This window comes from Vibrio limimangrovi (genome assembly GCF_054064025.1).
Window position 1 is genome coordinate 1 of the sequence record NZ_JBSUGF010000012.1, and the last position, 115,343, is coordinate 115,343.

The following is a 115,343-nucleotide window of genomic DNA, read 5'->3' on the forward strand; positions in this document are numbered from 1 at the left end:
TGGTTGAAAGCACCGGTCTTGAAAACCGGCGTACGTTAATAGCGTACCTAGGGTTCAAATCCCTATCTCTCCGCCACTATTAAGAAAGCCCGCTAGAAATAGCGGGCTTTTTGCTATCTGTACCTTTCTAAAGTCATCGTTAAAAGATTAATAAAACTTAATCTGCACACAACCACCGCTTAATCATCCAGCTCGTATCCTCTCTTAACAATTAAACGCAAGAGGATAAAACGTGAATATTTTAGGATACTTACAAAAAATCGGGAAAGCACTGATGGTGCCTATCGCCGTGTTGCCTGCCGGTGGTTTGATGCTTGGTCTTGGCTACGCTTTAGACCCATCTGGATGGGGGGCGAATAACCCATTATCTGCTGTGCTGGTTTACGGTGGTAAAGGGATTATGGATAACCAAGCTTGGTTGTTTGCGGTTGGTGTCGCTTATGGATTAGCGAAAGATAATAACGGTGCCGCCGCGCTATCTGGCTTACTTGGTCTGTTAATTGTCGAGATGATTGTCGGAAATCCCGCTGTGATTTCGCAAATCACCGGAGTCCCTGTCGCTGAGATGAGTTCTTCGAAACTGATTGCGTCCGCAGCTGCTGTTAGTGCATTTACCGGTATCATGATGGGGATAGTGGCTGCCACTCTTTATAACCGTTTCCACACTATCAAACTGCCTGCTGCATTAGGTTTCTTTGGTGGTAAACGTTTCGTGCCCATAGTGACTTCATTGGCTTCTATTCTGATCAGCGTTGTGATGGTTTACGTATGGCCAGCAGTTTATGGCTCCTTAGTTAACTTTGGCGTTTCGATTTCTGAAATGGGCGCTGCTGGCGCTGGGATATACGGTTTCTTCAACCGTCTTCTCATTCCTGTTGGTTTGCATCATGCACTGAATCAGGTGTTCATCTTTGACCTTGTCGGTATTAACGACATTTCTAAGTTCTGGTCTGGAACTGGCGAATTAGGCGTCACAGGTATGTACCAAGAGGGCTTCTTCCCATTTATGGGATATGGTTTACCTGCTGCATGTTTGGCTATGTATCACTGTGCTAAGCCAGAAAACAAGAAAAGAGTTGGCGGTATTCTTGGAGCGTCAGCACTGACCGCAATATTAACTGGTGTTACTGAACCTATTGAGTTTGCATTTATGTTTGTGGCGCCAGCTTTATATGTTGTTCATGCTTTACTTGCCGCGCTCTCACTTTATATCGCCGCGAGTATGCAGTGGTTTGCGGGCTTCACTTTCAGTGGCGGTTTAATCGACTTCATTTTGTCATTCAATTTGCCTCTCGCAATCAAACCGTACATGTTGATCCTACAAGGGTTTGCCTTCGCGGTTATCTACTACAGTGTGTTCCGATTCGCTATTGTTAAGTTTGATTTGAAAACACCGGGACGTGAAGATGCAGAGGTTGCTGAAGAGAACGTAACGTCAACCAATGAGAAAGCTGCTCAGTATCTAAAAGCGTTGGGAGGTCATAGTAATCTTACTTCTATCGATTCATGTATTACGCGCCTTCGCTTAACATTGAAAGACATTTCCTTGGTTGATGAGCGTACGCTTAAAGCTATCGGAGCGATGGGCGTAGTGAAGATAGGTGCGAATAACCTGCAGGTCATTATTGGAACAGAAGCCGAAGAAGTGGCTCACTCAATGAAGCTTATTCCAGAGACACGAGATCTATCGGATGTTGTAGCTCCTAACTTCTCTGCTTAACTAGATATCTAATTAAGACAAAGGCTAAGTGGTAACTTAGCCTTTTTTATGTCGACTAATTATCAAAGTAGAGCCGTGCACGTAGACCTGGATTGTTGTCACGCAAGAACAGGTATGCGTTATGCAGATTAACGACAGCATCAACTAGTGATAACCCTAGACCATTGCCTGCTTCAGAACGGCTTTGGTCAGCCCGATACATAGGGCGGCAAACATACATTTTGTCGTAGTCAGAAATACCAATTCCAGTATCGGCGATGACAACACCATAGCAGTCAGCAACGATATCAATAGATCCACCATTTGGGGTGTATTTTACTGCATTTTCCAGCAGGTTAAATACGGCTCTAAACAGCAGCGAGCGATCTCCGGTAACCTCGCAAAGGGTGTCTTGCCTGAAGGTTAAGCGTTGTTGTTTTACTTCAGCTACTGGGGTAATGAACTCCATGGCATCTTGAGTTACTTTGCTTAAATCGATGGACTCTTTACTGATATTGATTTGGCCGCTGTTCAGTTTGGCAATCTCAAGCATGCTATTGAACAGTGACAGGATGAGTTCCAACTCATCATAGCAAGCGGAAATACTCGCTCTTTGAGAGGACGACAGATTGTCTTGGTCTAGAATGTCTTCGAGACGCAGTTTAAGCCTCGCCATCGGCGTTCTCATATCATGAGCTAAACCTGTGGTCAGAGATTTAAGGCTAGACTCGTTCTTGGCCATTTGTTCAATCATGAAGTTGAGATGAATGGCTAAAATATCAAACTCATCATCCTGCTGAGAAACCGCTATTTTGACGTTATGCTCTCCGCACAGGACGCGATTCATAGCGTAATTCACTTTTTCCAACCTCTTAAGAATAAGTACGGTGAAAAAAAGTGCAGATATGATCATGACCGCAACAGGAAGAATGATCCCAGAGAATACAATCGGAATGAGGGATTTTCGATATTCTTCGACTGCGGTTTTACTCACACCGATCTCTAGCTTGAGATTATTACCGACCAGAATGTTATGCCTATTTCTTTGCAAATCGATTGGGTAATAAGAGTGTGGGAAGTCGGTTTCAATCAGGTTGTAGTAGAAAGGAGTTGTGGCGGAGCGCTTGGTTTCTAACAGTTTTCTTACATCTTCCGTGCTCTGTTGGGCAGCAAAGTTGAACTCCAAAATTTCTTCATTAAGTTGTCTGGCGAGTTGTTGGCGGTGGAAATTATCTGAATCTCTGTAGACTTGGTGTATCACTATGATGTTGATGAGAGTCACGAGTAAAAACAGACTTACCAATGTTTTAAACACAGATGAACGGGTTAATGCATAGTCATCGACGAAGGACATACCCGACTCCTCTCACCGTATGTAAAAGCCCTGAACATCCGGCATCTTCCAGCTTGCGTCGCAGGTTTGCAACATGCACATCGATGACGTTGGTCCTGGGATCAAAATGATAGCTCCAGATATTTTCGAACAGGCGCATGCGCGATACCACTTGCTCACTGTGTTCAACAAAGTACTGTATAAGTTGAAACTCTTTTGGCTGAAGAATGATTTCTTTCTGGTTGCAGGTCACTTTATGTGCTTTGAGATCGACTTGTAAACAGTGGTAATTAAGAACGTGTTGAGTCGTTTGGGGTCTGTGTATGCGGTTGATAATGATGTCGACTCTTGCAATAAGCTCTGCCAACGCGAATGGCTTAATCAAGTAGTCATCGCTTCCAGCCTGCAAACCATCAACTCTATCGTTTACGCTATCCATCGCGCTTAAAATCAGAACCGGGAGTTGTTGTTCCGTGGCTTTGATTGCTGCGAGTACTTTCATTCCGTCGAGATATGGCAACATCCTATCTAAGATAATTAACTGGTATTCCGAGCTGAGAGCCATCATTAACCCTTTCTTACCATCTTCGGCTTGGTCGACGATATAACCGTGCTCGGTCAGTCCTTTACTGACGAATTCTCTGGTCGTTGCGTCATCTTCTATGATGAGTATTTTCACGGAATTTCCTCTGTTTTGAAATGTACTTTACTGGTGAAGTCAGGAGAGGGAAATATGAAAAAGTAGGCTCGCGTGACTAATGCGAGCCAACACGATTCAGGGGGGAAAATCGTTAATATGTTGCCGTTTTTTATCTATAAATTGTCATGGAGAGTCTACAAAACCTTCTGTTGAGTAGACCTTTTGGAAAGATTAAAGATCGTTAATGTGTTTACTGAGCAATAAAACTGCCCTCGGCTAACTCCCATAATGCTTTGACTAGTGAGTTATCCAGTTGAGACCTTTTACAGCACACACCGAGTTGGAATGGTTTGATTGGAGCAAATGAGAGCCGCTGAATACTGTCTCGAACGGGGCTATTATTAATGACCACATCAGGTGCAATACCCACCCCACAACCTAAAGCCACCATACTGACGATTGCCTCATGGCCAGAGATTTGCGCGTAGATATTTGGCTTAATTTTCATTGTCTTAAACCAGATGTTTGCTCTGTCACGTGCGGTTCCTGATTCCGGAACAATAAAAGGAATTTTGCTCCAGTCGGGCTTTTCTTTATGCAGCTCTTCAACCCAGGAACTGATACCAACAGGTGCAATAACAGACAGTGGGATCTCACTGATGGTCGTGAACTCAACTTTAGATGAAAGGTTTTCTGGCATTGCTGAAATAGCAATGTCAGCCTCATCATTCATTATCTTATCTATTGCTTGAGCGGGGTCGCCCGTTAGTAGCTTGAATTCAATATAAGGGTGTTTTAAGCGAAAAGAGTTGAGAAGCTGAGGCAAATGGCTGTAGCTGGCGGTAACGGAGCAAAATAGGCGTATTTCACCTTTCAAAACGTCATCTTGTACATTTATCTGCGACTGAAATTGTGTCCAGTCATGCACCATTTTCATTGCGACAGGTAAAAACTTTTCACCCGCCGGCGCTAATTCTACGCTACGGTTATCTCTGACGAATAGAGGATGCCCGATCTCATCTTCTAATTTCTGAATCTGCCGACTTAATGCAGAGGGACTAATGTGCATCGCTGAGGCTGATTTACTAAAATTTTTGCTGTCACAGATATCAAGGAATAGTCGAATGGTTTTTATATTCATGAAATTACCATGTTGCATTTTTTGCATTTACTAGTTGTGAATATATCACTTTAAGCAATCTAATGTCTGTTTTAGTATGAACTCATTCGGTGCAAAGCCACCGACCCTACGGAAAGACAATTACAGGAGCACCCTAATGGCTAACTATTTCAATACCCTAAACTTGCGTGAGCAATTGGACCAACTTGGTCGCTGTCGTTTTATGGATCGCAGTGAGTTTGCTTCAGAAGCAGACTACCTAAAAGGTAAGAAGGTCGTCATCGTAGGTTGTGGTGCTCAAGGCCTGAACCAAGGTCTGAACATGCGTGATTCTGGTTTGGATGTGTCATACGCACTTCGCCAGGCAGCAATCGATGAACAACGTCAGTCATACAAAAACGCGAAAGACAACGGCTTTAATGTAGGCAGCTACGAAGATCTGATCCCTCAGGCAGACCTTGTTGTTAACCTAACTCCAGACAAACAACACACAAACGTTGTTGAAACAGTGATGCCTCTAATGAAAGAAGGCGCGGCACTAGGTTACTCACATGGCTTCAACATTGTTGAAGAAGGCATGCAGATTCGTAAAGACTTAACGGTTGTAATGGTTGCTCCTAAGTGTCCTGGTACTGAAGTTCGTGAAGAATACAAACGTGGCTTTGGTGTACCTACACTTATCGCGGTTCACCCAGAAAACGATCCAAAAGGTGAAGGTTGGGATATCGCGAAAGCTTGGGCAGCAGCAACAGGTGGTCACCGCGCTGGTTGTCTAGAATCATCTTTCGTAGCGGAAGTTAAATCTGACCTTATGGGTGAGCAAACTATCCTGTGTGGCATGCTACAAGCTGGTTCTATCGTATGTTACGAGAAGATGGTTGCAGAAGGCATCGACCCGGGCTACGCAGGTAAGCTACTACAGTACGGTTGGGAAACAGTAACAGAAGCACTGAAATTCGGTGGTATCACCCACATGATGGATCGTCTGTCTAACCCAGCTAAAATCAAAGCATTCGAGCTTTCTGAAGAGCTAAAAGACCTAATGCGTCCACTGTACAACAAACACATGGATGACATTATTGCTGGCGAATTCTCAAGCACTATGATGGCTGACTGGGCGAATGATGACAAGAACCTACTAGGCTGGCGTGAAGAAACGGGTGAAACTGCGTTTGAAAACTACCCAGCAACTGACGTTGAAATCTCAGAACAAGAGTACTTCGACAACGGCATTCTAATGATTGCTATGGTTCGTGCAGGGGTTGAGCTAGCGTTCGAAGCAATGACTGCATCAGGAATCATCGATGAGTCTGCGTACTACGAGTCACTACACGAGTTACCGCTAATCGCAAACACAGTTGCTCGTAAGCGTCTGTACGAAATGAACGTAGTAATCTCAGACACTGCAGAATACGGTAACTACCTATTTGCTAATGTTGCAACTCCACTGCTACGAGAGAAGTTTATGCCTTCAGTTGGTACTGACGTTATCGGTAAAGGCCTAGGTGAAACTTCAAACCAAGTTGATAACGCAACACTTATCGCGGTTAATGAGAAGATCCGTAACCACCCAGTTGAGTACATCGGTGAAGAGCTTCGCGGGTATATGACTGATATGAAGCGTATCGCAGTAGGCGGCTAAATTACTGGCCTTAAGATTCCATTTCGGTGTCGAAGGTGCTCATTTACTATCGTAAACTCCGCGCCTTCTCCTAGAAATGAAACCTTAATACTGCGTAATTTACATATTAAAAAGTAACGCAGTAAATGCACTCCAGGCAGACTGGAGTCAATAAATACAAAAGTAAAACACAACATCTAGTAAAAAGGCTTGGTCGCCGTTGACCAAGCCTTTTTTATTTATGGCGAATTGTTGATTGTACAAAGCACAACACACATAAAAAACGCTTCCATCAGGGAAGCGTTTTAGGATTATTTATCAGCCAGCTTCTCTTCGAGCTCTGCTAATTTCTTTTCCATCTCAGTTAGCTTCTGACGAGTACGCAGCAGAACTTGAGTTTGAACATCAAACTCTTCACGGCTAACAACATCAAGCTTGTTCAGCTGACCTTGAATCACTTGGCGAACTTTCTGATCAACGTCTGCGCCGAGCTCTTTCACTGGTGCTGGCATAGAGTCATGAATCTGCTTGGCGATTTGCTCTAGTTTCTTTGGATCAAACATAGTGGTTAAAACTCCTTTTGATTTGTCCTCATTTTAAGTAATTGATACGGGAAAGTCGCTAGTTGGATGGCAAAAAATCGAGTTAGGTACTGCAAACGCACGGCAATAAAAAAGGCCACCGAAGTGACCTTTTTGTATTTCCATGGAATTAGCGGTTATCCGCTAGCTCTCGCTGTGCAGCTTTCGCTTCATCTACACGGGCAAGTTTTTCCAGATCTTTGTCTTCCACAAATACTGGAAGTGGTTTGTGTTTTTCAGCTAAGTAGCTATAGATCACTGGCAGTACGAATAGGGTAAACAGAGTACCGATCGCCAGACCAGCAACGATTACGATACCGATACTGAAACGCTGAGCCGCGCCTGCACCTGTCGCGTACATCAATGGGATAAGACCCGCGATCATCGCTGCAGTTGTCATCAGAATAGGGCGAAGACGAACTTTCGCCGCTTCCATTACCGCTTCTGTCTTACCGAGTTTGTTGTGCAGTTGCTCTTCTTTCGCGACTTCACAGATCAAGATACCGTGCTTGGTAATCAGACCTACCAGTGTGATCAGACCAACCTGTGAGTAGATGTTCATCGACGCAGCACCCCACGCCAGAGCAATCAAGGCACCACATACTGCCAGAGGAACCGACACCATGATCACGATTGGGTCTTTCAGTGATTCAAATTGAATCGCCAGAACCAGGAAGATGATCGCTAACGCAAGACCAAACGTCGCGTATAGTGCGCTACCTTCCGTCACAAACTGACGCGCTTCACCCATGTAATCGTGGTTGTAGCCGCTTGGCAGTTTCGTTTCAGCGATGTTCTCGAACCAGTTAATCGCATCACCCATTGCAGTGCCCGGTGCTGGTACCGCACCTACCGTCGCTGAGTTCAGCTGGTTGAAGTGAGGCAGTGAACGTGGCTCGGCAATGACATCGATGCTTACTAGGTTGCTCAGTGGAACCGCGTTGCCGTCCGCTGCGCGTACGTAGTAGTTATTCATCGACTCTGGGTTCAGACGCCACTTACGCTCTACCTGAGGGATAACTTCGTAAGAGCGACCATTAAGGTCGATACGGTTAACGTAGCCATCCGCCATCATCGTACTTAGCGTGACACCAATGTCTTGCATGGTAACGCCGTATGCACCGGCTTTGTCTTTATCTATGTTGATTTTCATCGTCGCCGAGTCGTAGTTCAGGTCTAGATCTGAATAGACGAACATCGGGCTAGATTTCACCTCTGTCAACACGTCAGTTGCGATAGCAAATAGGCTCTCAAAGGCGTTTGGTGTGGTCAGAACAAACTGAATTGGCAGACCACTACCTGCGCCTGGTAGTTCAGGCATCTGGAACGCGGTTACCGCCATTCCCGGAACGTCTGCAACCAATCCACCTACACGGCCAGTTACGTCTGCTTGGCTGGCTTCACGCTCACTCCAGGGTACCATAGAGGCGATACCAAACGCTTGGTTTGAGTTTGGAACACCTGAGAACACCTGAGCAAATTGTACTTCTGGCTGATCAGACAGAATATTGTTTACTTGGTTCATGGTGTTCTGGATAAAGTCCAGGTTTGCGTTAGAGGGCGCTGTACCCATCAATACAACTACGCCTTTATCCTCAGACGGCGCTAGTTCGCTCGGGATGAATTTGAACAGCATTGGCAGGCTGGCAAATACAATCACAGCGAAGCCGATGACAACCGGGCGGTGCTGCATAACCGCACCCAGCATTTTCGCGTAACGGCCCGTCATGCGATCCAGTACGCCATGTACTTTTTGCTCAAACTTGCTTGGCTTTTGGTGAGCTTTAAGCATTTTTGAACACATCATCGGTGATAGTGTCAGTGCAACAATACCTGATACGAATACCGCACCAGCCAGGGTCAACGCGAACTCTTTAAACAGTGAGCCTGTGATGCCACCCATCAGCGCGATCGGAGCGTATACCGCACCCAATGTTAGTGTCATCGCGATAACCGGTACCGCAATTTCACGTGTACCTATGATAGCCGCGCGGAACGGTGACTCTCCGAGTTTAATGTGTCGGTCAACGTTCTCCAGTACTACGATTGCATCGTCTACTACCAAGCCGATGGCCAGTACCATCGCCAGCAGCGTCATCAGGTTCCAGGAGAAGCCCATTGACTGCATGACCATCGCTACACCAATCAAAGAGAGTGGAATGGTAACGATAGGGATCACAACTGCACGGAATGAACCCAGGAACAGAGTAATCACAACCAGTACTATTATCGCCGCTTCAACGATAGTTTTGACTACTTCGTTGATCGACTCGTTGATCGCGATAGTTGAGTCATACAGCACATTCATTTTGATCGTGCTTGGTAAGTTCTGCTCAAGTTGTGGCAACAGGTCGAGTACGTCAGCGGCGATATTGATTGGGTTCGCACTTGGCGCAGCATTGATCGCTGCGACCACGGCTTCCTGACCATTCGCACTTGCCCGGTATGAATCGTGGCTTTTCTCTAATGTCACTTTAGCAATGTCGCTCAATCGAGTTACATTACCGTCATCATTACTAACCACCAGGTTCTTAAGCTCATCGACATTCGATACCTGCGTATCAGCGCTGCCGTTGTAAAGTACAAACTCACCGATTGCCTGACCCGTTGCAGATTGGTAGTTGTTGGCACTCAGCACACCCATAACGTCCGTCGCGGTAAGGTTAAACGCCGCCATTTTTGCCGGGTCTAGCCAAACACGAAGTGCGTATTTCATACCACCGTAAAGGTCTACTTTCGATACGCCGTTAACGGTAAACAACTGTGGGTTGATTACACGTTCAAGGTAGTCGGTGATCTGACTTGAAGACAGCTCATCGCTGGTGAAACCGATGTACAGTACCGCAGTTGTCGAACCCGTCGACATAGTTACTGTCGGATCTTCCGCTTCTTTAGGTAGCTGAGAGCGGACCGAGTTGGTTTTTGCCAGTACGTCTGACAGCGCCGCATTCGGGTCGGTATTCAACTTCATTTTCACGGTGATAGTGGATTTACCCAGCACCGATTGAGAAGTCATATAATCGATATTATCTGCCTGAGCGACGGCTTGCTCCAAAGGCTGAGTAATAAAGCCCTGGATTAGATCCGCACTGGCACCGTAGTAACTGGTCGAAACCGTTACTTCCGTATTCGTCATTTCAGGGTATTCACGAACCTGCATTTTGAAGATTGCTTGTAGACCAAGCAAGGCGATCAAAAAGCTGATTGATACCGCTAAAACCGGACGTTTAATAAAAACATCAGTAAAGCGCATGAAGCCTCCGGTTACAGCATTGGTGTTTCAGTTGGTGGAGTCGTTGCATCGCTTTCTACGACACGAACTTTGGCATGGTTACTCAAACGAACCTGGCCCGATGTTACAACCACATCACCCGGTTTCACGCCTTCAAGAATGTGTGCGATGTCCTTAGTGCGTTCACCCACTTTAACCACTTGCTGCGTGACACGCATTTCACCATCTTCTTCTGACACGATGTAAATGTTGTCACCGTACAGAGTGAAGGTAATGGCGGTTTGTGGCAAAGTCACCTGGTTTGCCAGCTTAGGTAGAATGATGTTGGCGCGTGCAAACATACCACTACGTAGTTTACCGTCGCTGTTTGGGATATCCGCTTGAACTTGGATCAGGCCACTCTGTACGTTAACCGCAGGTTCAATCGCTGTGATTGAGCCTTTGAAGGCGATCTGTGGATATGCATCAACAAAAATGTCGACTTTTTGCTCCATGTGGATACGAGAAATATCAGTTTGCGGCACAGTGAAACGCAAGCGCATAACGCTGGTATCCTCAAGACGCACAATATCGGTACCCGCTTGCAGGTATTGACCCAGATAAACGTTACGAATACCAACAACGCCAGAGAAAGGTGCTTTTATTTCACGACGGTCGATCGCCGCTTTTAAACTCTCGATATCGGCGCGAAGAGAGAAGTAATTCGCTTCTGCCTCATCGTAAGACTCTTTAGAAATAGACCCTTTTTTGTATAGGCCTTGGTAACGCTTGTATTTCGCTTCAGCTGCAGGCAGTTTTGCTTGAGTACTCTTCAGGTTGGCTTTCTCAACCGCTGAATCCAGAAGCACTAATTCTTGACCTTCTTTTACTTGAGTTCCTGATTCGAATGCGATTGTGTCAATCACGCCGCTGGTCTCGTTCGCAACCGTTACACCTTGGTTTGGCTCGATAAAACCAATCGCTTCAATAACTGGTACCCAATCCACAGCTTTAACTTCAGTGACTGTTACTGGGAACTCGGCTTCCGGACGATTCGCCATATATTCGGCAATTTTCTGTTGCTTGAATAAGTTGAAACCTATCACACTGCCGAACAGCAATATGGCGATAAGTAACATAAAGAAAGTCCACTTTTTCATTCTGATCAGAACTCCAATTAGTGTTGAATGATTGCATCCCAACTGGCTTCAATCGCGGCCTCTATGGCGGCATTGTCCAGTTGATAAAATCCCAGAGCATGGTGTCGGGCGAGTGCAACGGTCGCCTCAAAACTAAGCCCGGAAAGGATCATGTTGTCGAGTGGCTTAAACACTCCTTGCGCTTTACCCTGGTCAAACAGTCGTTCTACCTGATCAAACATTTTGCGCTCAAGTTCCAGAGTAACTCTGTTGTTGGCGTATGGCAGGGACTGGTATTGAACTCGGTTATTCAAGGTGTCTACGTTTGAGCCAGATAACCGCCAAATGTTAAGCCACATTCTTGTAAAACGTTCTTTCAAAGACATATCGTCGCTCACGCCTGCTTGAACTTCTATTGCAATACGCCTTGCTACGTTTAATCTTACTTCGTCTAAAAGGTGGTTCTTATCTGAAAAGTAACGATAGATAGTACCTGCTGCGACACCCGCCTCTCTAGCCAACTTTTGCATCGAAAACCCTTGAAATCCCAACTCGGCAATCAATTTTTCCGCCGCACAAAGAATCTGATCTTTTTTATCTAAAGTTGTATTTCCAGACATAGTTCCACTCCTAGTGAATGAACGTTCATTCATTATAAGCTCAAAGCTGTACAGTTGTGCAATAAAATTTGTTTCTTTTTGTTTTGCTGTAAATGGAATCCGTCAACACTCAGCACTGGAGAGTGATAAACGTGGTAATCGCTCAGGCTCGCCATTATCATAGTCGCCATATTTATCACCCGCTGAGAAATTCTATGAAGCTGAACCCTAGTCAAGATGAAGCCGTAAAGTACGTATCTGGTCCATGCCTGGTTCTGGCGGGTGCTGGCTCAGGTAAAACTCGTGTTATTACCAATAAAATTGCCTATTTGGTTCAGCAGTGTGGTTACAAAGCTCGGAATATCGCAGCGGTAACCTTCACTAATAAAGCTGCGCGTGAAATGAAGGAGCGTGTAGGCCAGACACTTGGTAAAGCCGAATCCAAAGGCTTAATGGTGTCGACTTTCCATACTCTGGGGCTGAACATCATCAAGCGAGAGTACAAGCAACTTGGTTTAAAAGCGGGCTTCTCGCTGTTTGACGATCAAGACCAGTTAGCGCTACTCAAAGAGTTAACAGAAAAGCAGCTCGACGGTGATAAAGACCTGTTACGTCAGCTTCTCAGTTCTATCTCGAACTGGAAGAATGACATGCTGACGCCTGAACAGGTTAAAGCACAGGCAAAAGGTGAACAGCAGCAGTTGTTTGCATTCTGTTTCGATATGTACCAGAAGCAGATGAAAGCGTACAACGCGCTCGATTTTGATGACCTGATTCTGATGCCAGTATTGCTCCTGCGTAATAACGAAGAAGCGCGTCTGCGTTGGCAGAGCCGAATTCGTTACCTATTGGTAGACGAATACCAAGATACCAATACCAGCCAGTACGAGTTGGTAAAACTGATCGTGGGTGAGCGCGGGCGTTTAACCGTGGTAGGGGATGATGACCAGTCTATTTACTCATGGCGTGGTGCGAAGCCACAAAACCTGGTACTGCTTGGTGAAGATTACCCTAACTTGCGTCTGGTAAAGCTTGAACAAAACTATCGTTCAACCAGCCGTATTCTGCGTGCAGCTAACATACTTATTGCAAACAACCCACACGTATATGAGAAGTCACTCTTCTCTGAGATCCCTGATGGTGAAAAGCTCAAAGTGCTTCTGGCAAAAAATGAAGATCATGAAGCGGAGCGTGTGACGGGTGAGCTTATCGCGCACAAATTCCTCAATCGCACTGAATATCGACATTATGCAATTCTGTACCGTGGTAACCATCAGTCGCGTCTGATTGAAAAGTCGCTGATGCAAAACCGCGTGCCATACAAAATTTCCGGTGGTACCTCTTTCTTTGCTCGTGCTGAAATCAAAGACATCATGGCGTATCTTCGAGTATTGGTTAACCCGGATGATGACAACGCATTTCTGCGCATTGTAAATACGCCTCGACGCGAAATTGGGCCAGTAACGTTGGAAAAACTGGGCAGTTACGCCAATATGCGTGGCAAAAGCTTATTTGAGGCCAGTTTTGAGTTAGGACTAGAGCAACACTTAACGGGGCGTGGTCTGGAAAATTTACGTCGATTCACTCAATGGCTGGTCGCTATTGCCGATCAGGCAGAAAGAGGGGACACCGTTACGGCTGTGCGTTCACTGGTCCGTGATATTCACTACGAAGACTGGTTATATGAGACCTCTGCAAGCCCGAAAGCCGCAGAAATGCGCATGAAGAACGTGTCTGATCTATATTCGTGGATTGTGGCCGATTTAGAAGGCGATAATTACGATCAAGAAGAGAAGACATTAAAAGAGGTGGTTCAGCGTTTAACTTTGCGTGACATGATGGAACGAGGGGAAGAGGACGAAGACAGTGATGCGGTTCAGCTGATGACATTGCATGCATCAAAAGGCCTTGAATTTCCTTATGTTTACCTGATTGGCTCAGAAGAAGGCATTTTGCCGCATCAAACCAGCATTGATGAAGACAACGTTGAAGAAGAGCGACGTCTGATGTACGTGGGCATCACCCGCGCACAGCGAGAGCTCACTTTTACTATGTGTAAAGAGCGCCGTCAGTTTGGTGAGTTAATCAAGCCGACACAGAGTCGTTTTCTTGATGAGTTGCCTTTCGATGATGTCGAATGGGAAGTGAATAAAAAGCCCGTATCTCAAGAAGAGAGAATGGCAAAAGGTCAGGCTCATATTGCTAACTTGCGCTCAATGTTTAAGAAGTAATACCGTATCAATTCGCTTAAACAACAAATAAAAAGGCTTGCCAGTTTCAGTTGGCAAGCCTTTCTCTTTCAAACACGTTAAGCAAAGCCGAATTACAGACCTTCAGTCAAGTGGTCAATCGCTGCGATGATCTCGTCGTCAGAACAGTCCATACATGTACCTTTCGCTGGCATCGCGTTGAAGCCTTCAAGCGCGTGCTTGAGTAGTACATCTTTACCTTGAGCGATACGAGGAGCCCATTCGTCAGCGTTACCGATTTTTGGAGCACCGTTAACACCAGATGCGTGACAAGCAATACAAAAAGTACCGTAAACTGTTGCGCCATCACGAGGACCGGTTGGTTCTGCTTTTACAGGCTCAGAGCCTGCCAGATAAACATCACCGACAGGTTTGATGCGTTCTGCGATCGCATCGTATTCACTTTGGCTGATGTCAGAAGCTAAAGCTGCCGTAGAAAACGTTAAGGCAGCGAACAAAACGCTAATCATTTGTCGAGACATATCCATTAAACCCACTTCACATTTCCGAGGTAAGTGACTTACCTATTTATATTGTTAGAGTATTGATACCGATTGAAGAAGACCAATTAAAGTCCTTCAATGGCATAGAATGATTAGACAACTTGGTTGCAGCTGTTAAATCAATGTAAATAATGAGTGATTATATCCCGATAGCTTGTTGCATTAAACAACAAGTTATCGATGACAGGGCTTGAATCACATCAAAAATTCACTTTAAAGGCATGTAACTGTTGAAAAAGAGACCAAACGATAAAAAAAGTAAAAAAAGTACTAGACGGCATAGTGTGATATCCGTATTATTCCACTCCGCCGATAGGGCATGCGCCCGTAGCTCAGTTGGATAGAGCGTTGGCCTCCGGAGCCAAAGGTCGAAGGTTCGAATCCTTTCGGGCGTACCATTCCCCGGAGGATAAATCGGTAAAATTCAGTGGTGGCTATAGCTCAGTTGGTAGAGCCCCGGATTGTGATTCCGGTTGTCGCGAGTTCAAGTCTCGTTAGCCACCCCATTCTTTCTTTTTTAGAAAGAACAAGGTAGCATTGCTTCCTGTCTTGATTTAGAGTCGAGATAAAACATAAGTCGGTGAATAGCGCAGTTTGGTAGCGCATCTGGTTTGGGACCAGAGGGTCGGGGGTTCGAATCCCTCTTCACCGACCACTATTTAGTTTATGGCTTGCTTAAAGTAAGCGGTAAACATAACAATTTGATGGTGGCTATAGCTCAGTTGGTAGAGCCCCGGATTGTGATTCCGGTTGTCGCGAGTTCAAGTCTCGTTAGCCACCCCATTCTTTCTTTAAAGAATACATGCTCGGTGAATAGCGCAGTTTGGTAGCGCATCTGGTTTGGGACCAGAGGGTCGGGGGTTCGAATCCCTCTTCACCGACCACTATTAAAAAGCCCCGATAGAAATATCGGGGCTTTTTTGCGTATTAAAGGTCCTTATAACCTAGGGCTAGGTTATAGAAGTGTCTGCGGTAAGTTCGGTTAGAATTGTAAACTCAGGTGCTTGTTATCTTGGAATACGGAGCGCTTCGCTTACTGATTACGGAAGGGGTGAATATCATCTGTATTCAGTAATCAGTATTCTAATAAAGCAAATAAAGGAATTTACGTTTATCACTTTATTCCCAACGGGCTCCTTCTAGGACCTAGGATTCTAGAACCTAGGCCCTTTTCTATTGCGCGAGCGTTTTAAGTATCTCTGTTAGCTCTACTGTGTCTCTTACTTCGTAGTCTGGTTCGATATCCGTTGGATTCGCTGCGCCAGTTGGGTTTACCCAGACAGTTAAAATTTCCATATTGTTCGCACCTGCAATGTCTGCCGCTAGTGAATCACCAATATGAAGTGCTTCTTCTGCTTTGACACCAGCTAAGCTCAGAGCCTTCTCAAAGATGCTTGCCGCTGGCTTCTCTTCTGGCTCTTCGCCCCCCACAATAATGTGATCGACCCACTCATGCATTTGTGTTGCCGCCAGTTTTGGATGCTGAGAGAAGATTGGACCGTTAGTGATCACGACCAGTGTGTAGTTCTGACTAAGTTCAACCAGCATCTCTTTTACGCCTGGCAGGAATGAAAAGGCGTTCATGCGGGCAGAATCAAAAAAGTGTTGTGCTTGTTGTGCTTGCTCTGAACTTATCTCGATTCCTTGCTCCGCGAGTATGGTTTTGATCAGGCCACAACGGAAGGCATTTTCATCCGGCAACAAGGCGACTAGCTGGGGGAATTCTGCATTAAGCTTTTTATACACGCCTTGTAAGTAACGTCTTAAAAATGCATTAGGATCAATTATCTGTGGATAGGTTTCTTTTATCCAAGCTGAGAACTCTTGTCCTGCGACTTTATCGGCTTGAGAAGTGCCACATAAAGTCTCGTCCATATCAAAAAAAATCGCTTTAAGCACTGGTGCTCCTCTCATTTACCACTGGCTACTGACGTTGAGGGTTATCATCTCACTCAATCTATTATCCCACGCTAACTTGCATCGTAAAGTATTAAAACCAATCCTCTATAGCGTCAGCTATCCCAAATCGATTTAGATTTTAGTGGACTATTTTCGATACCAGCATCTCTTAGTTCGGCGAACAAGTCGAATAAGTGGCGAATAGTTGTCCTAAAATAGAATATTAAGATTTTTTGCAAACTTGATCACATTTTCTCGGTTGTCTGGCGTTCTTGAGTTCTGGCTTTTTATATTTCCTTACTATTTTTAGATGAAATTTTATGCCTAAGAAATCGATTTCATCCGAGATATTGTTTGTTAAATGTTAATTAATGCCTGTGAATAATATGGCTTTAACTAATTCTACGTTTTTGCATTATTTTAGAGCATTTTCTTACTTTTATTGGTGCATGACGCACAAAAGTTGGATGATATGAAAATGGTTAAATACTTGTGAATGCATTTTTATTCGTCATATGTGCGTTAAATTCACAGTTTTGTGGAGTAAAATACTTTGATTGTTGCTTTTTTGTGTAATTTTTGCCACATTGTGTCCGCATTAAAGCTTCAGAGTATTATTCTGAACTTGAACGGATTCATTCAGGTGATGAACTGCGCCTTAGTTGAGCGCTATTCAACGCCATACAGACAAGGTAGTAGAGGTCTGAAATGTCACTATTAGAAGTGAAAAACCTTCGTATTGAGTATCCATCCCGACACGGTGTTCACGCAGCCGTGAAATCTCTTTCGTTTCAAATTGAACGTGGTGAGATTGTGGGTGTTGTTGGCGAATCAGGTGCGGGTAAATCCACCGTGGGTAACGCTGTTATTGATTTGCTTAGTCCTCCGGGTCGTGTTGCTAGCGGCGAAGTATTCCTGGATGGAGAAAAAATTTCTGGTTTATCACCGGAAGCAATGCGTAAGGTTCGTGGTTCGAAGATCGGCTTCATTTTCCAGGATCCAATGACCTCTCTTAACCCTCTGTTTACGGTTGAGCAGCAGCTTAAAGAAACCATTCATGCCAACATGAAAGTGTCAGATGAAGAGGCTTATAAACGTGCCCTTTCGCTGATGCAACAAGTGGGAATCCCTCAACCGGAAAACCGTCTCAAACAATATCCTCACCAATTCTCAGGTGGTATGCGTCAGCGTGTGGTTATCGCGATTGCCTTGGCGGGTGAACCCGATCTGATCATTGCTGATGAACCAACGACGGCGCTGGATGTGTCAATCCAGGACCAAATCCTTAACCTTATTCGTGAGTTGTGTATCAAGAACAACGTGGGTTGTATGTTGGTTACGCATGATATGGGTGTGGTTTCAAATGTGACTGATCGTGTGGCGGTTATGTATCGTGGCGATCTGGTTGAATTTGGCCCGACAGCAAAAGTGCTGGGTAACCCAGATCACCCATACACTCGCAGTTTGATTTCTGCGGTTCCTCGTTCAGACAGAAAGCTCGATCGCTTCCCGCTGGTGAGCTACATCGAAGAAGCGGCAGAGATGGAGCCGCTAGACATTAAAAATCACTGGTTGGGACAAAGTCAGGACCAGCGAGCTTACACTGGCCCACTGCTGGATGTGAAAAACGTAAACCTACGTTTCATCACTAAAGACTCTCTGTTTGAAAGTCGCCGCGAGTACGTCCAGGCCTCTAACAATGTGAGCTTTGAAGTTCATGAAGGTGAGACGTTTGGTCTGGTAGGAGAATCAGGCTCAGGTAAATCGACGATCGCGCGAGTGATTGCGGGTCTGTATCAACCTAACTCTGGACAGGTGAAGTTTGAAGGCATCGATCTGACTGCAATGAAGTCAGAAAAAGAGCGTCGCCCAGTGCGCCGTCAAATGCAGATGGTGTTCCAGAACCCTTATACGTCGATGAACCCGCGTATGAAGGTCGCGGATATCATCGCTGAGCCAATTCGTTTCCACAAACTCACCAAAAACGAAGCGGAAACACGTCAAATTGTTAACGACCTGCTGGAACACGTAGGTCTGGGTAGCATGGCTGGCGTGAAATATCCTCATGAGTTTTCAGGTGGTCAGCGCCAACGTATTTCTATTGCGCGTGCTCTGGCAACCCGTCCTCGTCTTTTGATCTGTGACGAACCGACTTCTGCGTTGGATGTATCGGTACAGGCACAGATCCTCAACTTGCTGAAAGATCTGCAAAGTGAGCTGAACTTGACTATGTTGTTTATCAGCCACGATTTACCGGTCATTCGTCAGATGTGCGACCGAGTGGGTGTGATGCAGATGGGTACGCTACTGGAAGTCGCACCAACAGAACAACTGTTTACTGCTCCTCAGCATGAGTACAGCAAGAAACTGATTTCTCTGATGCCAGAGTTTACTGGACTGAGAGAAGACATCAAATCGGCTTAAACCAAGTTTTCTCTTGGCTGATCTTGAATAAAAACAGACGCAAACACAACAACAAGGGACTTTGATCCCAGCATGAAGGAGTTATGCAAATGAAAACCATGAAAAGCAAATTAGCAGTGGCGCTAATCGCTGCGGGCCTGAGTTTTAACGCGTTAGCGGCAGACATTAAAGTTGGCTACGCTGCTGACCCGGTATCACTTGACCCGCATGAGCAGCTATCTGGCGGTACGCTGCAAATGTCACACATGGTGTTTGATCCACTGGTTCGTTTCACTCAGTCAATGGACTTTGAACCTCGCCTGGCAGAAAGCTGGGAGCGTATTAACGATACAACTGTACGTTTCAAACTACGTGAAGGTGTGAAATTCCATTCTGGTAACACATTGACTGCAGATGACGTTGTATGGACATTTGAGCGTCTGCAAAACTCTCCAGACTTTAAATCTATCTTCGAACCGTACGAAAAAATCGTTAAAGTTGACGACAATACCTTTGATCTTGTGACTAAAGGTCCATACCCACTGGTTCTGCAAACAGCGACCTATATCTTCCCGATGGACAGCAAGTTCTACTCAGGCAAGACCGAAGACGGCAAAGACAAGTCTGAGTTAGTGAAGCACGGTAACTCATTTGCATCGACTCACGTTTCAGGTACTGGTCCATTCATCGTGACATCACGTGAGCAGGGCGTAAAAGTAGAATTTGAACGTTTCAAAGATTACTGGGACAAAGAATCAAAAGGTAACGTGGACAAGCTAACGCTAGTGCCAATCAAAGAAGATGCAACTCGTGTAGCAGCACTTCTTTCTGGCGGTGTAGACATGATTCACCCAGTAGCGCCAAACGATCACCAACGTGTGATTGATGCAGAAGGCATCGATCTGGTAACCCTACCTGGTACTCGTGTCATCACGCTACAACTGAACCAAAACAGCAATGAAGCTCTGAAAGATGTTCGTGTGCGTCAGGCGATTGTCTATGCAATCAACAACGAAGGCATCGTACAGAAAATCATGAAAGGTTTTGCAACGGCGGCTGGTCAACAAAGCCCAGAAGGTTACGTTGGTCATAACGACAAACTTGTTCCTCGTTTCGATCTTAAAAAAGCAAAAGAGCTGATGAAAGAAGCGGGTTACGAAAATGGTCTAACGCTGACGATGATTGCGCCAAACAACCGTTACGTGAACGATGCGAAAGTAGCTCAGGCTGCAGCGGCAATGCTGTCTAAGATCGGCATCAAGGTTGATCTGAAGACTATGCCTAAAGCGCAATACTGGCCTGAGTTCGATAAATGTTCGGCAGATATGCTGATGATCGGTTGGCACTCAGATACAGAAGATTCTGCGAACTTCAGTGAGTTCCTAACCATGACTCGTAACGAAGAAACAGGTCGTGGTCAGTACAACTGTGGTCACTACTCAAACCCAGAAATGGACAAAGTAGTAGAAGCGGCTAACGTTGAAACGGACCCTGCGAAACGTGCAGAAATGCTACAAGGTGTAGAAGCAACGCTATACAACGACGCAGCATTCGTACCGCTACATTGGCAAAGTGAAGCGTGGGGCGCGAAGTCTAACGTGAAAGCAGCAGACATCGTGAACCCAATGGTTATGCCTTACTTCGGCGACTTAGTGGTTGAATAATCACATTTTGTAGTGTTTAGGAGGGAATTTGTTCCCTCCTTGATGAGTCCCATAACACGTGAATGTGTATGGGGCTCAATACTCGGCTCAGTTTTATTTCAGTCGGATTGAGTCGGTTTAAAGACTGAATTTTCTCTCTGAATACAGAGATCTATGGATAGTTAAGGGGCAAGGAATGTTTTCGTTTCTGGTCAAGCGCCTGTTTCAGGCACTGATAGTGATGTTTGTGATCAGTTTGGTGGCGTTTGCCATTCAGGATAACCTGGGTGACCCGCTGCGCGAGCTTGTAGGTCAGTCGGTTTCGGAGTCGGAGCGTCAAGCGCTGCGTGATGAACTGGGCCTGAACGATCCCTTTATCACAAAGTACACTCGCTTTGTCGGTAATGCACTGCAAGGTGATCTGGGTACTTCATACTTTTTCAAGCGTCCAGCGGTTGAGGTTATTCTTGATAAGCTGGTGGCGACACTGGAGCTCGTGTTTGGCGCGACGCTCATCATCATTGTTTTCTCAATACCACTTGGGGTGTATTCCGCGATTCACCCAAAAAGTTTCTTCACCAAGTTTGTCATGGCAATGAGTAGCGTCGGTATTTCGATTCCGGTCTTCCTGACGGCAATCATGCTGATGTACGTCTTCTCTATTGAACTGGGCTGGCTGCCTTCCTATGGGCGTGGCGAGACACTTAATCTTCTCGGTTGGGAGTCGGGCTTCTTCACCATCGATGGTATTAAGCACCTGATCCTGCCATGTATTGCGCTGGCTTCTATCATGTTGCCGCTGTTCATTCGTCTGGTTCGTTCAGAAATGCTGGAAGTACTGAGCTCTGAGTACATCAAGTTCGCAAAAGCGAAAGGCTTGAACTTGCAAAAAATTTATTACCAACATGCATTGAAAAACACCATGCTGCCTGTACTGACAGTTGGTGGTGTGCAAATTGGTACCATGGTGGCCTACACCATTTTGACCGAAACCGTATTCCAATGGCCGGGTACTGGCTTCCTTTTCCTAGAGGCAATTAACCGTGTTGATACACCGCTAATCACTGCCTACGTTATTTTTGTTGGTCTGATCTTCGTGGTAACAAATACCATCGTTGACTTGCTGTACGGCATCATCAACCCAACTGTGAACCTTACTGGAAAAGGAGCTTAATCATGAGCCAATCAAAAGTAGCTGCTGCTCCTTCTGTATGGGAGCGCTTTAAAAACTCGGATTTCTTGTACTACTTCAAGCGCGACAAAGTTGCGATGGCGAGTTTTACAGTATTTTTGATGTTCTTGGTGTTAGCACTGGCTGCGCCAATTCTGGCACCAACCGATCCTTATGACCTGACGTCAATCGACATTATGGACTCCGAGCTACCACCATCGTGGATGGAAGGTGGTGACGAGCGTTTTGCTCTGGGTACGGATGAACAAGGCCGCGACATTTTATCGACGATTCTTTATGGCTCTCGCTTATCACTGACTATCGGTTTTCTGGCAGTGGGTCTACAACTGGTTCTGGGTATCATCATTGGTCTGTCTGCAGGTTACTTTGGTGGCCGTATCGACAGTTTCTTGATGCGTTTTGCTGATGTTCAGCTTTCGTTCTCAACCATGATGGTCGCCATCATCGTGTCGGCGATTTTCAAAGCGAGTTTTGGTAGTGACTTCTATAGCCAGTACGCGGTAGTGATGCTGGTGGTGATCATCGGTGTGGCAGAATGGCCGCAGTATGCTCGAACTATCCGTGCATCTGTATTGGCAGAGAAGAAAAAGGAATACGTAGAAGCGGCACGCGTGATGGGCTTTAAAGCACCGCGAATCATGTTCCGTCATATTCTGCCGAACTGTCTGTCTCCAATCTTGGTTATATCAACGGTTCAGGTAGCAAACGCCATCATGTCAGAAGCGGCACTGTCTTTCCTTGGTTTGGGTTTGCCGGTAGACCAGCCTTCTCTGGGTGCACTGATCAGTATTGGCTTTAACTACATCTTCTCAGGTGCTTGGTGGATCACTGCATTCCCTGGCATCGTGCTAGTCACATTGGTACTGGTTATCAACCTGTTGGGGGACTGGCTACGTGATGTATTTAACCCGAAACTGTACAAAGGTTAAGAATTTAATCATTAAGTGTTGTTCATTCGCTTAATTCCTTCCTAAACTAAGAGCCGGACGTATTTCCGGCTCTTTTTTTGCTAGTTATCCCTTGTTCACCGTTTTTTGGCGCTTTGCCGCCATAATGACCTTACCCGCTAGTTTAGAGTGAAGCGTATGGAATTGAAGAAGGCACAACACCCATCTCGACTTATCCAATCAAGCATCAGCCTGGGTGTACTCTTGGTCTGCGCACAATTTTCTCCTTCTGTTTCGGCAGACGAGTTTTTTTGTCAGGCGAGTCAGACGACAGACAAAGCATTGCCAACACTGGAGCAAACCTGTCCCATTGGTAAAGGGGTATGGGGAAAGAAAGTGCCGCAAGGTGGCAGCGATTTCTATTGGATTCAGTGTGGTTTGCTGCCCAAGCCAATGTCGCTAGCCCAATCTAAGCCCATTTATAACAAAATAACCACGGACGTTTGGATGAAGCCGGAAGCGAACGGCTATCGTTGCCTTATCGGTCCGTATACTGACCCAGCGAAAGCTGCGACTGATTTACGCGGAGTGAAAACCCTGTCGGGTTATAAAGAAGCTTTTATTCGTGTGGTAGAGCAAGGTAGCGTTAAGTCAGCTAAGCAGTCCGTAGTTGCGACAAAACCGGTAGTGGCAGCAACACCAATGTCATCCGTTTCTGCTGAGCGTCCTATTACTGACGCGTTCAAATCTCCAACGGAGAGATCCCAACCAAAACCCGTGATGGCCAAGCCAAAGCAAATAGCAAAGAGTCATGATGGCATCGTGGTTCGCTTAACTACTTCACTACAGGGAAAGACGTATGTGGTGCCTTATCTGATTGAGAATCATAACCAGTTTTACATGGAGTATGGCAAACCATGGAACCGCCTTAACTATGCCAATTCCAGTCAGATATGCCAGCAGCTAGACATGTCATTGGTATCGCCTCAAGAATTTAAGGCACTTAGAGCCTCAGGTGTGATGGAAAAGAATCAGTGGCCAATTCAGTTACCGTATTGGGGGGCGGATAAAAATGGTTTGTTTGCTGATCGGGAGCCAAACCAGTTAACGGGGACCTCACTGCTGAACGTAATGTGCGTTAGGTAAGGATGCTGAACCACGCACACAGAAAAGCTCTATCGAGGCTTAAACGGTCATTTTGTAAATAGATCTTTTAACTGACGGAGTTTACTTGTCGGTGTGAAATGTATTCGTCATAATGTTACTTGTAACATTATTAACAAATCACATATTTATGACCCAACAGAATAAAAAGACACGCACGACATTACAGGATGTCGCTGACCAGGTTGGTGTAACTAAGATGACGGTTTCGCGTTATATGCGCAATCCTGAGTCGGTTGCTGAAAAGACACGGGTGAAAATTGCTGCCGCCATTGAGGAGATGGGTTATATCGAAAACCGAGCTCCGGCGATGCTGTCTAAATCTTCCAGTAAAGCGATCGGCATTTTACTCCCATCATTGTCCAACCAAATTTTTGCTTCTTTTGTTCAGGGCATAGAAATGGTCACTAAAGCCAATGGCTACGAGACCTTGTTGGCGCACTTTAGCTACGACGAACATGAAGAAGAGCGCAAGATTGCCTCACTGCTCTCCTACCAAGTGGATGGTCTGATCTTAACTGAAAGTCAGCACACCAAGCGCACCCTGCAGATGATCAAAAATGCTGGTGTTCCGGTGGTGGAAACGATGCAGTTGCCAAAACATCCCATTGATATGGCGGTAGGTTTGGATCATGAAGATGCCTCTTACAATGCCGTAAAGCGGATGTTGAATACTGGGAAGCGCACCATCGTTTACTTTGGCGCGCGCTTGGATACCCGTACTAAGCTGCGTCTTCGAGGTTATGATCGCGCAATGGCAGAAGCGGGTCTTGAATCAAGGCATGTTCTGACAGGTGAGCATTCCAGCTTCTCACTGGCTCACGAACTGTTGGCGCAAGCACTTGAGACCTATCCGGACATGGATGGTGTATTTTGTACTAACGATGACATTGCTATCGGGACGATACTGAGTGCCCAGCAACGAGGGATTCAAATACCAAAGCAACTGGCGGTGGTTGGTTATAACGCGTTAGACATCGGTCAGACTATCAGTCCGAAACTGACCAGTGTGGACACGCCTCGTTTCGAGATCGGCAAGAAGAGTGCTGAACTGCTGATTGCGCGACTCAAAGGGGAAGAGCAGCAAGAGCGGGTGGTTGATATGGGCTATGACATCACTGCGGGCGAGAGCGTTTAATTCCAAATCGCATGAAAAAAGCGGAGTGGTGTGCACTCCGCTTTGCTGTTTTTTCTGGCCTAGACAATAAAGCTCGCGCCTTGATCTGCACTGGAAACATTGTGGCGGATCACTTGGAAGAATCCACGCCCCCATGTTTGCTGGATTGATTCAGTATCAAGCTCAATCATTTTCCGTCCACTGGTGTCGGCTAAGTTGTTCAACTCACCAGTCTGGCAATCAACGCGAATAACATCGCCATCACGCACTAAACCAATCGCACCGCCTCGAATCGCTTCAGGTGAGACGTGAATAGCGGACGGAATCTTACCCGATGCGCCCGATAAACGACCATCGGTCACCAGCGCTACTTTAAAACCCGCTTTCTGAACGTTACCTAAAATAGGCATCAGCTTATGCAGCTCTGGCATGCCATTCGCAGCTGGGCCATTGTGCGTTACGACTACAATGCAGTCTTTGTTCAGTTCACCGCGTTTATAGGCGGCTTCCACTTCGTGCTGGCATTGGAATACCACAGCAGGTGCCTCGATAATGCGTTGTTCTTCTTTCACAGCAGAGACTTTGACGACGGCTTTACCTAGGTTGCCAGTCAGAACGCGCGTGCCACCAGTATTTTGAAATACTGCGCCTGATGCTGCGATCACTTCACTGTCTTGGCTACCCTGGCAGCTAGTCCATATCAGCGAGCCATTTTTTATCGTTGGTATCGTCATCTGATCGGCGAACTCTCCGAATACTGGCTTAACGTCTCTGTGCAAAAGATCGGCTTCGTTCAGGCGGTGCAGCAGAGCTGGTACGCCGCCAGCTTCCTGAAACGCGTTCATATCCGCCGGGCCGTTCGGGTACACGCGCGCCAATAGAGGCACTACTTCCGATAAATCGCTGATGTCTTGCCAGGTCAGCAAGATACCTGCAGCGCGAGCAACGGCGACCATATGAATGGTGTGGTTGCTACTGCCACCAGATGCGAGCAGTGCGATGATACCGTTGATCAGACTCTTTTCTGTGACGACTTCAACCAGAGGACGGAAATGGCTGGTGCCAGCGGTCATAGAAGCGATTTTCAATGCAGCGTGATTGGTCAGTGCCTGACGTAGCTCGGTATGAGGGTGGATAAACGCCGAGCCCGGCAACATTAACCCCATCGCCTCAAACACTAGCTGGTTGGTGTTCGCTGTGCCGTAGAAGGTACAGGTACCTGCGGAGTGGTACGAGCGGCATTCCATATCCAATAGAGCATCTTTGCCCACTTCACCAGCGGCGTATTTCTGGCGGACATCGACTTTTTCTTCATTGCTGATGCCTGTTGCCATTAAGCCAGCCGGAACAAACGCGGTTGGTAGGTGAGCGTAAGAGAGTGCTCCCATCAGCTGCCCCGGTGCGATTTTATCGCAGATGCCAAGCAGCAGTGTGGCATCGAACACATTGTGACTCAGAGATAACGCCGTGGATTGAGCAATTAAGTCTCGGGAAAATAGAGACATATCCATTCCCGCCTGACCTTGGGTGACGCCATCGCACATCGCCGGAACGCAACCTGCCACTTGAGCGGTGTGTCCATATTTCGCCAGGGTTTGCTTAATCTGCGCCGGATAGGCTTGATATGGCTGATGGGCACTCAACATGTCATTGTATGCGCTGATGATTGCCACGTTGGAATGGGTAAAATCGAGAAGAGTTTCTTTTTCCGAAGCGCATGATGCTGCGACGGCATGCGCTAAGTTGCCACAAGATAAACCCGCGCGACCTTTTCCTGATTCAGTTTGTTTAAGCGTATTCGCTAGAAAAGTTGCACGAGCTTGTTGACTGCGATCTATCAGCCGTCGGGTGACATCAAGGACAACGGAATGGGTCATGACACCACCTCAACTGTTTGCTGGCTCATTAACAACTCGGCACAACGTTCCACGACGTCGTTGATGTCACCTTCGATGCTCACGATTAAGGTTTTAGGCTCGTGATCAGGACGTTCCAGCGTTTCGAACTGGCTTTTCACCATGTTCTCTTTCATGAAGTGGCCTTGACGCATACGCATGCGATCGAGGATCAGCGCCATGTCACCATCGAGAAACAGGAAAGTCACGTTATCGTTGCCTTCCCGGATTTGGTCGCGGTAAATCTTTTTCAGTGCCGAACAGACAATAACCCCATGTTCGTTTTTGCTTTCCAGACTGTAAGCAGCATCACGAATTCGCTCTAGCCATGGCTTGCGATCGTCATCGTTCAGAGGCTGGCCTGACGCCATTTTCTGAATATTTGCTCGTGGGTGAAGATCATCACCATCAATGAATTTTCGTCCCAGCTTTTTCGCCAGTTGCTCACCAATTGTGCTCTTACCACTAGCACAAACGCCCATAACGATGACACTACTACCAGCCATAACCTATCCTCATAACCAAGTTTGCGCGTGATCTCAATTTTTGAATTCACTTTAAAATATGGGTTTATATTATTCATGTTATCGGTAACATGTTACCGGTAACTTAAATAAATGTGAACCAATACACAAACTATAATTCTTAAAGGTGAACCAATGGAGCAACTAACCCTAGCCCCTGATCCTACGTACTTATTAACGATTGCAGGCCTTGCTATTGCAGCGTTACTGGTTTTAATCATTAAGCTAAAAGTCCATGCTTTTGCCTCCCTGACGATGGTGAGTCTGGGTACCGCAATCGCAACGGGCGTCTCATTGGACAAGGTCGTACCAACGATGATGAGCGGCTTTGGTAGCACACTGGCTTCCGTTGCTCTGCTGGTTGGCCTTGGGGCAATGATCGGTAAAATTTTAGAAGTGACTGGCGGTGCAAAAGTACTGGCAGATACTTTGATTGGCCGCTTTGGTAAAGAGCGAGCACCATTCGCACTTGGCGTGGCGTCGTTAATGTTTGGCTTCCCAATCTTCTTCGATGCAGGTTTGGTGGTAATGATGCCAATTATCCTTAGCGTCGCGGCTCGTTTTGGTGGCTCTGCACTGAAATATGCGTTACCAGCTGCTGGCGCGTTTGCCGTAATGCACGCGTTTGTTCCGCCACATCCAGGCCCTGTTGCTGCTTCTGAGTTCCTTGGTGCCAACATTGGTCTGCTGCTGATCGTTGGTATTCTGGTCGCAATTCCGACCTGGTATCTTGGCGCTTACTTATTTGGTCTTTATGCAGGTAAGAAGTTTGAGATCCCACTTTCCAAAGCATTCTTTGATGGTGACGCGTTCGCCGATGAAAGCAAAGCACCAAAGTTTGCTACAGTGATGACGCTGCTTATCCTGCCTGTATTGCTCATCTGTTTAGACACAGTGCTAAACACACTAGCAGTGGCTGGTATTATTGACGGTGATTCATCATTGGTTTCATTCCTGCGTATGCTTGGTAAAACGCCAGTGGCCTTGTTGATCACCCTAATCGTCTGCCTTGTTGTGTTTGCAAAAGACTACGGCATGACGAAACTGGAAAAACTTTGTGGCGAGTCTCTGGCACCGATTTGTGGTGTGATTCTGGTTACAGGTGCGGGCGGCATGTTCGGCGGTGTATTGCGTGCAAGTGGTATTGGTGATGCACTGGCAGGTGTACTGACCAACACAGGAATGCCAGTCATCGTTGCTGCGTTTGTTATCTCTACCTGTCTGCGTGTCGCTCAGGGCTCGGCCACCGTGGCTCTTACTACCACTGCGGCGCTTATCTCGCCTGTTGTTGCTGTAACAACCGGTCTAAGCGAGCTTGACCTATGCTTTATCGTGATTGCTATTGCTGGTGGTGCAACGGTCCTTTCACACTTCAATGACTCTGGTTTCTGGTTGGTTTCTCGATTACTGGAAATGGATGAGAAAACCACATTAAAAACTTGGACGGTAATGGAAACTTTACTTGGTGGTATCGCGTTTATTATCGTAGCAACATTAAGCTTTCTTCTTTAGAGGTTACCCATGACACTTGAACAACGATTAAAAGAAATCAAAATCGTCCCGGTTATTGCTATCAACGATGTCGCACACGCTTTGCCACTGGCTAAAGTGTTGGTAGAAAACGGCCTGCCATGTGCCGAAGTGACATTCCGCACTGATGCAGCGGCTGAGTCCATTCGTATCATGCGTGACGCGTATCCGGATTTGCTTATTGGCGCGGGTACAGTGCTGACAACTGAGCAGGTTGATCTCGCGATTGATGCGGGTGCGGATTTCATCGTTAGCCCAGGCTTTAACCCAACTACCGTGAAATACTGTCAGCAGCGTAATATCGCGATTGTACCGGGTGTGAACAATCCAAGCTTGGTTGAGCAAGCGATGGAAATGGGGCTGCGTACCCTGAAGTTCTTCCCGGCAGAGCCATCAGGCGGTGTGAACATGCTAAAAGCTCTGACGGCAGTTTACCCGGTAAACTTTATGCCAACAGGCGGCGTAAGCCCTTCTAACGTGGAAGATTATCTGGCGATTAAATCCGTTATCGCATGTGGTGGTACCTGGATGGTTCCAACGGCATTGATGGACAATGGCGATTGGGAAGGTCTTGCTGAATTGGTTCGTGCGGTTAAGTAATTCGCACTAACACGCTGAAATTGCTCCATAACTCCTACTAATATGTGATACGAAAAAGGGTCGTCAATGTACTTGATGACCCTTTTTTCGACCTTAAGACGCGTTAGAAATGATGCTTCATAAAGCTCTTAATAAAGTGGATGAAATCGGCTTCAGCCAGTTTAGCGCATTTCAGTGTTTGCTCGTGAGAAAGCTCCACATCGCCCAGACCTTCAGCCATGTTGGTGATCGCGCACACCGCTAATACCGGTAAGCCGCAATGCGCTGCAGAAATTACTTCTGGTACCACGGACATGCCTACCACATCGCCGCCAATCACCTGCATCATGCGAATTTCTGCTGCTGTCTCAAAGTTTGGGCCTGTGTAAGAGACAAACACACCTTCGTTAAGATGAATGTTGTTCGCTTTACCGACTTCAAATGCTTCGGCGCGCAGATCTTTGTCGTACGCATTGGCTAAGCTGAAGAAACGCGGACCGTATTCATCGTCATTAGGTCCAACCATCGGTGATTCCGGCATGGTATTGATGTGATCGCTAAATACGACCAATGAGCCTACATCAATACGTTCAGGACGAAGTGAACCCGCCGCATTGGTCACCAGTAAAAACTCACACCCCAGCTTTTTGAATGTGCGCACCGGAGTGGTCATCACTTTCATTGAACCGTGCTCATAGTAGTGACCGCGACCTTTCATGCACACCACGTCGACGCCGTTCATTGTGCCAAGTACAAGTTCTCCGGAGTGCCCTTGTACGGTACTGACCGGAAAGCCTTCCAGCTCTTCGTATGGAATCACCACTTTGTCTTGCAGTTCGTCTGCCAATACACCCAAGCCGGAGCCCAGAATAAATGCCGCTTTCGGTTGAAAGTTTGGTTTGCGTTCGTGAATGGTTTTTAATGCACCGATTACAGGATCGAGATTCATGTTTGTCACCTTGTGGTTATTTTTGCTTCATTGTGTGACTTTCTTTGCTTGAGGAAAGCAAAGAATGAAAAAGGGTCATCTGAAGATGACCCTTTGTGCTTGATTTGTTTGCGATTAACGCATGGTCAATTGTTACCTGCACAGGTGGTATCAGCAATAAATCTGGAAAGGTTTGTGTGAAAAGGCTTATTAGCCTTTTCCAGAAAAATAGTAATTTTTAGCTATTTTTCCTAAAACTTGAGTTTTGATGTTATCAGTTTCCAGAAAATTAGTCACTTCTTTAAGGTGTGCTTTCAATGGAAGGAGGGGCTGATGTCTTTCACACTGATGTCTTTCAGCATCAAACTCGTTTTTGCCCCATTGCGTGCTTCAGGACAGACCTTACGTTATAGCTAGTAACTCATTATGCTATAAATTATCTAATGTCATTTGAATGGAAAAGCTAGCTATGAGCAAAAAACGGTTGTCAGAAAAAGAACTGGTTGAGGGGATGACACCCCATACTGCAAATGCTGATGAGCTGGCTGCGGTAACATTGGATGAATTGTGCCTTAAACCCTCTGAAAGTGATTACAAAGCTGCATTGGTTGAGGAGTATGAGGAAAAACATTTCCCCATTTAAGTACTGCAACGCACTTTTGTTCCGTAGCGAGTTACAGATCTATCACGCAGACTGCGTGACGCAACTTGCGTGATGAACACAATAGTGCCCCGAAATTAAGTCAACAACCAGTTGACTTAATTGTGCAGCAGGTTGTTGCACAATTTTCACAAACTCTGGGGAAACATGCTGTTTCCTAATTGTGTGATTACACCATTAGGTGAATACGACAAGAGCCACTAGAAGTGGCTCTATCACGCGCTACCTGCGGTCAATACTCGATGAGCGGAAGAGAACAGGGCTATTTGGATTAATCTGTCTACGAGTGGAGCCGAAGCCGCGTTTCTCATAGCAAGCATCAGTGTATGCTTGTAACCTGTCGAGTTCAAATCTACCTGAACATCCAGACATTGCTGGCAATGCTTATGCCCCAAAAATGTTTCAGAACGAACATTACATTATGGTTAATAACTTATTATGCTAGTTAGGGCGTTTTCAGAAATGTGTTGGAGTTTTAGAATTTTTATTATCAGTGAAGTTACTTTCATTGAGCAATAGGATGTCAGGAGTTAATATGTTTTATGTAGGTGTTAGCCATTATTACGCGACGGGTGAAGGCGTTACAATTTATGTCGCCAGCGGTACTGAAGAATCAATTCGTAAAGCTATTCCTGAATACTACCACCAAGGGTTGACCCTTTTAACTCCTTCTGATTGGCTAAAAGCAGCTGATGGGGACTGTGTGGATGAATACTATCAATCGGCTGTTGAAGTTCTAAAGACCTATTTACCCGTGTTGTGGAAGCAGATCGAAGAAAGAGCGTTAGAAAGAGGATGCTATCTGGAATTTTTTATGAAGCATCATTTTAACTATGCCTAATATGAACTCGGTCGAGATTTAATGATTAGCTAAACGCGATTCTGATACTTACATGAGTGCGAATTACCTGGTAGTCTGAAGGGTTTAATTGTCCTTATATATATGAATGTAAGGTGTTTTTGTACCTAAAATGAAGTGCGAAAATCTACGAATTTTCACTGATAGGTGATCATCTAAAAGGAACGTACTTCAGAGGTTGCAGACAGTAGGGTTACCTTGATAGAAAAGCTAAACAAACTTGGTATTAGCAACCTAGCATAGTTCCGCTGGCTTCTATGACTTATAGTCTACACAAATCATGAGAGGACTAGGATGTTGTTTCTACATATAATATTCGCATTGAGTTTAGCAATTGGTGTTTTTTCGCTCTATGCACAAGAAGTTCACATTTGGCTCTCGAGACATATGGATGAATATGAGAAAGAGCTAGAGAAAAACAATCCAGAAGTACTAAAAAAACTGAAGAAAAAATACAAACGTTAACAACGAGTCACCTGATTCAACCGTAAATTTTGTTAAATTTTCGGTTAATCTTACTGCTATTCCCCTCAATTTTTGAGTAAATTCAGGTTCAACCGTAAATGAGGTTTAATTTTCGGTTAATTAATACTCCTATCTACTAACTCAAACTTTTGCGAAATCCATAGACAGGCAAGACCAGCGGTTTTGATGCCACTGTTAACCATGTATAAACGCTCCGTTTTTTCAATTACCGATAGATTTAGAAGACAGAGATCGTGGTTTAGCTTTTGACCTATGGAATCTAATACGGGTGACAAAATACGGGTGACGTTACCAAACTCATTTCTGTCCATAGACGTGGCAGCACGATCTTCGCTAGCACTCTTTGCCCCATTCTAATTTATCTCAGCTTCCTACATCACTTTGTATGTATCGCTATGGCCTAAAATTTAGCTATTGGTTTTGGCACTCTACACACCAAAAGTTCACATGTGGCTGAATATGAGGAGGAGCTAGAGAAAAACACCCCAGAAGACCTAAAAAGCTGAAGAAAAATACAAGCGTTAAAAACAAAATAACCTGATTCAACCGTAAATTTTGTTAAATTTTTAGTTAATCTTACAGCCATTCAACCCAATTTTTTGGGAAATTCAGTTTCAACCGTAAATGTGGTTAAATTTTCGGTTAATATTCCTACCTACTAACCCAAACTTTGGGAAATAAAAATGATACTATTGTCGAGGTCGAGTCATGAACGTTTTGGATGTGGGGTATAACGCTTAAAGGGATTGATGGCATATAACATCTCTATAAATCACACATCAGCCCGTTTCTTTGCAATCTATCAATATGTTTGTATACCTTTTGTAAATCACCAAGTATCCCTGATTCAATAACTTGAATTGGCGACCTCCCAGAAAAATCATCATTATGATTTATCATCGACATAAAGCCTTTAACATTGTCGGAATTATTAAATATAACTCGTAAGACATTGTGAATGTTGAGTATGTAGCTAACTCGCACCAATTGGTCGTTACTTAACGTTATTTGTTTCTGATTCGTCTTAAATTCATCGTAAGATAACTTGGAAATATTAAGAATTTTTTGAATCTGTCTATTTGTGCAGTCCCAGGATGACAGAATATTGTCTGCTGCTTTAAAACCAGCCATATGAGCATGATAGGGAGTCATTCCTTCCACCAATTCTTTTTCAGAGAACCTTTTTTTACTCATCATCTTCATCCAAGCTATGTAGGCACATTAGATTTTTCTAATCCAATGTGCCTCAGAAGTTACAATATCTCTAAATACCTTTTGTCCATGTCATTCGCCGCCGCGACAGGCGTGGAATTTCTTTGAGCGAACGTCCAACGTTCAATTTCTCCAGGCTTGTTAATTCAGTCCGTAAAGCTTAACTATTCGCTGGAATCTCAGCCTGTATTGTTTCTGGTTGGCCGGCGGTAACCACTCATCCAGTCCTTTGTCACCTTTTGAACGATTGAGCGATGCACCTACCGCAACCAAATTACGAGGGTCATTAGCAAACAGCTTACGGGTATCTTTTGTCCACTGGTCTGCGCCGTGCTTCCACGCCCAGCTCAGAGGTACAATGTGGTCAATATCTAGGTCAGATGCGTTGTAGTATATTTTACCGCTATACATCGAAATCCATCGGCCACTGACAACACGACCGTGCTCATTATAGTTCAGGTTACCGGTATTCTGAGCGATAAGTATCTCTTGTCTCGTATCCTGTCCATCGTGATCGACATCCGCCCACCCATGCCCAAACTGGTCGCGTGAGTAGTCGGAGCTAAGTGAATCAGAGCTACTGTAACCGGCTGGCAGTTTTCCGCCTGCGTTCAAACATAATTCTAGCGTGTCATACGGGGTAAAGTTCTTAGTACGACTGTAGTAGCTGCTGTTCTCGTCATGGCAAAGGCCACTGCTGGACATTTTGACAAGCGCCTGTGCCGGCACGGAGTTGACGAACAAAGCGACAATCAAAAACTGGAATGCACGATTCATTAGATACCTACGCTATTCTGGCTAAAATTCTACTCTGCCAGAAAAGCGTTTGCTTTCATATCATTGGGCAGGCGGATTATGCGTGAATATGAGCAAGTATGATGCTCTCCATACTTGATTACACATTGTCACTGAAAGTCATACTTAGCATTTGGTAACACTGAAATGCCCCTAACCTTGCTAGCTACATGCTGTCCCCAATTGTCGGTAAACTGACTTTTGCTATACTGAACTAATCCAAATGTCGTATTGTTGTGTATGCTTCGAGCAAGAAAATCTTGACGGAAATCGGTCACAACAGACGAAGTTGATAGGTTTTAAGATGAACTACTTTGCAAAGGATCCCTTCTAGGTAATGTAAACCTGGAGGGTAAATGAAAAAACTAAAGCAACAGTACCGAAGCCGAGACAAGGCGTATGGGCATTATCTGTGGGATGTGTATCCTCGTGTACGTAGTGGGACTCATAAACACTTTTCAACCAAGCAGGAAAAGAGTTACTTTTTCCTCCATGAAATCGAGTGTCGAGGGTATCCAATAAAACTGAGAGCAGCTAGAGGAAAAGCACTAGCCGACCCTTGGGATGATTATCCAGCATGCGTATATGACGTTGCGAAGTGCTGGAAGCATAATTCAAAAAGGCGTCACCAGTACTACAAATAAACATCATCGAGCCTCGCTAATGCGGGGCTTTTTTCTGTCCGTCGGCGTGTTCATTAGAGTCTTCACAGTGGGCACAGATCTTACAGGTTATCCTGAATCGGTTCTGCCCCATTACTTACTTCAGGGCAGTCCTTACGTTATAGCTAGTAACTCATTATGCTATAAATTATCCAATGTCATTTTGAATAGAAAAGCGAGCTATGAGCAAAAAACGGTTGTCAGAAAAAGAAATGGTTGAGGGGATGACACCCCATACTGCACATGCTGATGAGCTGGCTGCAGCAACATTGGATGAATTGGGCTTTGAACCCTCTGAAAGTGATTACAAAGCCGCATTGAAGCGAATTGAATCTCTGTTTGATGCAGCCGAACCAGGAACACCAGAAGGTGACGAACTTGAAAGGCTAGCTGCATTAGTTGAGGAGTATGAGGAAAAACATTTCCCCATTTAAGAACTGCACCGCACTTCTGTTCCGTAGCGAGTTACAGATCTATCACGCAGACTGCGTGACGCAACTTGCGTGATGAATACCATAGTGCCCCGAAATTAAGTCAACAAGCTGTTACCTAATTATGTGATCAGCAATTAGGTGAATACGGCAAACACACCTTTGCCCCATTGTGTGCCAGCGTCAATTGAGCCTGTTCCCTGATGCTCTGTCATATGACTTAGTTTTTGCTAATACGTTTAACGTGGCTACATAAGCGGCTACTTCGTTGAGTCACGATGATTATTCAGTGACTTTGGTAATTGTTGTTCAGTTGCCTTTAGGACAGCTATAATTTTCAGCTACTACTTGGTCGTTATTTGGTACTGGCTAACATCCAAGTAATGATTAATCTTATCAGCGACAGGAGTTCACAATGAAAGTTTATGGACAAAAAACGATAGAGGTCGTTGTTGATCGACATTGTGATATTTGTGGTGTTAGCGTGATGGTCGATTCAAATGGCGTTCAGTTAGAAGAGGTTGGTGAACTGACTGCCAACTGGGGTTTTGGGTCAAAAATGGACGGCATTACTCACCACCTTGATATGTGTGAAAGTTGTTTTCAAGTTGCGTTATCTGCTCTAAAGGAGCATCGTCGAAGCATTGTAATGTTCGATGATGAGCAAGACCTTCCAGATGAAAACTTTGGTGTAGATCGCTCTCATAGCACTAACTAGCAATACGGATTTCTCGGCAGTTGGACTGTTGCAATAACTTCCATCTGGCCAAATTGTGCAACAGCCTATTGCACAAATTACTTCTGCACAAATTAGCCTGAATCAAAAATGCCCCTTTCCAAGCTTGAGCAACAGAACGCTGATAATCCCCACTAAAAAATAGCCCGACTTTTACTAATAGCAGGCCTCACAGTTTCAATGCACGGAAACTCACATAAACGTTAAGAAACGGAGTTCCTAACGAGTAATTATTGTCTGCATTGTTATACAAATTAGCAAAAAAACACAGACTGTAACTGGGCGTCATTGCCTTAGTTTGTTGGCTCTACTATTCATATTTACGGTTTTGTGATAATTGGTCTTTATGTAGCTAAAAATCACTAAATGCTTCTATCTTTCCTTTACCATTTAAAGCTGACTCTAACCCCATAGATAGGTCTTTATAAGAGCTTAAAATCTGATTGTATCCGTAACGGCTAGGAAGGGGCCACCCATTGCAACGCGAATAAGTAGGTACGCCATTAATCAACTCTAGTTGTAATCTTGCCTTGTTGTCTTTCGCCATGAATCTGATGTTATACTCGGAGCTACAGGTTAGGTTTAATGCTCCACCATAAATATTCCAATTGACAGCTCCTTTGCCAATTATCAATCCTTCATCTTCATCTTCAAGTCTAATGACAGAACGACTATCACCATAGACGGTGGCAAAGTGTCCTCTTGCTCGCATCCATAGTGTACTCTTTTCTGTGTTATTGATCGTGTAATCGTAGGTAACAGCGCTTACTTCTTCATGCTTCATGGGCTCGGCTTCAGGTGTAGAAACACAACCTTGTAGAGCAGGTAAAAGTACAGCAATTGTGACTAGAGTCTTGTTCATGATTAAAGCCTTATGTTGTTCAATTTTATTGGGTGAAATGCCACTAATTACGCAGTATTTGCAACTTGGTGTGTATTTGCAAAAACAAACGCCGACAATACAATAAATATTGCTAATACTGACTGACCTGTTGTTATAGAGGAGCAAAACGTACTTTTGCATTCGAGTGTTTTATGTGCAAAATGAGTTGTGCATTTAACAAAATAAGAGGTGTTCGCAATGCACAGCATAACCCAGCAGTTAGTTAACCTTACCAACATATATCATACGCTAAGTCGGCTAACTCAGTCTGAAGAAGCACTCAACAGCCACAGTCCTGCTCTATTTGGAGTTTTTCAACAGGTTCTCTATTCCCAAACGATAATGCAGCTAGCAGAACTAAGAGCCTACATTACTTTAAAACAGAATAAAGGCATCGGTAGCCCTCTAAAAAACACAGCCCATAAAAGACGAGACCATGAATCTGTATGGTTATCCAAATATATTATAGAGTTAGCACCAACAACTCTTAAAGCGGTGGAAGAAGAAACCATTGTGCGGGTTTATCTAAACTTCATTATTGAAGAGTTTATCATGCATAAGACGGAATCAATGAGAGCAAGAGTCAAAAGGTTAGATCTGCAAAAATTACATGCAAGCATCGAAGACATCTGTGATAGATACGACTTCCCAGTAGATGTGCAACCTATGAGAAAGGATTCCATATCCTTTCTTCTAAGCACTCTTGATCAAGGGAGCATGATCCACTCAAGTTAGTGCATCGAATACATTGAGGCGAATCCTGAATAAACTGAATCTGACACCACGGTTCAGGGATGGAAGGTTATATCCATTTTATTGCAAATTGACCACCGCCGACAACGGTGATCTTTGACGTTTTGGGATACGAGAAGTTATCCGAAGGTTGGGAACCGCCTTGCTTTGCTAAATTGAAAATGCCCCTTTTCTTCTTAGAACTGTTGCTCGCAACATCTTGAGTTATCCCTGTTTGACCCAATTTAGCTAATGTTTCATTATGTGTTTAGTTGATTACCATTCAAACTTTTCGATGAGCTACAAATAGGGTTCAGGCCCACTTCGTACTAGAGGACTGTATGGATACACACACATTAGTTAAAAGAGCAAGCGCATTTGCAAGGGACAAGGATTTTAACAAAGCTATTGAGGTATTGAATGAGGTATACACACAATGCGAGCCTGATGAAGCGGCGCTGATAAAGGTTATCCCCTACTTTCAGAAAGCTGGACGATACGATGAGCTTAATGAGTATTGTACAGAAATGCTGATCCCTAAAATCTCCATCTATAACAAGACTTGTTTTGCTCATACATGCCAAGAAATCCAACAAGCATTTGAAAACTTGGGATTACACAGGCTTTACTCCAAGCTTGAGCTATGTGCTAAACGGGAGAAAAATGAGAAAGATAAACTTTCCTTCCATTCATTAAGCACCTTTCATTATGCCGAATATGAAAGGCTTCTTGCCATTGGAGAAAAAAACGAGAAAAGTAAAGAGTATGGTGAAATGGTATCTATCTTTGGTAAAGACACAAGTAAATGGCCAGAGAACATAAGGAAAATGTACACAGGCAGTTAGAAACTGAACGTAGTTCCTTTGTTTAAGGCGGTATGCAGCGGCTTCGGTATTGGGTTGTTCACCCCTTAACTGTCCATGTGTAAAGGAGTAATCCAGAAATGTCTTTAGAGTTTTATGATGAGTTACTCAAAAGTGAGCGTTTCTGTGAAAGCTTGGGGCGATTGTTATTGATGTCTGGAAAGTTGGAATCGGCATTAAAGTCAATTGTTCTCGCGAGTAGTATTAAAGTGCGATACAACCTTAGCCGAGCTATGTTAGGTCAACTTGTTGGGAGCTGTAAAGAACATGAATTAGTCACTGAGGAGCTTAGTGAAGTTTTGGCGTTTATACTGGTTCGTCGGAACTACCTTACTCATAATCTTTACCCTTTGTTCAACGATGAAATTGAATACACATTATTGCCTAAAGACAACTTACACCCTGATGATGCTGAGTATTATTTCCCTCAATGCGTTGAAGAGTTAATAGCATATATAGAATTTGCAATCGACTATATCAACGAATGGAATTAACACATAACAAGGCGCTCAAGTCGGACTGCAAACCTGTGGCAGTTTTGGTTCAAGTTGGCTAATGTGATTACGGTGGTTATTTGAGGGATGGTGGTGTTTGCAGCCACTTAGCTTAACGTTAGGCACCAGCAGAGCAGTACGTAGAAAAATAGTTATATGAAGACACTCGAATTTGTAGCATCAATAATCGATTCCCTTGCATGGCCAATAACAGTGCTCCTATGCATACTGATCTTGAAAGAGCCTATGGGGAAGTTACTTGGGCGCGTATCTAAGTTTAAGTACGGTGAAATAGAAGCAGAATTCCAAGAACGATTAGAAAAATTAGTCTCGTTTGAACAAAGTGAGGAAGTTAAGGTGGGGGTTGATACTGCAGGGACATCTGTGGCTCTTGAAGACTTAGCTGAAACATCACCTAGGGCTGCAGTTTTGGAAGCATGGCTGAAAGTGCAAAAGGCAACTAGTGCCTTTTGTATTGCCAACGGATTTCCTCAGGATATTTCTCATCAAGGTCTGTTCAAACTCGCAAGAGAACGAAATTTAGATATCGACGCATTCCAAACCGCTCATCAAGAGCTACGTTTATTGCGTAATAAGGCGGTACATGCGACTGACTCAGATATAACCACTGCAACAGCACGTCAGTATATAAAGAATGCCAATTTCTTAGCTGACGAATTCAACATGAGGGCAAATGGTGCCTAACAAATTGTTCAATGTTGAAGTGCAATGCGGTGGCTTGGTCATTGCGTGCTTCACCCTTTAACTGGGCCTTATATTGTTTTTGGAGTTCAGCGTTTGGAAATTGATGAAATAATAGCTTTGACTCGGGAGATTATCTCTGACCATTCTTGTAATGTTGACCATGATGAAGAGCTATATCCCATAGTATCTGTGGCTACGAGTGACGCTTACAACTCAATCATTGACAGTTTTTACCTATTAGAAGACACCCAATTAGCAAAACATTCGTTCTTCGAGCGAAATCAGTCGCTATCTTTTGGTGAGTTGTATTTGTACTTCTATGGTGTCCTTAATGCTGTTTATATGCAGCAGCAAGCCATGTTAGTTCTTCTTAGAAAAATGGGGATAGAGTTTGAATTAAGCGAAATTCAAGGCTGTACAATCTTTGATATTCGAAACAGTTTTGCTGCTCATGGCGCAAATCGCGGTGGTAGACAAGTCAAAGAACATAGCTTTATTTTAGACCGTCATGCTCTTCGACAGGGCAAATTGAAAGGTTACTCCGCCAATCATGAAAGCGGTTTTCTATATCATGATGCAGATGCTTCAACTTTAATTTCAGAGTGGGACAAAATCTTTTCTAGGTATCTAAAGCGCATACTAGAAATGGTTAAAAAGAACTACGAAGCCACAATATAACACGTCGCTTAAGTCGGACTGCAAACGCGTGGCGGTTTTAGTTCAGATTGGCTTTATGTATCTACGGTGGTAATTTTACGTTTAGTGGGGCGTTTGTAGTCACTTAGCTTAGCGTTATGCACCAACGGCTCAATTTATAGAGGTATTGGCTTGAAATCTATTAATATTGTAACTCTCCCAGTCTATCGAATCGAAAAACGAAAGTATTACACTCAACGAGAGTTATTTATAGAAAAGTCGATATTTGGTGGACCAGATGAGCAGTTTAAAAGAGAGTACGCTATCAAAGACCCTCATTGGTTTAATCGTTTTAGAGCACACCTATGTGATACATACGGTGGGGCATGGGACTTTAATGAGGTTATTGGGTACATAGAGATACATATCATGGGCAATCAAATACGTGGTTCATATTGGCAGGATGATAAGAAACGTTTTGTAAAATCACGTAGAAAGCAATTTAAGTATGTGACTCATAAGTTAGTGCCTGAGATAAGTTTTCCCCGTTCGGCGGATAGTGATCAGGTTTATCAAGCAGTTTTAGAATATGTTTCTCTTTGTCAACGATACCTCAAGTCACGTTATATTGACCAAAGTAATCTAACCAACATCGGTAAGTATGTGGACTGGAAAGCGCTGATAAAAGGTGTATAACATTTAAGGTTTCAGGTACTTTTTCTTATCTGAACAGCTAGCTCTAAGCCTTATGAGCTAAGAAGGTTTTGTCCAATAACTAGCTAGAAGCATGCCCACTTGAGGTGCGCATCAAGTGGGCATAAGGGGCTGCACTATTTAATCGGCACGACCTTGCTCCTTTTCAGTTTGGCAAGTTCCTCCTTAAGCTCCGCATTCTCATACTCAAGGTCATCGATACGAGCTAACGCCTGAACAAGCTTGTCGTTTAGATGGTGTTGTGCAGCCGAGAAAAGGGCTAGCTTCTCCCGTTCGATCTCATACTTGGCCTTGAAGTTATCCTTGATGCGCTTTTCCTCGTTCAGCTTTGCACGTACCGTCTGGACCTCTGGCCGGATGATTTCACCTTTGCCTGCCGCAATTTCAGCTTTGGTCTTTTTAACCTTTTCAACAAAATCAGGGTAGTAATAACCACTGCCATTACCCAAGTTTGCTTCTTCTTCAACGGCTCTCACACTGAGCTTACGATGAGTAGGTATCCGTCTGGGTTTCCCTTTAGCAATTCGGTCTAAAGCAGCTTCTAGCGCAACGAGTGTATTTTCACTTTTCCCCATGCCTAAATCTCCATCACGGCTAGTTCTGCTTCAAAGGCCGTAAATTCCATACCAAAATCTTGCATCACGTTTTCTGCCGCCCTAATTTGAGTAATATAGTGACTTCTGTCTGTTACCGATATATCGTCACCATAAGCCATATAAGTTGTTAAGCTTCGGTGCTTTTTCTGCCACCACTTAGCTTGCTGCTCATCAATGATGCTACTGCCAGAACTACAATCAACACAGAATTGAGGCATTACCACTCCATCCATATCGCAATTGTATCCATTTTTACAGTAGCTATGACTTGTGCCGTGAAGGGTCAGCTTTCCTTCTTTGACTGCTCTGTAGATAACGTCCCATGAACTGTAGATCGTCGGAACATCACCTCGCATCTTCATTATGGCTTTACCGTGAGAACCTGAGAGTTTTTCATCAGAGTGCCATTGTTTAAAGATTTTATTCGCGGTGGTTTCAGCATTAATCTCTTCGAGTGCTTGCTGTATTTTCGTATCCACCTTTAAATCTTGCAGACTCGCCAGTTTACCACCGTTGGTATACCACTCTGTCATCGATAGATATAGGTGCTTAAATTGCTGCTTTAGTGCTACCAGCGTTCCTAACCTGTTCTTCACGCAGTAAAACGCTAGGGTGCGTCTAAATTGGTGAGTACTCAGAGGCCAAGGTTGACCAACCACAACCTGCTTTTCAATTTTAACCTGTGAGCGAGGGTTCGACTCCACACACTCTTGGTAATCTTCATCAGTCACAACAAAATCAAACTGTTTACAGAACCGTTTTAGCCGTTCATTCCAATTTGAAATTAATTTCGGCGCATGAGAGCGGAGAGTTTGATTCACCCAAAGAGAATTTGCGTATTCCTCATCGGGGTATTGCGCTTTTTCTCGCCATCTTTTTGTGAGGATGGACATCAAATCAATCGCGGTTTTTGATACGGCCGCCGTGACCCACGTTTCTCGTTTTTCACCCAATTTAAACGTATGAGATTGAAGAAGGTGAAGATCTCGGCCGCTCAGTGAGTCTTGGTAATAGCTATTCGAAGTGAGTTTATCCAGTTCGCTATCACGCATACCACTAAAACCGCCACACACAATGTAACTTGCCGTGATTAGTTGCCCTAAGTAGCGCTTAAAATCATCACCATTCTTCAAGGGGATATTGGGAAGCTTTCTTGCCAGTGGCTTAATCAGCTCATTTGGTTGCTTGGGTTGATTATATGCAATATTCGTAGCAAACTTTTGGGTTTCAATGCTCCCATCTGGATTCATGAATGTGAAGATACCGCCAGATTTCACCTTATCTTCTAAGATTTGCTTCCCTTGCATGTAGTTATCTTGGAGGTCACGCTCAGTATTGGCAATGAGCGTGGCATGAGGGAACGCTTCTTCAATAAGAGCCATTGCTTCGCCATAGATGGCGTGACAAAGGCGTTCAGGAATAACCAATGTTTGTTGCTGTCCTATGCCATTTAATCGCCTAGCTTCTTTTTTTGATTCGATACGAGCAAGGCTTAAAGCTATCTTATGCCAAGGGGAGTACTCTATAGCTGTGTTGATGGCTGTAAATACCTGCCCAAGTGAGCCAGAGCTAAACCCACTCTCGACAAAGTGCTCATCGAATTTCTGACGTAGACTGGAAGATGAAAGTGCAGAGAGAGAGTGCGCACTTTCTTGTGCGAGAAATCGGTAGGTTGCCAAAGCTTTGCAAAGTCGGCTTTGAACGGTTGAAAACTTTGGTGCCGTTCTTTTTGTTGGAGAGAGATTAAGTAACCAACCGTAAGTGATCAATTTCAATTCTCGTTGTAATTCTGGATAGGAATCTAATTGTGAAAAATTAAGATTGTTCTTGTCTTTTTTGCGTGAAAAAGCAAAGCAATTCCAATTGCTTTGGCCGAAGGTGGCGGTGATATTTCCGTCTTTATCTCGGCAAACAACCACGGCATCCATTTCGTCGAATCGCTGCTCATGGTACAAGGTGACAATATCGGCAGGCTGGACTTTATGCTCAACGGGAAAGTCAGCTAGATATAAATGATCAGTATTGAATTTATCATTGCTCATTTGGATGTCTCCTGTGGTGGAATGAGGTTTAGCACTGACTCGGCACCATCCCAGTTCGGATGTAAGCCCTCATCGTCCAATTTTTCTTCTGCTGCTTTAAGTAGAGAGGTCTTAATGTTTGGTAGAATCTGGGTATCAATAAACACAATGATGTCTTCAAAGTTTTTCTTGTAGTGATGAGCATCAAGGTGGCGATACAGGGATTCTTCAATACAGCTTTTGAAGCTTAATAGGCACCAAATGTCTGAGAGAGATTGAACTATGACTTGGTCTGGGCAACCAAAACAACCAAGTAAGTCGGCACACGCCAATCTCTCACCGTCTTTAATCAATCCATGCTTGAGCGCTTTTCTTGTGTACTTTTCTGACTTTTCACCAAAAGGCTCAGAGCAACTTCCTCCGTTCGGAGTGCGACTCAAGTTAGGGAGGTTGATTTTGTTTTCTGCCTCGATAACCAACACATCAATGCCTAAGCTCTTTTGAGCTTCTTTCGTGCTTTCACCATGCTTAATCTCTTGCTCTCGCAAGGACATCGCATCTTGTATCATCCCATTATTGGCAGTTCGGTTTCCCTTACTGTAGTTTTGCTTTCTCGTATTAGAAGTGTTGTTGAGCATTATGTCGTTCACCAACTCACCTTGATGGTAAGTCGTGATTTGTGCGCCCGTTTCTCGAAAGCGACTGATAACAGGGCGCAAACGACGACCTGTTTGGTCAGTGAAGGTAAAGTGCTTTTCGACCCATCCCCCGAAGAAATCTCGCAAAGTTCCGCTCTTGATCGGAACGCGTTGTTTTGAGGTGACCGTTTGCAATAATGTAGCGTTGGGGTCTGTGGAAATCAGGCGTGATGCTTCAAGCAGCATATCAAAGAAGCTCATTGCGTATTTAGGGATGTCCAGCTCATGATTGCCCATTTCAACTTGGATGGTTTTGAATGCTCGGCGCTTAAAAGCGGGCATGGTGTACCAAATCTCACCGACTGATGTAGAGGCGTTATCTGGCTGCTTTAGTTGGAATAAGTCGCTGGTATTGGCGTAGGTGTAGTAAGCCAGTAGGTACGTGCCCGCACACATCATTTTGCTGATACCACCACATAGTTTGTACTGCTTTCCCTTCCAGTTAAACGTCATGGTTGGGACGTTCTTATGAGCATCTATGTGCTTTTCTGGATTCTCAATAAACTGCTTGGCAGTTTGTTTAAAAAGGCTGCGTAAAAACGGCAGTAATTGATTCAAGTCACTTCGAGTATAAGCCTCAAAGGAGTCTTCATCACTTCCATCCGTGATGGTGATGCTGTCGAAGTACGTACTTGGCAGGTCTAAGTAATCACAAAATAGACGCAGCATCTTAGAGCGTTTATGTCTGTAGGTAGAGCGCTTTATTTTTCCAAGCAATACCTCTTTATAGAGAAACCCAAAGTAAGCTTCTGTAGCGTATTGTGTGAATGCCTCTTCATTGTTCTCATTGCACCAACGGAGATAGAGAGAGCACTGATGATAGGTATCGTATAGTGTATGGTGGCTTTTCCCTTCGGCCATAAAGTCATCAAAGCGAGATTTCATTTGAAGGATAAAGCCTTCCCTATTTGCATCTTCAAAGTGACCTCCCTGCTGTAATGCTATTGTTGAAGGAAATTCCTTGACGATGAAGCGATTAAAGTCGGCCAAACAGTTGTCGTCGAATTGAATACAAAGCTCTGGTTTCCAGCCGTGCAAATAAGTGATATTACTCATTCACACCGCCTAATGCTTCATGCATGATGCCGTCTAAAATGCCGAACTTAACTTTGAAAGCCTCTTTGCGCTTCAAGTAGCGTAAGTATTTCCAAGTGGTTGATTCGTTTCGGTGCCCCATCCATCCCATTAGTAGCCCCAAACTTTCTGATGAAGATAGCCCTGCTTCAAGCATGTCATTGAGTCGATAAGTGCCATAAGTCGAGCGCAAGTCATGAAAGCGATGTGTGAATGTAGGATGGATCTGTTTAATCTCGGATCTGAGCTCTGTCCAACGAGCTTCTATCGACTTAGCGGTTACGGGGTTACCTTGCTCACTGACGAACAAAGGTTCGTGACGCTCAGATAGCTCCAATCGCTCAAGCACCTCTTTCTTTAGCGTATCTGCCATTTCCGGCAGTGCTTCAAGTTTTTGGTCAAGCTTGTTTACCCGTTTGATTCTTCGCTCTGAAACGCGATATTCATTCAATGTCGATAATAACTCGGCAGAGATTTCTACTTGGCGAGACTTGAGGTATTTGGTCATCACACCTGTTGTTTGAGGTGATATCGATAACTCAAAACGGTGCTTACTTTCAGCTACAGGCGTCGCTGTCTCGATAGCTCTAGTGGATAACGTAGCTATCTCTTGGATACGCATACCCGTATCCAGAGAAATAAGCACCTGTAAGCGCAGTTCCTCTGAAGCCTTGGGTAGATATTGAGCGAGAATACTCAGTAACTCTTGGCTCAACGGAGTGAGAGGCCGGATGTTGCTACTGTCGGCATCTTTAGGGACTTTAATGCGTAGGTCACTTGTTTCTACGGTAAAAGTGGGTGAAACGTGAGCTAATATTCCCGAGCTCTGAACAGAAACAAATTCCATTTTGAATGGCGCTTCTTTCTCGTTCTTTATCTTTAGATAACCGTCATGCATCAACCATTTATAGTAATTGACGATTTGGTTCATTCGAACGCTGGCAGTGCTATGCGCCAAGTCACCCTTTTTAATCTGCTTTAGTAGGTGAGAGCGAAATAGGTAAGTTGGTTTTAGCCTTTTGACGGGAGGGAATGCATCCCACGCTAAGTTCTCATCTTCAAGGAATTGATAATAGGCGTAAAGGGCTTGGGAGCAGGGATTAAGGTCTTTAGCATCCTTAATGGCTTTTTGGTAAAAGAGGTAACTATTGGCTTCATGGTTGAATGAACCATCACCATTGAAAAGAGTTGGGAGAGAGCCAATATTCCCCTTCGTCTTAACAGGAGAGCATTGGCAGGTGTTGTCACTGATTGACAGTTCTGTCTGTTTATAGACATTGCTTGATTGTATGAGAAACATAAATTCACCTAGAAAACCACTGGCCATACATACAGCATAGCCAGTGGTTGATTATTTTCCAGATTTATTTATGTGTGTAAGATGTTTTTCCTACACTAACCCGTCATGGTAACAAACTCTTCTGAACCAGTAGGGTGAATAGCTACTACTGAGTCGAAGTCTGCTTTTGTCGCGCCCATCTTCATTGCTACGCCGAAGCCCTGAATCATTTCGTCAACCGTGAAGCCGATGCCGTGCAGGCCAACTACCGTTTCTTCTTCACCAGCACATACCAGTTTCATCTTACATGGCTGACGGTGTTTCGTTACCGCGGTGTACATTGCTGTGAAGCCGGATTTGTACACTTTCACGTTGTCTTCGCCGTATTTTGCGATTGCTTCTGGTTCAGTCAGACCGATGGTACCGATTGGTGGGTGGCTGAATACAACCGTCGGAACTAAGTCGTAATCCATCTTCGCGTTTGGCTTGTTGTTGAACAGACGCTCAGATAGCTGGCGACCTGCTTTAACCGCTACTGGCGTTAGCTCGATACCACCTTCCATGATGTCACCTACACAGTAGATGCCTTTCACGTTAGTTTCCTGGTATTCGTCTACCTTGATGTAGCCTTTGTCGTTGGTTGCAACGCCAGTTGACGCCAGATTGATTGCGTCCGTTGCTGGGTGACGGCCGATTGCCCAGATTAGCTGGTCAACGTTTTGGCTCTCGCCGTTTTCCAGATGCAGAGTCAGGCTGCCGTCTGCTTCTTTTACCACTTCTTTTGGAATTGAGTGCGTATGCAGTCTTGGACCTTCAGCGTCCATCACTTCAACCAAGGTCTCGATGATCATTGGATCGAAGCTACGTAGCGGCGATTCTTTACGTACGAACAAGTGCGTTTCCGTACCTAGTGCGTGTAGTACGCCTGCGATCTCAACCGCGATGTAGCCTGCACCAACAACCGCTACGCGTTTTGGTTGCTCAGCCAGGTCGAAGAAGCCATTTGAATCGATGCCGTATTCTGCGCCCGGGATGTTTGGAATCGTTGGACGACCACCGACTGCGATCAGGATGTGATCCGCTGTGTAGTGTTCACCGTTTACTTCAACGGTTTTCTCGTCTATGCCTTCCCCTGAAACAAAGCGCGCAAAGCCTCTGATGACATTGACTTTATTGTTGCCTAGAACACGATCGTAAGATTCGTGGATTCGACCAATGTAGGCTTGGCGACTCTCTACCAGTTTGCTCCAGTCGAAACCTTTCACGTCGACATCAAACCCGTAATCTGCAGCGTATAGGTTCATTGCTTCTGCGATTTGCGCACCATGCCACATCACTTTCTTTGGTACACAACCTACGTTTACACAGGTGCCACCAAGATCTTGTGCTTCAATCAGCGCTACTTTCGCGCCGTACATAGCCGCACGGTTTGCAGATGCGATGCCGCCACTGCCGCCACCAATACAGATATAGTCAAAATGAGTCGCCATTACTTTCTCCAAGAGCGTATGAATTTCTGGTTAACAGATACATTGGGGTAATGAGATGTTAACTCAATATCGCCGCAACATTTTGTTAAGAATGTTTACCTATGATAAATCGAATCTTGCCAATTGCTAAATGGGAAAAAACGACAATGCTTATGACAAATAGCGATGAGAGGCACAAAAATGAGGATATATGTGTTGAGAAGAGTAAAGAAAAGCGCAGCGAATAATCGCTGCGCTCAGGTATTTCAGTGGAGTAAACGTTACTCTGGCACAATCCAGTCGACTTTCCAGTGACCCGTCGCCGGGGCGATCGCTTCTTGCAGGAACGGCAGAATCTCTTTCATCTGGCTTTCCAGTTTCCATGGCGGGTTAATCACAATCATGCCCGATGCTGTCATGCCGCGCTCGTTGGTGTCGGGAGATACGCCAAGCTCAATTTGCAGAATCTTGCGAATACCCAGTGCTTCTAAGCCTTCGATCATGTCGTCGATGTCGAGTCGGCTAACAACCGGATACCAAATCGCGTAGATGCCGGTCGCCCAACGTTTGTGGCTTTGGTAAATTGCCTGCACCACATCACGGTACTCTTTGGCTAGTTCATACGGCGGGTCAATCAGCACCAAACCACGGCGTTCTTGTGGCGGCAAACTCGCTTTCAAGCGTTGGAAACCATCTTCTTTATAGATGCTTACCTGACGATCGCGGTCGAACTCTTGCTCCAGCAGAGGGTGATCCGCAGGGTGCAGTTCCGTTAATACCATTCGGTCTTGCTCGCGGATTTGAGCACGCGCAACACGCGGTGAGCCCGGGTAGTAACGCAACGTATCGCCGTTATTAAGCGCTTTGATGGCATCGATGTAGCTCTTTATGTCTTCAGGAATGTTCGGGTTATCCCAGATTCGTGCGATGCCTTGTTTGTATTCGCCGGTTTTTTCAGACCACTCGTGAGTCAGATCGTAACGGCCCACACCCGAGTGGGTATCGTGATAAACGAATGGCTTATCTTTTTGTTTCAGCGCATCAAGGATGAGGCTTTGAACGATGTGTTTTACCACGTCAGCATGGTTGCCTGCGTGGAAGCTGTGGCGGTAACTTAACAAATTAAACTCTCGAAACACTCTTTGACTGAGTGTGGTCTGTGATTTCAGATACAATAAATTTTGCAATATTGGGCGTATTATACCCGAGTCGTTTAAAGATGCAGAGTATGCTTTCGGCTTTGCTCAAAGAATAGTCTTATCACTATTGAAATATCTTTAAATCACCCATACTTACTAAATATTGAACCTAAGTGAGAGTGCGTACTCCAATAGTGCGAAACACCTATAGAGTAAAAGCCTCACTTAGGCATTACCAGACTCAAGGACAGAGTTGCTCTCGTTGACCCAAGTGGTCTTCGCTGCATAGAGAAGGGGAACGGATATCCCTCCATCCATGTTATTGGCTTCCTGCGCCTTGAGTTGACCTATTTTATAGGTAGTCACAAAGCCAAAACACAAAAGGAATTATTCATGTCTAATCCACTTCTGACGTTTACGGATCTGCCTCCGTTTTCGCAAATTAAACCAGAACACGTCAAACCTGCGATTGAGCAGGCGATAGCGGATTGCCGCGCCAAAGTTGAAGAGGTGTTGAAAGATAACGCGCATCCAACTTGGGCAAGCATCATTGCGCCGATGGAAGAAACAGACGACCGTCTGAGCCGCATCTGGTCGCCAGTTGGTCATATTAACTCAGTCGTAAACAGCGAAGCACTGCGTGAAGCCTACGAAAGTTGTCTGCCTATTCTATCTGAGTACGGCACTTGGGTTGGTCAGCACAAAGGCTTGTACGAAGCGTACAAAGCGATCAAAGCCAGTGACGAGTTTGCGACGCTGACTCGCGCGCAGCAAAAAACGATTACCGATGCGTTGCGTGACTTTGAGTTATCTGGTATCGGACTTCCTGCTGGTGAGCAGCACCGCTACGGTGAAATCAGCAAGCGTATGTCTGAGCTGGGCTCTAAATTCTCCAATAACGTGTTAGATGCCACCATGGGCTGGACTAAACACATTACGGATGAGAAAGAGTTAGCAGGTATGCCTGAGTCTGCGCTGGCAGCAGCAAAAGCAGCGGCAGAAGCGAAAGAGCTTGATGGCTACCTAATCACATTGGATATTCCTTCTTACCTGCCAGTGATGACGTACTGTGATAATCAGGCACTACGTCAGGAAGTGTATGAAGCGTACGTTACTCGTGCGTCTGATCGTGGTCCGAATGCAGGTAAATGGGACAACAGCGAAATCATTACAGAGCAGCTAAAACTGCGTCACGAAATCGCACGTATGCTGGGCTTCAACACTTTTAGTGAGAAGTCTCTGGCGACCAAAATGGCAGAAACCACGGATCAGGTTCTCGGCTTCCTGAACGATCTTGCTACCCGTGCTAAACCACAAGGTGAGCGCGAGATTGAAGAGCTGCGTCAATTCACGAAAAGCGAGTTCGGTATCGAAGAGCTGAACGTGTGGGATATCGCTTACTACAGCGAGAAGCAAAAACAGCATTTGTTCCAAATCTCAGATGAAGAGCTGCGTCCTTACTTCCCTGAATCTAAGGTTGTGAGTGGTCTGTTTGAAGTGCTAAACCGTGTGTTTGGCATGACAGTGAAAGAGCGTGAAGGCGTGGACACATGGCATAAGTCAGTTCGTTTCTTCGATATCTTTGATGCAGAAGATACGCTTCGCGGTAGCTTTTACTTAGACCTTTACGCACGTGAGCACAAACGTGGTGGTGCGTGGATGGATGACTGTCGTGGTCGTCGTATTACGCAAACTGGCGAGCTACAAACGCCAGTGGCTTACCTGACCTGTAACTTCAACCGTCCGGTTGGCGATAAGCCAGCACTGTTTACCCACGATGAAGTGGTAACACTATTCCACGAATTTGGTCACGGTATTCACCACATGCTGACGCAAGTGGATACGGGTGCGGTATCTGGCATTAACGGTGTGCCTTGGGATGCGGTTGAGCTGCCAAGTCAGTTCCTAGAAAACTGGTGCTGGGAAGAAGAAGCACTGGCGTTTATTTCTGGTCATTACGAAACCGGAGAGCCTCTGCCAAAAGAGATGCTGGAGAAAATGCTGGCAGCGAAGAACTTCCAGTCAGCGATGGGCATTCTACGTCAGTTAGAGTTCGGTCTGTTCGACTTCACACTGCACACTGAATATGATCCTGACGTGGGTGCGCGTGTGTTGGAAACTTTAGCTGAAGTGAAGCAGAAAGTTGCCGTTGTTCCTGCTGTTGAGTGGGCGCGTTTTTCACACAGCTTTAGCCACATTTTTGCTGGTGGTTACAGCGCGGGTTATTACAGCTACCTATGGGCAGAAGTGCTCTCTTCGGATGCATTCTCACGCTTTGAAGAGGAAGGTATCTTTAACAAAGACACTGGCCAGAGCTTCCTGAACAACATCCTGGAGATGGGTGGCAGTGAAGAGCCGATGGAGCTGTTCAAACGCTTCCGGGGCCGTGAACCGAAAATTGATGCTCTGCTGCGTCATTCTGGTATCGCAGCGTAAGCGTTAAGATAATCTTCAGATCAATGCCGTTCACTTAATCGTGAACGGCATCTACAAATAACCCCCGTCATCCTGGACAGCGACGAAGGAGCGTGATTCAGGATCTTCTTTCCTAGCACTTTGTTGTTAAAGCTTTTTCTAACACTTTTCAGCACGCTTCTATTAGATTCCTAGTCTCGCTATGGCTCGCTGGAATGACGTAGGTAGAAAACTACATAATCCAGAACTATGGATTGACGTTGCGGTTGATTGGGTTTTGCAACGAGATTAAGGTCTCAGTGGACTGCACTTCATCAATCGCCTGAAGCTTGTCGATAAGGACATATTGCAGCTCTTCAATCGACTTACACATCAGTTTGACGAAGATGTTATACGCGCCGGTGGTGTAATAGGCCTCAACCACTTCGTCGAGCGCGTTGAGTTTTTCGAGTGCAGAGTGGTAGTCACGAGCCGCGTTAAGGTTGATACCGATAAAACAACACACATCGTAACCCAGCTTTTTGGTATTGACGATAACCTCTGTACCCTCAATGATCTCAGCCGACTTCATTTTCTCAATCCGCACGTGAATCGTGGCAGGGCTGACATCGAACTGTTTGGCCATTTCTGCATAAGGTGTTCTGGCGTCGGTCATCAATGTTTTTAAGATTGCGCGATCGAGTTCATCAAGTTTTGGCATGCTCGCAGTCATACAATTCGTTCCGTAGGGTATGAGATTAGTGGTTAATTCTATACTTATCCGCTCAGCTTCGTACAGTTACTGCAAGAAAGCCAGTAGTGAGGTAAACTCAGCGCCAGTTACCGCGATTTTTATTGGAGCCTCCTTTTGCAACTGCAATTGATTTGTGAAGACCCATCTCGACAGCCTCATCTTGATGAACTTGCTGCTCGCTGGCAGCTGTCCCATTCTGACGACAGTGACTTTGCTTTGGTGCTGACTGCTGAGCAATTAGAGTTGCGCAAAGTTGATGAGCCCAAGCTGGGTGCCATTTATGTCGATTTGATTGGCGGAGCGGTTGGGCATCGTCGTAAATTTGGCGGCGGCAAAGGTCAGGCAATCGCAAAAGCAGCAGGTCTGAATAAGGGCGCAACGCCGACCGTTCTGGATGGCACTGCGGGTTTGGGAAGAGACGCATTTGTACTGGCTTCTTTGGGCTGTAAGGTGCAGATGGTTGAGCGTCACCCAGTGGTTGCTGCACTGTTGGATGACGGTTTGGCTAGGGCAAAACAGGATCCTGAAATCGGTGCCTGGGTGTCGGAGCGAATGTCGTTGATTCATGCCTCAAGTCATGATGCATTGGAGCAACTGGCGCAAGACAGTAACTTTGTGAGACCAGATGTGGTGTACCTTGATCCGATGTACCCGCACCCGGAAAACAAAAAGAAATCTGCCTTAGTGAAGAAAGAAATGCGCGTATTCCAGTCTTTGGTTGGTGGGGATTTGGACGCGGATGATCTATTGGAACCTGCAATGGCATTGGCAACTAAGCGTGTGGTGGTCAAACGTCCGGATTATGCCAATTGGTTACATGACAAAAAGCCAAGCATGGCGATAGAAACCAAAAAAAATCGTTTTGACGTGTATGTCAAAGCCTCTATGGCGTAACTTCCTGACTCTCCATATTTTTTGTCACAGCGCTTTTGTCGCGCTGTGATCTTGCCTTCTTTTCCCCACTCCAATTGATAGTTTTCACTTGCTAATCAGGCATACTGACTGTATATCTAAGTAAGAATTATTATTATTTCATGTCTTGATGAAGTTATTCTTAAGCTAGCTGGAGTCGTAGTATGGCTAAACGCCTATGTAAAATGAACCGCAAACAGATTGCGTCTAATCTTGGTGATATTCACCGCTTGGTGGTGGCGCCGAAATTTGTCTGCCGTTCGTGCGCGCGCTCTTCAGCGGAGAAAAACACATTGTGTAAGCCTGCCGCTATCCCGCCGCAAGCTTGCCAGACCAAACCACTCCATGAGCAACAAGCGTGCGGTCTTCTGTCGGAAGCGTTACCCGCAGAGCCGATTGCGGTCACTCCAGAGCAAAGCGCAGAAAAAGCGGCGATCGTTAAACGTGTGGTGGAAAGAGTGAAAGAGAAAAAACTGGCAGCCAAAGCAGTCGCGCCAGTGGCTCTGAAAGCCCCAACATTGTTTGACTTGGCGGATAAAAAAGCGCTTAAGAAGGCAAGAAAGGCGCTTAAAAAGCAGTACAAGCAGCAGAAGAAGTTGCTAAAAGTGGCGAAGAAGCAGCAAAAACTACTCAAACGCCAGCGAAAACTGGAAAAACGCAACGCCAAACTGGAAGTGCTCTTACCAACGCCACTCAACGTTTTTATGAGCGAAAGCCAGCAAGCCAAGGTGCATTAATCGAAAAAAACGCTCTCGAATCTGAGAGCGTTTTTTATTATCGCTATAAATGGCGGTTACTTATTCGCGTAGCTCATTTCAACACGCTTTTTCACCCAGGTTTCGTTGACCCAAAGCGAGAACAGGATGATTGCTCCGCCAATCGCCAAACGAGTAATGTCGACGTCGCGGTTCCAAATCACGATATTCACAATCAAACCTGCCGGCACCAAAGCATTGTTCATCACCGCAAGCGCGCCTGCATTCACTATGGTCGCGCCTTTGTTCCAGGCGAAGTAACCAAAGCCAGATGCGATCAAGCCAAGGTAAGTCAGAATCCCCCACTGAGTCGCAGTGGTTGGCAGTTTGTCTAAGTTGCCCATCAACGCAAACGCAACCGTTGCGACGCAGAGTGCGCCAAGGTAGAAATAACCAAACACGGTATGCTGCGGCAGATCGACAGGCTCATTTTCCATGATGTATTTGTAACCCACCTGACCGATGGCAAAGCAGAGGTTAGCGCCTTGTACGACTAAAAAGCCCAGCAGGAAGTTTTCATTGATGCCTGCAAACTTAATCCATGCGGCTCCCACAACAGCAATCAATGCCGTGACCAAATACCAAGGTGAAAAACGACCTTTAAGTAAGTCATAAATCAGCGTGACGTAGATAGGCGTGAATACCGTGAACAGCAGGACTTCCGGAACCGAAAGGAGCAAGAAAGACTGGTAGTAGAAGCAATACATCAAACCGAGCTGGAAGCCGCCGACGATCATCAATTTTGCGATCAGCGATTTGCTTACCCCACGGAATTTCAGGAAAGGGATAAATACGATGCTGGCAAGTGCCACGCGCATAAACACCGAAAACCAGGAATCAACCTGACCAGCAAGATAGACACCGATCAGGCTGAATGAAAATGCCCAAAGCAGGGTGACTGCAGATAGATAAGCCATAGATGAGAACTTTTATCAGTAACAAATATGCCCGCAGTCTAACCAAGTTTTATCAAAGCGCCAATCAGTCTTTTAGCGGTATGACCAGCATATCGACGGGTGAGCGGTTAATCAGTTGGCGTGTCGCAGATAGAATCTTGCTCCAAAAATCTTGATGGTGCCCACAGACAACCAGATCAATATTGTAATCTTGGATGGTATCGCACAGCTCATTACTCAAATCACCACTGCCGACTAACGTGTGGGCGATTGGATACTCGGCGAATTCTGCAAAGTTTGCTAATTGCGTGCGAGAGGCTTCCATGGCTTGATGTTGGGCTTCGGCCATATTGATATCGATAAGCCCGGTGTAGAGCTCAGCATAGTTCACATCGATGTGCATGAAAGAGACTTTCGCATCCAGAGGTTTCGCCAGCGATACGGCTTTCTTAATCAACACTTTACTGTCATCTGACAGATCGACTGCCACAAGTATGTGTTTGTAACTCATATTGCTATCTCCTTGGTAAGGTCATAGTTTCAGATTAGCATTAAGCCCTAATAAATTTTGCTGAAGTGATCTCATATCAAAAGTGTAGGTACAAAGTCATAAACTGCTAATCATGTTATAGTTGTATGAAACGCATGAATTGAAATAGGAGTTAACATGCTGTCTCAAACTATGGTCGAACAATTGAATGAGCAAATTAACCTAGAATTTTTCTCATCCAATCTATACTTACAAATGAGTGCTTGGTGTGAAGACAAAGGTTTTGAAGGCGCCGCTCAGTTTCTACGCGTTCACGCTGTAGAAGAGATGGAGCACATGCAACGCCTTTTCACCTATGTAAGTGAAACTGGCTCAATGCCGATTCTGGGCGCGATTGATGCACCGAAGCATGATTTTGCGAGCCTGGGTGATGTTTTCCGTGAGACATATGAACATGAACAAATGATCACGGAACAAATCAACAAGTTGGCGCACGTCGCATTTACAAGCCAAGATTACTCAACGTTTAACTTCCTGCAGTGGTACGTGGCTGAACAGCACGAAGAAGAGAAGTTATTTAAAGGGATTTTAGATAAGATCGAATTGGTTGGTGAAGATGGTAAAGCGTTGTTCTTCATCGATAAAGATCTGGCACAAATGGCGAAAGAAGGTTCATCTTCAATCATGGATGCTCCAGCTGCATAATGCGTTCCCCAGCGCAATAACGTAGCGGTTAAAAGACGTAGCAGTGATCGTCTTTTTCTCTTGAGCATTGTTGAAGGTGTAGGGAGGAAAAGATGATCAGTGGAGACACAATCTTATTTGCGCTAATGGTAGTAACCGGAGTCAATATGATCCGTTATCTCACCACTCTTCGTTCTTTAATTCACATCATGCGTGAAGCGCATCCGCTGTTGTATCAGCAGGTGGATGGCAATGGGTTTTTTACGACGCATGGAAATGTCACTAAACAGGTGCGTTTGTTCCACTACATTAAAAGTAAAGAGTATCATCATCACCATGATGAGATATTCACCAGTAAGTGTGAACGTGTACGTGAGCTGTTTGTCCTTTCCACTGCCTTACTCGGTGTGACTCTACTCGCGGCCTTTATCCTTTAGGTTTGGGCAATGAAAGGCGTTTTGGTGATGCTTGGAATTTAAGCGCTTTTCCCGGAAAACATTTCTCGGTAGAATGTCGCCTAAAGAAAGCAAGGATGTGCAATTAGCACATCCTTTTTTATTTGGTTTCACTAGGTATAAGAGTTACCGATGAGTAAGAAGTTTGATGTTGTAGTAATTGGCGCGGGCGCTGCGGGTTTGATGTGTGCGGCAGAAGCAGGCAAGCGAGGCCGTAGTGTGTTAGTGCTCGATCATGCTAAAAAGCCGGGTCGAAAAATTCTTATTTCTGGTGGCGGTCGCTGTAACTTCACCAACTATGATGTGTCGGCGAATAACTACTTATGCCAAAATGCTCACTTCGTAAAATCGGCGCTGTCGCAATACACCAACTGGGATTTCATCTCAATGGTTAGCAAGCATGGTATCGAGTTTGAAGAACGCGATCATGGTCAGCTGTTCTGTGTGGACGCATTTACCGCTAAAGACATCGTAAAAATGTTGCTGGCTGAATGTGATATGCCAAATATTCAGCAAAGTTACCAATGTGACGCCCACTCAATCGAGCAAATGGACTCTGGTTTCAGACTGCATGCCGGTACTGAAGTCGTCGAGTGTGATTCTTTGGTTATTGCCACTGGCGGTTTGTCGATGCCAAAGCTGGGCGCGACGCCATTTGGCTATAAGGTTGCGGAGCAGTTTGGCATCCCCGTGATTCCAACCACAGCAGGATTGGTACCTTTTACCCTGCATAAGGAAGACAAAGAGGACTTCGCTGAACTGTCTGGTATTGCAGTACCTGCGGAAATCACCGCAGAAGACGGCACTATGTTCAAAGAAGCGTTGCTTTTCACTCACCGTGGTTTATCCGGTCCGTCCGTTTTGCAGATTTCTTCGTTCTGGCGAGCAGGACAAAAGGTCTCAATCAATCTGGTACCGAACGAGGATATTACGGTATTACTTGAGCGCAGCCGTGAGAAACATCCAAATCAATCTTTGAAGAACACACTGGCGAAAGTACTACCAAAACGGTTAGTGGAAGTGTTGATTGAACGCAAAGAGCTAACCGACAAACCGCTTAAGCAGTTTAATCCCAAAGAACTGTCAGACGTTGTAGCGCGTTTAGAAAACTGGAACGTTGCGCCCAACGGCACTGAAGGTTACCGAACCGCAGAAGTGACGCTTGGCGGTGTGGATACTGACCATCTGTCGTCAAAAACGATGGAGTGTAAAAATATCAAAGGCTTGTACTTTATCGGTGAAGTCATGGACGTGACGGGTTGGTTAGGCGGCTACAACTTCCAGTGGTGTTGGAGCTCCGGTTTCGTTGCTGGCCAGTGGGTGTAGTCATGTTTTGGCTGAGTACTGGTTAATCTCAGTCAAAATTTCAAAGTGACATGGATTCTTTAGGGCATGTGACTTTGGTTGGAAAATCATTGCTTGAAGCCTCCGATGAAATAAGACTTCATCTCATCAGAGGCTATTTTATTTTAGATAGATATCCAACTAACCGAATAGCGCTTCAGGATTTACGGAGGGACTGAATAAGAACCCCTGCCCGTATATACAGCCTTTTTCTGACAGGTATTGCGCCTGCTCCTTGGTCTCAATCCCTTCTGCAACGACTTTAAGTGATAAGGTTTGACCCATAGCAATGATGGCATTAACGATAGCATTGCTGTCGTCGTTGCTTGGCAGGTCACTGACAAAAGAACGGTCAATTTTCAGTTTGTTGATTGGTAAACCTTTCAGGTAAGACAGAGAGGAGTAGCCCGTCCCAAAGTCATCCAGAGAGACTTCTATGCGCAATCCCCGAAGTTTATTCAATGCAGCTATGGCTTGAAGTGGATCAATCAGCAAGAAACTCTCAGTGATTTCGATCTCTAAATGGCGCGCAGGAAAGCCAGTTTCCTTAAGTATCATCCCAAGTCGATCAATAAAGTTTGATTGCTGTAACTGCAGGGCGGAGACGTTAACGGCCATTTTGCCGAATTTAATGCCAGAAGCCAGCCAGGATTGACCTTGCACACAAGCTTGCTTGAGTACCCATTCTCCGATGCTTTGGATAAGTCCCGTTTTTTCTGCAATTGGAATAAAATCAGCAGGGGACACCAAACCAAACTCAGGGTGTTGCCAGCGCAGCAGGGCTTCCACACCAACGATGGTGTTCTGCTCCAGATTGTATTGGGGTTGATATTCCAAACGCAGTTGCTGTTTCTCTATTGCCTGATGCAATGCCGATTGAATGCGCACGTGTGAAATGGACTTGTCGGTCAGATCAGGTGAGTAAAATGCGTAGCCATTTCGCCCATTCATCTTAGCCAGGTACATGGCGGTATCGGCATTTTTCAGCAGCGTTTCGCTGTCTTGCCCATCGGTTGGATACAGTGCAATCCCAATACTTGCCGAAACACGCAGTGATTCATGACTGGCGAGATTAAACGGCTGATGGAAGACACCTAGTATGCTATCCACTGTCTCAATCAAAGCGACATCACTTTGGGTCTCTGGAAGAATAATCACAAATTCGTCGCCGCTGATACGAGCTACGTGGGCATTGAGATGTAAGGTGTCTTGCAGGCGTACTGCCAGTTTGGCCAGCAATTGATCGCCGCAAAAATGCCCCATGCTGTCATTGATGTGTTTAAAGTGATCAATATCTAAAAACAGCGTGGCAAAGCCTTGCTGGCTTTTCTGACCTGTTTCGATGTGTTGCTCGAGCAGTCCAAGCAAATGCGTTCGATTGGGCAGATTGGTCAATGGGTCATAAAACGCCATCCGTTGCAGTTTTTCTTCATGTGCTTTGCGCACCGAGATATCTTCAAATACACAGATATAGTTAATCAACTGGTCTTTGTCGTCCATTACCGCACTGATGGTGGCAAGTTGAGGGTAGAAACTGCCATCTTTCTTTCGATTGATGAACTCGCCCTTCCATTGCCCCTGAGTTTCGAGCTGATGCCACAACGTTTTATAAAAGCTGGAATCATGATGGCCTGATTGGAGAAGCTTTGGCGTTTGGTTAATCACTTCTTCTAAGCTATAGCCCGTGATGTGGGTAAAAGCGGCGTTGACATCAATGATGTTGGCTTCGCTGTTGGTGATGATCATGCCTTCTTGCGAGTTATTGAAGATCTTGGCTGCCAGAGTGAGCTGTGTCTCAACATACTTTCTGCGCGTGATATTGCGCGTCATGCCTAATACGCCAATCAAGTCACCAGTTTGATTACGCACTGGTGACTTGATGGTTTCTAACCACGTTGAACTGTTGTTTTTATCAATTTGTCGGCACTCTTCAACAATGTATTGGTTACCAGTTTCGACCACGGACAAGTCGGCATTGATGAACTTTGCGGCGCGTTGTTCGCAGAAAAGGTCAAAATCGTTTTTGCCGATGATCTCCTGATTGGTTTTCTGCCAGGCTTCTTCAACACTTCGGTTGGTCATGGCATACAGGCCATCTGTGCCTTTAATCCAAATATGGTCTTCAAGGCAGTCGATAAACTCTTGTAGTGTTGGCAGTGGATTTTGAATCTGTTCACATCGCTGGGGGCGTTCTATCTCTTGTTGGTAGTGCTGACTGACATCAAAACTGAACCGGCCTGCAAGTGCACTCAACCATGCAGTGATAGTGCGGTTTTCATCGTTGGAATATGTCAATGCAACGGCGGCGAACAGTTCACCGTTAGGCAACCACAGTGGGCAAATACTGATGCTCTGTTGGCCTAAAGCGGTACTTATTGCTTCAAACCGTGTTGGAGTAAATTGCGCGGCGAACTGCTCAATGACAGGGCTAATTGCGTTGTGGCTTTGTGGTGAGGTTGATACCTCAGTCGGTAGCCATTGCGCGGTGTCGCTAAAGGCGTAAAGTTGCCCCTGCGCAAGATTGGCATCACAGCACTGCTGAAGGGCGAGTTGCCAATCTGTCAACAAAGAAGATGGAATTGAGAAGCGAAACATAATGAGTACGGTATCCTGGAACGCCCAGCGATGTGTTTATAAAAAAATATAGCCTAATTAGCTATTAGGCAGTGGCTGTATCGTATCCGACCATCAAATAATTCCAAGCAGTAGAAGACGCGTTAGATCATAAAAATGCTATTTGATAACGTTTTTCATCGCTATACATTCGCTGTTTTCGCTTTTTTGCTGAATGTCACCTGCTGGATGACCAGCCCTGTAATGATCAGTATCAGACCCACCAAGGTTGAAGGATGGATGTGTTCACCAATAATGGTCGCCAGCAACAACAGAGAAATAAACGGTGAGGCAAAAATCAGATTGCTGATCCGCGCAGTATTCTGCGTCGATTTGAGCGCGCTTAACCAAAGAACGAAAGTGATCCCCATTTCAAACAGACCGACATAAGTGACCGCAGCCCAGCCTTTGACCGAGACGCTCTCCCAGCTTGCCCCTTCGTAGATGCTCAACGCGATGGTAAAAGGAATCGCAACCAGGAAACCAAGCAGCACTCCAATCACTGGATCCGCTTTGTTTTTCGTATTGAGAATCCAGTAACCAGCCCACAACAACGTTGAGAGCAGGGCCAAGCCGACACCGAGTGGGCTTTCGAACTCCATACCCAGCACATGGCCCTTAGTGGCAATGACAATCACGCCTAAATAACTAAATGCACACGCAATCCAGTCCTTTTTGCGAATTTTCTGCCCGAGAAAAACTGCCGCCATTAATGTCAGTGTGATCGCCCAGCTGTAGTTGATGGCCTGTGCCTGTGAGGCTGGCAACAAATCATAAGCCTTAAACAGGATCAGGTAGTAGGCCAACGGATTGATAAGTCCAAGCAGCAGGTAATACCAGGGATTAGAAAAAAATGTATTGCCAATCTGGCTCAATTTACCTTGTACGCCACAGATAATAATCAGGGCGATAGCGGAAACGATACTTGCAATACATAACATCTGAATAGGTGTGAACTCAGCTAAAGTGAGCTTAAATGCGGTCGCAACCGTTGACCAAAGTAGTACTGCTGAGAGCCCGAATCCTAGGGCGCGACGCTCATTCATGATGCCTCTGTTTAGTGATCGACGGCTCAGCGACAAGGTTTGAGTGAGCCTAAGAATAATATGTTGAGCAGGTAGTGTATGCGAGGATTTTTCATCCAACAAACTGGACATTTATCCAGTATCTAAATACCATTGTTATAGATATAAAACACAGGCTAACTCGCTATTATGCAATGGATTCTTGAGCACCAATCTCTCATTCTTTCTTCTCTTTGTGCTGCTGCTGCCAGCGGAGTGGCGGTCGGTTGGTGGGTAAAACAACGTCTTGTCACCCAAACTCAGCTTCTCGAACAACAGCTAGCTTCAGAAAAACAGCTTCATCAACAACAACTTGAACAAATCAATCAACGTCTGATCGATGCTCAGCAAGAGTTGGATGAGTTAGACAACGAACGCGATAAGGCCGAGTTCGAAGTGCGTCAGTCCCACGGTAAGTTGATGGCTGCCATGGAGAAACTGCGCTACTTTGAAGCGGTAAAACAAGAGCGCCAACAATATTTTGATCAGCTCGGGCAGATGCGAGAACAAAAATCGCGTCTGGAAACTCAGCTTCGCGAGCAACAAGCGCGTCATGAGCAGATGAATCAATCTAATGCTGAAAAACTGCAAATATTAGAACAGGCCGAAGTGCGTCTGAAGCAGCAATTTGAGCACCTTGCCAACCAGTTATTTGAGGAAAAAACCGCGAAGGTGGATCTGCAAAACCGCCAGAGTCTGGAAGGTCTGCTTTCTCCGCTCAGAGAGCAGTTGGATGGTTTTAAAAAGCAAGTGAATGACAGCTTTAGTCAGGAAGCGAAAGAGCGCCATACTTTGGTTCATGAGTTAAAAAACCTACAGCGTCTAAATGAACAAATGACACGAGAGGCAGTGAATCTGACTCAGGCATTAAAAGGCGACAACAAGCAGCAAGGTAACTGGGGTGAAGTGGTGTTAGCCCGCGTGTTGGCAGAATCTGGGTTGCGTGAAGGGCATGAATACGAAACTCAGGTCAATCTGCAAAATGAAGCAGGAAAGCGTTATCAACCTGATGTGATAGTGCACCTTCCGCAGAACAAACAAGTGGTGGTCGACTCGAAAATGGCGTTGGTGGCGTTTGAGCGTTACTTCAACGCAGAAACGGATACTGAACGAGATCAGGCTCTGAATGCCCACCTTATTGCGCTGCGTGCGCACATCAAAGGTTTGAGCATGAAGGATTATCAAAAGCTCAAAGGCATCCAGAGTCTGGATTATGTGCTGATGTTCATTCCGGTTGAGCCAGCTTTTCAGGTCGCGATTCAGGCCGATCCGAGTTTGGTTAAAGACGCGATGGAGCAGAACATCATTTTGGTCAGTCCGACTACCTTGCTGGTGGCTCTGCGTACGATAGATAATTTGTGGCGCAATGAACGTCAGAATGAAAACGCTAAATTGATCGCCGAGCGTGCGACAAAACTCTATGACAAACTGCGCCTGTTTATTGATGACATGGAAGGTCTGGGCGGCGCGCTGGATAAAGCCAATCAAACTTATCAAGGTGCCATGAATAAACTCGCGACGGGTCGTGGCAACGTGATCCGCCAGGCGGAGAGCTTCAAGCAACTTGGCGTCGAAATTAAACGCCCTATCTCTTCCAATCTCGTGCAATTGGCACAGAGTGAGGCATTTTCTGAAAATGAACGGTTAGTAGAAAGACATCCGGCTGAGGATAAAGTAAACTAATCGCCCGCAGTACAGTGGGCGACTATATTTGTCAGCATCCGCCCAGCAGTGAAAAGTGCTGCCCAAGAGGAATTAGAATGACGGACACAAGCTTGCAATCCAATACAGCATTAGAAAACGAAACCACTCACTTTGGTTTCACCACCGTGGCAAAAGAAGAAAAAGTGGCCAAAGTGGCCGAAGTTTTCCACTCAGTGGCAGCGAAGTACGACATCATGAATGACCTGATGTCTGGTGGTATTCACCGCCTTTGGAAGCGTTTCACCATTGATTGCAGTGGCGCTCGTCCGGGTCAGCGTATTCTGGACCTTGGTGGTGGTACAGGTGATTTGACCGCGAAATTCTCGCGCATTGTGGGTGACCAAGGCCACGTTGTTCTGGCGGATATCAATAACTCAATGCTGAATGTTGGTCGCGATAAACTGCGCGATAACGGCATTGTGGGCAATGTGCATTACGTTCAGGCCAATGCCGAAGAACTGCCATTCCCGGATGACTATTTTGATGTTATCACCATCAGTTTCTGTCTGCGCAACGTGACCGATAAAGACAAGGCGTTGCGTTCGATGTTCCGCGTTTTGAAACCGGGTGGCCGTCTATTGGTGCTGGAGTTCTCCAAACCGGTTCTCGATCCATTATCAAAAATTTATGACGCGTACTCATTCCATCTGTTACCTAAAATGGGTGAACTGGTCGCGAACGACGCGGAAAGTTACCGCTACCTTGCCGAATCTATCCGAATGCACCCAGACCAGGACACGCTGGAAGGCATGATGAAAGAGGCGGGTTTCGAAAATACCAAATACTACAACCTGACGGGTGGTATTGTGGCGCTGCATCGCGGCTACAAATTCTAAGGGTTAACGGCATGCCATTCGAACCTCTTATTACCGCCGTGATTGAAACGTCGCTGAATACGCTGATTAAAGATGATCCTGCGCTGGGTCGTCGTTTAGCTCGTCTGAAAGGTCAGGTGATTCAAGTTCACCTTAAAGAACTCAACAAAACGCTGACGTTTATTTTCAGTCAGCAGATTGATGTGCTGGGTAACTATGAAGGGCACCCTGATTGTTACTTGTCCCTGAACCTGAGCGTGTTACCGGAACTGCGCGATCAAGCCAACATCACTCGTCTTATCAAGCAAGATAAACTTGAGCTTGAAGGGGATATCCAACTGGCGCAGAAATTCTCTCAGTTGATGGTGGATTGCAAACCCGATATTGAAGAGTGGATGTCGCGAGTTACAGGCGACGTGGTGGCGCATTCGGTTGTCCAGGGTTCAAAAAACGTTGGTAACTTCTTCATTTCTCAAGCAGAGAAACATCAACGCCATTTAGCCCAAGTCCTGACAGAAGAATGGAAGCTGGCACCAGCCCCGCTCGAAGTGGTTCACTTTTGCGATCAAGTGGATGACGTGCGCAGTCAGGCATCGCGTGTGGAAGCTCGACTGAATGCGCTGCTTGCGAAATTTGACTCGGATAAGTCTGTGCTGGAGAAAACATGACCCCGGCAGAAATAAAGCGCTTATACCACATCGTTAAAGTACAACTGGAATATGGCCTTGATGAGTTATTACCAGACCATCAGCTGACCAAAGCGCCACTTTTGATGCGCAAAAGTCTGTTCTGGATTAAAAACAAACACGCCGACAAGCCATTGGGTGATCGCCTTCGTTTGGCGTTGCAGGAACTCGGTCCGGTCTGGATTAAGTTTGGCCAGATGATGTCAACCCGCCGAGATTTGTTTCCTCCACATATTGCCGATCCACTCGCGTTACTTCAGGATCAGGTTGCCCCGTTTGATGGTGCGTTGGCGAAACAGCAGATCGAGCAAGCGTTAGGTGGGCCGTTAGAAAACTGGTTTACTGAGTTTGATATTAAACCACTTGCTTCAGCGTCTATTGCTCAGGTGCATACTGCACGCTTAAAAGACACTAACCAAGAAGTGGTATTAAAGGTTATCCGCCCGGATATTCGCCCGGTTATTGATTCTGATCTAAAACTGATGCACCGAATGGCGCGTATTGTGGCGGGGGCAATGCCTGAAGCACGTCGTTTGAAACCAGTCGAAGTGGTGCGTGAGTACGAGAAAACACTTCTTGATGAACTGGACTTACGTCGAGAGGCTGCGAACGCGATTCAGCTGCGTCGAAATTTCGAAGGTAGTGAAGAATTGTACGTTCCTGAAGTTTTTCCTGACTTCAGTAATAAAACTGTCATGGTTTCTGAGCGAATATATGGCATTCAAGTTTCTGATATAGAAGGCTTGAAAGCAAACGGCACCAATATGAAGTTGCTTGCTGAACGCGGCGTGAGTGTATTCTTCACTCAAGTGTTCAGGGATAGTTTCTTTCATGCCGATATGCATCCTGGTAATGTGTTCGTCAAACCAGAACACCCGGACAACCCAATGTGGATTGGGTTAGATTGTGGGATCGTTGGTACACTTAATAGTGAAGACAAGCGTTATCTGGCGGAAAACTTCCTTGCGTTCTTCAATCGTGATTATCGTCGAGTGGCGGAATTGCACGTGGACTCAGGTTGGGTGCCGGCAGATACGAATGTTGACGAATTTGAGTTTGCGATTCGCATTGTCTGTGAACCGATTTTCGCTAAGCCACTGTGTGAAATCTCCTTTGGTCACGTGTTATTGAATCTGTTTAATACGGCACGTCGATTCAACATGGAGGTTCAGCCTCAACTGGTATTGCTGCAAAAAACCTTGCTGTACGTTGAAGGGCTTGGCAGACAACTTTATCCGCAGCTCGATTTGTGGGAAACCGCTAAACCATTCCTTGAGGAATGGATGATGAACCAGGTTGGCCCGCAAGCTTTAGTGAATGCCATTAAAGATCGCGCACCATTTTGGGCGGAGAAGTTACCGGAATTGCCAGAGCTGCTTTATGATAGCCTCAGACAAGGTAAAGCGATGAACCAACGTATGGATCAGCTTTATCACGGCTATCGCCAAAGTAAGCGACAGCAGGCGACAGGTAAGTTTTTGTTTGGTGTTGGCGCCACTTTAGTCGTATGCTCGGCAATATTGGTGGATAACGCTTATGAACAGCTATCGTTCGCCTGTGGGATTGCAGGTGTCACATTCTGGCTGTTTAGTTGGCGAGCTTATCGTCGATAGACGGTAAACTCTTGAAATACATTTTGTTTAATGACCCGAGGTAAAGAGAATGGGTGGTATCAGTGTTTGGCAACTTCTAATCATTGCTGTAATTGTTGTATTGCTATTCGGAACCAAGAAACTACGTGGAATCGGTGGTGATCTAGGCGGTGCCGTAAAGGGCTTCAAAAAAGCAATGAGCGATGAAGACGATACTGCGAAAAACGCAAAAGACGTTAAAGACGCAGACTTCGAGCCAAAAAGTTTAGAGACGCAGCAACAAAAAGAAGCTGCACCTGAAACTAAAAAAGACAAAGAGCAGGCATAAAACGTGTTTGATATCGGTTTCTGGGAACTGGTATTAATATCTGTTGTTGGTCTGGTCGTTCTTGGACCGGAACGTTTACCTCATGCTATTCGCAGTGTGTCTCGTTTTATCGGTGCGGCGAAAAGTATGGCAAATAGCGTCAAAGACGAATTGTCACACGAGCTGAAAGTCCAAGAGCTGCAAGAGAATTTGCGCAAAGCTGAGCAAATGGGGATGAAAGATTTATCCCCTGAGCTTAAGTCTTCTGTTGAAGAACTGAAGAAAGCGGCGCAATCTGTAAACCGCCCTTACGCGGAAAAAACTGAATCCGACGTTAAACCTGTGCAAGCAGAGCAAACCGTTGAGTCGGTAGAAAAAGCGGAAGATATCAAGGTTACAGCGGCAGATAAGAAAGCCGAATAGTCTCATTAGGAGGAGCTGCTAGGATAAGTAGCTCCTTTTTGATCTGGTTTTTTACAAAGAGGTTTGCCATGTCTACCGTCGAGCAGACACAACCTTTAATTAGTCACTTGTTGGAGCTTCGCGACCGACTACTGCGTTCAATATTGGCGGTGTTGGTGGTGTTTGTCGGGCTAGTTTATTTCTCTAACCATATTTACGAGTTTATCGCTGCACCTTTGGTTGAGCGCCTGCCTGAAGGGGCAACCATGATTGCAACGGATGTTGCGTCACCATTTTTTACCCCATTGAAGCTGACGTTGATCGCTTCGGTATTCGTATCTGTGCCATTCATCCTATATCAGGTGTGGGCATTTGTTGCGCCCGGTTTGTACAAACATGAACGCCGTTTGATCATGCCGCTGCTGTTTTCCAGCTCTTTGCTGTTCTACTGTGGTGTGGCGTTCGCGTATTTCGTGGTGTTCCCACTGGTGTTTGGTTTCTTCACCGCAATTTCTCTGGGTGGTGTTGAGTTTGCGACTGATATTTCCAGTTATCTGGATTTTGTTTTAGCGCTGTTTATGGCCTTTGGTATTGCTTTTGAAGTGCCGGTTGCCATCATTCTGTTGTGCTGGACGGGAGCAACAACACCAGAAGACTTAAAGCAAAAGCGTCCATACATCATCGTGGCCGCGTTTGTTGTTGGTATGGTATTGACGCCACCAGATATGATTTCTCAAACCTTGCTGGCCATTCCGATGTGTTTGCTGTTTGAAGTGGGTTTGCTGTTTGCGCGTTTCTATACTCGCAAAGATGAGGAAGATGACACACAAGAGTAGTCTTTGTCTCGTAATCCATTGTGAATAAAAAAGCGGCCAATTAAAGAGCCGCTTTTTTATTTAAACTGGGTTGGCATTTTATATTGACTACCTAACTTTTAGTACATAACCACATTTTGAACAGGCATAGACTTCTTTTATTCCGATGAGCTTTTGAAAGAAGGTGCGATGAAGACGTTGAAGATAAATACCATGCTGACACATAACTATTCCTATTATTTTTTTGATTGTTAACAGGCATATTATGTGAAGTTGATTCCAAAATTAAGGGTTTAATGAGTTTGAAACTATGGTACGTGATGGTGATAGATAAATAAGGCTTGCTTGTTTTATGAAGCACTCAATAAGTGTCTGTTTTTTAATCTAAATCAATCGGTTCCAATCCGCTCAGATAGCGCCCGAGCCGTTATGCCATGTAATACAAGGCTCAGAATCACGGTACATGCCACAATCAAGGCAATAAAACGTCCTCCAGGTAACTCCGCATCTAAAACGATAATAGTAAAAACAATGCTGGCTAAGCCTCGTGGGCCAAACCATCCCATAAACCAGCGATGGCGGGCTGGCACTGTCGTCCCGAAGTAAGAGAAATAGATCGGCAACATGCGCACCACCGTCAAGCTGATAAGGGCATATACAATCATACTGACGGAGAATAGCCCTAATACCTGCCCAACAACGGCTGCGCCAAAAAGTATCCAGGTTAACATTGCCAGCAACTCAGCTATACTTTCCGTCGTCAGCACCAGCTTATGAGTATGGCGGGAAGCGAGGTGACCAAAAAACAATCCACCCGTGAACGCGGCGATGTATCCGCTACCGTGCAGAGTCTGCGCTAAACCGAAGCTGGTCAGTGCAATTGCGCCCACGGTTAGCTGAACCCACACTTCACTGAGCCACTTTTTTTTTGCGCTACAGAATAAAAGCTTAGCGCCAATATAAGCCAACGACAATCCAACCAGCATGCCAATACCAAGCTCTTCAGCAAATACCATCAACGCATGGCCAGTAGTGATGTCAGCATGTGTGGTACTGGTTTCCACCGCAATCAGAAGCAGTAATATCGGGACGCAAAGACCATCATTAAGTCCGCTTTCTACATTGAGCCCTTCTCTCACTGGCGCAGGGACGTTGGGATTGGAGATGACCGCCTTGCCCAATGCTGCGTCCGTCGCTGCGAGCATAGTGGCCAATATGGCCGCTTCAATGATGGATAACACATCAAAAAGAACAACGGCAACTAATGTACCCAGCACAATGGCACCCGGCAGACCAAACAGCAACATTCTGACCGGATAGACTGCTTTTTGTTTTAACACGGTAATATTGGAATGCGCGGCATCAGAGAAGAGAATCAGGGCGAGGGTGAGATCGGCAAGGAGTCTCAAATCATTGGCTTCAGTTGATAATCCGATCACCCCAAGACCATGTCCGCCGAGCAGTAGCCCAAGTAGTACATAAACAATCGGGCCAGATATGCCTGAATTTTCAATGCGTTTGGCCACTAAGGTATATAAGAACACAATACCTGCGAGAATGCCGATAAGCGAATAAATACGCTCCAAATCCATAAGTACTTCCTTGTACGTAAGGCAGATTTCTGAACAAACTGATGATCAGTGTAGCAACTGGTAGCGTAAACCTTGTGACTGAATTAACAAGTAACTTATTGACCACAATGTAGATTAAAAAGAGCCTCGGCATTTTGTGTGGTCTGCGCATCAACCTCTTCAAGCGATAGGTCGCGTAGCTCTGCGATACGTTTAGCAACCAGAGAGGTATAAGATGGCTCGTTACGCTTTCCGCGATGTGGGACCGGCGCTAAGTATGGACAATCGGTTTCCAGAATAACCCATTGCATATCAAGATGAGGAATGACTTTATCCATGCCACCGTTTTTAAAGGTAGATACACCACCCAGGCCCAGATGGAATCCCAATTCGTTAATGGCTTTCGCTTCTTCCAAGCTGCCACCAAAACAATGGAATACGCCACGAAGGCGACCATCTTGCTCCTGACGCAGCAGGGTTAATGTTTCTTCAATGGAGTCTCGGGTGTGGATCACAACCGGTAAATCCAATTCTTTAGCCCAGTTGAGTTGAGTAATAAACGCCATCTCTTGTTCGGCGCGGTAGGTTTTATCCCAATACAGATCAATGCCAATTTCACCCACAGCAATAAATTTATGTTTTTCAAACCAGCCTCGGATGATCTCTAGCGTTTGTCCTACATTATCATCGACGTAGCAAGGGTGAAGCCCCATCATCGAGTGACAAACGTCAGGGTAAGCCGCCTCGGTTTGCAACATCGGCTCGATGGAATCCAGATCGATATTCGGCAACAAAATTTTGTTAATACCTTGTTCTAAGGCGCGTTTTACGACTTCGTCGCGGTCATTATCAAATTCGCTGGCGTATATGTGCGCGTGGGTATCGATCATGGTCAGTCTCTGTGCTTCGTTGTTAAGGTGCTGGAGGAAGTATACTTGAGTGTGAGTGCTGGGTCATTTTCAGATTTTTTCCTCGCCTTTTTCCAGATTGTCGCTCGCAAGGTCCATCAAGAGTGATATGATTTTGTTCACCAGATGATTTGATCATCATAACCATCCAGACAAGGAGAAAATGGTGTCTGTATCAATTCAAGGTCCATTCCCTGCACGCCGTATGCGTCGTTTACGCAAGCATGACTTTAGCCGTCGTTTAGTGGCTGAGAACCAACTTTCTGTTAATGATCTGATTTATCCAATGTTCATTCTGATGGGTAAAGACCGTCGTGAAAGTGTAGAGTCCATGCCGGGTGTAGAGCGTTTGTCTATTGATTTAATGCTAGAAGAAGCGCAATACCTGGCCAACCTTGGTGTTCCTGCAATCGCACTTTTCCCTGTCGTAACCCAAGATGCGAAAAGCTTGTGTGCGACCGAAGCCTACAACCCAGAAGGCTTAGTGCAGCGTGCCGTACGTTCACTTAAAGAGCATATCCCTCAAATCGGTGTGATTACCGACGTGGCTCTGGACCCATTTACGACCCATGGCCAAGACGGCATCATCGATGAAGACGGCTATGTAATGAATGATGAAACCACCGAAGTTTTGGTTAAGCAGGCATTGTCTCACGCTGAAGCGGGTGCCGACGTAATTGCACCATCAGATATGATGGATGGCCGTATCGGTAAGATCCGTGAAGCGCTTGAAGAAGCTGGCTACATTCACACTCAAATCATGGCTTATTCAGCAAAATACGCATCAAACTATTACGGACCGTTCCGTGATGCGGTCGGATCTTCTTCTAATCTGAAAGGTGGCAACAAGAAAAACTACCAAATGGATCCGGCAAATACCGATGAAGCCGTTCACGAAGCTGCTCTGGATATCAATGAAGGTGCGGATATGGTGATGGTTAAACCAGGTATGCCATACTTAGATGTAGTTCGCCGAGTGAAAACTGAGCTTCAAGTGCCGACGTTCGCTTATCAAGTGTCTGGAGAGTATGCGATGCATAAAGCGGCCATTCTTAATGGTTGGTTAAAAGAGCGCGAAACGGTGGTGGAATCACTGCTTTGTTTCAAACGTGCGGGTGCGGACGGCATCCTGACTTACTTTGCTAAAGACGTGGCTGAGTGGTTAGCGGAAGAAAACGCACAGGCAGCTCAGCACCTGAATATGACTCAGAAAGCGACACAAGAGTAATTATCGCTCAATGAGAAAAACCAGACCAACAATAGTTGTTCGTCTGTATCTACCCAAGTAACCTCTGGCGGATTTTACAAGGCTTATTTATATAGCAGCAGTCCAAGGTGCTTGGGTATTTTATTTCTGGAGAGAGAACAATGACAATGCTGATTCGTGAAGGCACGTTGGAAGAGGCACTTCAGGTGGTAACTCACGTGAAAGAGTTTGCCAATGGAGAAACAATGGAGTCTATGACACAGCGGCTTGGCGACAAAAATAGTTTGATTCTAGTAGCGGAAAAGAACGGTACTATCGTAGGTTTTAAGATTGGCTACGAACTCGATGAAGATACTTTCTATAGTTGGTTTGGTGGTGTAGCACCGCAAGCTCGAAAAGAGGGTGTGGCACAGATGCTGTTAGAAGCTCAGGAAGAGTGGGTTGCAGAACAAGGCTATAAAACGCTTAAAGTGAAGTCTCGTAACCAATTCCCTGCCATGCTCAGACTTTTGTTGAGAAATGGATACCTAATTGAAAAATTTGAAGAAAAAGTAAATCTTCGCGAGTCTCGAGTACACTTCATTAAAGCAATGTGAAAATAAATGAGATTTTTTCTCATTTAAAGCTTGACTGTTAAATGAGAATCATTATTATTAATCATGTCTTAGGGAATGAGGAAAGTTCACAAGGATGTTGCATGACTTATTAGCAGAAGTTTATTAACAGAAGTTGAGAAGGTGATGAAACAAATTCCGGGAACTTACACGAACTCTTTTTGACACGACATTGCTCACATTGCTTCCAGTGTAATTTATAGCTTCTTGGTTAAGCGGCTTAATTAAAACGCTTCACCACTTCTGCTAGGCGACCCAATTGGGTCGCTTTTTTCTTTTCTACGATTTCATTTGACGTCACTTTCTATAACTTTTCCACATTGAATGATCATTTAAAGATCATTGATCTTTTGTTGCTTGTATAGAAAATTAATTTAAAAACATATAGTTATATTGGATATTTTTTGCGTTTACGTGGCTTGGATAACCGGTGGATAAATTGTATAAACAGAGTTATCCACAGGGGGTAGTGTATTTTAGTGTATCCACTCGAAATATTTACGCGATCTGGATCGAGCAAACAAGATAGATTCAGATCAGTAGTCATGGCATTCTAAGCAGATCTATTAAGTACTGATTTGGATACAGACAATTATGGCAAGTATTCCTGAAAATCCGCTGATTTTAATCGACGGTTCTTCCTACCTATATCGCGCTTTCCACGCCTACCCGGGCACGATGAGTAATGGTGAAATTCCAACCAATGCCGTTTACGGTGTCGTGAATATGTTACGTAGCATGATGCGTCAGTTTGCATCTGATCGTATCGCGGTGGTTTTCGATGCGAAGGGTAAAACCTTCCGTGATGAGATGTATGCAGAATACAAAGCACATCGTCCGCCAATGCCGGATGATCTGCGTTGCCAAATCGAGCCATTACATAATGTGATTCGCGCGATGGGCTTGCCATTGATTTGCGTTCCTGGCGTAGAAGCTGATGATGTCATCGGTACTTTAGCGTATCAAGCGTCGCAAAAAGGCATGCCTGTATTAATCAGTACTGGCGATAAAGATATGGCGCAACTGGTGGATGACAACATCACTCTTATTAACACAATGACTAACGTTGTGATGGATCGTGAAGGTGTGATCGAAAAGTTCGGTATTCCACCTGAGTTGATCATCGATTACCTGGCGTTGATGGGTGATAAAGTTGATAACATCCCAGGCGTACCGGGTGTTGGTGACAAAACGGCAACCGCATTGCTACAAGGCATTGGCGGTCTGACTAATCTTTATGAAAGCTTAGATGATATCGCAGCGCTGGGTTTCCGTGGTTCTAAAACCATGGCGAAGAAGCTTATCGACAACAAAGATAACGCGATGTTGTCGTATGAACTGGCTACTATCAAGTTGGATGTTGAGCTGGAAGAAACACCTGAATCACTCCTAAAAGCAGAACCAAACAAAGATGAGCTGATTAAGCTATATGGCCAACTGACCTTTAAATCGTGGCTGAATGAACTGCTAGAAGGCGGTTCTGGTGCTGTCGAAGCGGTAGAGGTGACAGGTTCAGCACAATCTGCATCGGCTCACTCTGAGATGGAGACGTCTGCGGTGACGATAGATCGCAGTCAGTACGAAACCATTTTAGATGAGGCCTCTTTCAAAGCTTGGCTGGAAAAACTAAAAGCAGCTGAGCTGTTTGCTTTCGATACCGAAACAGACAGTCTCGACTGCATGGTGGCGAATCTGGTTGGTTTGTCGTTTGCGACAGAAGAGGGTGTAGCCGCTTACGTTCCGGTTGCTCACGATTACCTAGATGCGCCAGAGCAGCTAAATCGTGACTGGGTATTAGGACAGCTAAAACCTATTCTCGAAGATGAATCGCAAGCCAAAGTGGGTCAGAACCTGAAGTATGACGCTTCTGTTTTAGCGCGCTACGACATTGAAATGAAAGGCATCAAGCACGACACCATGCTGGCGTCTTATGTATACAACAGTGTTGGTGGCAAGCATGACATGGACAGCCTGGCTTTGCGCTTCCTTCAGCACAGCTGTATCTCCTTCGAACAAATCGCGGGTAAAGGTAAGAACCAGCTGACCTTTAACCAAATCGATCTAGAGCAGGCTTCGCCTTACGCTGCAGAAGATGCGGATGTGACGCTTCGCCTGCACAACCGTCTGTTCGCCAATATTGAGCAAGACGAAAAGCTCAGGTCGGTGTATGAAGAGATCGAAATGCCGCTGGTTCCAGTGCTTTCTCGTATTGAGCGTACCGGCGTTTTGATTGATGACATGAAGCTGAGTGCGCAGTCGGTAGAAATCGCTGCGCGTCTTGAAGAGCTAGAGAAAAAAACCTACGAAATCGCTGAGCAAGAGTTCAATATGAACTCACCAAAGCAGCTGCAATCGATCTTGTTTGAAAAAATGGGCTTACCCGTTGTTAAGAAGACACCATCTGGTACGCCTTCGACCAATGAAGAAGTGTTGCAAGAGTTGGCACTAGATTACCCGTTGCCAAAACTGATTTTGGAGTATCGTGGTCTGGCTAAGCTAAAGTCGACTTATACCGATAAGTTGCCAAAGATGATCAATCCATCGACGGGCAGAGTACATACTTCTTACCATCAGGCAGTAACGGCAACGGGCCGTTTGTCATCAACTGATCCAAACCTGCAGAACATTCCAATTCGTAATGAAGAAGGGCGCCGTATTCGTCAGGCATTTGTTGCCCCTGCCGGATACAAGATATTAGCTGTCGACTATTCGCAAATCGAACTGCGTATCATGGCTCACTTGTCTGGTGACCAGGCGCTGCTTGATGCGTTCCGCGATGGTAAAGATATTCACGCAGCTACTGCAGCAGAAATTATGGGTGTTGGGATCGATCAGGTGTCTGGCGAACAGCGCCGTCGCGCCAAAGCGGTTAACTTCGGTCTTATTTATGGCATGAGTGCGTTTGGCTTAGCGAAACAGCTGGGCATTCCACGTGGCGAAGCACAAACTTACATGGATAAGTACTTCGAACGTTACCCTGGTGTGATGCAGTACATGGAAGACACTCGCAGTGCAGCTGCAGATAAAGGCTATGTTGAAACTATCTTTGGGCGTCGTTTGCATCTGCCAGAAATCAAATCACGTAATGGGATGCGCCGTAAAGCGGCAGAGCGTGCTGCGATCAATGCGCCAATGCAAGGTACGGCAGCGGACATCATCAAGAAAGCGATGCTGCTTGTTGACCAATGGATTCAGGAAGAAGGCGCAGGTCGAGTTAAGCTTCTGATGCAAGTACACGATGAACTGGTATTTGAAGTCGAAGAGTCATCATTGTCCGAAATTGAAAGTAAAGTACAAAAACTGATGGAATCAGCAGCAGAGCTGAAAGTACCTCTTGTTGCAGAAGCAGGTCACGGTGACAACTGGGATCAGGCACACTAGTCATTTTTAAATCGATTTAGCTAATTTAGTATGAGCCAGCGCACAAACGCTGGCTTTTTTTTACGATTAAAAAAGACAGGCTGATCTTGGGTTTGTTGTCATTTAATAAAACTTTCATGAAAAAAAACTACAAAAATTCTTTGCAATTCTGACCAATTGTTGTACATTAATACTCGTAGGGTACAGAGGTAAGATGTTCTATCTTTCAGACCTTTTGTTTCACGTTATTGGATTAGGCTGATTCAGCCGCCCCAGTCAGTTTTTGACTGGGGCGTTTTTTATTGGGCGAAAGAAAATTTCCTTTTCTATCAGTGCATTAAGTGTGTCCACCCTCAGTTCTCCTCCATGTCTTGCTCTAACTTATTGCTTAGCCTCAATTTTTCCATTTATCTTTCCGCTGAACCACTGTGTAAATTTATGCCAGTCACACTATGATTTTTTCTTAAAAGAAACTAAGTGGGCCATGAAATTACGCGTTTTTGTTTTAATTTATTGAATTTAATAAACTTTATTTCTTGATTTGATGGTGAGCGAGGAATTGAGATGTGAAGGCAGCACTTCTCGAGCTATTGAAATCATTCGGATGTTCGGTAATGCTTCCCGGCATAATAATAATTACCACGTTTTCTCTCCCGTTATCCCTGCCAGGAAGGTGGGGATTTTTATTTCCTGTTATTTCCTGTTATTTCCTGTTATTTCCTTTCTTATTCGTTAGACAAACAAAAAGCCCCACCAACAGGTTGGCAGGGCTATGTCGAAAACATTTAACAAAAATTGTTAATTATTCTGCATTATTCTCTGGTGTTTCTGCTTCGTCTTCTTCAGTCAGGTGCGCGAATGCTGGGGCGAACCAGGTATCCAGTTTGGCGCGTAGCTGATCAACACCCAAACCTTTCAGAGAAGAGAATACATCAACGTCGACATCACCACCGAAAGATTCAACTTGCTTGCGTACTTGCAGCAGAGTCTGCTTACGGGCGCCGCTTTTCAGTTTATCGGCTTTGGTAAGAAGCACTTGGACTGGAATACGGCTGTCGATGGCCCAGAAAATCATTTGCTGGTCGAGATCTTTCATCGGGTGACGAATATCCATCAGAACCACCAGGCCTTTTAGACACTCGCGTTTCTGCAGGTATTCACCTAAAGATTTCTGCCACTTGTTTTTCATCTCTACTGGGACTTGAGCAAAACCGTATCCCGGTAGATCGACGATGTGACAACCTTCTTCTACTTTGAAAAGGTTGATTAACTGGGTACGACCAGGTGTCTTTGATGTCTTGGCTAAACTTTTTTGATTAGTCAGACGGTTAAGTGCACTCGATTTGCCCGCGTTTGAGCGTCCTGCAAACGCAATTTCGACACCCTCGTCTTCCGGCAAGTGACGAATATCGGGTGCGCTGGTGATGAAATGCGTGTTTTGGTAATGAATTTTTACGCTCACTGTTAACTCCATCTCGACTTTGTGTAGTCGATTGATTACTTTTATGTGAAATTGTGTAAAATAACCGTGCTCGGCATAAGGTCGCCTATTGTACCATGAGTGTACACGGTATGTTCACATTCCGTGGTACTGGAAGCTTGATAATTATAATGGAATGTCATGAAGAAATTAGCGCTAATTTTGAGTGTTTTAGCCAGCTGCTCAGTATGGGCCCAAGGTAATATTGAGGCTGGTAAAGCAAAATCACAAACCTGTGTCGCCTGTCATGGTGCAGATGGCAACAGTGCAATCGCAATGTACCCTAAACTAGCTGGTCAACATGCTAAGTATCTTGAGAAGCAGTTAAAAGAGCTTAAGTTAGGTATGACAAGTGGTGGTAAACAAGGTCGTTACGACCCTGTCATGAGTGGTATGGCAATGCCGCTAAGCGATGAAGATATCGCCGATCTATCAGCATACTTTTCCTCACTACCAATTTCGGACAACTCGACGCCTGAAGACGTAGTTGAAAAAGGTAAAGTGCTTTACACCGCAGGTGATGCTGAGCGTGGTCTAACTGCATGTATTGCGTGTCACGGTGCTCGCGGTAACGGTACTGAGCTTTCAGGTTTCCCTAAAATTTCTGGTCAGCACGCTGACTACATCAAAGCTCAGCTAACTAAATTCCGTGATGGTAGTCGTGGTAACGATATGAACGCCATGATGCGTGATATCGCGAAGAAGATGACAGACGAAGATATCGAAGTTCTGTCGAAATACGTTGGCGGTCTGCACTAATTTACACCCCTACATAGTTCGAGCAAATTTTTACAAAAATGCCCCGGCGATTACGTCGGGGCATTTTTGTTGGTGACGCAAATCACATCTGGTTGAAGCGAGAATATAGATAACTAGCTCGGCAGTTTGTAAGATATTTGCCATTCGTGATGTTGCTTTTTTCTTGGTTGTGAGTTTAACGTTATGATTTTTTTGTTTTTTATCTTGATGATGAAAATCGTACCACATTTTTTCTGCCGCCAACTTGTGAGGTGATGTGATTGGCGTAAAGTAGCAATTGTTCACAAGGGGGTGAACAAAGGGATAAGTAGACCAAGGGTTCGGTCTCAGGGATTCAAGCAAGGGATGCTTGGTTTGTGCAAACGGATTTGGGTAGGCAAGGAGCCTGCCAGATAGGGATGGTCGTCTCGTCTGATGGTTAAGACAGCGAAAGGGATCAGGCACAGGAAGTTGCCCAGTAACAGGAAGTGAATGGATAGCCAGAATTCATCAGGAAGATGAAAAACAACACTTTTTGGCAGGGAAAGCTCGAAAAACAAAAGGATTGTTGGTGCACTCAATGCGTGCAACACAGTTTCGCCACTGTAGGTGGCATTAGAAAGCGGCAGTTTAACTGTCGCTTTTTTTATCTCTGTCTTGTGGTGAATTTTACGTCTGAATTCGTTATGTGACGGTATGGCGAACGCTATTCGTATCTCAAACAGAGTTTTTTAACAAAAACTGCTGAAAAAACACCCAACACCACTCCAATCTAAGCTCAGTTTCTGGTATGTTTCGCATCCCTGTTTTAGGAAGTCAGCATGCATACCTGTCCTTTATGTCACAATCAGCACATTTATCACTATTTTGAAGATAAGCGACGTGAATATCTTCAATGTGAGCAGTGCCGTTTGGTGTTTGTTAATCCGGACCAACGTTTGGATGCAGATACCGAAAAAGCTCACTATGATTTGCATGAGAACAATCCAGAAGATATGGGATACCGACGTTTTCTGTCGCGGATTGCTGATCCCATTACAGAGCGAATTTCACCACAATCGAACGGAATCGACTTTGGTTGTGGTCCGGGCCCGACACTTTCTCTGATGCTAGAAGAAGCGGGCCACAACATGGCGTTGTATGATCTTTACTATCACCCTGATACATCGGTGTTAGAAAAGCAGTATGACTTCATGACAGCAACAGAGGTGATTGAACACCTCTACCACCCAGATATGGTGTGGAAGCAATGGTTGAATTTAGTTAAGCCAGGGGGCTGGATAGGCCTGATGACAAAGATGGTCATCGACGTAGAGGCATTTCGATCATGGCACTATAAGAATGATCCGACGCATGTGGTGTTCTTTAGCCGTGAGACGTTCCAGTTCCTAGCTGAGCGGGATAAGCTCGAACTTGAATTTATTGGAAATGATGTAATTTTACTGAGGAAGACCCAGTAATGAGCCGTACAAAAAAATCTAGAAAGCCAGGTGCAGCAGGCGCACCTGAACCTTATGTTACTCGTAACCGTACTGAATCGGATGTGGAAGGCCGTCTACGTAAACGTGCGAAAAAGCGCAAAGGTTTGAAGACAGGTAACCGTAACTCAGACGCGAATGAGCAGAAGAAACAAGCTGCTGCACAAAACCGTGATCCGCGTTTGGGCAGTAAGAAGAAAATTCCACTGATTGTTGAGCCAGCGAAGAAGATGACTAAGCAAGATCGTCGTCTGTCTGCGGAGCAAGAGCTGGAGATGTTGGAAAATGACGCGCAACTAAACGTGTTGTTAGATCGTATCGAAGCGGGTGAAAATCTGGGGACTGGTCTACAGAAATACGTAGATGAGAAGCTGGATCGTATCGAGAAGTTGATGAATCAACTTGGTCTGCTAGAACCTGAAGAAGAAGAGGACTTCACAGCCCCTGTTGCGAAAGGTTCTCGTAATGATGACGATCTGCTTGCGGACTTCGACGACATCAACTTCGACGACTACAAAGGGTAATTAAGCTATGAACGTAACCTTATTAGCAACTGTAGGGGCGGTGATCATTATCGCTCTGGCTTCTTATGCAGGTTACCTTCTGCTTCAATTAAAAAAGCAAAAGGAATTGCAGCTGAAGCATCAAAAACTGGCGATTGAAAAACGTAATGCCAATATTTTTGAGAACGTGCATACCTTGTGTCAGGCAGGCATTCAAGGCCAGTGTGATTTGTCGGAAATCAGTATTCGTGTTTACTGCATCATGGACTATGTTCAGGGTGATGATCGTGTCGATTTCGATAACACATACCCTGCAATTTCTGAGCTTTACCATATTGTGAAAGATATGTCGCGTGGCGAAGATCGCCAGCAACTTGCTAAGAAAGAGCGTATGCAACAAAACTTAACGCGTCAAAAAGCAGAAAGCCGCTTAACAGAGACGATTGTTGAAGAACTCAAATTGTTGCAAAAAAACGTCCAGCCACTGAATAATCAAATCAATATTCGGATGATCTAATCGCTCCAAGTCACCTGAACTCGTTCTGGTGGCAGGTTCTGAGTCCCACATCTTGATGCTTGACTAAGTATTACCCCCGGTGATGTCCTTAAGACAGCCGGGGGTATCGTGATCACGCTAGCAGTTCTTTGGTTTTATAATTAAAAAGCCAAAACGTATTACCGCGGTTGCCTTTGTCGTGTGGCAAAATAATGACTCTGAATATTGGGTGACGGTTTTCGTTGCCCTAGCATTTAACGGAAAGTACCACCATGTCGAATCAACACACTGAATCGAAACAGCAAATCGTTTGGGATCAAGCAGTATTGGATAAGTACAACTATTCCGGTCCTCGCTATACATCGTACCCGACGGCTTTAGAGTTTCATGAAGCTTTTACCATCTCTGATTATGATATGGCTTGCGCTCAGTACCCTGATCGTCCGTTGTCGTTGTACATACACATTCCGTTCTGCCATAAACTTTGCTACTACTGTGGTTGTAATAAGGTCATTACCCGTCATTCACATAAAGCCGACGAGTACCTCGATGTGCTTGAGCACGAAATCCGTCAGCGTGCTTCATTGTTGGTTGGCCGCACAGTAACGCAATTACATTTTGGTGGTGGTACGCCAACGTTCTTATCTGAAAAACAGATCTCGCGCGTGATGAACCTGTTGCGTCAGGAGTTTTTCTTCAGTGATGATGCTGAGATCAGCATCGAAGTCGATCCGCGCGAAATTGAACTCACCATGCTGGATCACCTGCGCAGCGAAGGCTTTAACCGTCTGAGTATCGGTGTTCAGGATTTCAATAAAGAAGTACAGAAACTGGTAAACCGCGATCAGGACGAAGCGTTCATTGTTGCTATGGTTGCACGTGCGAAAGACTTGGGCTTCCGCTCGACAAACCTGGATTTAATCTACGGCTTGCCGAAGCAGACCAAAGAGTCTTTTGCTAAGACACTGGAACAAGTACTTGAAATGTCGCCGGGACGTCTGTCGGTATTTAACTACGCCCACATGCCGCAGCTGTTTGCTGCTCAGCGTAAGATTAAAGATGAAGACCTGCCACAGGCTGAAGAGAAGATGGCGATTTTACAAGATACCATCTCGACACTAACCGATGCGGGTTACCAGTTTATCGGTATGGATCACTTTGCCCAACCGGATGACGAGCTGGCGGTCGCACAGCGAGAAGGCGTATTGCATCGCAACTTCCAAGGTTATACCACTCAGGGTGAATGTGATTTAGTCGGCTTTGGTGTGTCAGCTATTTCGATGATCGGTGACGCTTATGCACAGAACCAAAAAGAGCTGAAGAAATACTACGCTCAGGTGAATGAACTGCGTCACGCTCTGTGGAAAGGGGTTTCGCTTGATGCCGATGATTTGTTGCGCCGTGAAGTGATTAAGCAGCTGATTTGTAATTTTAAACTGGATAAAAAAGCCATTGAGTCGGAGTTTAAGGTTAAGTTCAACCAGTACTTCAAAGAAGACTTAGGGCTGTTACAAACCTTTATCAATGATGAGTTGGTAGAAGTGAATGAAAATGAAATTCGCGTGACTTTACGTGGCCGTCTTCTGATCCGCAACATCTGTATGTGCTTCGATAAATACTTACGTGCGAAGGCTCGTCAGCAGCAGTTCTCTCGAGTGATCTAAAACTCGATGGATTACGAATGCAAAAAATGCCAGCAAATGCTGGTATTTTTTATGATATAGCGCGGAACTATACGCGATCTTTTACTTTTTCTTTCAGTTCGGTTTTTTCTGCGTCTGACAGGAATGCCAGCTCAAGGCCATTGATTTGCGCCTGACGAATCTGTTCTTGGCTAAGCCCTGCTGCTGGAGCGGCTACTTCATATTCGTAAGGCAGTTCAATACCTTCTACGGCGGGATCATCGGTGTTCAGACACGCAAGTACACCATGGTCCAGAAACTGTTTTAGCGGGTGGTTCGCCAGTGAATCTACCGTGCTGGTCTGGATGTTCGAAGTCAGGCAAGATTCGACACCAATGCGGTGTTCTGCCAGGTAATCCATCAGTTTTGGATCCTCAATCGCTTTCACACCATGACCGATACGGGTTGCGCCTAACTTATTGATCGCCTGCCACATGCTTTCCGCACCTGCAGCTTCACCAGCGTGCACGGTGACATTAAGTCCTGCATCTCGAACCTGCTTAAAGTGAGACACAAAACGATCACCTGGCTGGCCCAGTTCGTCACCTGCAAGGTCAACGGCCACAATGTGGTCTTTCTGGCTAAGAATTCCGTCCAGTTCTTGTTGACATGCATCCGTACCAAACGTGCGGCTCATGATGCCGATTAGGTTGGCTTTTACGCCGAAATCACGCATACCGGCTTGTACGCCATCCACGACCGCTTCAACGACACCAGCAACTGGCAGTTTGTGCTTCATCGCCATGTAGTACGGCGAGAAACGCAATTCGGCGTAATCGATTTGAGCGTTAAGCGCGTCTTCTACGTTTTCGTAAGCAACACGGCGGCATGCGTCTAAATCGCCAAGTACTGCAACGCCCCAGTCAAGCTTGGAAAGGAAAGCAACAAGAGAGGGTTCCGCTTCGACAATTTGAACGTATGGAGTTAAAGACTCGATATCGTACGCTGGCAGAGCAATACCAAATTTTTGGCCAAGCTCAAGAATGGTCTTAGTACGAATGTTACCGTCAAGATGACGGTGCAAATCGGTGAGAGGAAGGTTCTTAGTTATCATTATGTCGATCCGGATCGTTATGTACTGGAACACGCCCCAAACATTATCTGTGACAATAAGTGGGTGAAGATTGTAGCTAAGTATAATTAACAGGTTAGTTGATTGTCAGTAGAGTATGACCAGGAAATCAGCGATGTTCGCTCTTTTCTGCTCCATGCTAACTAAATATGTTGATTGTTTTCCAGTGGCATCGGACGGTAGCAATAATCGATTTGAATCTGATGGCATCGCCCCCACCGCTTTATCGCTCTGCTTTGGCCGTAGACATTGCGGAAATATATAAAGGGTGGTTGTGGACATTATTGTACTGATACGTTTGTGTATATTAGAGGGCAGCAGAGCCCTCTAATGAAGGTTAACAGAGTGTTTAGTATAATTCTTTTAACTTTCTGGTGAGGGTATTGCGCCCCCAACCTAATACTTTCGCAGCATCTTGCTTGTGGCCTTTGGTGTGTTCCAACGCGGCTTCCAACAAAATGCGCTCAAACTCTGGTAACGCATAAGAAAGTAGCTCTTTATCTCCTGCCGCCAGTGATTGACGAGCCCAATCTGCTAATTGCTCTTGCCAACTACCTTGTGTCGAGTCCGCAATGGTTTTCTTCTCTTGTAGTAATTCAGAAGGTAAGTCAGCAGGCAAGACTTCACTGCCGCTGGCCATGACGGTCAACCAACGACAAATGTTTTCTAGCTGACGTACGTTACCCGGCCAGTCTAATCGATTGAGGATTTCAACCGTAGAAGGATGGAGTGTTTTAGTCTCTACCCCGAGTTCATCTGCAGCGCGCAATAGAAAATGCTGAGTCAGTTTTTCGATATCCTGTTTACGCTCACGGAGAGCAGGAATCTGCACACGAATAACGTTTAAGCGGTGGAACAAGTCTTCACGAAAATCGCCTTCGTGAACCAGTTTTTCCAGATTCTGGTGAGTCGCAGCGACAATACGTACATCAACACTGATCGGCGAGTGACCGCCTACACGGTAGAATTGACCATCTGCGAGAACGCGCAATAAGCGAGTCTGGATGTCCAGCGGCATATCACCGATTTCATCCAAAAACAGCGTACCGCCATTTGCCTGCTCGAATCGTCCCTGGCGAACATTATTAGCGCCGGTAAATGCGCCTTTCTCATGACCAAACAGTTCCGATTCAATCAGGTCTTTCGGGATCGCAGCCATATTGAGCGCAATAAATGGTTTGTTAGCTCGTGGACTATGGCGATGCAAGGCATGAGCAACCAGCTCTTTACCCGTACCTGACTCACCATTGATCAATACTGAAATTGAAGAGCGAGACAGACGACCGATCGCACGAAAGACTTCCTGCATCGCTGGTGCTTCACCGATGATTTCTGGCGTTGCAGCAGGGATATCCTCTGGCGCTAAATGTACACGCTTGTTTTCATGGCTGTGCGCTATCGCTCGCTCAACCAGCGTCAGAGTCTCATCAATATCAAATGGTTTAGGCAGGTATTCAAAAGCCCCTTTTTGATACGCATTAACCGCTGCATCGAGATCGGAGTGAGCGGTCATAATGATGACAGGCAGATCCGGATAATCTCGTTGAACTTGTTTTAGCAGCTCCAGACCGTCGATACCAGGCATTCGAATATCAGAAACCAGAACGTCAGGAACCTCACGCTCTAATGCCATCAGTACGCTTTCCGCATCAGCGTAGGTCTCGCATTTTATGTTGGCTGAAGAAAGTGTTTTTTCCATCACCCAGCGAATTGAACTGTCGTCATCAACGACCCAAACATATCCTTTACTCATCTACTAGTCCTTGCAGCAAAACCGGAAAACTGACGCATAGCTAAAAGCTTAAGCATGGTCAGATCGGTAAATAAATTGTGAAATTGGTGTGGCCCGGCCAGCTCTCAACATCGATTTTTCCGTTGTGCTGGTCGATCAGGTTCTGTGAAATAGACAGTCCGAGTCCGGTACCGCCTTCTCGGCCACTGACCATTGGGTAAAACAATGTGTCCTGTAAATCTGGTTGAATGCCTGGTCCGTTATCCGTTATCTCAATTCGCGCGGCCAATTTGCAGCGTTTACCGTGAATATTGGCTTGATGCACCGTTCTGGTGCGAATGGTAATAATGCCGTGCTCTTGATGGGATAGAATTTGTGCCGCGTTGCTCACGATGTTCAACATGGCTTGCTCTATTTGATCGGCATCCATCAATATTTCTGGCAAGCTCGGGTCATAATCACGTTCAATGGTGATCGAGTGTTGTGATTCTAGCTCGACTAACTGACGTACTTTTTCCAGAACCTGATGGAGATTGGCTTGTCTTTTCTTGCCCGGTTTTTGCGGGCCAAGCAAGCGGTCGACCAGTGCTCTTAAACGATCGGCTTGTTCGATAATGATATGGGTGTATTCCGTCAGCGATGGCTCTGGCAACATTTTTTCCAGAAGTTGTGCCGCACCGCGTAATCCACCTAATGGGTTTTTTATCTCATGCGCCAGACCACGTACCAGTAACTTGGCCGCTTGCTGTTGCGCGTGTTGGTTGAGCTCTTGCGTTAGCCTGCGCTGCTGATCAATTTTACGCATTTCTACCAGTAACATGAGTTGTCTTTCCCATGTGATCGGGCTAACCGTCACTTCCAGCATCAAAGGACGACCATCAACAATGAAGGTGACATCGCTATCGGTGATGCTTTGGCCACTTTGCAGAGGCTGGGTGAGCAGTGCTAAATCCATCGATGCATGTTGGATTAATTGCGATAATGTCTGCTCGACAATGCGTTTAGCACTTTGTGAAAACAACAGCTCCGCTGCTGGATTGGCATAACGGATTGCCAATCCATCATCGAGAATCAGCGTTGCTGTGACCATATTGTTGAGAATGGCACTAGGAAGATTGGTATCCACATTACGTCCTTGTCTGCGTTATGATTGTGCGTCGCACAATAATGGTGCAATAGAACATTGAGTATGGCGAATAAACCTCAGAACAAAAAGTGAAAAACGTCATTTAATGGCTATTTTTTCACTTAATATTCTAATTTGCCCCTTTTACGGTCGGCTTGACACTTGCTCTATGTAAATGCACCGTTATAGGGCTAGTTGATGCAATAAGCTTGCCGCTTCTCTTCGCATGAACGGAAAGAGTGTGAGTGCCTCGGTCAATATTGTTCAACTGCCAGGTTGAATGGTTTTGTGGTGCACCATAAGGGTTACCATCGAGCAGAAGTTGTAATTGTTCCCCAATACCGAGTTTACGATTCAGCTCGAGTTGAACATCAATCAATCCGCGGTTACTCCTCAGCGTATCGCCATGTTTTGGACTCAGCAGAGTGAGCTGTAAAGGCAGTGGCTTTTCGCTTTGAGTCTGCGCTACTTCCTCTGTTTCATCGAGATTATTGGCTTGGGATTTCAGAGACTCCGTACTCTCCACTTTAGGTGCGGGGGCTGCAGTTTCCAGATTGGGTAGGTCGATAGTTTTAGCGCCTTGATTCGGTGTATCACTAAAGTGAACCACGCCATTTTTGTCTACCCAAGTATAAGCAACTTGCGCTTCTGCGAGAGGGGCAATCAGCATGCTACTGAGGGCACACAGAGATGTAATAAGCTGAACTTTCATTGCTCACCTTCTTTTGACCAATACATTCACGTTTGGATGGCTTAGCTCTTTGAAATAAAAAGAGTCTTAGCGTTTTTAGTTTTTCCCTCATGTTAAACATCAATACTTGATGGACGAATACAAAAAAGGCCCGCCTGCGAGGCGAGCCTAAAATTTAGTCACTGTGTTTACATTTTACACAGATTGAACCTTATACAGAGTAGTAAAGTTCAAACTCTAGTGGGTGAACTGCTGTGTTAACACGCTCTACATCTTTTGTTTTCAGCTCGATGTAAGAGTCGATGAAGTCATCAGAGAATACGCCACCTGCAGTTAGGAATTCACGGTCAGCGTCTAGACACTCTAGAGCTTGTTTTAGAGATTCTGCAACTTTTGGAATCTCTGCCGCTTCTTCCGCTGGTAGGTCGTAAAGGTCTTTGTCCATAGCTTCGCCTGGGTGGATCTTGTTCTTGATACCGTCAAGACCAGCCATCAGCATTGCTGCAAACGCTAGGTATGGGTTTGCTGCTGGATCTGGGAAGCGAACTTCGATACGACGCGCTTTAGGGCTTGGTACCACTGGGATACGGATAGACGCAGAACGGTTACGCGCTGAGTAAGCTAGCATAACTGGCGCTTCGTAGTGTGGAACCAGACGCTTGTATGAGTTAGTTGATGGGTTAGTCAGTGCGTTCAGTGCACGTGCGTGCTTGATGATACCACCGATGTAGTAGATAGCCATTTCAGAAAGGCCGCCGTACTTGTCACCTGCGAATAGGTTTACGCCATCTTTCGCTAGAGATTGGTGAACGTGCATACCAGAACCGTTGTCGCCTACTAGTGGCTTAGGCATGAAGGTAGCAGTTTTGCCAAATGCGTGTGCAACGTTGTGTACAACGTACTTGTAGATTTGGATTTCATCCGCTTTCGTTGTTAGCGTGTTGAAACGAGTTGCGATTTCGTTCTGACCAGCTGTCGCTACTTCGTGGTGGTGAGCTTCAACTACTAGGCCCATTTCTTCCATGATTAGACACATTGCAGAGCGGATGTCTTGAGAAGAGTCAACAGGAGCTACTGGGAAGTAACCGCCTTTAACGCCTGGGCGGTGACCTTTGTTACCGCCTTCGATTTCAGAACCTGTGTTCCATGCCGCTTCTACGTCGTCAATCTTGAAGAAAGAACCAGACATATCTGTTGAGAATTTCACGTCATCGAATAGGAAGAATTCTGGCTCTGGACCAACAAGAACAGTGTCAGCAACACCGATAGAGCGCATGTAATCTTCTGCACGTTTTGCAATAGAACGTGGGTCGCGGTCGTAACCTTGCATTGTTGCAGGTTCTAGGATGTCACAACGGATATTTAGTGTTGAGTCTTCCGTGAATGGGTCAAGAACTGCTGAAGATGCGTCAGGCATCATCACCATGTCTGATTCGTTGATACCTTTCCAGCCAGCAACTGATGAACCATCGAACATTTTACCTTCTTCGAAGAAGTCTGCGTCGATTTGGTGAGCAGGAATCGAAATGTGCTGCTCTTTACCTTTTGTATCTGTGAAGCGTAGGTCAACAAACTTAACTTCGTTTTCTTGGATCAGCGATAAAACGTTTTCTACTGACATCTTGGATAACCTCCAGTGTTAAATAAGCGGTAAAAGCTCGATTTATGAACTATTCATTAATTTCGGCATTGATTAATCAAACTAACTCTCATTAACCGATGCTAGTTTTACTAAAGCTAAAACCGTGCCAAAAAAAATATCCCATTAATTTCAATGGATTGTGTTTTTGGATGCTAGTTTGGTGCAACTCAATGCACCAAAATGATCCTTAACTGCACCTTGTTAGTGCAAATTATAATTCTTGCACCACGATGTGACAGCTACATTGCTTATTCAGCCCACTTTTTAAGCAATAGTCAATTTGTATTAAACGTCACAGAGAAGAAAATTTTATTTAGCCAGATCGCCTAGCCGTAACAAAGGTGGTTTTGTGAAGATAATTTGTAGAAATGCTCCGGAGAGATCACATATTTCTAGGCTTTTTGCTAAAATCTGGTACATTATGGCCGTTTTTTTAATCAGCAAATGTCACCAGAGAACATCCGTTCTCAGCTTGGGGGCATTTCATTTATCTAAGTGAATCAATATCCATGGCTACTCCACAGATTGATAAATTAAGAAATATCGCGATTATCGCGCACGTTGACCACGGTAAAACTACTCTGGTTGACAAGCTGCTACAACAATCAGGCACGCTTGAGTCTCGCGGTGAAGCTGAAGAGCGAGTCATGGACTCGAACGACATCGAGAAAGAGCGCGGTATTACTATCCTTGCTAAAAACACAGCAATTAACTGGAACGATTACCGTATCAACATCGTAGATACTCCGGGACACGCGGACTTCGGTGGTGAAGTAGAACGTATCATGTCGATGGTAGACTCTGTACTACTTATCGTTGATGCCGTTGACGGCCCAATGCCGCAAACTCGTTTCGTTACACAAAAAGCATTTGCTCACGGTCTTAAGCCAATCGTTGTAATCAACAAAATTGACCGTCCTGGTGCTCGTCCTGACTGGGTTATGGACCAAGTTTTCGACCTATTCGACAACCTGGGTGCAACCGACGAACAGTTAGACTTTAAAGTGGTTTACGCATCAGCACTAAACGGCTGGGCTGCACTAGAAGAAGGCGAAATTGGCGAGAACATGGAACCGCTATTCCAAACTATCGTTGATCAGGTAGCGGCACCAGAAGTTGATCTTGATGGTCCACTTCAGATGCAAATTTCTCAGCTAGACTACAGCTCTTACGTTGGTGTTATCGGTGTAGGCCGTGTTACTCGTGGTAGTGTTAAGGCAAACCAACAAGTAACGGTAATCGGTGCAGATGGCAAAACTCGTAACGGTAAAGTTGGCACAGTAATGGGCTACCTTGGCCTTGAGCGTCACGAGACAGATCAGGCTACAGCAGGTGACATCATCGCAATCACTGGTCTTGGTGAGCTAAAAATCTCTGACACGATTTGTGCTCAGGGTAATGTTGAAGCGCTACCAGCACTGTCTGTTGATGAACCAACAGTAACCATGACGTTCCAGGTAAATACGTCTCCATTCGCAGGTAAAGAAGGTAAGTTCGTGACTTCACGTAACATCCTTGAGCGTCTTGAGAAGGAACTGGTTCACAACGTAGCACTACGTGTAGAGCAAACAGACGATCCAGATAAATTCCGCGTATCAGGCCGTGGTGAACTTCACCTGTCTATCCTGATCGAAAACATGCGTCGTGAAGGCTTCGAGCTAGCAGTATCTCGTCCAGAAGTAATCATCAAAGAAGAAGATGGTCAGCTAATGGAACCGTTTGAAACGGTAACCATCGACGTGATGGAAGAGCACCAAGGCGGTATCATGGAAAACATCGGTATCCGTAAGGGTGAGCTGAAAGACATGTCTCCAGATGGTAAAGGCCGCGTACGTATGGACTTCGAAATGCCATCTCGTGGTCTGATCGGTTTCCAAACGGAATTCATGACACTTACTTCAGGTTCTGGTCTTCTTTACCATACGTTTGATCATTACGGCCCACACAAAGGCGGTAACATTGGTCAACGTGTGAATGGTGTACTGATCGCAAATGCGATGGGTAAAGCCCTAACCAACGCACTGTTTAACCTTCAGGAGCGTGGTCGTCTATTCATCGGTCACGGTGTAGAAGTTTACGAAGGCATGGTTATCGGTATTCACAGCCGCGACAACGACCTGACAGTAAACGCACTGAAAGGTAAGCAGTTAACTAACGTTCGTGCTTCTGGTACGGATGACGCACAGGTTCTTACTCCACCAATCAAGATGACTCTTGAGCAGGCACTAGAATTCATCGATGACGACGAGCTAGTAGAAGTAACACCTGAAAGTATTCGTATCCGTAAGAAATTCCTAACGGAAAGCGATCGTAAGCGTGCTTCACGTTCAGCGAAATAATTTGCTGTAACGGATTAGATTAAGATTAAGCCCCGGGTTGTGAAACTCGGGGCTTTTTTATATCCATAAAGGAAAGGCAGAAATGAAACCGATAGTCATTACGGGTGGCCCGGGGGCTGGCAAGACGACATTGTTAAACGCGTTAGGTGATCTGGGGTATGCCACCTTTGCCGAAAGCTCGCGCACCTTAATAGAGCAGCAAAGTCAGCTGGGTAATGGGATTTTGCCATGGAATAACCTGCCTCAGTTCGCCAGATTATGCCTTGAGCTGATGAGTGAGCAAAAGCAGCAGGCGCAGAGTCACGAGGTCGCGTTCGTCGATCGTGCGATTCCCGACATCATTGCTTACTTGCGTGTGGGCGGTTGCGACGTTGAGCCAGCGTTCATATCTCAGAGTGCTGGGTACCATAGTCAGGTGTTTACTTGTCGACCTGAAGTCGCTATTTATGAGCAGGATGAAGTGCGTCCACACAGCTTTGAAGAGGCTTTGAAAATTCATCAAACACTAGTAGAAATCTACTCTGCGCTGGGGTATCAGGTAGTGGAAGTACCTTGGGGAACGGTGACGGAAAGAGTTGAGTTTGTTCGCGGAGTTGTAGGTCTGGGTGGCGAGGTCAACTGCTAACACCCCCTACATGAGGAGGTGTTGCATTGGTAACATTACTTCTGATTCAGTTTGTTTAAGAACTTGTCTGACTCGGCAATCGCTTCGTTCATTTGCTTGATTGCGAACTGAATGTCTTTCTCTAAGTTCGAGAACTCACCCTGCAAAGACCCAATTGCACTTGCATTGAGATTGTGTTTTAAATACAAGGTGTTGTCGCGTAGCGTATTCAATACTGGTGTCATCTTTTTCTCGGCACGCTTCATTGCGCTGAGCATGGTTTTGTAAGAGGCTTTGGTTTCGCGTAGCTTCTGTTCACTGGAACGGCGCAGTGTTGCACTGGTGTACAGATCCAGCTCATCTTGCCATTCGTCAAACAGGGCATCAGAGACATCTTCAATGGCAGCGATACGATCGCGGACATCTTGAGCCGCTTTCTCACTGTCTTCATATTTGTCGTTTATGTTGTTGTAAACACTCTCCAGCTCACCACCATCAAAATTGGTCAGAGCGGACAGAGCTTCAAGAGCGCTGGTGAACTCTTCCTGAGCATCTTGTTGAGACTCTTTGGCATCTTCAACACGGTCAACCATGATGTCGCGCTTGTGGTAACCCACTTGCTCCATTGCGGAGTAATAAGCAGATTGGCACCCTGCTAAAGTAAAAATTGATAGTACAATTGCTAATAAATAAGGCATTTTTATGTCCTAGACGCTAATTATGGAATGAACTATGAACCAGTTATCAGAGAGTTACAAGGCAAGGTTGAGCAACCTACTGCCAGGTAGCGTCGCTTTTTTGAAGTATCTTCTCAAGCGCTTGGCGCACGATCGCGTAAATGTAAATGCAGGCTACCTTGCCTATATCACTTTGTTGTCAATTGTACCGATGTTAACGGTACTGTTGTCAATATTGTCGAAATTCCCCGTATTTGCGGATGTCGGGGGGGTATTGCAAGGATACATCATTGAGAACTTTGTGCCAGCTTCTGGTGAGGCTGTGCATACCGCGCTGCAAGCATTCGTTGCTAATACCGGTAAAATGAGTGCAGTGGGCGGTGCTTTTTTATTCGTTGCGGCGTTGATGCTGATTTCTAATATCGATAAGAATCTCAATTATATTTGGCGAGTCGCAGAGAAACGCCGCTTCGTTTTCTCATTCTCAATGTATTGGATGGTACTCACGCTTGGACCAATCTTAGTTGGTGCGAGTATTGCTGCGACATCTTATGTGACATCACTGCAGATCTTAGAAAATGAAACCTTATCCGGTGCATTTAATCTGTTTTTGCGCTGGTTACCTTTGTTATTGTCGTTTTCTGCCTTTTTAGGGCTGTACATTTTGGTGCCAAACAAAAAAGTGTATCTGGCTCATGGAGCCGTTGGTGCCGCGCTGGCGGCAATCTTGTTCGAGCTGAGCAAGAAAGGCTTCGCACTTTACATCACCCAGTTTCCATCCTATCAGCTGATATATGGTGCATTGGCCGCAATCCCTATCTTGTTTGTCTGGGTTTATTTGTGCTGGATGATAGTGCTGATTGGTGCTGAGGTGACGGCTGCTCTTGGTGAGCGAGAGCACTGGAGTGAAGACCTATACATGATACACTCGGTTGCAGAATCTCAGTTAGCAACGAAAGGAAGTGAGCGAAGTGATAGCTCTAATTCAACGAGTCAGTGAAGCCGCTGTCCGTGTGGATGGTGAAGTGGTGGGTGAAATCGACCAAGGTCTACTTGTCCTGTTAGGCGTCGAGAGGGACGATGATGAAGCCAAAGCAAAGCGTTTGATGGAGCGTGTGACCACTTACCGTGTGTTTGAAGACGATGAGGGTAAAATGAACCTCAACGTTCAGCAGGTGGATGGCAAGGTATTGGTTGTTTCTCAATTTACTTTGCCAGCGGATACCAAAAAAGGAACCCGTGCGGGATTTTCTCGTGGTGCGCACCCAGCAGATGCAGAACGCCTGTATGATTACTTCTCTGACTTATGTGAACAGGTATTACCTACCCAGCGTGGTCGTTTCGCCGCTGATATGAAAGTGTCATTAGTTAATGATGGCCCAGTGACATTCTGGTTACAGGTCTGATCTGATAACGCAATAGCAATAGTCTAAGCTTTAATTCCAAGCTTATGGAATTAGCTTGGAGTTCGTTTATCTGACATTTATTTGTTTTGTTCTTTCAAAGGATTGATATGTTCAAACTCATTACTCCAAAAACCGAAAACCAGCTTAATAAGTATTATCAGTTTCGCTGGCAGATGTTGCGTGAGCCATGGCGAATGCCGATGGGTTCAGAACGCGATGAATATGATGGTATGAGCCACCATCGCATGATAGTCGATGGCCGTGGCCGACCAATGGCGATTGGACGTTTGTATATTACCCCAGATAACGATGGCCAGATTCGTTATATGGCGGTGAAGAGCAATCGTCGTGGTAAAGGGATGGGTTCGCTAGTTCTGGTGGCACTGGAATCTCTTGCACGCCAGGAAGGTGCGAAACGTTTGGTATGTAATGCCCGTGAAGATGCGATTGCATTCTATGAGAAAAGTGGTTTTGAGCGTCGTGGTGAGCTCACCGATGAGCGTGGTCCGGTTCGTCACCAGCAAATGGTCAAGCGCTTGGACCCGATGGCGAATGTTTTGCGCCGTCCAGACTGGTGTACTGAGCTTCAGAAACGATGGGAGCAGCAGATCCCAATCAGCGACAAGATGGGGATTAAAATCAATCAGTACACAGGCTATCAGTTTGAATGTTCTGCTCAGCTGAATCCTAACCTCAACCCTCACAACACCATGTTTGCTGGTTCTGCTTTTACGTTGGCAACACTGACCGGGTGGGGGATGACCTGGTTGCTGCTCAAAGAGCGCGGTCTGCATGGCGATATTGTTCTGGCTGACAGTACGATTCGTTACCGTCAGCCTGTGGAGCAAAATCCAGTTGCCAGTACTTCGCTTGATGGGATCAGTGGCGATTTGGATCGCCTTGCGTCAGGGCGTAAGGCTCGCATCGTTATTCATGTTGTCATTTACAGCGGTGATACACCAGCCGTCGATTTTGTCGGAACCTATATGCTGTTACCGAACTATTCGAAATTACTCCGCTGCTAGCTATTCATCGGCAGTAAGTAACGCTTCATCGACAGCAACATCCTCTGCCGTTGGTTCATCTTCTTCGATCACTTCTTCAACGGTCTCTTCTTCCTGCAGCTCAATGTTGATCTCTGAAATTGGGGCTGCAGGTTCGGTTTCTTGCTGAGCTTGCTTTGGCGTGTCAGGGTTGCTTGTTGCGTTTTCAGTTTCACTGGTTGCTGGTTTGATGCACTCATTCAACATCAATTCCTGACTGAGAATGTCTCCTTTGATTACTCCACATCGCTCTTGAAGTTGATATTCCAGACCACTTAACGGGTTGTTTGCCATATCAAAAGCGCCAGATATTTTTCCTTGAATCGCATTGCCCGAAATGGTGATTGGCTGAATCGTGACTTCCCCGCGATTTGCCTGTAGTCGAAGTGGGGACAAGGTGATGGATTTAAGTGATTGGTCGGCTTGTGAGCGTAGTGTGGTTTTACGCAGATTGGCTTCGACATTCCCAGTTAAACTGTAAGCTAACATATTATGGTCGCCAGCCAGTCCTTGTAGATCAAGGTTAAGGTCGGATAAACCGTCCACGGCCAGCGCCTCCGGGAGATATGAGTGGAATAACAGCAGGGGAATGCCATCCGCACTTAAGTTCAGTGACCATGGCTGGCTGGTGGTACTGACGTCTATTTGTCCGTAGCCTTCGATATAGCCTTGTTCTAATGGTGCAAACAAACGGGTCAGCTCCCAAAGACCATTCTCGCTTTGAGTCGAAAATGCGGCATGCGATGAAAGCACCTGATTGTAACTGGCGTTAACGACGCTTGCGTCAAGCTTGCCATTCCAAACGCTCCAAAGTGTCCCAAAGCGCTTGAGTTCAAGTTGACGTCCCTCTAGGTTCAGACCTGATAGCTGCCAGTATGGCTCCTGAGCCAATTGAATGATTTGGCTGTGCTCAATATCAAGTTGCGCGATATCGACTTCTTTCAATTCCTTGGTCGCTGCCTTCCACCAATCCGTACTCTCATTTGGCTGTATCGCCCATTTCAACCCCTGAACTGAGGCGTCCTCCAACTGCCATTTTGTTGGTTGGAACTGGCCAGATAATTGAACACGGCCTTGCTGCCAATCAAGATAGAGTTCTTTAAGCTCAATCCGTTGTGGAGTTAACGTCGCGTTTAAACGTGGCTCTATCGCTGTCTGCTGCTGGAACCGGACACTGTCGGCCTGCAGAGAAACCAGTGCTTTTGATTGCCACAGCGAGAAAGGAAAGTCAGCGTTTTCGACCGAAAGATCCAAGTTCTGCCAGTGCCATTCCCCCCACTCGATATCAGAGTTAAGTAAATCTAAGCTATTAATATGGCTGATTTTAAATGGAATATCTTGCCACGGTTTAGCCAGCATTGATTGCAGCTGTGTATTGTTCATTTTTAGTTTGTCTAGGGTGACATTCACCAAAGACCAACCTTGAGGGTATTGCTCACCCTGTCCAGAGACCTGGCCTCCTCGCCACTTGAAGGATGAGCCATACAGCGTGCTGTCTTCTGGTCGATAATTCAGATCAATCAGAACGTCATCGAATGCCTCACCATTCCAGTATATTTGAGTCGCAGAAAGCTGTATCTCACCATACGGCAGCAGATGTTCAGTGTTTTGCCAGTTTGGCGACTGGATTTGTAGGTTTAATCCATTAATGACAAGTTGGTTATTGGCATAATCGAGGTTCTTAACCGCGATTTGGTGGAACTGAACCGTATCGAGAGGGGGTAACTCAGGCAGAGCTTTTCGCAAGTTCACGCCATCAAGTAGCAAGCTATCCACAATCCATAGCCCGTCACGACGAATATCGGGGTTCAGCCACAAATCGATTTGTGCAATGTCGTTGAGCTGCGCACTTTCTATGCTGATCCCCTGAGCTTTAATGTGGTAAGGAAAATCGTAGTACACCTTTTCTGCTTTGATTGGCAGATTAAGATGCTCGGAAAGAAAGGCCCAGGTTTGGTTGGCGTAGGAGGTGGTGAGCAGCGCAACAACGGCCGCCGGAATGGCAATCAGTAAAACAAGTAACAGAATTAGAATTCGAAGCGCTGTTTTCATCCTTGCCAGAACCTATATGAAAGTATGGAAGCCAGGCTTTAGCTTGTATCAATCTGCAGAGGGTTTCAATAAAAAGCCCCTCAAATGAGGGGCTTGTAGGATATTTTGGTAACTAAGTCACCTTCAACTCAACCTTCGTCTGGCATTAGTCAAGCTGCGGGCCAGCAGAAACCAGAGATTTACCTTCTGCGTTGTCGGTGTACTTATCAAAGTTTTTGATAAAGCGTTCTGCTAGATCTTTTGCTTTGCTTTCCCATTGTAGTGGGTCAGTGTAAGTTTCACGCGGATCCAGAATGCCTGAATCAACACCCGGTAATGAAGTTGGTACTTCAAGGTTGAAGATTGGAATGTGCTTGGTTGGTGCATCTTCAATCGAGCCATCCAGGATCGAATCGATGATGCCACGCGTATCTTGAATCGAGATACGTTTACCTGTGCCGTTCCAGCCAGTATTCACCAAGTAAGCCTGAGCACCAGCTGCTTCTACACGTTTAACCAGTACTTCCGCGTACTTGGTTGGGTGCAGAGTCAGGAACGCTGCGCCAAAACATGCCGAGAAGGTAGGTGTTGGCTCGGTAATACCACGCTCAGTACCGGCTAACTTGGCAGTAAAGCCAGACAGGAAGTGGTACTTAGTTTGCTCTGGAGTCAGTTTAGACACTGGAGGAAGAACGCCAAACGCATCTGCTGAAAGGAAGATCACTTTATTCGCATGACCGCCTTTGGAGACAGGCTTCACAATGTTGTCGATGTGGTAAAGCGGGTAAGACACACGAGTGTTCTCAGTCTTAGAGCCATCATCAAAGTCGATAGAGCCATCGTCACGAATGGTGACATTTTCTAACAATGCATCGCGACGGATTGCGTTGTAGATATCTGGCTCAGCTTCTTTTGACAGTTTGATGGTCTTCGCGTAGCAGCCGCCTTCGAAGTTAAACACACCGTCATCATCCCAGCCGTGCTCATCATCACCGATCAGTTCACGTTTAGGATCGGTAGAAAGGGTAGTTTTACCCGTACCTGACAAGCCGAAGAAAATCGCGACGTCGCCATCTTTACCCATGTTCGCACTACAGTGCATTGATGCGATGTCTTGAAGAGGAAGGAAGTAGTTCATCATTGCGAACATGCCTTTCTTCATCTCACCGCCGTACCATGTGCCACCGATAAGTTGCATGCGTTCAGTCAGGTTGAACACAGTGAAGTTTTCAGAGTTAAGACCTTGTTCTTCCCATTTCGGGTTGGTGCATTTCGCACCGTTCATCACCACAAAGTCTGGCTCAAACGAGGCTAGCTCTTCTTCTGTTGGGCGGATGAACATGTTTTTAACGAAGTGAGCTTGCCATGCAACTTCAGTAATAACACGAATACTCAGGCGTGTATCAGGGTTAGCACCACAGTAACCATCAATTACAAACAGACGTTTACCTGACAGTTGGTTTGTTACCAGCTCTTTCAGCTCGTTCCAGACCTCTTGATTGATTGGCTTATTGTCATTTTTTACCGAGTCAGAAGTCCACCACATGTTTTCTTCTGTCGTTGCATCTTTAACGATGTATTTATCTTTTGGTGAGCGACCAGTAAAGATGCCTGTATCAACAGCAACTGAACCTAATTCAGTAACCACACCGCGCTCGTAACCGGTTAGTCCTTCACGCGTTTCTTCTTCAAACAGCACTTCGTAGCTCGGGTTACGGATAACCTCTTCTACGTTGTGCAGTCCATGTTTGGTTAAATCAAGTGTTGCAGCCTTAGTATGTTCCATAACGGTCATAGGTGCTCCTTATAAGGATTTTGTAGGGATTTTGTAAGAATGTTTTTAATTGTTATCTGCTCACCATGCTAGCAACGGGGTGGGGAGAAAACAGGGAGATAGTTCAAAAAATGCCCATGTTTTCAACGGGGTTTTAGGTGACCCGTCACATATTGGTCCGAATAGTTTATCGTGTGCGTAATCCATTAAGCTAGGGCAAAAGGATTATTAATCACTTAAAATTAAGAGGTTATTTTATTACGCAGAAATTAAGGTGTTACGGGGATCGGATCACAAAAAGGCCAGCATGAGCTGGCCTTTTGAAGGGAAAATTACGTGCTTGATAAGCTGCAAAAATTAATGCAGTGTTTTATTTCCAGAAGAAGCTTGCGTATAGAGCTCGGCAACTTGTGATTCATCAAATGTATAAGTTGTGCCGCAGTAGTCACAATGTAAAGACACCGAACCTTCCTCGGCCAAAATGTCATAAATTTCGGCTTGTTCAACCGAGATAATTGCCGCGCCGCTACGCTCACGAGAACAGCCGCACAGGAACGAAACAGGCTGAGGCTCGTAAAGACGCACTTTGTCCTGATTGTACAGGCGGTAAAGTAGCTCATTGGCTTCTAAACTGAATAACTCTTCGTCTTTTACTGTGTCTGTCAGTTGTTCCAGATGTTCAAAGTCATCTGGAGAGCCGGTACCGTCAGGCATAACCTGAATGAGCATACCTGCTGCATGTGGTTTACCGCCGAATTCACCTGTGCGGATCCAAAGGCGAGTTTTTAGCTGCTCAGAATTCGCGAAGTAACCTTCCAGTACTTCCGCCAGATTATCACCTTCTAAGCCAACCACGCCTTGGTAACGTTCGCCGATTTTCGGTTCAATGGTAATCACCATATGACCTTTGCCCATCATATCGTGTAGGCTCGCGTCATCAGCGATATCGCCTTCCCAGCGCGCCACGCCACGAATTCTCTGTTTATGGTCACCATTAATAACCGCAAGAGAAACAGGACCGTCGCCTTGAATCTGAATAGTGATTGAGCCTTCGAACTTAAGGGTTGCGGTTAAAAGTGTGGTTGATACGAGTAGCTCGCCCAACAGTTTTTGTACTGCTGCCGGATATTCCTTGCTGGAGATAATACGCTGGTACGCTTCATCCAATTGTACCAACTCGCCACGAACTGAAAGATCTTCAAATAGGTAGCGGTTTAAAACATTATTTGCCATGGAGTGATTTCCTCGTTGGTATTTCCGGCTTTTATTGGTTTTTGAACTTAATGATATCTCGGCGCTGCTTTTTATCTGGGCGGCGTTCCGGACTTGGGTTGTGGGCATTAAGTTTACGTTGTGTCGCGTGTTCCTCACGTTTCGCTATACTTTCATTAGTTTCACGATACAGGGTCTGTGCGATTGGTGCGCCTTTACGTTGATCAGAGATTATCTCGATGATGACCGTTTTTTCTTCGTTGCCTTGACGAAGTCTTACTTCAGCGCCCAATTCAACGATTTTACTCGGCTTTGTTCGTTGACCATTATAGTGGACTTTACCGCCATCGACCATGTTACGAGCGATAGAGCGGGTTTTATAAAATCTTGCGGCCCAAAGCCATTTATCTAGCCTGACGGCTTCATTTAGGGAACTCATACACAGCTACGCTATCTAACCACTGCCTTTTTTGGCAATGAGTGATGGATTATTCACCTTCAAATGGAGTCAAGGTCTATTTTTTTCAAGGTAGTTGGCAAAAACCGAAGAAGAAAAAGGTAAGCAATATTGGTTATGGTATAGTTTGCTGCTATTTGTTTAATAGTAATTTTACTGTCATTTTAGCAAGATAGAGTCGATGTTTTTTTATAGCTGGTTCGACCTACATCGAAAGAAAGGAATCAATTTAGTGAAGCGAATAGAGCTGAGTGCTGGATTATCAAGCAGCCCGCTACTGGCTCAGATGAAATCCAACAACCTCGCGATTCAAACCAAGCTTAGTTTGCTGTTTACTTGCTTATTTATTGCGCTAACTGGGTGGGTGCTCGCGAAGATCGTGTGGTTAGCGATACCTCAATCGTCTGATGTGACTTCTTGGAAGCCATCAGCAAGTAATGCTATTGCCAGCAATAAAAATGACGCCATTGATTTTAATGCCCTTCAGAATGCACACTTATTTGGTCAGTTCACAGAACAAAAACCAGTCATCATCGAACAACCAGTTGTTAAAGACGCACCGAAAACTCGACTAAACTTAACTCTCGTGGGGGCAGTGGCTAGCAACCAGGCGCAAACCAGCTTAGCGGTTATTGCAAATAGTGGTAAGCAAGCGACCTATGGCATTGGTGAAGAGATCGAAGGTACCCGTGCAACGCTTAAGGCGGTGTTAGTGGATCGCGTGATCATCGAGAACCAAGGCCGTGACGAAACCCTCATGATGCAAGGGATTGAGTATAACAAGCTATCTGAATCACCGCAGGCGAGACGTTCTCCGCCTGCTCAGCAAGCTGCGGCGTCAGCCCCAAGCGATAAACTAGAACAAATTCGTGAAGAGATTTCTCAAGATCCTAAGAGCGTCTTTAAATACATCAGCATTTCGCCAGTGAAAAATGGTGATGACATTGTGGGCTATCGAGTCGCTCCGGGTCGTGATGCGGCACTGTTTAATGATGTGGGCTTAGAGGCTGGAGATATCGCAGTGCAGCTAAATGGGATCGATTTAAGCGATCCGGCATCTTCAGCAGAAGTGATGCAAGTAATGAGCGATCCGCAAGAGCTGAATTTGACTGTTGAGCGTGATGGTCAACAGTACGAGATCTATATCCAATTATAATACTTAGGCTATCAGCGTAAGTGTAGGGAGACATACGTGAAACATTGGTTAAGCAAAAGTGCTTGGTTATTGGCCGGGAGCCTACTTTGCGCTCCGGGTGCGATAGCAAACGAATTTAGTGCCAGCTTTAAAGGCACAGATATTCAAGAATTTATCAACATAGTTGGTCGCAACTTAGAAAAGACCATTATCGTTGACCCTTCGGTGCGCGGAAAAATCGACGTCCGTAGTTATGACGTGCTGAATGAAGAGCAATATTACAGCTTTTTCCTTAACGTACTGGAAGTGTATGGCTATGCCGTCGTAGAAATGGACAATGGCGTACTCAAAGTTATTAAAGCAAAAGACTCAAAGACTTCTGCCATTCCCGTTTTAGGTGATAGTAGCGCGCAAGGCGATAGCGTGATCACCCGAGTCGTAGCTGTACGTAATGTATCGGTACGTGAATTATCTCCATTGTTGCGTCAGTTGATTGATAATGCTGGTGCGGGCAACGTGGTTCATTATGATCCGGCTAACATCATTCTGATTACCGGCCGTGCTGCAGTCGTTAATCGTCTGGCTGAGATCATTAAACGCGTTGACCAGGCCGGTGATAAAGACATTGAGCTGGTCGAACTGCGTAATGCTTCTGCTGCCGAGATGGTGCGTATTGTTGAAGCATTAAATAAAAGCACTAACCAGAAAAGCACCCCGGAGTTCCTTGAGCCTAAAATCGTTGCGGATGAGCGTACCAATGCGATCCTGATTTCGGGCGACCCTAAAGTGCGTGCACGCCTGAAGCGCCTCATCCGCCAGTTAGATGTTGAGATGGCGAGCAAAGGTAATAACCGTGTGGTTTACCTGAAATACGCCAAAGCGGAAGACTTAGTTGAGGTACTTAAAGGGGTGTCTGACAACCTGCAAGCTGAAAAACAAGCGGGTCAGGGGCAAAGAGCCACCTCACAGCGCGGTGAAGTCGTCATAGCCGCTCACCCAGCAACTAACGCGCTTGTTCTGACAGCGCCGCCAGACATTATGCTTGCGTTACAAGATGTCATCGCTCAGTTGGATATTCGTCGTGCACAAGTACTGATCGAAGCCCTGATTGTCGAAATGTCGGAAGGCGATGGTATTAACCTGGGCGTTCAATGGGGCTCTCTGGAATCTGGTGCGGTGATTCAGTACGGTTCTGGTGCGCAAATCGGCGAAGTGATGGTTGGTCTGGAAGAAGCGAAAAACACGACTCAAACAGAAAGCTATTGGGATAGTGATTCCAGCAGCTGGCAAACCCGTGAATATACAGAAGAAGGTGATTATTCAACCCTCGCTTCTGCGCTTAGCGGCGTTAATGGCGCTGCGGTGAGTATCATCATGGGTGACTGGACCGCATTAATTAATGCTGTGGCGACGGACTCTAACTCAAACATCCTTTCTTCTCCGAGCATCACTGTCATGGATAATGGTGAAGCATCATTCATTGTTGGTGAGGAAGTTCCGGTTATTACAGGCTCGACTGCGGGTTCAAACAACGATAACCCTTTCCAGACCGTTGATCGTAAAGAAGTAGGTATCAAGCTGAAAGTCGTACCGCAAATCAACGAAGGCGACTCAGTACAGTTGACCATAGAGCAAGAAGTATCGAACGTGTTGGGCGCCAATGGTGCGGTCGATGTGCGCTTTGCTAAGCGTCAGCTAAATACGTCAGTTATGGTTCAAGATGGCCAGATGCTGGTTCTTGGTGGATTGGTTGATGAGCGCGCTTTAGAAAGTGAAGCTAAAGTTCCACTTCTGGGTGATATCCCAGTTTTGGGGCACTTGTTTAAGTCAACCAGTACCCAAACGGAAAAACGTAATCTAATGGTGTTCATTAAGCCAACCATTATTCGTGATGGTATGACAGCAGACGGCATTACTCAGCGTAAATACAACTTTATCCGTGCAGAACAATTGTACAAAGCGGAGCAGGGTTTGAAGCTGATGCCTGATGATAAGATTCCGTTGATGCCAGAGTATGGACAAGATCGCGAGCATCCTGCTGAGATCCAGGCATTTATTGAACAAATGAGAGTGAACTAATGGTAGATATGTTAGACACAACGCCAAGTATGCGTCGTCTGCCATTCAGTTTTGCCAATCGCTTTAAACTGGTGCTGGAGACAGAGCATCCAGAACGTCCTCCTATTCTGTATTACGTTGAGCCGCTAAACCCTGCGGCTCTTGTGGAGGTTCGCCGTGTCCTGAAACAAAGTTTCGTGCCACAATCCATCGATCAAGAATCGTTCGATAAAAAGCTGACGGAAGCCTATCAACGAGACTCTTCTGAAGCTCGTCAGTTGATGGAGGACATCGGTGCAGACAGCGATGACTTCTTCTCACTTGCGGAAGAATTGCCTCATGATGAGGACTTGCTGGAGTCAGAAGATGATGCGCCAATCATTAAATTGATTAATGCGATGTTGGGTGAGGCGATCAAAGAAGGCGCATCCGATATTCATATTGAAACGTTTGAGAAAAAGCTTTCTATTCGTTTCCGAGTTGATGGTGTGCTGCGTGAAGTGCTCACACCTAGCCGAAAACTGTCCCCGCTTTTAGTGTCCCGTGTCAAAGTCATGGCCAAGCTGGATATTGCAGAAAAACGTGTCCCGCAAGATGGTCGTATTTCTCTGCGTATCGGTGGCCGTGCAGTCGATGTTCGTGTCTCGACCATGCCGTCTTCTCACGGAGAGCGTGTGGTAATGCGTCTACTTGACAAAAACGCCACCCGCCTGGATTTGCACAGTTTGGGGATGACCTCTTCTGTGCATGACAACTTCCGTCACCTTATCCAACGTCCACACGGGATTATCCTGGTGACTGGCCCGACAGGCTCTGGTAAGTCGACGACCCTTTACGCTGGCCTGCAAGAAATCAACAGTAATGAGCGCAATATCCTAACGGTTGAAGATCCGATCGAATTTGATATCGATGGCATCGGTCAGACTCAGGTGAATACTAAAGTCGACATGACATTTGCGCGCGGTTTGCGTGCTATTTTGCGTCAGGATCCAGATGTCGTGATGGTCGGTGAGATTCGGGACCTGGAGACGGCACAAATTGCAGTGCAGGCGTCGCTGACTGGTCACTTAGTGATGTCGACTCTCCACACCAACACTGCCGTCGGTGCGATTACCCGTCTGCGTGATATGGGTATTGAGCCATTTTTGATTTCATCATCACTCCTCGGCGTACTAGCACAGCGCTTGGTGCGTACGCTTTGTCCGGATTGTAAAGAGCCTTATGAAGCCGATTCTGAGCAGAAGAAGTTATTTGGTTTGGCTGAGCATGAATCCTTAGTTTTGCATCGTGCTAAAGGCTGTGATGCGTGTAATCAAAAAGGTTATCGTGGCCGGACTGGTATACACGAGCTGGTTTTGGTGGATGAGAAAGTTCAGGAATTGATTCATAAAGAAGCGGGTGAGCTCGAAATTGAGCGCGTGGTTCGTGATCATACTCCATGCATTCGTAGTGATGGCCTAAGCAAAGTACGTCGTGGTATTACGTCACTGGAAGAAGTGATGCGAGTGACGAAGGAAGCGTAATGGCGGCATTTGATTACAAAGCGCTGGATGCAAAAGGTAGACAAAAGAAAGGCACCATAGAAGGGGACAACGCACGTCAGGTGCGCCAACGCCTGAAAGAGCAGGGAATGATCCCTGTAGAGGTGATGGAAACCAAGGCTAAAGCCGCCAAATCTTCTGGATCGGTTGGTTTCAAGCGAGGCATCAAAACGGCTGAATTGGCTCTGATCACCCGTCAGTTGTCGACACTGGTGCAATCGGGCATGCCACTGGAAGAGTGTTTAAGAGCCGTATCTGAGCAGGCGGACAAGCCACGAATTCGTTCGATGATTGCTTCTGTGCGTTCAAAAGTAACGGAAGGTTATCCTCTGGCCGACAGCTTAGGGGACTATCCTCATGTGTTTGATGAATTGTATCGCTCAATGGTTGCTGCGGGCGAAAAGTCTGGCCATTTAGATTCTGTACTGGAGCGTTTGGCTGACTACGTCGAAAACCGTCAGAAGATGCGTTCTAAACTGTTACAGGCGATGATTTATCCTGTCGTTCTGGTGGTTTTTGCTGTTGCTATCGTTTCATTTCTGCTGGCGACCGTCGTACCGAAAATCATTGAACCTATTATACAGATGGGGCAAGAGCTGCCTCAGTCCACACGAGTTCTGCTTGCGGCCAGTGAGTTTGTGCAAGAGTGGGGATTAATTATCGTTGCTGTGGTGGTCGTGTGTTTTTACGGCCTTAAAATGGCATTGCAAAATCCCGATTTTCGCCTGTCATGGGATAAAAAAATCCTCAACCTGCCGCTATTAGGCAAGATCTCTAAAGGTCTGAATACCGCGCGTTTTGCGCGAACGCTGTCAATATGTACTTCAAGTGCGATCCCGATCCTGGAAGGAATGCGAGTCGCGGTTGATGTTATGTCTAACCGCTATGTGAAACAGCAAGTACTGGTGGCAGCGGAAAACGTGCGTGAAGGCTCCAGTCTGCGTAAAGCGCTTGATCAAACACAATTATTTCCGCCAATGATGCTGCATATGATTGCCAGTGGTGAGCAGAGTGGTGAGCTGGAAAGCATGCTGACTCGTGCTGCGGATAACCAAGACCAGAATTTTGAATCAACAGTCAACATTGCTCTGGGTATTTTTACTCCGGTCTTAATTGCATTGATGGCTGGTCTAGTGCTCTTTATTGTTATGGCGACCTTGATGCCAATGCTAGAAATGAATAACTTGATGAGCGGATAATATTCGGGTTAAGGGATGTCTACTAAAGGTATCCCTTGAATCTAACTTTCGGAGAAAAAAATGAAATTTAAGCGTAGTAAACAACACGGCTTCACACTATTAGAAGTGATGGTGGTTGTCGTTATCTTAGGTATCTTGGCAAGCTTTGTGGTGCCAAACCTACTTGGCAACAAAGAGAAGGCAGATCAGCAAAAAGCGATCACGGATATTGTTGCACTGGAAAATGCATTGGACATGTACAAACTAGATAACAACGTTTATCCAACTACGGATCAGGGGCTGGATGCATTGGTAAACAAACCGTCAAACCCTGAACCACGTAACTACCGTGACGGCGGTTACATCAAGCGTCTGCCAAATGATCCTTGGGGTTATGAGTATCAGTACCTAAGCCCAGGAGACAATGGAACGATTGATATCTTCACACTAGGTGCAGATGGTCAAGAGGGCGGTGAAGGTCCAGCAGCCGATATTGGCAACTGGAACATGCAAGATTTCCAATAATACCGAATCTAAGCCAGCACCAATGAAGCAAATGCGTAAACATCAAGGTTTTACATTAATAGAAATACTATTGGTGCTGGTTTTATTATCACTGACCGCTGCGGCAGTGATCGCTACAATACCTACCAGTCAAAAAGACCTTTCAAAACAATACGCTCAAAGTTTCTTCCAGCGCTTACAATTGCTTATTGAGGAAGCCGTACTTAGTGGTAAAGATTTTGGCGTTCAAGTCGACGACGTTGCCGCGTCGTATGAGCTGTTAATTTTAACTGCCGAAGGTTGGAAACCACTTCAAATGAGGCAGATACCAAGTAAAACCTCACTCGATGAAGGTATTGCGTTGCAATTGGAGCTAGGGGGGGGCGCTTGGGAAGATGACGATCGCTTGTTTAAGCCCGGCTCTCTCTTCGATGAAGATATGTTCGCGGAACAAAAAGCAAAGGAAAGCATTAAGCCCCCGCAAGTTTTTGTCTTTTCGAGTGCAGAGCTGACACCGTTTACGTTGTCATTTTTCCCTAAGAATAGTGATGTGCAAAATGATGGGTGGCGTGTGGTAGGTAAAGAATCTGGGCAAATTTTTTTGTTAGCTCCGGGAGAGGAAGTTGAAGGGGATGAGAATGCTCAATTTTAAGCAAACTCGCCCTAATTTAAGTCTGCGTCGTGTAAGAGGCATGACGTTACTTGAGGTGTTGGTGGCTCTGGCGATATTTGCCACCGCAGCTATCAGCGTCATTCGTTCTGTGAGTCAGCACATTAATACGGTTAGCTACTTAGAAGAAAAAATGTTTGCAGCTATGGTTGTGGATAATCAGATGGTCAATGTGATGTTGGATACTGGTGAGCTAAAAGCCAAAAATGGCACAGAAGAGCTCGCTGGACGCACTTGGTACTGGAAAGTGTCTCCAATCGCCACAACGCAGCCATTGCTGAAAGCATTTGATGTGAGTGTCGCGACGGAAAAAGAGGCCAGCCCAGTTGTGACGGTAAGAAGTTATGTGGCGCAGTAGAGTACAGCTCATGTCCGGGCGGCATCAGCAAAAAGGTTTTACACTTATCGAAGTGCTGGTGTCAATTGCCATCTTCGCCAGCTTGAGTGTTGCAGCTTATCAAGTGGTCTCGCAAATACAGCGCAGCAATCAATTGTCTCAGGAACGTACAGAGCGTTTGAACGAACTTCAGCGCACGATGGTGATGATGGACAATGATTTTCGTCAAATTGCATTGCGCCGTACACGAACGGATGGTGAAGAGCCTGCAGAGCAACTGATTTTTTGGTCAGATTATTTACTGGATTCAGACGCTAAAGGGGTGATGTTTGCTCGTTTGGGGTGGCATAACCCTCAGCAACAGTTTCCTCGCGGAGAGGTTACTAAAGTTGGTTACCGCCTAAAAGGTGGCACGTTGCAGCGGATCTGGTGGCGTTATCCAGACACACCGGTTGGGCAGGAAGGCATTGTCACCCCACTGCTGACTCAAGTCGAATCTTTCGACTTACGCTTTTACGACGGTTCGCAATGGCAAAGTGGTTGGGATAGCAGTGATAGTTTGCCTAAAGCGGTATCTGTGGTACTGACGCTAAAAGACTACGGCAAAATCACCAGAACTTATCTGACTCCCGATGGAACGTTAAGTGAGTTGGGGGGTGACGACAATGGTTAATCGTCAGCGTGGCGTCGCTTTACTTATTGTCCTGATGCTGTTGGCGATCATGACGACAGTGGCTGCCAGTATGTCAGAACGTCTGTTCGTCCAGTTTCAACGTGGTGGCAACCAGATTAATTATCAGCAAGCGTATTGGTACAGTGTCGGGGTAGAAGCGCTGGCAAAAGTCGGTATTGAACAGAGTTTTAAGGACACCGATACCATTAATATGAGCCAGCCTTGGGCGATTAAAGATCAGGTTTATCCGCTCGACTATGGTCAGGCAACCGGGCGTATATGGGACAAACAGGCCTGCTTTAATCTCAACGTATTGAGCCGCGTTCAGGCTACAAGTGAACAAACCGTGAGACCCTATTTGGTTCAGGTGCTACAGCGTTTATTAGAAGAAGTGGACATTGAGTCCTATCAGGCTGAAGTTATTGCAGACTCTACCTGGGAATACATTGACAGTGACTCTGTGGTTCGCACGATGGCAGGTGTCGAAGACAGCACTTATGAAGCGATGAACCCAGGTTACCTGACGGCAAATAGCTGGATGGCCGACAAAACGGAGTTACGCGCTGTTTATCAAGTGAGTGGCGAGGACTATGAAAAGTTAGCGCCTTTAGTATGCGCGATTCCCAGTGATGACTGGCGTCTCAATGTCAATACCATCGAGGTGGAACAAGCTCCGATTTTAGTTGCCATGTTTTCACCGGGCTTAAGTAGCAGTGATGCGGTACAGTTGATTGAAAAACGTCCATTTGATGGATGGGACAATATTGAAGCGTTTTTAGCTGAGTCAGAATTAGCTGGCTTGAGCGAAGAGGTAACGAAAGAGGCAAAGGCGTATTTAGGTGTCGATAGTGCTTTCTTCGAATTAGATGCACAAGTGCTGGTGGATGATTCACGCGTGCGTATCCAAAGCCTTTTGCAAAGTACAAACAGAGATACGGTGACGGTAGTACGCCGTCGTTTTGGAGGGATCAGTGAGCGAGTTTCTGACCGTTCGGCTGAGTAGCGAACAACAAAGTACCATTCCTTGGGTGGTGTGGTCGACAGAGCAACAGGAAGTGATTGCCAGCGGCGAAATTGCCGGTTGGGAACACTTGGATGAGTTGGCTTCTTATGCCAATCAGCGCCCTGTGTTTGCTCTTTTAGCGAGCAATGATGTGGTGCTCACTCAAGTGGATATCCCCGCTGGTGCGGAACGTCGGCTTGATACTATGCTGCCATACCTTGTCGAAGATGAAGTCGCGCAGGATGTCGATAATCTTCATTTTACAGTCTTGAGCAAAGAGCCCGGCAAAGCTCAGGTTTGTGCGGCTGAACGTGCCTGGATTCAGACGGTATTACAGCGTTTTTCTAGCCACGGGATGCTCATTAAGCGCATTTTACCGGATGTCCTGGCATTACCAGTCAATGAAAACAGCAGCGCGGCCGTCATTGAGCATCAGTGGCTGATTCGTCACTCTCAGACAGAAGGCGCGGTAGTCGATGCTTCATGGTTAGACCTTTACCTCACCTCTTATCTACAAAACCATGTCGGTTGGAAACTGGATTGTTACAGCTCTGTGCCTGAGTCTGCTGTCAGTGAAGTATGGGTACCCCAGCCAGAAGAAATGACCATGGCGCTGTTGGCGAAAGGCGCTGCTGAAAGCAAAATTAACTTATTGACTGGCGAGTTCAAACCAAAGTCTTCCTGGGGTAAGTATTGGAAAATCTGGCAAAAAGCAGCCATTACTGCAGCTGTATTTTTGGTGGTGCTGGTGGCCCAGCAATTGCTGATGGTGAATAAGTACGAAGCGCAAGCTCAGGCCTATCGTGATGAAAGCGAACGCATCTTCCGTCAGGTTTTTCCTGGTAGAAATCGCATTCCGACGGTGAGCTATCTGAAACGTCAGATGACGGATGAAGAGCGTCGTTTATCTGGTGGTTCTAGTGATGAAGCCATGTTGTCCTGGCTGGCAGCCCTGCCTTCAACGCTTGGTCAGGTCAAAGATTTGGAGATCACTAGCTTTAAATATGATGGTCAGCGTGGCGAAGTCAGAATTCAGGCTCGCAGTTCCGATTTCCAGCCGTTTGAGCAGGCACGCGTGAAGCTGACTGAAAAATTTAACGTTGAGCAAGGACAGCTTAATCGCAACGATAAAATTGTGATAGGCAGCTTTGTTCTGAAGCGTTTGTGAGGTCGTGATGAAGAATTTAATCGCTCAAGTACAAACTTGGTGGAGTGCCATCTCGCAGCGTGAACAGCGTATGGTGATGGGGTGTGGTGCGATAGCGGTCGTTGGTCTCATCTATTGGGGGATTCTCCAACCCGTCAGTCAACGAGCAGAGTTGGCTCAATCTCGAATCCAAAGTGAAGTCGAGCTTCTTGCTTGGGTGCAAGATAAAGCAAATGAGATCACAGCACTGCGTAAGAGTGGTGGTGTGAGCTACTCCAATCAGCCACTCAACCAACTGATCTCTTCTTCGGCGCGCCGTTATCAAGTGGAACTGATCCGTGTTCAGCCTCGCAATGAGAGTGTTCAGGTATGGATTAAGCCACTGGCTTTTAATCAGTTAGTTGATTGGTTACGTTATTTAAAGGATCAACAAGGTATCGAAGTGGAATTCCTTGATATTGACCGTACGGACCAAGCGGGCATGATTGATGTAAACCGCCTGCAATTTAAGCGAGGGTAAAGTGAAGCGAGTTGTACTTTACGTTGTAATCTTTATTGTTTTCTTCTCGGTCAGTTTACTGACGGGATTACCGGTTTCCTGGGCTCTTAAGCAAAGCCCAAATGTGCGAGGCTTAGACATTCAGGGTGCTCAGGGCACGATTTGGCAAGGTCAGGCATCCAATGTTCGTTGGCAGAACCAAAACCTGGGTGAAGTGAGCTGGGATTTCCAATGGTCAGCACTGTTTACCGGTAAAGCAGAATTTGCTGTACGTTTTGGTCGTGGTAGCGATATGGATGTGCGAGGACGTGGCTTTGTCGGTTATGGTTTTGGCGGCGCTTATGCGAAAAACCTGGTGGCATCGTTGCCTGCAATCAAAGTGGTTGAACAGGCGCGACTACCCATTCCGGTTGGTGTTGATGGTCAGTTAGAACTCAACATTCGCCATGCGACTTATGCTGAACCATGGTGTGAAACGGGTGAGGGTACGTTGGTATGGAGTGCCAGCGGCATTCAAAGCCCATTAGGTAACCTTGAACTTGGTCCTGTGGTGGCAAACTTGAATTGCCAGGACAGCGTGCTGACCGCATCTGGTGAGCAAAACAGCCAGCAGGTTTCTGCGGCTTTCTCTGCAGAGTTAATGCCAAATCAGCGTTACTCGACTAAAGCGTGGTTTAAGCCGGGCGCTGAATTTCCTCCAAACATGAGCGAGCAACTGCAGTGGCTGGGTAAGCCTAACGCACAAGGACAGTATGAGTTTGATTACAAAGGGCGCTTTTAGGCCTAACCTCAAAAAAAGCGAAATGTGTAAAGAACCAGCGTAAATAAATGAATGTTGCTCGTTGATCTGCGAGCAACACATTCCCGTCTTCAGTCATCCTGAACAGCGACGAAGGAGCGTGATTCAGGATCTTCTATCCGAGTACTTTGTTGCCCAAGAGATTTCTATATGTTCTCAGCGCGCTGGTATTAGATTCCTAGTCTCGCGAAGGCTCGCTGGAATGACCGATAAGAGTCCTCAATAGATAGGTATTCTGTCAATGTGCAGCTCTTTTTGCTTTTGGATCATAGTAGGCCAAACCCTCTAATCGCTGTACGCGAAAATCCCTTCCTTTAAGTATTTTAATGTAAATTGCTGATATTATTTTGTTTATTAAGTTTACGTACAGCTGCTTGAGCTTTTAGATCATAGTAGGTTAAATGCTAGTAACGCTGTACGGCACAAAAAGAAAGGCCACGAATTGGATTCGCGGCCTTTCTTTTTGTTCGGTGATTGCTGTGAACTTAATCTTTACGTTGAAGAATATCATCCCAAGGTAACCCTTCATCACCGAGTACGATGAAGTTAGGGTTTTCCAACGTTTCCCGTTCGTTGTAAGACAGTGGTTCTAACTGAGTGCTCAGAATACGGCCTCCAGCCTCTTCAACGATGCATTGCGTTGCGGCCGTGTCCCATTCGCCGGTCGGACCTAAACGAAGATAACAATCCACCGCACCTTCGGCCACTAAACATGCTTTCAATGCGGCAGAACCTAACGGGATCAGCTCATAGTTCCAGGCGCTGCTCATACGGTTGGTGATACGGTTGATGTCCTGACGACGACTGATCGCAATCGCAATGTTTTGTCCGGGATGTTCGTGCGTGTGAGTATGTATTCTTACACTCTCTGACATATCCGGAATTTTCCAGGCACCTTTGCCACTGTATGCGTAATAGGTCACGCCAGATACGGGGCCGTACACTACACCCATGGTTGGCTTATTGTTATCTACTAAGGCAATAATGGTTGCGAAGTCACCACTGCGAGCGATGAACTCCTGCGTACCATCAAGAGGGTCGACCAGCCAGTAACGTTGCCATTGAGCACGTTTCTCAAGGCTGATGTCGGCTGCTTCTTCGGATAAAACGGGAATATCTGGAGTGAGCTCGCTTAAGTGTTCGGTGATGAATTTGTGCGCGGCAATATCAGCGCTGGTGACCGGAGTTTCATCACTTTTGGTGTATTCTTCGTATTGTTTTTTTTGATAAATATCGAGGATCAGCTGTCCGGCGCTGCGAGCGATCTCGATAACTTGAGGCAGCAGGTGAGATAGATCTTTGGTTATTGGCATAAGTGATTGTCCTTGCTCACAACGAAGATTCGGCGCTTAGGTTGTTATCGGCTGTGCGTGGTATCAGGTAAATGTCTCAGTGCTAACATCAAGGCGGTGATGCTGCGAGCTTCACTGAAATCCAGGTGTGTTAACAGTTCTTCCGCTTGCGCCAGTGGCCAGCGTACTACCTCTAGCGGCTCAGGCTCATCGCCTTCTTGCTTTTCCGGATACAGAGCCTGACCCAAAAACAGGGTCATTTTGCTCGAAAAGTAAGAAGGAGCGAGGATCACTTGCTTCAGAGGCGTCAGATCATTGCACCCAAATCCAATTTCTTCCTTCAACTCGCGGTTGGCTGCCTGATGTGGCGTTTCACCCGGATCGATAAGACCTTTGGGAAAGCCCAGTTCATAGCGCTCGGTACCAGCTGCGTATTCGCGTACTAGCAATAAGTCGCCTTGCTCGGTAATAGGTACAACCATGACTGCGTCTCGACCACTTGGCTTCATTCGCTCATACGTACGATGTTCGCCATTAGAAAAGCGAAGGTCGAGGGCTTCCACTGCAAACAGTTTTGATTTTGCGACCGTCTGACAAGAGAGAATCTCTGGTGGGGTCCTTTTCGACATAGCGCTGGCTCCTTGGTATCGTTGACTCATTGTCAAGTGAGTAAGGTTCTTAATATATGAGAACTCTGCGTGAGTTTCTAGCTGGAATTTATCGCTGTATAGATACAAAAGTGGGAGACCTGAGCCTCCCACTTTCAATGAATGCACTTAGCTTACACTTATCTTAATAGTAAGAGTGATCACCACGGTCATGTTCTGTGGCATCACGTACCGCTGTCAGCTCACCAGAAAACTGGTTTAGCAGCTCTTTTTCGATGCCTTCTTTCAGTGTTACATCGACCATAGAGCAACCGTTACAGCCGCCACCGAATGAAACGATAGCAACACCTTGTTCAGTAATTTCAACCAGACTTACGTTACCACCGTGGCCAGCAAGTTGTGGGTTTACCTGAGTTTGAATAGCGTATTCAACACGCTCAACAAGTGATGCATCATCTGACACTTTACGCATTTTCGCGTTTGGTGCTTTTAGCGTTAGTTGAGAACCCATTTTGTCGGTCACGAAGTCGATTTCAGCATCGTCAAGAAATGGCAGGCTTAGCTCATCGATATAGGCTGAAAAACCGCTGAATGAAAGTTCCGTGTCAGTTCCTTCCACCGCTTCTGGCGGGCAGTAAGACACACCGCACTCAGCGTTTTGTGTTCCTGGGTTCACAACGAAAATACGAATGTTGGTACCTTCCGGCTGTTGGCCGAGAAGATTAGCGAAATGCGTTTGCGCAGTTTCTGTAATAGTAATATTTGACACGACGAATACCTGAGTAAATTTGTAGGTTACTGCTGCTATTCTACTCTTGTTGACGTATGGGTCTAGCTTTTTTGGTGCTAACCCATGGTGAATCGATCTAGAGAGAACTAGGAGCAGCGGTTCTGCAGATGCAGTAAATATCGATGCTTTCTACACCAACTTCAAGTAATAATTCGCATAATTGCCGCACAGTACTGCCTGTGGTGACTACATCGTCAACAATCGCAACGTGTTTACACTTAGGCTCTCTATTAAGTACAAACGCCCCTGTTAAGTTGTGCTCCCGGTGAGCCCTCGTATGGCCTCGCTGAGAGTCGGAATGTCTGATACGGCGAAATATACGGCAATCACAATCGCTTCGTAAATGCGTTGCCAAATGTCTGGCGAGTAGGTCACTTTGATTGAAACCACGAGATAAGTAACGCCGCCAATACAATGGAACGCTGGTAATGAGCGGAGCAGGCGTCGGAATACGTTCGGCGAGCAATTGCGTCATAGCGTCGAGGTGCCAGAGTTCGCCATGATCTTTAATTTTCTGTACTTGATGAGACAGTGGAAAGCTGTAATCGCCAAGCGTAAAGAGTCGTTGCCATGGCGGTGGACTGCTCAGACACTCTCCGCAGAGCAGATTGTTTTTCTCTTCTTCTGTCATAGCCAGACCGCAGCTTGGACACCTTTTGATAGGGGCAAGATACTGAAAACAATGGTGACACCAACGCAGCGGATTGGGTTGTGAAAGCGTAGTCAGTGGCAGTTGACACAAACCGCATTGGTTACCGAGCACGTGATGCATGATGTTTTGCCATTGATGAGATAACATAGCGCTTATTCAAGGTTAGATTTTGCACAGATTAACGCTTGAGTGAAACCGTAAGGACTAAGTTAAGTGGGAGAGATTGAGAGCATGAGCACGAATTTACACTGGCAGTCGTTTGGTCAGGGACCGGACTTAGTGTTGCTGCATGGCTGGGGAATGAATGGCGCGGTTTGGCAGCAAACGGTCG

The 115,343-nt window shown here is 45.7% G+C and carries 105 protein-coding genes and 5 tRNA genes (1 of these 110 running past the window's edge); 67 read left to right on the top strand and 43 right to left on the bottom strand.

What is annotated here, in order from left to right; all coding sequences use genetic code 11:
• The first annotated feature begins 232 nt into the window (after positions 1 to 232).
• Positions 233 to 1,720: an N-acetylglucosamine-specific PTS transporter subunit IIBC gene (gene nagE / locus ACWYU8_RS16630; RefSeq protein ID WP_457520861.1), complete on the top strand. Its 1,488-nt coding sequence runs from the start codon at positions 233 to 235 to the stop codon at positions 1,718 to 1,720.
• A gap of 55 nt (positions 1,721 to 1,775) precedes the next feature.
• Here nagE and ACWYU8_RS16635 read toward each other — a convergent pair whose 3' ends face one another.
• From ACWYU8_RS16635 to ilvY, 3 genes are all read right to left on the bottom strand, one after another.
• Positions 1,776 to 3,053, bottom strand: coding sequence for a sensor histidine kinase (locus ACWYU8_RS16635; protein ID WP_457520862.1), 1,278 nt, complete (start codon positions 3,051 to 3,053; stop codon positions 1,776 to 1,778).
• Positions 3,037 to 3,711 (bottom strand): response regulator transcription factor, encoded by a 675-nt coding sequence (locus ACWYU8_RS16640; RefSeq protein ID WP_457520863.1) that lies wholly within the window; start codon positions 3,709 to 3,711, stop codon positions 3,037 to 3,039. Before ACWYU8_RS16640 ends, ACWYU8_RS16635 begins: the two co-directional genes overlap by 17 nt.
• A gap of 211 nt (positions 3,712 to 3,922) precedes the next feature.
• The gene (ilvY, locus tag ACWYU8_RS16645; RefSeq protein ID WP_457520864.1) at positions 3,923 to 4,813 is read right to left on the bottom strand and encodes an HTH-type transcriptional activator IlvY; all 891 of its coding nucleotides are present in this window, start codon (positions 4,811 to 4,813) and stop codon (positions 3,923 to 3,925) included.
• Between the two features lie 136 nt (positions 4,814 to 4,949).
• Between ilvY and ilvC the strand changes: the two genes are divergently transcribed.
• Complete coding sequence (gene ilvC / locus ACWYU8_RS16650) at positions 4,950 to 6,434, top strand: ketol-acid reductoisomerase (RefSeq protein WP_457520865.1); 1,485 nt, start codon at positions 4,950 to 4,952, stop codon at positions 6,432 to 6,434.
• A gap of 290 nt (positions 6,435 to 6,724) precedes the next feature.
• On the opposite strand, the gene ubiK is transcribed toward ilvC, so the two are convergent.
• The 4 genes from ubiK to ACWYU8_RS16670 form a co-directional block, all read right to left on the bottom strand.
• Positions 6,725 to 6,976 carry a ubiquinone biosynthesis accessory factor UbiK gene (ubiK, locus tag ACWYU8_RS16655; RefSeq protein ID WP_005487540.1) on the bottom strand — a complete coding sequence of 84 codons (252 nt, stop codon included), beginning with the start codon at positions 6,974 to 6,976 and terminating at the stop codon, positions 6,725 to 6,727.
• A gap of 148 nt (positions 6,977 to 7,124) precedes the next feature.
• Positions 7,125 to 10,247 carry a multidrug efflux RND transporter permease subunit gene (locus tag ACWYU8_RS16660; protein ID WP_457520866.1) on the bottom strand — a complete coding sequence of 1,041 codons (3,123 nt, stop codon included), beginning with the start codon at positions 10,245 to 10,247 and terminating at the stop codon, positions 7,125 to 7,127.
• A gap of 11 nt (positions 10,248 to 10,258) precedes the next feature.
• Complete coding sequence (locus tag ACWYU8_RS16665; protein WP_457520867.1) at positions 10,259 to 11,365, bottom strand: efflux RND transporter periplasmic adaptor subunit; 1,107 nt, start codon at positions 11,363 to 11,365, stop codon at positions 10,259 to 10,261.
• Positions 11,366 to 11,382: 17 nt separating this feature from the next.
• Positions 11,383 to 11,964, bottom strand: coding sequence for a TetR/AcrR family transcriptional regulator (locus tag ACWYU8_RS16670; protein WP_457520868.1), 582 nt, complete (start codon positions 11,962 to 11,964; stop codon positions 11,383 to 11,385).
• A 194-nt stretch (positions 11,965 to 12,158) separates the two neighbouring features.
• Here ACWYU8_RS16670 and rep point away from each other — a divergent pair, with 194 nt between their 5' ends.
• Positions 12,159 to 14,174, top strand: a complete 2,016-nt coding sequence (rep, locus tag ACWYU8_RS16675) for a DNA helicase Rep (protein ID WP_444495560.1) — start codon at positions 12,159 to 12,161, stop codon at positions 14,172 to 14,174.
• A gap of 92 nt (positions 14,175 to 14,266) precedes the next feature.
• Here rep and ACWYU8_RS16680 read toward each other — a convergent pair whose 3' ends face one another.
• Positions 14,267 to 14,680 carry a c-type cytochrome gene (locus ACWYU8_RS16680; RefSeq protein ID WP_457520869.1) on the bottom strand — a complete coding sequence of 138 codons (414 nt, stop codon included), beginning with the start codon at positions 14,678 to 14,680 and terminating at the stop codon, positions 14,267 to 14,269.
• A gap of 336 nt (positions 14,681 to 15,016) precedes the next feature.
• Between ACWYU8_RS16680 and ACWYU8_RS16685 the strand changes: the two genes are divergently transcribed.
• From ACWYU8_RS16685 to ACWYU8_RS16705, 5 genes are all read left to right on the top strand, one after another.
• Positions 15,017 to 15,093 (top strand) — tRNA-Arg (locus tag ACWYU8_RS16685).
• 32 nt (positions 15,094 to 15,125) lie between these two features.
• Positions 15,126 to 15,201, top strand: a tRNA-His gene (locus tag ACWYU8_RS16690).
• A gap of 72 nt (positions 15,202 to 15,273) precedes the next feature.
• Positions 15,274 to 15,350, top strand: a tRNA-Pro gene (locus ACWYU8_RS16695).
• Between the two features lie 52 nt (positions 15,351 to 15,402).
• Positions 15,403 to 15,478 (top strand) — tRNA-His (locus ACWYU8_RS16700).
• Positions 15,479 to 15,502: 24 nt separating this feature from the next.
• Positions 15,503 to 15,579, top strand: a tRNA-Pro gene (locus tag ACWYU8_RS16705).
• Between the two features lie 289 nt (positions 15,580 to 15,868).
• Here the strand turns inward: ACWYU8_RS16705 and ACWYU8_RS16710 are convergent.
• Positions 15,869 to 16,594: an HAD family hydrolase gene (locus ACWYU8_RS16710; RefSeq protein WP_457520870.1), complete on the bottom strand. Its 726-nt coding sequence runs from the start codon at positions 16,592 to 16,594 to the stop codon at positions 15,869 to 15,871.
• 708 nt (positions 16,595 to 17,302) lie between these two features.
• Between ACWYU8_RS16710 and ACWYU8_RS16715 the strand changes: the two genes are divergently transcribed.
• The 6 genes from ACWYU8_RS16715 to ACWYU8_RS16740 all read left to right on the top strand — a co-directional run bounded on the left by ACWYU8_RS16715 (position 17,303) and on the right by ACWYU8_RS16740 (position 25,021).
• Positions 17,303 to 19,018 (top strand): ABC transporter ATP-binding protein, encoded by a 1,716-nt coding sequence (locus ACWYU8_RS16715; protein WP_457520871.1) that lies wholly within the window; start codon positions 17,303 to 17,305, stop codon positions 19,016 to 19,018.
• A gap of 89 nt (positions 19,019 to 19,107) precedes the next feature.
• Positions 19,108 to 20,661 carry an ABC transporter substrate-binding protein gene (locus ACWYU8_RS16720; protein ID WP_457520872.1) on the top strand — a complete coding sequence of 518 codons (1,554 nt, stop codon included), beginning with the start codon at positions 19,108 to 19,110 and terminating at the stop codon, positions 20,659 to 20,661.
• 175 nt (positions 20,662 to 20,836) lie between these two features.
• Positions 20,837 to 21,814 carry an ABC transporter permease gene (locus tag ACWYU8_RS16725; protein WP_457520873.1) on the top strand — a complete coding sequence of 326 codons (978 nt, stop codon included), beginning with the start codon at positions 20,837 to 20,839 and terminating at the stop codon, positions 21,812 to 21,814.
• Positions 21,815 to 21,816: 2 nt separating this feature from the next.
• Complete coding sequence (locus ACWYU8_RS16730) at positions 21,817 to 22,761, top strand: ABC transporter permease (protein ID WP_444495566.1); 945 nt, start codon at positions 21,817 to 21,819, stop codon at positions 22,759 to 22,761.
• A 156-nt stretch (positions 22,762 to 22,917) separates the two neighbouring features.
• A complete protein-coding gene (locus ACWYU8_RS16735) occupies positions 22,918 to 23,865 on the top strand; it encodes an SPOR domain-containing protein (RefSeq protein WP_457520874.1) in 948 nt (315 codons plus the stop codon).
• Positions 23,866 to 24,013: 148 nt separating this feature from the next.
• Complete coding sequence (locus ACWYU8_RS16740) at positions 24,014 to 25,021, top strand: substrate-binding domain-containing protein (protein WP_457520875.1); 1,008 nt, start codon at positions 24,014 to 24,016, stop codon at positions 25,019 to 25,021.
• 59 nt (positions 25,022 to 25,080) lie between these two features.
• Here the strand turns inward: ACWYU8_RS16740 and edd are convergent, their stop codons facing one another.
• Together edd and ACWYU8_RS16750 are read right to left on the bottom strand one after the other, a co-directional pair.
• Complete coding sequence (gene edd / locus ACWYU8_RS16745) at positions 25,081 to 26,877, bottom strand: phosphogluconate dehydratase (RefSeq protein WP_457520876.1); 1,797 nt, start codon at positions 26,875 to 26,877, stop codon at positions 25,081 to 25,083.
• Positions 26,874 to 27,401 (bottom strand): gluconokinase, encoded by a 528-nt coding sequence (locus ACWYU8_RS16750; protein ID WP_457520877.1) that lies wholly within the window; start codon positions 27,399 to 27,401, stop codon positions 26,874 to 26,876. Before ACWYU8_RS16750 ends, edd begins: the two co-directional genes overlap by 4 nt.
• A 153-nt stretch (positions 27,402 to 27,554) precedes the next feature.
• Here ACWYU8_RS16750 and ACWYU8_RS16755 point away from each other — a divergent pair, with 153 nt between their 5' ends.
• Both ACWYU8_RS16755 and ACWYU8_RS16760 read left to right on the top strand, forming a co-directional pair.
• On the top strand, positions 27,555 to 28,931 hold the full coding sequence (locus ACWYU8_RS16755; RefSeq protein ID WP_457520878.1) for a GntP family permease: 1,377 nt from the start codon (positions 27,555 to 27,557) through the stop codon (positions 28,929 to 28,931).
• A 9-nt stretch (positions 28,932 to 28,940) separates the two neighbouring features.
• Entirely contained in the window at positions 28,941 to 29,549 is a 609-nt protein-coding gene (locus tag ACWYU8_RS16760; protein WP_457520879.1) for a bifunctional 4-hydroxy-2-oxoglutarate aldolase/2-dehydro-3-deoxy-phosphogluconate aldolase, read from the top strand.
• Between the two features lie 103 nt (positions 29,550 to 29,652).
• Here ACWYU8_RS16760 and xapA read toward each other — a convergent pair whose 3' ends face one another.
• Complete coding sequence (gene xapA, locus ACWYU8_RS16765; protein ID WP_457520880.1) at positions 29,653 to 30,477, bottom strand: xanthosine phosphorylase; 825 nt, start codon at positions 30,475 to 30,477, stop codon at positions 29,653 to 29,655.
• A gap of 433 nt (positions 30,478 to 30,910) precedes the next feature.
• Between xapA and ACWYU8_RS16770 the strand changes: the two genes are divergently transcribed.
• Positions 30,911 to 31,099, top strand: a complete 189-nt coding sequence (locus ACWYU8_RS16770; protein ID WP_457520881.1) for a hypothetical protein — start codon at positions 30,911 to 30,913, stop codon at positions 31,097 to 31,099.
• A 553-nt stretch (positions 31,100 to 31,652) separates the two neighbouring features.
• Positions 31,653 to 31,958: a hypothetical protein gene (locus ACWYU8_RS16775; protein ID WP_457520882.1), complete on the top strand. Its 306-nt coding sequence runs from the start codon at positions 31,653 to 31,655 to the stop codon at positions 31,956 to 31,958.
• A gap of 1,269 nt (positions 31,959 to 33,227) precedes the next feature.
• Here the strand turns inward: ACWYU8_RS16775 and ACWYU8_RS16780 are convergent.
• Together ACWYU8_RS16780 and ACWYU8_RS16785 are read right to left on the bottom strand one after the other, a co-directional pair.
• Complete coding sequence (locus ACWYU8_RS16780; protein ID WP_457520883.1) at positions 33,228 to 33,659, bottom strand: MbcA/ParS/Xre antitoxin family protein; 432 nt, start codon at positions 33,657 to 33,659, stop codon at positions 33,228 to 33,230.
• Positions 33,660 to 33,815: 156 nt separating this feature from the next.
• Positions 33,816 to 34,451, bottom strand: a complete 636-nt coding sequence (locus tag ACWYU8_RS16785; RefSeq protein WP_457520884.1) for an HNH endonuclease family protein — start codon at positions 34,449 to 34,451, stop codon at positions 33,816 to 33,818.
• Positions 34,452 to 34,825: 374 nt separating this feature from the next.
• Here ACWYU8_RS16785 and ACWYU8_RS16790 point away from each other — a divergent pair, with 374 nt between their 5' ends.
• From ACWYU8_RS16790 to ACWYU8_RS16800, 3 genes are all read left to right on the top strand, one after another.
• Entirely contained in the window at positions 34,826 to 35,113 is a 288-nt protein-coding gene (locus ACWYU8_RS16790; protein WP_457520885.1) for a hypothetical protein, read from the top strand.
• A gap of 200 nt (positions 35,114 to 35,313) precedes the next feature.
• Positions 35,314 to 35,565 (top strand): hypothetical protein, encoded by a 252-nt coding sequence (locus ACWYU8_RS16795; protein ID WP_457520886.1) that lies wholly within the window; start codon positions 35,314 to 35,316, stop codon positions 35,563 to 35,565.
• A 412-nt stretch (positions 35,566 to 35,977) separates the two neighbouring features.
• Positions 35,978 to 36,280, top strand: coding sequence for a hypothetical protein (locus ACWYU8_RS16800; RefSeq protein ID WP_062854507.1), 303 nt, complete (start codon positions 35,978 to 35,980; stop codon positions 36,278 to 36,280).
• 370 nt (positions 36,281 to 36,650) lie between these two features.
• Here ACWYU8_RS16800 and ACWYU8_RS16805 read toward each other — a convergent pair whose 3' ends face one another.
• Positions 36,651 to 37,160 carry a DUF4468 domain-containing protein gene (locus ACWYU8_RS16805; RefSeq protein ID WP_457520887.1) on the bottom strand — a complete coding sequence of 170 codons (510 nt, stop codon included), beginning with the start codon at positions 37,158 to 37,160 and terminating at the stop codon, positions 36,651 to 36,653.
• A gap of 219 nt (positions 37,161 to 37,379) precedes the next feature.
• Here ACWYU8_RS16805 and ACWYU8_RS16810 point away from each other — a divergent pair, with 219 nt between their 5' ends.
• The 6 genes from ACWYU8_RS16810 to ACWYU8_RS16835 all read left to right on the top strand — a co-directional run bounded on the left by ACWYU8_RS16810 (position 37,380) and on the right by ACWYU8_RS16835 (position 41,307).
• Positions 37,380 to 37,916: a hypothetical protein gene (locus ACWYU8_RS16810; protein WP_457520888.1), complete on the top strand. Its 537-nt coding sequence runs from the start codon at positions 37,380 to 37,382 to the stop codon at positions 37,914 to 37,916.
• Positions 37,917 to 38,254: 338 nt separating this feature from the next.
• Positions 38,255 to 38,758 carry a hypothetical protein gene (locus ACWYU8_RS16815; protein ID WP_258498243.1) on the top strand — a complete coding sequence of 168 codons (504 nt, stop codon included), beginning with the start codon at positions 38,255 to 38,257 and terminating at the stop codon, positions 38,756 to 38,758.
• Positions 38,759 to 38,856: 98 nt separating this feature from the next.
• Complete coding sequence (locus tag ACWYU8_RS16820) at positions 38,857 to 39,270, top strand: hypothetical protein (protein WP_258498245.1); 414 nt, start codon at positions 38,857 to 38,859, stop codon at positions 39,268 to 39,270.
• A 246-nt stretch (positions 39,271 to 39,516) separates the two neighbouring features.
• Positions 39,517 to 39,975, top strand: coding sequence for a hypothetical protein (locus tag ACWYU8_RS16825; protein ID WP_258498247.1), 459 nt, complete (start codon positions 39,517 to 39,519; stop codon positions 39,973 to 39,975).
• Between the two features lie 93 nt (positions 39,976 to 40,068).
• Positions 40,069 to 40,653 (top strand): hypothetical protein, encoded by a 585-nt coding sequence (locus tag ACWYU8_RS16830; RefSeq protein ID WP_317590452.1) that lies wholly within the window; start codon positions 40,069 to 40,071, stop codon positions 40,651 to 40,653.
• Between the two features lie 150 nt (positions 40,654 to 40,803).
• The gene (locus tag ACWYU8_RS16835) at positions 40,804 to 41,307 is read left to right on the top strand and encodes a hypothetical protein (RefSeq protein ID WP_258498251.1); all 504 of its coding nucleotides are present in this window, start codon (positions 40,804 to 40,806) and stop codon (positions 41,305 to 41,307) included.
• Positions 41,308 to 41,441: 134 nt separating this feature from the next.
• On the opposite strand, the gene ACWYU8_RS16840 is transcribed toward ACWYU8_RS16835, so the two are convergent.
• From ACWYU8_RS16840 to ACWYU8_RS16865, 6 genes are all read right to left on the bottom strand, one after another.
• Positions 41,442 to 41,900, bottom strand: coding sequence for a hypothetical protein (locus ACWYU8_RS16840; protein ID WP_119565121.1), 459 nt, complete (start codon positions 41,898 to 41,900; stop codon positions 41,442 to 41,444).
• A 2-nt stretch (positions 41,901 to 41,902) separates the two neighbouring features.
• On the bottom strand, positions 41,903 to 43,963 hold the full coding sequence (locus ACWYU8_RS16845; protein WP_457520889.1) for a hypothetical protein: 2,061 nt from the start codon (positions 43,961 to 43,963) through the stop codon (positions 41,903 to 41,905).
• Positions 43,960 to 45,696 carry a hypothetical protein gene (locus tag ACWYU8_RS16850; RefSeq protein WP_457520890.1) on the bottom strand — a complete coding sequence of 579 codons (1,737 nt, stop codon included), beginning with the start codon at positions 45,694 to 45,696 and terminating at the stop codon, positions 43,960 to 43,962. Before ACWYU8_RS16850 ends, ACWYU8_RS16845 begins: the two co-directional genes overlap by 4 nt.
• On the bottom strand, positions 45,689 to 47,014 hold the full coding sequence (locus tag ACWYU8_RS16855) for a site-specific integrase (RefSeq protein ID WP_119565014.1): 1,326 nt from the start codon (positions 47,012 to 47,014) through the stop codon (positions 45,689 to 45,691). Before ACWYU8_RS16855 ends, ACWYU8_RS16850 begins: the two co-directional genes overlap by 8 nt.
• Positions 47,015 to 47,109: 95 nt before the next feature.
• Positions 47,110 to 48,483: a glutathione-disulfide reductase gene (gorA, locus tag ACWYU8_RS16860; protein WP_457520891.1), complete on the bottom strand. Its 1,374-nt coding sequence runs from the start codon at positions 48,481 to 48,483 to the stop codon at positions 47,110 to 47,112.
• A gap of 260 nt (positions 48,484 to 48,743) precedes the next feature.
• Complete coding sequence (locus ACWYU8_RS16865; protein ID WP_457520892.1) at positions 48,744 to 49,583, bottom strand: 23S rRNA (adenine(2030)-N(6))-methyltransferase RlmJ; 840 nt, start codon at positions 49,581 to 49,583, stop codon at positions 48,744 to 48,746.
• A gap of 411 nt (positions 49,584 to 49,994) precedes the next feature.
• Between ACWYU8_RS16865 and prlC the strand changes: the two genes are divergently transcribed.
• The gene (gene prlC, locus ACWYU8_RS16870) at positions 49,995 to 52,037 is read left to right on the top strand and encodes an oligopeptidase A (RefSeq protein ID WP_457520893.1); all 2,043 of its coding nucleotides are present in this window, start codon (positions 49,995 to 49,997) and stop codon (positions 52,035 to 52,037) included.
• Between the two features lie 226 nt (positions 52,038 to 52,263).
• Here prlC and asnC read toward each other — a convergent pair whose 3' ends face one another.
• Positions 52,264 to 52,728 (bottom strand): transcriptional regulator AsnC, encoded by a 465-nt coding sequence (asnC, locus tag ACWYU8_RS16875; protein WP_457520894.1) that lies wholly within the window; start codon positions 52,726 to 52,728, stop codon positions 52,264 to 52,266.
• 135 nt (positions 52,729 to 52,863) lie between these two features.
• Here asnC and ACWYU8_RS16880 point away from each other — a divergent pair, with 135 nt between their 5' ends.
• Together ACWYU8_RS16880 and ACWYU8_RS16885 are read left to right on the top strand one after the other, a co-directional pair.
• On the top strand, positions 52,864 to 53,643 hold the full coding sequence (locus ACWYU8_RS16880; RefSeq protein WP_457520895.1) for a class I SAM-dependent methyltransferase: 780 nt from the start codon (positions 52,864 to 52,866) through the stop codon (positions 53,641 to 53,643).
• A gap of 182 nt (positions 53,644 to 53,825) precedes the next feature.
• A complete protein-coding gene (locus tag ACWYU8_RS16885; RefSeq protein ID WP_457520896.1) occupies positions 53,826 to 54,398 on the top strand; it encodes a hypothetical protein in 573 nt (190 codons plus the stop codon).
• Between the two features lie 56 nt (positions 54,399 to 54,454).
• On the opposite strand, the gene ACWYU8_RS16890 is transcribed toward ACWYU8_RS16885, so the two are convergent.
• Complete coding sequence (locus ACWYU8_RS16890) at positions 54,455 to 55,333, bottom strand: carboxylate/amino acid/amine transporter (RefSeq protein ID WP_457520897.1); 879 nt, start codon at positions 55,331 to 55,333, stop codon at positions 54,455 to 54,457.
• Between the two features lie 64 nt (positions 55,334 to 55,397).
• Positions 55,398 to 55,823, bottom strand: coding sequence for a universal stress protein UspA (uspA, locus tag ACWYU8_RS16895; RefSeq protein WP_457520898.1), 426 nt, complete (start codon positions 55,821 to 55,823; stop codon positions 55,398 to 55,400).
• A gap of 156 nt (positions 55,824 to 55,979) precedes the next feature.
• Here uspA and ftnA point away from each other — a divergent pair, with 156 nt between their 5' ends.
• The 3 genes from ftnA (at position 55,980) to ACWYU8_RS16910 (ending at position 58,267) form a co-directional block, all read left to right on the top strand.
• A complete protein-coding gene (gene ftnA / locus ACWYU8_RS16900; RefSeq protein ID WP_457520899.1) occupies positions 55,980 to 56,507 on the top strand; it encodes a non-heme ferritin in 528 nt (175 codons plus the stop codon).
• A gap of 92 nt (positions 56,508 to 56,599) precedes the next feature.
• Positions 56,600 to 56,923: a universal stress protein UspB gene (uspB, locus tag ACWYU8_RS16905; protein WP_444495587.1), complete on the top strand. Its 324-nt coding sequence runs from the start codon at positions 56,600 to 56,602 to the stop codon at positions 56,921 to 56,923.
• A 150-nt stretch (positions 56,924 to 57,073) separates the two neighbouring features.
• On the top strand, positions 57,074 to 58,267 hold the full coding sequence (locus ACWYU8_RS16910; RefSeq protein ID WP_457520900.1) for an NAD(P)/FAD-dependent oxidoreductase: 1,194 nt from the start codon (positions 57,074 to 57,076) through the stop codon (positions 58,265 to 58,267).
• Between the two features lie 159 nt (positions 58,268 to 58,426).
• Here the strand turns inward: ACWYU8_RS16910 and ACWYU8_RS16915 are convergent, their stop codons facing one another.
• On the bottom strand, positions 58,427 to 60,880 hold the full coding sequence (locus ACWYU8_RS16915) for an EAL domain-containing protein (RefSeq protein ID WP_457520901.1): 2,454 nt from the start codon (positions 60,878 to 60,880) through the stop codon (positions 58,427 to 58,429).
• Positions 60,881 to 61,041: 161 nt separating this feature from the next.
• Positions 61,042 to 61,944 (bottom strand): DMT family transporter, encoded by a 903-nt coding sequence (locus ACWYU8_RS16920; protein ID WP_457520902.1) that lies wholly within the window; start codon positions 61,942 to 61,944, stop codon positions 61,042 to 61,044.
• A 168-nt stretch (positions 61,945 to 62,112) separates the two neighbouring features.
• Here ACWYU8_RS16920 and rmuC point away from each other — a divergent pair, with 168 nt between their 5' ends.
• From rmuC to tatC, 7 genes are all read left to right on the top strand, one after another.
• Positions 62,113 to 63,645: a DNA recombination protein RmuC gene (gene rmuC / locus ACWYU8_RS16925; protein WP_457520903.1), complete on the top strand. Its 1,533-nt coding sequence runs from the start codon at positions 62,113 to 62,115 to the stop codon at positions 63,643 to 63,645.
• A 77-nt stretch (positions 63,646 to 63,722) separates the two neighbouring features.
• On the top strand, positions 63,723 to 64,502 hold the full coding sequence (ubiE, locus tag ACWYU8_RS16930; RefSeq protein ID WP_457520904.1) for a bifunctional demethylmenaquinone methyltransferase/2-methoxy-6-polyprenyl-1,4-benzoquinol methylase UbiE: 780 nt from the start codon (positions 63,723 to 63,725) through the stop codon (positions 64,500 to 64,502).
• Positions 64,503 to 64,513: 11 nt separating this feature from the next.
• Positions 64,514 to 65,149, top strand: a complete 636-nt coding sequence (locus ACWYU8_RS16935; RefSeq protein WP_457520905.1) for a ubiquinone biosynthesis accessory factor UbiJ — start codon at positions 64,514 to 64,516, stop codon at positions 65,147 to 65,149.
• Entirely contained in the window at positions 65,146 to 66,780 is a 1,635-nt protein-coding gene (ubiB, locus tag ACWYU8_RS16940) for a ubiquinone biosynthesis regulatory protein kinase UbiB (protein WP_457520906.1), read from the top strand. The genes ACWYU8_RS16935 and ubiB overlap by 4 nt, the downstream gene beginning before the upstream one ends.
• 49 nt (positions 66,781 to 66,829) lie before the next feature.
• The gene (gene tatA, locus ACWYU8_RS16945) at positions 66,830 to 67,087 is read left to right on the top strand and encodes a Sec-independent protein translocase subunit TatA (RefSeq protein ID WP_457520907.1); all 258 of its coding nucleotides are present in this window, start codon (positions 66,830 to 66,832) and stop codon (positions 67,085 to 67,087) included.
• Positions 67,088 to 67,090: 3 nt separating this feature from the next.
• Positions 67,091 to 67,489, top strand: coding sequence for a Sec-independent protein translocase protein TatB (gene tatB / locus ACWYU8_RS16950; RefSeq protein ID WP_457520908.1), 399 nt, complete (start codon positions 67,091 to 67,093; stop codon positions 67,487 to 67,489).
• A gap of 68 nt (positions 67,490 to 67,557) precedes the next feature.
• A complete protein-coding gene (gene tatC / locus ACWYU8_RS16955) occupies positions 67,558 to 68,304 on the top strand; it encodes a twin-arginine translocase subunit TatC (protein WP_457520909.1) in 747 nt (248 codons plus the stop codon).
• 368 nt (positions 68,305 to 68,672) lie between these two features.
• On the opposite strand, the gene ACWYU8_RS16960 is transcribed toward tatC, so the two are convergent.
• Both ACWYU8_RS16960 and ACWYU8_RS16965 read right to left on the bottom strand, forming a co-directional pair.
• On the bottom strand, positions 68,673 to 69,875 hold the full coding sequence (locus ACWYU8_RS16960) for a cation:proton antiporter (protein WP_457520910.1): 1,203 nt from the start codon (positions 69,873 to 69,875) through the stop codon (positions 68,673 to 68,675).
• A gap of 95 nt (positions 69,876 to 69,970) precedes the next feature.
• Positions 69,971 to 70,744 carry a TatD family hydrolase gene (locus tag ACWYU8_RS16965; protein ID WP_457520911.1) on the bottom strand — a complete coding sequence of 258 codons (774 nt, stop codon included), beginning with the start codon at positions 70,742 to 70,744 and terminating at the stop codon, positions 69,971 to 69,973.
• A gap of 184 nt (positions 70,745 to 70,928) precedes the next feature.
• On the opposite strand from ACWYU8_RS16965, the gene hemB reads away from it, so the two are divergent.
• The 4 genes from hemB (at position 70,929) to ACWYU8_RS16985 (ending at position 76,205) form a co-directional block, all read left to right on the top strand.
• Positions 70,929 to 71,990, top strand: coding sequence for a porphobilinogen synthase (gene hemB / locus ACWYU8_RS16970; RefSeq protein ID WP_457520912.1), 1,062 nt, complete (start codon positions 70,929 to 70,931; stop codon positions 71,988 to 71,990).
• A 140-nt stretch (positions 71,991 to 72,130) separates the two neighbouring features.
• Positions 72,131 to 72,565: a GNAT family N-acetyltransferase gene (locus ACWYU8_RS16975; RefSeq protein WP_444495601.1), complete on the top strand. Its 435-nt coding sequence runs from the start codon at positions 72,131 to 72,133 to the stop codon at positions 72,563 to 72,565.
• A gap of 612 nt (positions 72,566 to 73,177) precedes the next feature.
• Positions 73,178 to 75,964 (top strand): DNA polymerase I, encoded by a 2,787-nt coding sequence (gene polA / locus ACWYU8_RS16980; protein ID WP_457520913.1) that lies wholly within the window; start codon positions 73,178 to 73,180, stop codon positions 75,962 to 75,964.
• Positions 75,965 to 76,157: 193 nt separating this feature from the next.
• Positions 76,158 to 76,205, top strand: a complete 48-nt coding sequence (locus ACWYU8_RS16985) for a hypothetical protein (protein ID WP_438356636.1) — start codon at positions 76,158 to 76,160, stop codon at positions 76,203 to 76,205.
• Positions 76,206 to 76,745: 540 nt separating this feature from the next.
• Here ACWYU8_RS16985 and yihA read toward each other — a convergent pair.
• Positions 76,746 to 77,405: a ribosome biogenesis GTP-binding protein YihA/YsxC gene (yihA, locus tag ACWYU8_RS16990; protein ID WP_457520914.1), complete on the bottom strand. Its 660-nt coding sequence runs from the start codon at positions 77,403 to 77,405 to the stop codon at positions 76,746 to 76,748.
• A 159-nt stretch (positions 77,406 to 77,564) separates the two neighbouring features.
• Here yihA and ACWYU8_RS16995 point away from each other — a divergent pair, with 159 nt between their 5' ends.
• The 5 genes from ACWYU8_RS16995 to hemN all read left to right on the top strand — a co-directional run bounded on the left by ACWYU8_RS16995 (position 77,565) and on the right by hemN (position 82,302).
• Positions 77,565 to 78,182, top strand: a complete 618-nt coding sequence (locus ACWYU8_RS16995; RefSeq protein WP_457520915.1) for a c-type cytochrome — start codon at positions 77,565 to 77,567, stop codon at positions 78,180 to 78,182.
• 800 nt (positions 78,183 to 78,982) lie between these two features.
• Positions 78,983 to 79,621 carry a class I SAM-dependent methyltransferase gene (locus ACWYU8_RS17000; protein ID WP_457520916.1) on the top strand — a complete coding sequence of 213 codons (639 nt, stop codon included), beginning with the start codon at positions 78,983 to 78,985 and terminating at the stop codon, positions 79,619 to 79,621.
• Complete coding sequence (gene yihI / locus ACWYU8_RS17005) at positions 79,621 to 80,163, top strand: Der GTPase-activating protein YihI (protein WP_457520917.1); 543 nt, start codon at positions 79,621 to 79,623, stop codon at positions 80,161 to 80,163. The genes ACWYU8_RS17000 and yihI overlap by 1 nt, the downstream gene beginning before the upstream one ends.
• A gap of 7 nt (positions 80,164 to 80,170) precedes the next feature.
• A complete protein-coding gene (locus ACWYU8_RS17010) occupies positions 80,171 to 80,659 on the top strand; it encodes a DUF2489 domain-containing protein (RefSeq protein WP_457520918.1) in 489 nt (162 codons plus the stop codon).
• A 251-nt stretch (positions 80,660 to 80,910) separates the two neighbouring features.
• Complete coding sequence (gene hemN / locus ACWYU8_RS17015) at positions 80,911 to 82,302, top strand: oxygen-independent coproporphyrinogen III oxidase (protein ID WP_457520919.1); 1,392 nt, start codon at positions 80,911 to 80,913, stop codon at positions 82,300 to 82,302.
• A 67-nt stretch (positions 82,303 to 82,369) separates the two neighbouring features.
• On the opposite strand, the gene add is transcribed toward hemN, so the two are convergent.
• The 5 genes from add to glnA form a co-directional block, all read right to left on the bottom strand.
• Complete coding sequence (gene add, locus ACWYU8_RS17020) at positions 82,370 to 83,374, bottom strand: adenosine deaminase (RefSeq protein ID WP_457520920.1); 1,005 nt, start codon at positions 83,372 to 83,374, stop codon at positions 82,370 to 82,372.
• Between the two features lie 367 nt (positions 83,375 to 83,741).
• Positions 83,742 to 85,145 (bottom strand): nitrogen regulation protein NR(I), encoded by a 1,404-nt coding sequence (gene glnG / locus ACWYU8_RS17025; RefSeq protein WP_457520921.1) that lies wholly within the window; start codon positions 85,143 to 85,145, stop codon positions 83,742 to 83,744.
• Positions 85,146 to 85,203: 58 nt separating this feature from the next.
• Positions 85,204 to 86,250: a nitrogen regulation protein NR(II) gene (glnL, locus tag ACWYU8_RS17030; RefSeq protein WP_457520922.1), complete on the bottom strand. Its 1,047-nt coding sequence runs from the start codon at positions 86,248 to 86,250 to the stop codon at positions 85,204 to 85,206.
• A 130-nt stretch (positions 86,251 to 86,380) separates the two neighbouring features.
• Complete coding sequence (locus tag ACWYU8_RS17035) at positions 86,381 to 86,962, bottom strand: DUF4124 domain-containing protein (protein ID WP_457520923.1); 582 nt, start codon at positions 86,960 to 86,962, stop codon at positions 86,381 to 86,383.
• A 190-nt stretch (positions 86,963 to 87,152) separates the two neighbouring features.
• Complete coding sequence (glnA, locus tag ACWYU8_RS17040) at positions 87,153 to 88,562, bottom strand: glutamate--ammonia ligase (protein WP_457520924.1); 1,410 nt, start codon at positions 88,560 to 88,562, stop codon at positions 87,153 to 87,155.
• A gap of 530 nt (positions 88,563 to 89,092) precedes the next feature.
• Here glnA and typA point away from each other — a divergent pair.
• On the top strand, positions 89,093 to 90,922 hold the full coding sequence (gene typA / locus ACWYU8_RS17045; RefSeq protein ID WP_457520925.1) for a translational GTPase TypA: 1,830 nt from the start codon (positions 89,093 to 89,095) through the stop codon (positions 90,920 to 90,922).
• Positions 90,923 to 91,004: 82 nt separating this feature from the next.
• Positions 91,005 to 91,547 carry an AAA family ATPase gene (locus tag ACWYU8_RS17050; RefSeq protein ID WP_457520926.1) on the top strand — a complete coding sequence of 181 codons (543 nt, stop codon included), beginning with the start codon at positions 91,005 to 91,007 and terminating at the stop codon, positions 91,545 to 91,547.
• Positions 91,548 to 91,582: 35 nt separating this feature from the next.
• Here the strand turns inward: ACWYU8_RS17050 and ACWYU8_RS17055 are convergent, their stop codons facing one another.
• The gene (locus ACWYU8_RS17055; RefSeq protein WP_457520927.1) at positions 91,583 to 92,224 is read right to left on the bottom strand and encodes a DUF2959 domain-containing protein; all 642 of its coding nucleotides are present in this window, start codon (positions 92,222 to 92,224) and stop codon (positions 91,583 to 91,585) included.
• A gap of 34 nt (positions 92,225 to 92,258) precedes the next feature.
• On the opposite strand from ACWYU8_RS17055, the gene ACWYU8_RS17060 reads away from it, so the two are divergent.
• The 3 genes from ACWYU8_RS17060 to ACWYU8_RS17070 all read left to right on the top strand — a co-directional run bounded on the left by ACWYU8_RS17060 (position 92,259) and on the right by ACWYU8_RS17070 (position 94,634).
• Positions 92,259 to 93,203 (top strand): virulence factor BrkB family protein, encoded by a 945-nt coding sequence (locus tag ACWYU8_RS17060; RefSeq protein ID WP_457520928.1) that lies wholly within the window; start codon positions 92,259 to 92,261, stop codon positions 93,201 to 93,203.
• The gene (gene dtd / locus ACWYU8_RS17065; protein ID WP_457520929.1) at positions 93,175 to 93,609 is read left to right on the top strand and encodes a D-aminoacyl-tRNA deacylase; all 435 of its coding nucleotides are present in this window, start codon (positions 93,175 to 93,177) and stop codon (positions 93,607 to 93,609) included. Before ACWYU8_RS17060 ends, dtd begins: the two co-directional genes overlap by 29 nt.
• A gap of 107 nt (positions 93,610 to 93,716) precedes the next feature.
• Complete coding sequence (locus ACWYU8_RS17070; RefSeq protein ID WP_457520930.1) at positions 93,717 to 94,634, top strand: bifunctional GNAT family N-acetyltransferase/hotdog fold thioesterase; 918 nt, start codon at positions 93,717 to 93,719, stop codon at positions 94,632 to 94,634.
• Here ACWYU8_RS17070 and ACWYU8_RS17075 read toward each other — a convergent pair whose 3' ends face one another.
• The 4 genes from ACWYU8_RS17075 to hslR all read right to left on the bottom strand — a co-directional run bounded on the left by ACWYU8_RS17075 (position 94,635) and on the right by hslR (position 100,108).
• The gene (locus tag ACWYU8_RS17075) at positions 94,635 to 96,704 is read right to left on the bottom strand and encodes an AsmA family protein (RefSeq protein WP_457520931.1); all 2,070 of its coding nucleotides are present in this window, start codon (positions 96,702 to 96,704) and stop codon (positions 94,635 to 94,637) included.
• A 145-nt stretch (positions 96,705 to 96,849) separates the two neighbouring features.
• Positions 96,850 to 98,478, bottom strand: coding sequence for a phosphoenolpyruvate carboxykinase (ATP) (gene pckA, locus ACWYU8_RS17080; RefSeq protein WP_457520932.1), 1,629 nt, complete (start codon positions 98,476 to 98,478; stop codon positions 96,850 to 96,852).
• Positions 98,479 to 98,814: 336 nt separating this feature from the next.
• Positions 98,815 to 99,690: an Hsp33 family molecular chaperone HslO gene (gene hslO / locus ACWYU8_RS17085; protein WP_457520933.1), complete on the bottom strand. Its 876-nt coding sequence runs from the start codon at positions 99,688 to 99,690 to the stop codon at positions 98,815 to 98,817.
• A gap of 31 nt (positions 99,691 to 99,721) precedes the next feature.
• Positions 99,722 to 100,108: a ribosome-associated heat shock protein Hsp15 gene (gene hslR / locus ACWYU8_RS17090; protein ID WP_457520934.1), complete on the bottom strand. Its 387-nt coding sequence runs from the start codon at positions 100,106 to 100,108 to the stop codon at positions 99,722 to 99,724.
• Between the two features lie 250 nt (positions 100,109 to 100,358).
• On the opposite strand from hslR, the gene gspC reads away from it, so the two are divergent.
• The 12 genes from gspC to ACWYU8_RS17150 are packed head-to-tail and all read left to right on the top strand — an operon-like array spanning position 100,359 to position 111,652.
• Complete coding sequence (gene gspC, locus ACWYU8_RS17095) at positions 100,359 to 101,282, top strand: type II secretion system protein GspC (protein ID WP_457520935.1); 924 nt, start codon at positions 100,359 to 100,361, stop codon at positions 101,280 to 101,282.
• Positions 101,283 to 101,318: 36 nt separating this feature from the next.
• On the top strand, positions 101,319 to 103,340 hold the full coding sequence (gspD, locus tag ACWYU8_RS17100; RefSeq protein WP_457520936.1) for a type II secretion system secretin GspD: 2,022 nt from the start codon (positions 101,319 to 101,321) through the stop codon (positions 103,338 to 103,340).
• A complete protein-coding gene (gspE, locus tag ACWYU8_RS17105; RefSeq protein ID WP_457520937.1) occupies positions 103,340 to 104,842 on the top strand; it encodes a type II secretion system ATPase GspE in 1,503 nt (500 codons plus the stop codon). Before gspD ends, gspE begins: the two co-directional genes overlap by 1 nt.
• Positions 104,842 to 106,059, top strand: a complete 1,218-nt coding sequence (gspF, locus tag ACWYU8_RS17110; RefSeq protein WP_457520938.1) for a type II secretion system inner membrane protein GspF — start codon at positions 104,842 to 104,844, stop codon at positions 106,057 to 106,059. The genes gspE and gspF overlap by 1 nt, the downstream gene beginning before the upstream one ends.
• A 60-nt stretch (positions 106,060 to 106,119) precedes the next feature.
• Positions 106,120 to 106,563, top strand: coding sequence for a type II secretion system major pseudopilin GspG (gene gspG, locus ACWYU8_RS17115; protein ID WP_444495629.1), 444 nt, complete (start codon positions 106,120 to 106,122; stop codon positions 106,561 to 106,563).
• Between the two features lie 31 nt (positions 106,564 to 106,594).
• On the top strand, positions 106,595 to 107,194 hold the full coding sequence (locus ACWYU8_RS17120; protein WP_457520939.1) for a prepilin-type N-terminal cleavage/methylation domain-containing protein: 600 nt from the start codon (positions 106,595 to 106,597) through the stop codon (positions 107,192 to 107,194).
• Positions 107,181 to 107,570 carry a type II secretion system minor pseudopilin GspI gene (gene gspI / locus ACWYU8_RS17125; protein ID WP_457520940.1) on the top strand — a complete coding sequence of 130 codons (390 nt, stop codon included), beginning with the start codon at positions 107,181 to 107,183 and terminating at the stop codon, positions 107,568 to 107,570. Before ACWYU8_RS17120 ends, gspI begins: the two co-directional genes overlap by 14 nt.
• Positions 107,557 to 108,222 carry a type II secretion system minor pseudopilin GspJ gene (gene gspJ, locus ACWYU8_RS17130; RefSeq protein ID WP_457520941.1) on the top strand — a complete coding sequence of 222 codons (666 nt, stop codon included), beginning with the start codon at positions 107,557 to 107,559 and terminating at the stop codon, positions 108,220 to 108,222. The genes gspI and gspJ overlap by 14 nt, the downstream gene beginning before the upstream one ends.
• Positions 108,215 to 109,225, top strand: coding sequence for a type II secretion system minor pseudopilin GspK (gene gspK, locus ACWYU8_RS17135; protein WP_457520942.1), 1,011 nt, complete (start codon positions 108,215 to 108,217; stop codon positions 109,223 to 109,225). Before gspJ ends, gspK begins: the two co-directional genes overlap by 8 nt.
• A complete protein-coding gene (gene gspL / locus ACWYU8_RS17140) occupies positions 109,194 to 110,393 on the top strand; it encodes a type II secretion system protein GspL (RefSeq protein WP_457520943.1) in 1,200 nt (399 codons plus the stop codon). Before gspK ends, gspL begins: the two co-directional genes overlap by 32 nt.
• A gap of 7 nt (positions 110,394 to 110,400) precedes the next feature.
• Positions 110,401 to 110,892, top strand: a complete 492-nt coding sequence (locus ACWYU8_RS17145) for a type II secretion system protein M (protein ID WP_457520944.1) — start codon at positions 110,401 to 110,403, stop codon at positions 110,890 to 110,892.
• A gap of 1 nt (position 110,893) precedes the next feature.
• Positions 110,894 to 111,652, top strand: coding sequence for a type II secretion system protein N (locus ACWYU8_RS17150; RefSeq protein ID WP_457520945.1), 759 nt, complete (start codon positions 110,894 to 110,896; stop codon positions 111,650 to 111,652).
• Positions 111,653 to 112,155: 503 nt separating this feature from the next.
• On the opposite strand, the gene cysQ is transcribed toward ACWYU8_RS17150, so the two are convergent.
• The 4 genes from cysQ to ACWYU8_RS17170 form a co-directional block, all read right to left on the bottom strand.
• Positions 112,156 to 112,983, bottom strand: coding sequence for a 3'(2'),5'-bisphosphate nucleotidase CysQ (cysQ, locus tag ACWYU8_RS17155; RefSeq protein WP_457520946.1), 828 nt, complete (start codon positions 112,981 to 112,983; stop codon positions 112,156 to 112,158).
• Between the two features lie 44 nt (positions 112,984 to 113,027).
• Entirely contained in the window at positions 113,028 to 113,591 is a 564-nt protein-coding gene (gene nudE, locus ACWYU8_RS17160; protein ID WP_457520947.1) for an ADP compounds hydrolase NudE, read from the bottom strand.
• A gap of 163 nt (positions 113,592 to 113,754) precedes the next feature.
• A complete protein-coding gene (nfuA, locus tag ACWYU8_RS17165) occupies positions 113,755 to 114,339 on the bottom strand; it encodes a Fe-S biogenesis protein NfuA (RefSeq protein WP_457520948.1) in 585 nt (194 codons plus the stop codon).
• Positions 114,340 to 114,436: 97 nt separating this feature from the next.
• Positions 114,437 to 115,159, bottom strand: coding sequence for a ComF family protein (locus tag ACWYU8_RS17170; protein WP_457520949.1), 723 nt, complete (start codon positions 115,157 to 115,159; stop codon positions 114,437 to 114,439).
• 84 nt (positions 115,160 to 115,243) lie between these two features.
• On the opposite strand from ACWYU8_RS17170, the gene bioH reads away from it, so the two are divergent.
• On the top strand, positions 115,244 to 115,343 hold the 5' portion of the coding sequence (gene bioH, locus ACWYU8_RS17175; RefSeq protein ID WP_457520950.1) for a pimeloyl-ACP methyl ester esterase BioH. Its footprint extends 668 nt past the window's final position; 100 of the gene's 768 nt are visible here — the first part of the coding sequence; its start codon is at positions 115,244 to 115,246; its stop codon lies beyond the right edge, outside the window.

Bases quoted from the DNA above. Each gene is read 5' to 3' on its own strand.
- ACWYU8_RS16775 (WP_457520882.1), top strand. From the start codon at position 31,653: ATGTTTTATGTAGGTGTTAGCCATTATTACGCGACGGGTGAAGGCGTT.
- ACWYU8_RS16770 (WP_457520881.1), top strand. From the start codon at position 30,911: ATGGAAAAGCTAGCTATGAGCAAAAAACGGTTGTCAGAAAAAGAACTG.
- ACWYU8_RS17050 (WP_457520926.1), top strand. From the start codon at position 91,005: ATGAAACCGATAGTCATTACGGGTGGCCCGGGGGCTGGCAAGACGACA.
- ACWYU8_RS16670 (WP_457520868.1), bottom strand. From the start codon at position 11,964: ATGTCTGGAAATACAACTTTAGATAAAAAAGATCAGATTCTTTGTGCG.
- ACWYU8_RS17170 (WP_457520949.1), bottom strand. From the start codon at position 115,159: ATGTTATCTCATCAATGGCAAAACATCATGCATCACGTGCTCGGTAAC.
- ilvY (WP_457520864.1), bottom strand. From the start codon at position 4,813: ATGAATATAAAAACCATTCGACTATTCCTTGATATCTGTGACAGCAAA.
- hslO (WP_457520933.1), bottom strand. From the start codon at position 99,690: ATGGCAAATAATGTTTTAAACCGCTACCTATTTGAAGATCTTTCAGTT.
- ACWYU8_RS16915 (WP_457520901.1), bottom strand. From the start codon at position 60,880: ATGTTTCGCTTCTCAATTCCATCTTCTTTGTTGACAGATTGGCAACTC.
- polA (WP_457520913.1), top strand. From the start codon at position 73,178: ATGGCAAGTATTCCTGAAAATCCGCTGATTTTAATCGACGGTTCTTCC.
- ACWYU8_RS16810 (WP_457520888.1), top strand. From the start codon at position 37,380: ATGCACAGCATAACCCAGCAGTTAGTTAACCTTACCAACATATATCAT.
- ACWYU8_RS16910 (WP_457520900.1), top strand. From the start codon at position 57,074: ATGAGTAAGAAGTTTGATGTTGTAGTAATTGGCGCGGGCGCTGCGGGT.
- gspF (WP_457520938.1), top strand. From the start codon at position 104,842: ATGGCGGCATTTGATTACAAAGCGCTGGATGCAAAAGGTAGACAAAAG.
- typA (WP_457520925.1), top strand. From the start codon at position 89,093: ATGGCTACTCCACAGATTGATAAATTAAGAAATATCGCGATTATCGCG.
- uspB (WP_444495587.1), top strand. From the start codon at position 56,600: ATGATCAGTGGAGACACAATCTTATTTGCGCTAATGGTAGTAACCGGA.
- ACWYU8_RS17055 (WP_457520927.1), bottom strand. From the start codon at position 92,224: ATGCCTTATTTATTAGCAATTGTACTATCAATTTTTACTTTAGCAGGG.
- prlC (WP_457520893.1), top strand. From the start codon at position 49,995: ATGTCTAATCCACTTCTGACGTTTACGGATCTGCCTCCGTTTTCGCAA.
- gspJ (WP_457520941.1), top strand. From the start codon at position 107,557: ATGTGGCGCAGTAGAGTACAGCTCATGTCCGGGCGGCATCAGCAAAAA.
- xapA (WP_457520880.1), bottom strand. From the start codon at position 30,477: ATGAATCTCGATCCTGTAATCGGTGCATTAAAAACCATTCACGAACGC.
- ubiE (WP_457520904.1), top strand. From the start codon at position 63,723: ATGACGGACACAAGCTTGCAATCCAATACAGCATTAGAAAACGAAACC.
- ACWYU8_RS16845 (WP_457520889.1), bottom strand. From the start codon at position 43,963: ATGAGCAATGATAAATTCAATACTGATCATTTATATCTAGCTGACTTT.
- gorA (WP_457520891.1), bottom strand. From the start codon at position 48,483: ATGGCGACTCATTTTGACTATATCTGTATTGGTGGCGGCAGTGGCGGC.
- ACWYU8_RS16805 (WP_457520887.1), bottom strand. From the start codon at position 37,160: ATGAACAAGACTCTAGTCACAATTGCTGTACTTTTACCTGCTCTACAA.
- ACWYU8_RS17075 (WP_457520931.1), bottom strand. From the start codon at position 96,704: ATGAAAACAGCGCTTCGAATTCTAATTCTGTTACTTGTTTTACTGATT.
- ACWYU8_RS17000 (WP_457520916.1), top strand. From the start codon at position 78,983: ATGCATACCTGTCCTTTATGTCACAATCAGCACATTTATCACTATTTT.
- gspG (WP_444495629.1), top strand. From the start codon at position 106,120: ATGAAATTTAAGCGTAGTAAACAACACGGCTTCACACTATTAGAAGTG.
- asnC (WP_457520894.1), bottom strand. From the start codon at position 52,728: ATGACTGCGAGCATGCCAAAACTTGATGAACTCGATCGCGCAATCTTA.
- nudE (WP_457520947.1), bottom strand. From the start codon at position 113,591: ATGTCGAAAAGGACCCCACCAGAGATTCTCTCTTGTCAGACGGTCGCA.
- ACWYU8_RS16800 (WP_062854507.1), top strand. From the start codon at position 35,978: ATGAAAGTTTATGGACAAAAAACGATAGAGGTCGTTGTTGATCGACAT.
- ACWYU8_RS16715 (WP_457520871.1), top strand. From the start codon at position 17,303: ATGTCACTATTAGAAGTGAAAAACCTTCGTATTGAGTATCCATCCCGA.
- ACWYU8_RS16730 (WP_444495566.1), top strand. From the start codon at position 21,817: ATGAGCCAATCAAAAGTAGCTGCTGCTCCTTCTGTATGGGAGCGCTTT.
- ACWYU8_RS16815 (WP_258498243.1), top strand. From the start codon at position 38,255: ATGGATACACACACATTAGTTAAAAGAGCAAGCGCATTTGCAAGGGAC.
- ACWYU8_RS16885 (WP_457520896.1), top strand. From the start codon at position 53,826: ATGGCTAAACGCCTATGTAAAATGAACCGCAAACAGATTGCGTCTAAT.
- ACWYU8_RS16850 (WP_457520890.1), bottom strand. From the start codon at position 45,696: ATGAGTAATATCACTTATTTGCACGGCTGGAAACCAGAGCTTTGTATT.
- ACWYU8_RS16825 (WP_258498247.1), top strand. From the start codon at position 39,517: ATGGGGAAGTTACTTGGGCGCGTATCTAAGTTTAAGTACGGTGAAATA.
- ACWYU8_RS16935 (WP_457520905.1), top strand. From the start codon at position 64,514: ATGCCATTCGAACCTCTTATTACCGCCGTGATTGAAACGTCGCTGAAT.
- ACWYU8_RS16965 (WP_457520911.1), bottom strand. From the start codon at position 70,744: ATGATCGATACCCACGCGCACATATACGCCAGCGAATTTGATAATGAC.
- ACWYU8_RS16920 (WP_457520902.1), bottom strand. From the start codon at position 61,944: ATGAATGAGCGTCGCGCCCTAGGATTCGGGCTCTCAGCAGTACTACTT.
- ftnA (WP_457520899.1), top strand. From the start codon at position 55,980: ATGCTGTCTCAAACTATGGTCGAACAATTGAATGAGCAAATTAACCTA.
- ACWYU8_RS16750 (WP_457520877.1), bottom strand. From the start codon at position 27,401: ATGGCTGGTAGTAGTGTCATCGTTATGGGCGTTTGTGCTAGTGGTAAG.
- ACWYU8_RS17120 (WP_457520939.1), top strand. From the start codon at position 106,595: ATGCGTAAACATCAAGGTTTTACATTAATAGAAATACTATTGGTGCTG.
- ACWYU8_RS16795 (WP_457520886.1), top strand. From the start codon at position 35,314: ATGAGCAAAAAACGGTTGTCAGAAAAAGAAATGGTTGAGGGGATGACA.
- ACWYU8_RS16840 (WP_119565121.1), bottom strand. From the start codon at position 41,900: ATGGGGAAAAGTGAAAATACACTCGTTGCGCTAGAAGCTGCTTTAGAC.
- cysQ (WP_457520946.1), bottom strand. From the start codon at position 112,983: ATGCCAATAACCAAAGATCTATCTCACCTGCTGCCTCAAGTTATCGAG.
- rep (WP_444495560.1), top strand. From the start codon at position 12,159: ATGAAGCTGAACCCTAGTCAAGATGAAGCCGTAAAGTACGTATCTGGT.
- ACWYU8_RS16665 (WP_457520867.1), bottom strand. From the start codon at position 11,365: ATGAAAAAGTGGACTTTCTTTATGTTACTTATCGCCATATTGCTGTTC.
- ACWYU8_RS16680 (WP_457520869.1), bottom strand. From the start codon at position 14,680: ATGGATATGTCTCGACAAATGATTAGCGTTTTGTTCGCTGCCTTAACG.
- tatA (WP_457520907.1), top strand. From the start codon at position 66,830: ATGGGTGGTATCAGTGTTTGGCAACTTCTAATCATTGCTGTAATTGTT.
- ACWYU8_RS16760 (WP_457520879.1), top strand. From the start codon at position 28,941: ATGACACTTGAACAACGATTAAAAGAAATCAAAATCGTCCCGGTTATT.
- ACWYU8_RS16635 (WP_457520862.1), bottom strand. From the start codon at position 3,053: ATGTCCTTCGTCGATGACTATGCATTAACCCGTTCATCTGTGTTTAAA.
- ACWYU8_RS16720 (WP_457520872.1), top strand. From the start codon at position 19,108: ATGAAAACCATGAAAAGCAAATTAGCAGTGGCGCTAATCGCTGCGGGC.
- ACWYU8_RS16660 (WP_457520866.1), bottom strand. From the start codon at position 10,247: ATGCGCTTTACTGATGTTTTTATTAAACGTCCGGTTTTAGCGGTATCA.
- ACWYU8_RS17035 (WP_457520923.1), bottom strand. From the start codon at position 86,962: ATGAAAGTTCAGCTTATTACATCTCTGTGTGCCCTCAGTAGCATGCTG.
- yihI (WP_457520917.1), top strand. From the start codon at position 79,621: ATGAGCCGTACAAAAAAATCTAGAAAGCCAGGTGCAGCAGGCGCACCT.
- add (WP_457520920.1), bottom strand. From the start codon at position 83,374: ATGATAACTAAGAACCTTCCTCTCACCGATTTGCACCGTCATCTTGAC.
- ACWYU8_RS16785 (WP_457520884.1), bottom strand. From the start codon at position 34,451: ATGAATCGTGCATTCCAGTTTTTGATTGTCGCTTTGTTCGTCAACTCC.
- ACWYU8_RS16740 (WP_457520875.1), top strand. From the start codon at position 24,014: ATGACCCAACAGAATAAAAAGACACGCACGACATTACAGGATGTCGCT.
- ACWYU8_RS16780 (WP_457520883.1), bottom strand. From the start codon at position 33,659: ATGATGAGTAAAAAAAGGTTCTCTGAAAAAGAATTGGTGGAAGGAATG.
- edd (WP_457520876.1), bottom strand. From the start codon at position 26,877: ATGACCCATTCCGTTGTCCTTGATGTCACCCGACGGCTGATAGATCGC.
- ubiK (WP_005487540.1), bottom strand. From the start codon at position 6,976: ATGTTTGATCCAAAGAAACTAGAGCAAATCGCCAAGCAGATTCATGAC.
- uspA (WP_457520898.1), bottom strand. From the start codon at position 55,823: ATGAGTTACAAACACATACTTGTGGCAGTCGATCTGTCAGATGACAGT.
- ACWYU8_RS16890 (WP_457520897.1), bottom strand. From the start codon at position 55,333: ATGGCTTATCTATCTGCAGTCACCCTGCTTTGGGCATTTTCATTCAGC.
- ACWYU8_RS16960 (WP_457520910.1), bottom strand. From the start codon at position 69,875: ATGGATTTGGAGCGTATTTATTCGCTTATCGGCATTCTCGCAGGTATT.
- glnG (WP_457520921.1), bottom strand. From the start codon at position 85,145: ATGAGTAAAGGATATGTTTGGGTCGTTGATGACGACAGTTCAATTCGC.
- hemN (WP_457520919.1), top strand. From the start codon at position 80,911: ATGTCGAATCAACACACTGAATCGAAACAGCAAATCGTTTGGGATCAA.
- ACWYU8_RS17145 (WP_457520944.1), top strand. From the start codon at position 110,401: ATGAAGAATTTAATCGCTCAAGTACAAACTTGGTGGAGTGCCATCTCG.
- gspI (WP_457520940.1), top strand. From the start codon at position 107,181: ATGCTCAATTTTAAGCAAACTCGCCCTAATTTAAGTCTGCGTCGTGTA.
- glnA (WP_457520924.1), bottom strand. From the start codon at position 88,562: ATGTCAGTAGAAAACGTTTTATCGCTGATCCAAGAAAACGAAGTTAAG.
- ACWYU8_RS17060 (WP_457520928.1), top strand. From the start codon at position 92,259: ATGAACCAGTTATCAGAGAGTTACAAGGCAAGGTTGAGCAACCTACTG.
- ilvC (WP_457520865.1), top strand. From the start codon at position 4,950: ATGGCTAACTATTTCAATACCCTAAACTTGCGTGAGCAATTGGACCAA.
- gspE (WP_457520937.1), top strand. From the start codon at position 103,340: ATGGTAGATATGTTAGACACAACGCCAAGTATGCGTCGTCTGCCATTC.
- ACWYU8_RS16790 (WP_457520885.1), top strand. From the start codon at position 34,826: ATGAAAAAACTAAAGCAACAGTACCGAAGCCGAGACAAGGCGTATGGG.
- ACWYU8_RS16995 (WP_457520915.1), top strand. From the start codon at position 77,565: ATGAAGAAATTAGCGCTAATTTTGAGTGTTTTAGCCAGCTGCTCAGTA.
- ACWYU8_RS17070 (WP_457520930.1), top strand. From the start codon at position 93,717: ATGTTCAAACTCATTACTCCAAAAACCGAAAACCAGCTTAATAAGTAT.
- pckA (WP_457520932.1), bottom strand. From the start codon at position 98,478: ATGACCGTTATGGAACATACTAAGGCTGCAACACTTGATTTAACCAAA.
- ACWYU8_RS17010 (WP_457520918.1), top strand. From the start codon at position 80,171: ATGAACGTAACCTTATTAGCAACTGTAGGGGCGGTGATCATTATCGCT.
- ACWYU8_RS16975 (WP_444495601.1), top strand. From the start codon at position 72,131: ATGACAATGCTGATTCGTGAAGGCACGTTGGAAGAGGCACTTCAGGTG.
- ACWYU8_RS16820 (WP_258498245.1), top strand. From the start codon at position 38,857: ATGTCTTTAGAGTTTTATGATGAGTTACTCAAAAGTGAGCGTTTCTGT.
- ACWYU8_RS16725 (WP_457520873.1), top strand. From the start codon at position 20,837: ATGTTTTCGTTTCTGGTCAAGCGCCTGTTTCAGGCACTGATAGTGATG.
- ACWYU8_RS16755 (WP_457520878.1), top strand. From the start codon at position 27,555: ATGGAGCAACTAACCCTAGCCCCTGATCCTACGTACTTATTAACGATT.
- rmuC (WP_457520903.1), top strand. From the start codon at position 62,113: ATGCAATGGATTCTTGAGCACCAATCTCTCATTCTTTCTTCTCTTTGT.
- ACWYU8_RS16855 (WP_119565014.1), bottom strand. From the start codon at position 47,014: ATGTTTCTCATACAATCAAGCAATGTCTATAAACAGACAGAACTGTCA.
- hslR (WP_457520934.1), bottom strand. From the start codon at position 100,108: ATGAGTTCCCTAAATGAAGCCGTCAGGCTAGATAAATGGCTTTGGGCC.
- tatC (WP_457520909.1), top strand. From the start codon at position 67,558: ATGTCTACCGTCGAGCAGACACAACCTTTAATTAGTCACTTGTTGGAG.
- ACWYU8_RS16735 (WP_457520874.1), top strand. From the start codon at position 22,918: ATGGAATTGAAGAAGGCACAACACCCATCTCGACTTATCCAATCAAGC.
- ubiB (WP_457520906.1), top strand. From the start codon at position 65,146: ATGACCCCGGCAGAAATAAAGCGCTTATACCACATCGTTAAAGTACAA.
- gspK (WP_457520942.1), top strand. From the start codon at position 108,215: ATGGTTAATCGTCAGCGTGGCGTCGCTTTACTTATTGTCCTGATGCTG.